72 protein-coding genes and 4 pseudogenes (1 of these 76 only partly in view) are annotated in these 94,285 nt (G+C 73.5%); 35 read left to right on the top strand and 41 right to left on the bottom strand.

Annotated elements, in window-relative coordinates:
* Positions 1 to 58: 58 nt before the first annotated feature.
* Positions 59 to 1,402, bottom strand: coding sequence for a lysine N(6)-hydroxylase/L-ornithine N(5)-oxygenase family protein (locus tag ACFV6X_RS05720; protein ID WP_385378125.1), 1,344 nt, complete (start codon positions 1,400 to 1,402; stop codon positions 59 to 61).
* Between the two features lie 120 nt (positions 1,403 to 1,522).
* Here ACFV6X_RS05720 and ACFV6X_RS05715 point away from each other — a divergent pair, with 120 nt between their 5' ends.
* Complete coding sequence (locus ACFV6X_RS05715; RefSeq protein ID WP_385378122.1) at positions 1,523 to 2,470, top strand: methionyl-tRNA formyltransferase; 948 nt, start codon at positions 1,523 to 1,525, stop codon at positions 2,468 to 2,470.
* A gap of 45 nt (positions 2,471 to 2,515) precedes the next feature.
* Here ACFV6X_RS05715 and ACFV6X_RS05710 read toward each other — a convergent pair whose 3' ends face one another.
* The 3 genes from ACFV6X_RS05710 to ACFV6X_RS05700 all read right to left on the bottom strand — a co-directional run bounded on the left by ACFV6X_RS05710 (position 2,516) and on the right by ACFV6X_RS05700 (position 5,617).
* Positions 2,516 to 3,388 (bottom strand): ABC transporter ATP-binding protein, encoded by an 873-nt coding sequence (locus ACFV6X_RS05710; RefSeq protein ID WP_385378119.1) that lies wholly within the window; start codon positions 3,386 to 3,388, stop codon positions 2,516 to 2,518.
* Positions 3,389 to 3,392: 4 nt separating this feature from the next.
* Positions 3,393 to 4,502: a FecCD family ABC transporter permease gene (locus ACFV6X_RS05705; RefSeq protein ID WP_385378116.1), complete on the bottom strand. Its 1,110-nt coding sequence runs from the start codon at positions 4,500 to 4,502 to the stop codon at positions 3,393 to 3,395.
* A 74-nt stretch (positions 4,503 to 4,576) separates the two neighbouring features.
* On the bottom strand, positions 4,577 to 5,617 hold the full coding sequence (locus ACFV6X_RS05700) for a FecCD family ABC transporter permease (RefSeq protein WP_385378113.1): 1,041 nt from the start codon (positions 5,615 to 5,617) through the stop codon (positions 4,577 to 4,579).
* A 171-nt stretch (positions 5,618 to 5,788) separates the two neighbouring features.
* On the opposite strand from ACFV6X_RS05700, the gene ACFV6X_RS05695 reads away from it, so the two are divergent.
* Together ACFV6X_RS05695 and ACFV6X_RS05690 are read left to right on the top strand one after the other, a co-directional pair.
* Positions 5,789 to 24,667, top strand: a complete 18,879-nt coding sequence (locus ACFV6X_RS05695; protein ID WP_385378110.1) for an amino acid adenylation domain-containing protein — start codon at positions 5,789 to 5,791, stop codon at positions 24,665 to 24,667.
* 20 nt (positions 24,668 to 24,687) lie between these two features.
* The gene (locus ACFV6X_RS05690) at positions 24,688 to 24,897 is read left to right on the top strand and encodes an MbtH family protein (protein ID WP_365458947.1); all 210 of its coding nucleotides are present in this window, start codon (positions 24,688 to 24,690) and stop codon (positions 24,895 to 24,897) included.
* A 47-nt stretch (positions 24,898 to 24,944) separates the two neighbouring features.
* Here the strand turns inward: ACFV6X_RS05690 and ACFV6X_RS05685 are convergent, their stop codons facing one another.
* From ACFV6X_RS05685 to ACFV6X_RS05665, 5 genes are all read right to left on the bottom strand, one after another.
* Positions 24,945 to 26,015, bottom strand: coding sequence for an iron-siderophore ABC transporter substrate-binding protein (locus tag ACFV6X_RS05685; RefSeq protein ID WP_385378107.1), 1,071 nt, complete (start codon positions 26,013 to 26,015; stop codon positions 24,945 to 24,947).
* Positions 26,016 to 26,088: 73 nt separating this feature from the next.
* Positions 26,089 to 27,867, bottom strand: a complete 1,779-nt coding sequence (locus ACFV6X_RS05680; RefSeq protein ID WP_385378104.1) for an ABC transporter ATP-binding protein — start codon at positions 27,865 to 27,867, stop codon at positions 26,089 to 26,091.
* Positions 27,864 to 29,615 (bottom strand): ABC transporter ATP-binding protein, encoded by a 1,752-nt coding sequence (locus tag ACFV6X_RS05675; protein ID WP_385378101.1) that lies wholly within the window; start codon positions 29,613 to 29,615, stop codon positions 27,864 to 27,866. Before ACFV6X_RS05675 ends, ACFV6X_RS05680 begins: the two co-directional genes overlap by 4 nt.
* A gap of 61 nt (positions 29,616 to 29,676) precedes the next feature.
* On the bottom strand, positions 29,677 to 29,871 hold the full coding sequence (locus ACFV6X_RS05670; protein ID WP_385378098.1) for a hypothetical protein: 195 nt from the start codon (positions 29,869 to 29,871) through the stop codon (positions 29,677 to 29,679).
* 173 nt (positions 29,872 to 30,044) lie between these two features.
* Positions 30,045 to 30,284, bottom strand: a complete 240-nt coding sequence (locus ACFV6X_RS05665) for a hypothetical protein (RefSeq protein WP_385378095.1) — start codon at positions 30,282 to 30,284, stop codon at positions 30,045 to 30,047.
* Positions 30,285 to 30,372: 88 nt separating this feature from the next.
* Here ACFV6X_RS05665 and ACFV6X_RS05660 point away from each other — a divergent pair, with 88 nt between their 5' ends.
* From ACFV6X_RS05660 to ACFV6X_RS05640, 5 genes are all read left to right on the top strand, one after another.
* Positions 30,373 to 31,965: an amidohydrolase gene (locus tag ACFV6X_RS05660; protein ID WP_385378092.1), complete on the top strand. Its 1,593-nt coding sequence runs from the start codon at positions 30,373 to 30,375 to the stop codon at positions 31,963 to 31,965.
* Positions 31,966 to 32,031: 66 nt separating this feature from the next.
* Positions 32,032 to 32,862: a hypothetical protein gene (locus tag ACFV6X_RS05655; protein ID WP_385378089.1), complete on the top strand. Its 831-nt coding sequence runs from the start codon at positions 32,032 to 32,034 to the stop codon at positions 32,860 to 32,862.
* A gap of 238 nt (positions 32,863 to 33,100) precedes the next feature.
* A complete protein-coding gene (locus ACFV6X_RS05650; RefSeq protein ID WP_385378086.1) occupies positions 33,101 to 34,537 on the top strand; it encodes a Gfo/Idh/MocA family protein in 1,437 nt (478 codons plus the stop codon).
* A gap of 123 nt (positions 34,538 to 34,660) precedes the next feature.
* Complete coding sequence (locus ACFV6X_RS05645) at positions 34,661 to 34,954, top strand: hypothetical protein (RefSeq protein WP_385378083.1); 294 nt, start codon at positions 34,661 to 34,663, stop codon at positions 34,952 to 34,954.
* 345 nt (positions 34,955 to 35,299) lie between these two features.
* Positions 35,300 to 37,090, top strand: coding sequence for an FAD-binding dehydrogenase (locus ACFV6X_RS05640; protein WP_385378081.1), 1,791 nt, complete (start codon positions 35,300 to 35,302; stop codon positions 37,088 to 37,090).
* A gap of 57 nt (positions 37,091 to 37,147) precedes the next feature.
* On the opposite strand, the pseudogene ACFV6X_RS05635 reads toward ACFV6X_RS05640, so the two are convergent.
* Positions 37,148 to 37,432, bottom strand: a pseudogene (locus ACFV6X_RS05635) (5-methyltetrahydropteroyltriglutamate--homocysteine S-methyltransferase); the annotation flags it as partial.
* Between the two features lie 62 nt (positions 37,433 to 37,494).
* Between ACFV6X_RS05635 and ACFV6X_RS05630 the strand changes: the two are divergent.
* From ACFV6X_RS05630 to ACFV6X_RS05620, 3 genes are read left to right on the top strand one after another with little or no spacing between them, the layout of a single operon-like run.
* Positions 37,495 to 38,130, top strand: coding sequence for a metal ABC transporter ATP-binding protein (locus tag ACFV6X_RS05630; RefSeq protein WP_385378079.1), 636 nt, complete (start codon positions 37,495 to 37,497; stop codon positions 38,128 to 38,130).
* Positions 38,127 to 38,996 (top strand): metal ABC transporter permease, encoded by an 870-nt coding sequence (locus ACFV6X_RS05625; RefSeq protein WP_385378076.1) that lies wholly within the window; start codon positions 38,127 to 38,129, stop codon positions 38,994 to 38,996. Before ACFV6X_RS05630 ends, ACFV6X_RS05625 begins: the two co-directional genes overlap by 4 nt.
* Positions 38,954 to 39,763: an ABC transporter substrate-binding protein gene (locus ACFV6X_RS05620; RefSeq protein WP_385378073.1), complete on the top strand. Its 810-nt coding sequence runs from the start codon at positions 38,954 to 38,956 to the stop codon at positions 39,761 to 39,763. The genes ACFV6X_RS05625 and ACFV6X_RS05620 overlap by 43 nt, the downstream gene beginning before the upstream one ends.
* 64 nt (positions 39,764 to 39,827) lie before the next feature.
* Here ACFV6X_RS05620 and ACFV6X_RS05615 read toward each other — a convergent pair whose 3' ends face one another.
* Both ACFV6X_RS05615 and ACFV6X_RS05610 read right to left on the bottom strand, forming a co-directional pair.
* Entirely contained in the window at positions 39,828 to 41,504 is a 1,677-nt protein-coding gene (locus ACFV6X_RS05615; RefSeq protein ID WP_385378070.1) for a class I adenylate-forming enzyme family protein, read from the bottom strand.
* Positions 41,501 to 43,288: a CoA transferase gene (locus ACFV6X_RS05610; protein WP_385378067.1), complete on the bottom strand. Its 1,788-nt coding sequence runs from the start codon at positions 43,286 to 43,288 to the stop codon at positions 41,501 to 41,503. Before ACFV6X_RS05610 ends, ACFV6X_RS05615 begins: the two co-directional genes overlap by 4 nt.
* Positions 43,289 to 43,442: 154 nt before the next feature.
* Here ACFV6X_RS05610 and ACFV6X_RS05605 point away from each other — a divergent pair, with 154 nt between their 5' ends.
* Positions 43,443 to 44,579: an acyl-CoA dehydrogenase family protein gene (locus ACFV6X_RS05605; protein WP_385378064.1), complete on the top strand. Its 1,137-nt coding sequence runs from the start codon at positions 43,443 to 43,445 to the stop codon at positions 44,577 to 44,579.
* 641 nt (positions 44,580 to 45,220) lie between these two features.
* Here ACFV6X_RS05605 and ACFV6X_RS05600 read toward each other — a convergent pair.
* The 7 genes from ACFV6X_RS05600 to ACFV6X_RS05570 all read right to left on the bottom strand — a co-directional run bounded on the left by ACFV6X_RS05600 (position 45,221) and on the right by ACFV6X_RS05570 (position 52,808).
* Positions 45,221 to 46,216 (bottom strand): sugar ABC transporter permease, encoded by a 996-nt coding sequence (locus ACFV6X_RS05600; RefSeq protein WP_385378061.1) that lies wholly within the window; start codon positions 46,214 to 46,216, stop codon positions 45,221 to 45,223.
* Positions 46,213 to 47,331, bottom strand: a complete 1,119-nt coding sequence (locus tag ACFV6X_RS05595) for an MFS transporter (protein ID WP_385378159.1) — start codon at positions 47,329 to 47,331, stop codon at positions 46,213 to 46,215. Before ACFV6X_RS05595 ends, ACFV6X_RS05600 begins: the two co-directional genes overlap by 4 nt.
* Before the next feature lie 202 nt (positions 47,332 to 47,533).
* Positions 47,534 to 48,250 carry an ABC transporter ATP-binding protein gene (locus ACFV6X_RS05590; RefSeq protein WP_385378058.1) on the bottom strand — a complete coding sequence of 239 codons (717 nt, stop codon included), beginning with the start codon at positions 48,248 to 48,250 and terminating at the stop codon, positions 47,534 to 47,536.
* Positions 48,243 to 49,247 (bottom strand): ABC transporter ATP-binding protein, encoded by a 1,005-nt coding sequence (locus tag ACFV6X_RS05585; protein ID WP_385378055.1) that lies wholly within the window; start codon positions 49,245 to 49,247, stop codon positions 48,243 to 48,245. Before ACFV6X_RS05585 ends, ACFV6X_RS05590 begins: the two co-directional genes overlap by 8 nt.
* 74 nt (positions 49,248 to 49,321) lie before the next feature.
* The gene (locus ACFV6X_RS05580) at positions 49,322 to 50,218 is read right to left on the bottom strand and encodes an ABC transporter permease (RefSeq protein WP_385378052.1); all 897 of its coding nucleotides are present in this window, start codon (positions 50,216 to 50,218) and stop codon (positions 49,322 to 49,324) included.
* A 14-nt stretch (positions 50,219 to 50,232) separates the two neighbouring features.
* A complete protein-coding gene (locus ACFV6X_RS05575) occupies positions 50,233 to 51,201 on the bottom strand; it encodes an ABC transporter permease (RefSeq protein ID WP_385378050.1) in 969 nt (322 codons plus the stop codon).
* Positions 51,202 to 51,221: 20 nt separating this feature from the next.
* Positions 51,222 to 52,808, bottom strand: a complete 1,587-nt coding sequence (locus ACFV6X_RS05570; protein WP_385378047.1) for an ABC transporter substrate-binding protein — start codon at positions 52,806 to 52,808, stop codon at positions 51,222 to 51,224.
* Between the two features lie 254 nt (positions 52,809 to 53,062).
* Between ACFV6X_RS05570 and ACFV6X_RS05565 the strand changes: the two genes are divergently transcribed.
* Complete coding sequence (locus ACFV6X_RS05565) at positions 53,063 to 53,506, top strand: hypothetical protein (protein ID WP_385378044.1); 444 nt, start codon at positions 53,063 to 53,065, stop codon at positions 53,504 to 53,506.
* A gap of 19 nt (positions 53,507 to 53,525) precedes the next feature.
* On the opposite strand, the gene ACFV6X_RS05560 is transcribed toward ACFV6X_RS05565, so the two are convergent.
* Positions 53,526 to 53,978 carry a DUF6174 domain-containing protein gene (locus ACFV6X_RS05560; protein ID WP_385378041.1) on the bottom strand — a complete coding sequence of 151 codons (453 nt, stop codon included), beginning with the start codon at positions 53,976 to 53,978 and terminating at the stop codon, positions 53,526 to 53,528.
* A 326-nt stretch (positions 53,979 to 54,304) separates the two neighbouring features.
* Here ACFV6X_RS05560 and ACFV6X_RS05555 point away from each other — a divergent pair, with 326 nt between their 5' ends.
* The 4 genes from ACFV6X_RS05555 (at position 54,305) to ACFV6X_RS05540 (ending at position 59,540) form a co-directional block, all read left to right on the top strand.
* Positions 54,305 to 54,955 carry a DUF4360 domain-containing protein gene (locus ACFV6X_RS05555; protein ID WP_385378039.1) on the top strand — a complete coding sequence of 217 codons (651 nt, stop codon included), beginning with the start codon at positions 54,305 to 54,307 and terminating at the stop codon, positions 54,953 to 54,955.
* A gap of 224 nt (positions 54,956 to 55,179) precedes the next feature.
* Positions 55,180 to 57,246 (top strand): discoidin domain-containing protein, encoded by a 2,067-nt coding sequence (locus ACFV6X_RS05550; protein ID WP_385378037.1) that lies wholly within the window; start codon positions 55,180 to 55,182, stop codon positions 57,244 to 57,246.
* Positions 57,247 to 58,152: 906 nt separating this feature from the next.
* Complete coding sequence (locus tag ACFV6X_RS05545; protein ID WP_385378034.1) at positions 58,153 to 58,560, top strand: SseB family protein; 408 nt, start codon at positions 58,153 to 58,155, stop codon at positions 58,558 to 58,560.
* 164 nt (positions 58,561 to 58,724) lie between these two features.
* Entirely contained in the window at positions 58,725 to 59,540 is an 816-nt protein-coding gene (locus tag ACFV6X_RS05540; protein ID WP_385378031.1) for an MBL fold metallo-hydrolase, read from the top strand.
* Positions 59,541 to 59,553: 13 nt separating this feature from the next.
* Here ACFV6X_RS05540 and ACFV6X_RS05535 read toward each other — a convergent pair whose 3' ends face one another.
* Positions 59,554 to 59,823 (bottom strand): hypothetical protein, encoded by a 270-nt coding sequence (locus ACFV6X_RS05535; protein WP_385378028.1) that lies wholly within the window; start codon positions 59,821 to 59,823, stop codon positions 59,554 to 59,556.
* 118 nt (positions 59,824 to 59,941) lie between these two features.
* Entirely contained in the window at positions 59,942 to 60,331 is a 390-nt protein-coding gene (locus tag ACFV6X_RS05530; RefSeq protein WP_365454639.1) for a MarR family transcriptional regulator, read from the bottom strand.
* Positions 60,332 to 60,456: 125 nt separating this feature from the next.
* Here ACFV6X_RS05530 and ACFV6X_RS05525 point away from each other — a divergent pair, with 125 nt between their 5' ends.
* Positions 60,457 to 61,512 (top strand): IS630 family transposase, encoded by a 1,056-nt coding sequence (locus ACFV6X_RS05525; RefSeq protein WP_385378156.1) that lies wholly within the window; start codon positions 60,457 to 60,459, stop codon positions 61,510 to 61,512.
* 43 nt (positions 61,513 to 61,555) lie between these two features.
* Here the strand turns inward: ACFV6X_RS05525 and ACFV6X_RS05520 are convergent.
* Positions 61,556 to 61,785: pseudogene (locus ACFV6X_RS05520) on the bottom strand (LacI family transcriptional regulator); the annotation flags it as partial.
* A 94-nt stretch (positions 61,786 to 61,879) separates the two neighbouring features.
* Between ACFV6X_RS05520 and ACFV6X_RS05515 the strand changes: the two are divergent.
* From ACFV6X_RS05515 to crcB, 5 genes are all read left to right on the top strand, one after another.
* Positions 61,880 to 62,167, top strand: coding sequence for an ArsR family transcriptional regulator (locus tag ACFV6X_RS05515; RefSeq protein WP_385378026.1), 288 nt, complete (start codon positions 61,880 to 61,882; stop codon positions 62,165 to 62,167).
* A gap of 62 nt (positions 62,168 to 62,229) precedes the next feature.
* Positions 62,230 to 63,192 (top strand): SMP-30/gluconolactonase/LRE family protein, encoded by a 963-nt coding sequence (locus ACFV6X_RS05510; protein WP_385378023.1) that lies wholly within the window; start codon positions 62,230 to 62,232, stop codon positions 63,190 to 63,192.
* A 162-nt stretch (positions 63,193 to 63,354) separates the two neighbouring features.
* Complete coding sequence (locus ACFV6X_RS05505; protein WP_385378020.1) at positions 63,355 to 63,816, top strand: fluoride efflux transporter FluC; 462 nt, start codon at positions 63,355 to 63,357, stop codon at positions 63,814 to 63,816.
* A complete protein-coding gene (locus tag ACFV6X_RS05500) occupies positions 63,813 to 63,992 on the top strand; it encodes a hypothetical protein (protein ID WP_385378017.1) in 180 nt (59 codons plus the stop codon). The genes ACFV6X_RS05505 and ACFV6X_RS05500 overlap by 4 nt, the downstream gene beginning before the upstream one ends.
* Positions 63,989 to 64,363, top strand: coding sequence for a fluoride efflux transporter CrcB (gene crcB / locus ACFV6X_RS05495; protein WP_385378014.1), 375 nt, complete (start codon positions 63,989 to 63,991; stop codon positions 64,361 to 64,363). The genes ACFV6X_RS05500 and crcB overlap by 4 nt, the downstream gene beginning before the upstream one ends.
* A 48-nt stretch (positions 64,364 to 64,411) precedes the next feature.
* Here the strand turns inward: crcB and ACFV6X_RS05490 are convergent, their stop codons facing one another.
* Positions 64,412 to 65,473: a fatty acid desaturase family protein gene (locus tag ACFV6X_RS05490; protein ID WP_385378011.1), complete on the bottom strand. Its 1,062-nt coding sequence runs from the start codon at positions 65,471 to 65,473 to the stop codon at positions 64,412 to 64,414.
* Positions 65,474 to 65,681: 208 nt separating this feature from the next.
* Here ACFV6X_RS05490 and ACFV6X_RS05485 point away from each other — a divergent pair, with 208 nt between their 5' ends.
* From ACFV6X_RS05485 to ACFV6X_RS05460, 6 genes and pseudogenes are all read left to right on the top strand, one after another.
* Positions 65,682 to 66,359, top strand: coding sequence for a FadR/GntR family transcriptional regulator (locus tag ACFV6X_RS05485; RefSeq protein ID WP_385378154.1), 678 nt, complete (start codon positions 65,682 to 65,684; stop codon positions 66,357 to 66,359).
* A 53-nt stretch (positions 66,360 to 66,412) separates the two neighbouring features.
* Complete coding sequence (locus ACFV6X_RS05480) at positions 66,413 to 67,432, top strand: asparaginase (RefSeq protein ID WP_385378151.1); 1,020 nt, start codon at positions 66,413 to 66,415, stop codon at positions 67,430 to 67,432.
* A 179-nt stretch (positions 67,433 to 67,611) separates the two neighbouring features.
* A pseudogene (locus ACFV6X_RS05475) lies at positions 67,612 to 67,896 on the top strand (hypothetical protein); the annotation flags it as partial.
* 45 nt (positions 67,897 to 67,941) lie between these two features.
* The gene (locus ACFV6X_RS05470) at positions 67,942 to 68,865 is read left to right on the top strand and encodes a glutaminase (RefSeq protein ID WP_385378008.1); all 924 of its coding nucleotides are present in this window, start codon (positions 67,942 to 67,944) and stop codon (positions 68,863 to 68,865) included.
* Between the two features lie 90 nt (positions 68,866 to 68,955).
* Entirely contained in the window at positions 68,956 to 70,350 is a 1,395-nt protein-coding gene (gene mptB, locus ACFV6X_RS05465) for a polyprenol phosphomannose-dependent alpha 1,6 mannosyltransferase MptB (RefSeq protein WP_385378005.1), read from the top strand.
* Positions 70,347 to 71,702, top strand: a complete 1,356-nt coding sequence (locus ACFV6X_RS05460; RefSeq protein ID WP_385378002.1) for a glycosyltransferase 87 family protein — start codon at positions 70,347 to 70,349, stop codon at positions 71,700 to 71,702. The genes mptB and ACFV6X_RS05460 overlap by 4 nt, the downstream gene beginning before the upstream one ends.
* Positions 71,703 to 71,785: 83 nt before the next feature.
* On the opposite strand, the pseudogene ACFV6X_RS05455 reads toward ACFV6X_RS05460, so the two are convergent.
* Positions 71,786 to 72,616, bottom strand: a pseudogene (locus ACFV6X_RS05455) (D-alanyl-D-alanine carboxypeptidase family protein); the annotation flags it as partial.
* A 126-nt stretch (positions 72,617 to 72,742) separates the two neighbouring features.
* Positions 72,743 to 73,888, bottom strand: coding sequence for a transcription termination factor Rho (gene rho / locus ACFV6X_RS05450; RefSeq protein ID WP_385378000.1), 1,146 nt, complete (start codon positions 73,886 to 73,888; stop codon positions 72,743 to 72,745).
* 380 nt (positions 73,889 to 74,268) lie between these two features.
* On the opposite strand from rho, the gene ACFV6X_RS05445 reads away from it, so the two are divergent.
* Positions 74,269 to 75,060, top strand: a complete 792-nt coding sequence (locus ACFV6X_RS05445; RefSeq protein ID WP_385377997.1) for a class I SAM-dependent methyltransferase — start codon at positions 74,269 to 74,271, stop codon at positions 75,058 to 75,060.
* Here the strand turns inward: ACFV6X_RS05445 and ACFV6X_RS05440 are convergent.
* The 8 genes from ACFV6X_RS05440 to ACFV6X_RS05405 form a co-directional block, all read right to left on the bottom strand.
* Positions 75,038 to 75,784, bottom strand: a complete 747-nt coding sequence (locus tag ACFV6X_RS05440) for a GntR family transcriptional regulator (RefSeq protein WP_385377994.1) — start codon at positions 75,782 to 75,784, stop codon at positions 75,038 to 75,040. The genes ACFV6X_RS05445 and ACFV6X_RS05440 overlap by 23 nt on opposite strands.
* Positions 75,785 to 75,936: 152 nt before the next feature.
* Positions 75,937 to 77,103, bottom strand: coding sequence for a serine hydrolase domain-containing protein (locus ACFV6X_RS05435; RefSeq protein ID WP_385377991.1), 1,167 nt, complete (start codon positions 77,101 to 77,103; stop codon positions 75,937 to 75,939).
* A gap of 115 nt (positions 77,104 to 77,218) precedes the next feature.
* Positions 77,219 to 77,623: a nuclear transport factor 2 family protein gene (locus tag ACFV6X_RS05430; RefSeq protein WP_385377989.1), complete on the bottom strand. Its 405-nt coding sequence runs from the start codon at positions 77,621 to 77,623 to the stop codon at positions 77,219 to 77,221.
* A gap of 19 nt (positions 77,624 to 77,642) precedes the next feature.
* On the bottom strand, positions 77,643 to 78,611 hold the full coding sequence (locus tag ACFV6X_RS05425; RefSeq protein WP_385377986.1) for an acetylxylan esterase: 969 nt from the start codon (positions 78,609 to 78,611) through the stop codon (positions 77,643 to 77,645).
* 272 nt (positions 78,612 to 78,883) lie between these two features.
* Entirely contained in the window at positions 78,884 to 79,468 is a 585-nt protein-coding gene (locus ACFV6X_RS05420; protein ID WP_385377983.1) for a hypothetical protein, read from the bottom strand.
* A 141-nt stretch (positions 79,469 to 79,609) separates the two neighbouring features.
* Positions 79,610 to 80,365 (bottom strand): ferredoxin reductase, encoded by a 756-nt coding sequence (locus ACFV6X_RS05415; protein ID WP_385377980.1) that lies wholly within the window; start codon positions 80,363 to 80,365, stop codon positions 79,610 to 79,612.
* Positions 80,358 to 80,963, bottom strand: coding sequence for a sulfite oxidase-like oxidoreductase (locus ACFV6X_RS05410; RefSeq protein ID WP_385377978.1), 606 nt, complete (start codon positions 80,961 to 80,963; stop codon positions 80,358 to 80,360). The genes ACFV6X_RS05415 and ACFV6X_RS05410 overlap by 8 nt, the downstream gene beginning before the upstream one ends.
* Before the next feature lie 98 nt (positions 80,964 to 81,061).
* Complete coding sequence (locus tag ACFV6X_RS05405) at positions 81,062 to 81,496, bottom strand: MarR family winged helix-turn-helix transcriptional regulator (protein WP_385377975.1); 435 nt, start codon at positions 81,494 to 81,496, stop codon at positions 81,062 to 81,064.
* 260 nt (positions 81,497 to 81,756) lie between these two features.
* On the opposite strand from ACFV6X_RS05405, the gene ACFV6X_RS05400 reads away from it, so the two are divergent.
* Entirely contained in the window at positions 81,757 to 82,539 is a 783-nt protein-coding gene (locus tag ACFV6X_RS05400; RefSeq protein WP_385377972.1) for a putative protein N(5)-glutamine methyltransferase, read from the top strand.
* Positions 82,540 to 83,595: 1,056 nt separating this feature from the next.
* Here ACFV6X_RS05400 and ACFV6X_RS05395 read toward each other — a convergent pair.
* Positions 83,596 to 85,674, bottom strand: coding sequence for a SpoIIE family protein phosphatase (locus ACFV6X_RS05395; protein ID WP_385377969.1), 2,079 nt, complete (start codon positions 85,672 to 85,674; stop codon positions 83,596 to 83,598).
* 298 nt (positions 85,675 to 85,972) lie between these two features.
* Between ACFV6X_RS05395 and ACFV6X_RS05390 the strand changes: the two genes are divergently transcribed.
* From ACFV6X_RS05390 to ACFV6X_RS05380, 3 genes are all read left to right on the top strand, one after another.
* Positions 85,973 to 86,347: a hypothetical protein gene (locus ACFV6X_RS05390; protein WP_385377966.1), complete on the top strand. Its 375-nt coding sequence runs from the start codon at positions 85,973 to 85,975 to the stop codon at positions 86,345 to 86,347.
* A gap of 100 nt (positions 86,348 to 86,447) precedes the next feature.
* Positions 86,448 to 88,463, top strand: coding sequence for an FAD-dependent oxidoreductase (locus tag ACFV6X_RS05385; RefSeq protein ID WP_385377963.1), 2,016 nt, complete (start codon positions 86,448 to 86,450; stop codon positions 88,461 to 88,463).
* A gap of 29 nt (positions 88,464 to 88,492) precedes the next feature.
* Positions 88,493 to 89,044 carry a PadR family transcriptional regulator gene (locus tag ACFV6X_RS05380; protein ID WP_365450334.1) on the top strand — a complete coding sequence of 184 codons (552 nt, stop codon included), beginning with the start codon at positions 88,493 to 88,495 and terminating at the stop codon, positions 89,042 to 89,044.
* A 7-nt stretch (positions 89,045 to 89,051) separates the two neighbouring features.
* Here the strand turns inward: ACFV6X_RS05380 and ACFV6X_RS05375 are convergent, their stop codons facing one another.
* Positions 89,052 to 89,597, bottom strand: a complete 546-nt coding sequence (locus ACFV6X_RS05375) for a hypothetical protein (protein ID WP_385377960.1) — start codon at positions 89,595 to 89,597, stop codon at positions 89,052 to 89,054.
* Positions 89,598 to 89,765: 168 nt separating this feature from the next.
* Entirely contained in the window at positions 89,766 to 90,746 is a 981-nt protein-coding gene (locus ACFV6X_RS05370; protein WP_385377957.1) for a fibronectin type III domain-containing protein, read from the bottom strand.
* Between the two features lie 366 nt (positions 90,747 to 91,112).
* Here ACFV6X_RS05370 and ACFV6X_RS05365 point away from each other — a divergent pair, with 366 nt between their 5' ends.
* A complete protein-coding gene (locus ACFV6X_RS05365) occupies positions 91,113 to 91,826 on the top strand; it encodes a glycoside hydrolase family 75 protein (RefSeq protein ID WP_385377954.1) in 714 nt (237 codons plus the stop codon).
* Positions 91,827 to 91,895: 69 nt separating this feature from the next.
* On the opposite strand, the gene ACFV6X_RS05360 is transcribed toward ACFV6X_RS05365, so the two are convergent.
* The 4 genes from ACFV6X_RS05360 to ACFV6X_RS05345 all read right to left on the bottom strand — a co-directional run.
* Positions 91,896 to 92,303: a PTS-dependent dihydroxyacetone kinase phosphotransferase subunit DhaM gene (locus ACFV6X_RS05360; RefSeq protein WP_385377951.1), complete on the bottom strand. Its 408-nt coding sequence runs from the start codon at positions 92,301 to 92,303 to the stop codon at positions 91,896 to 91,898.
* Positions 92,296 to 92,895: a dihydroxyacetone kinase subunit DhaL gene (gene dhaL / locus ACFV6X_RS05355; protein WP_385377949.1), complete on the bottom strand. Its 600-nt coding sequence runs from the start codon at positions 92,893 to 92,895 to the stop codon at positions 92,296 to 92,298. Before dhaL ends, ACFV6X_RS05360 begins: the two co-directional genes overlap by 8 nt.
* 39 nt (positions 92,896 to 92,934) lie before the next feature.
* Complete coding sequence (gene dhaK / locus ACFV6X_RS05350) at positions 92,935 to 93,927, bottom strand: dihydroxyacetone kinase subunit DhaK (protein WP_385377946.1); 993 nt, start codon at positions 93,925 to 93,927, stop codon at positions 92,935 to 92,937.
* A 68-nt stretch (positions 93,928 to 93,995) separates the two neighbouring features.
* Positions 93,996 to 94,285, bottom strand: partial view of a hypothetical protein gene (locus tag ACFV6X_RS05345; RefSeq protein ID WP_385377943.1) — the final stretch only. It continues 361 nt past the right edge of the window; only the last 290 of its 651 coding nucleotides appear in the window; the start codon falls outside the window, past its right edge; the stop codon is at positions 93,996 to 93,998.

Raw genomic sequence — 94,285 nt, 5'->3', positions numbered from 1 at the left:
GGGGTGGACGGCTGGGCCGTCCACCGCACCGAGGCCGGTCGCGTGGAGGACCTTCTTCCTAGCCCCGCACGCGCTCCGCGCTCGCGGTGTCCGCGCCGTGCCGGGCCAGCAGCGAGGTGAGGATCTCCCCGGCCCGGACCGCTGTGGTGGACAGCAGGGTGGAGGTGAGGCCGTGGGTGTGCTCGGTGCCGCCCTGGAGGTAGATGCCGGCGGTGACGTTCGACGTGGTCACCACCCGGTGGTCACGGCCGACCTCAAGGGTGTCCTCCTCGTCGCGTACACAGAGTTTGGCCAGCTCGCCGAGGTTGTCGCCGATGCCCTGCGGCTGGTAGCCCGTCGCGTACACGAGCAGGTCCGAGGCGATGACCTCACGTTCGCCGGTGGGCAGGAACTCCACCGTCACCTTCACGGCGTCCGCGCCGTCCTCGACCTCGCGGATGCGGGAGACGTTCATCATCCGCAGCCGCTGCGTTCCCTGGACCTTCTCCTGGTACATCGTCCGGGACAGGGCCTCGATCAACTCTATGTCGACCACGGAGTAGTTGGTGCCGCGGTGGTACTCGAACAGCGACTGCTTCACCTCGCGGGGCGCGCCGTAGTACAGGTCGACGGCCTCGGGGTCGAAGATCCGGTTGGCGAACGGGCTGTCGTCGGCCGGGGTGTAGCCGTACTTGGCGAACACCGAGCAGACCTCGGCGTGGGGGAACGTGCGGTGGAGGTAGTCCACGGCCTCGGCGGCGCTCTGCCCGGCACCGAGCACGACGGCGCGGCGTACGGGCGTCGCGGAGGCCACGAGCTGGTCCACACGGGGCAGCAACTCGCTGTTGTGCCAGACCCGTCCGGACCGCTCGGCGCCGGGCGGCAGATGCGGCTCCAGGCCGGTGGCCACACAGACGTTGCGGGCCCGACGGACCGTCAGCCGCTCCGGGTGGGCGGGGTCGCGGGCGGTGACGTCGAACCAGCGGACCTCGCCGCCCTCGGTGACGGGCCGTACGGAGACGACCTCCGCGGAGTACTCGACGAGCGGCGCGACGCGGCTCGCCGCCCACTCGAAGTAGTCGTGGAACTCGATGCGCAGCGGGAAGAGCGTCTTCTGGTTGAGGAAGTCGACCAGCCTGCCGCGCTCACGCAGGTAGCACAGGAAACTGAAGTCACTGGTGGGGTCGCGCATCGTGACCAGGTCCTTGAGGAAGGACACCTGCATGGTCGCGTCGTCGATGAGCATGCCGCGATGCCAGCCGAATCGAGGTTGTTTCTCGAGGAACAGCGCCCGGATCCCGCCCCCTTCGCCCGGCGTCGCGCCGTGCTCCTGAAGCGCGATCGCCAGTGCGAGGTTGGACGGTCCGAAGCCGATGCCCAGAAGGTCGTGGACGTCATCCGGCTCGCTCTGCAGTGTCGTCACCGCTTCATCGCCTCCCATGAAGGGGGGACACGGTGTTCCCAAAGTTGGAACACGGCCTCCCCCAAGCAGGCACATGCTAGATAAGGTTAGCCTTACCTAGCAATGCCTGAGGAGGCCTATATGCGGGTCGTCATGTTCGGCTATCAGACGTGGGGGCACCGCACGCTGCGGGCTCTGCTCGCCTCCGACCACGAGGTGGTCCTGGTCGTCACCCACCCCAAGAGCGACCACGCGTACGAGAGGATCTGGAGTGATTCGGTCGCCGACCTCGCCGAACAGCACGGTGTGCCCGTGCTGTTGCGCAACCGGCCGGGCGACGACGAACTCCTGCGCGCGCTCAAGGAAGCCGAGCCGGACATCATCGTGGCCAACAACTGGCGCACCTGGCTGCCCCCGGAGATCTTCGAGCTGCCGCCGCACGGCACGCTCAACGTCCATGACTCACTGCTGCCTTCCTACGCCGGCTTCTCGCCGCTGATCTGGGCGCTCATCAACGGCGAGAAGCAGGTCGGGGTCACCGCGCACCGCATGGACGCCGAGCTCGACATGGGCGACATCCTGCTCCAGCGCGCGGTGCCGGTCGGCGCCACCGACACCGCGACCGACCTGTTCCACCGCACGGTCGACCTGATCGGCCCCATCGTGACCGACGCCCTGGATCTCATCGCCTCCGGCAAGGCGGTGTGGACGCCGCAGGACCGCTCCCGCTCCAGCTTCTTCCACAAGCGGTCCCTGGAGGACAGCCGGATCGACTGGAGCTGGCCCGCCGAGGACCTGGAGCGGTTCGTACGGGCCCAGTCGGACCCGTACCCGAACGCCTTCACCCATCACCGCGGCGAACGGATCCGGATCGTCTCGGCCGCCGTCTCCGAGGGCCGCTACGGGGGCACGCCGGGGCGGATCTTCATCCGTGAGGGCGACGGGGTCGTCGTCGTCGCCGGCGCGGGGGCGCGGTCCGGGCGGCTGCCCGGTCTGGTGGTCAGGCGGGTGCGCACCGCGGACGGCACCGAGCACGCCGCCACCGACTACTTCCGCACCATGGGCGGCTATCTGACGCCCCATCCCTAGCGGCGCCCGTGGGGCGCGCCGGCGACGCCGCCGGTCCGCCCCACGTCAGCCGGCCGCGCCCGGCACGGCGACGGGGGCGGTGTCCTGGGCGCCCTCGTGGTGGCGGCCCATGGGGACGACCATCGGCGTCCGGCTGACGGGGTCCTCGCCGACCAGGCAGCGCAGCCCGAAGACCTCCTCCACCATCGCGGCGGTGACGACGTCGGCGGGCGCGCCCTCGCCCACGACCCGGCCCGCCTTCATCGCGACGACGTGATCGGCGTACCGGGACGCCTGGTTGAGGTCGTGCAGCACCATCACGACGGTGCGGCCCTGATGCCGGTTCAGGTCGGTGATCAGGTCGAGGACGTCGATCTGGTGCGCCAGGTCCAGATACGTCGTCGGCTCGTCCAGCAGCATCACCGGGGTGCCCTGCGCGACCGCCATGGCGATCCAGGCCCGCTGGCGCTGACCGCCCGAGAGCGCGTCGACGGGCCGGTGCGCGAGGTCCGTCATCGCCGTGGCCCGCAGCGCGTCGTGCACGGCCTCCTCGTCGGCGGCCGACCACTGCCGCCACCACGTCTGGTGCGGTGAACGCCCGCGCCCCACCAGGTCGACGACGGTCAGCCCCTCGGGCGCGACCGGCGTCTGCGGCAGGATGCCGAGCCGCTGCGCCAGGGCGCGGGTGGGTATCGAGTGCACCGAGCGCCCGTCGAGGTGCACGGCCCCCGACTTGGGAGTCAGCAGCCGGGCCAGCGCCCGCAGCAGGGTCGACTTGCCGCACGCGTTCGCGCCGACGATCGCCGTGATCCGGCCGGAGGGGATCACCACGTCGAGGTCCTCGACGACCACCCGGTCGTCGTACGCCAGGCGCAGGCCCTCGGCGCGCAGGTCGGGCCCCTCGGCGGGACCTCCGTACACCTCGTGCTTCGATGACACGTCTTCAGCCTCCTGAACCGGCGCGGTTGGCGCGGACGAGCAGCCACAGCAGTACGGGGGCGCCCAGGACGCCCGTGACGATCCCCACTGGGAGTTCCGTGTCCGGGATCAGCTTCCGGGCGATCAGGTCGGACACGAGCACCATCACGGCGCCGGTCAGGCCGGCGGCCACGGGCGGCGGGACGGCGGTACCGGCCAGGCGCTGGGCGACCTGGGGCGCGGCGAGCGCCACGAACGCGACCGGCCCGGCGGTCGCCGTGCCGAAGGCCACGAGTGCCACGGAGACGAGCAGCACGGCCACCCGGACGGTCTGGACGCGGGTCCCCAGGCCCCGCGCGACGTCGTCGCCGAGTTGCAGGGTCCGCATCTGCCGCCCCAGCAGCAGGGCCGCGGGCACCAGCAGGGCCATGGTCACGGCGAGCGGGCCGATCTGCTTCCAGGTGCGGCCGTTGAGGTTGCCCACCAGCCAGCCGAGCGACGCCTGCGCCTGGAACCGGCTGCCGTGGGCCATGAGGTAGTCGGTGGCGCTGGTGCAGATCCAGGCGATGCCGACGCCGACGAGGACGATCCGGTAGCCGGTGGTGCCGTGGCTCCACGCCAGGACGTAGACCAGCAGCGCGGCCGTCAACGCGCCGAGCAGGCCCAGGGCCTGGGTGCTCAGGCCGGTCTCCCAGCCGAGGACGATGCCGGCGACCACCGCCGCGCCGGCGCCCTGGGTGATGCCCATCATGTCGGGGCTGGCGAGCGGGTTGAGCGTCATGGTCTGGAGCAGGGCGCCCGAGACGCCGAACGCGATGCCGACCAGCAGGCCCGCCAGGGCGCGCGGCAGGCGCAGTTCATGGACGATCAGCTGGGTGCCGGGGTCGCCCGCGCCGAACAGGGCCCGCATCACGTCGGTGAGCGGGAGGCCGATGTCCCCGACCGCGGTCTCCACGGAGAAGGCGAGGAAGGCGCAGGCGGCGAGGACCAGGCAGACCGCCACCAGCCGGGGCCGCAGCACCCCGGAGACGGGCGGGACGCCGAGCCGGAAGGAGACGCGGCCGGGGGAGCGGGGGACGGCGATCCGGTCCGCCACGTCCTTCCCCCCGGCTCCGGGCACGAGTTCGGTCGTCATACGCTCACACCTTCGTGCGTGGGTTCGTCATGGGCCGGCGGCCGCTCCCGGCCCCCTCGCGGACGCGTCATCGCTCACAGCTCCGCGAGGCGTCGGCGGCGGACCAGGGCGATGAAGAACGGGCCTCCGATGAAGGCGACCAGGATCCCGGCCTGGATCTCGACCGGGCGGGCGACCAGCCGGCCGACGATGTCCGCCGTGAGCAGCAGGCAGGGGGCGAGCACCGCCGACAGGGGCAGCAGCCAGCGATGGTCCGGGCCGATGCCGGCGAACTGGGTGAGGACGCGCGCGATGTGCGGGACGACCAGGCCGACGAAGACCACCGGGCCGATCACGGCGACCGCTCCGCCGGTGAGCAGCGTGACGGCGACCACCCCGCAGACGCGGACCGTGCCCAGCCTGAGCCCGAGCGACTTGGCGACGTCGTCTCCGAGAGCGAGGCTGTTGAGCGCGGGGGCGCAGGCGAGGGCGAGGACCGCGCCGAGCACCAGGAACGGCAGTACACGCACGAGGACTTCGTCGTTCTGGTCGGCGAGAGAGCCCGCGGACCAGAAGCGGTAACGGTTGAGGGCGTCGGGGTCGGTCAGCGCGACGGCGCTGGTCAGGGAGAACAGCAGGGAGGTCACGGCGACGCCGGCCAGGGCCAGTTTGACCGGCGTGGATCCGGACCGCCCCAGCCCGCCCAGGAGATAGACCAGCACGCTGGCCACCAGGGCACCGGCGAAGGCGAACCAGATGTAGCCGTGGACCGTGCCGATGCCGAGGACGCCGACGGACAGCACGACGGCGAAGGCGGCGCCCGCGCTGACGCCCAGGATGCCGGGATCGGCCAGCGGGTTGCGGGTGAGGGCCTGCATCAGCGCCCCCGACAGGCCCAGCGCCGCGCCGGTGGCGAGGCCGAGGGCGGTGCGGGGGAGCCGTACGGACCAGATCACGTTCTCGACACGGGAGTTGGGCGCGTCGCCGACGAGCGTGTCCCAGACCTGGTCGAGGGGTACGGCGAGCGCGCCGTACGCCATGGAGAGGGCGCACAGCGCCAGGAGCGCCACGCCGGAGAGCGCGAGCAGTGCGACTGCGCGGGGGCCTTTCGCCGCCCGGACCGCTGAGGTCCCCACGTGAACTTCCTTTGATGAGGCTTGCCTTAGCCAAGCGTAGGGCGAGACGGCCCGGCATCCCACCCCTGGGTGAACCATGTGCTTACTCTGTGAATAAGGTAACCCTTACCTTAGTATGTCGCCGACCCCCGGCCCAGGGCCGGGACAGACCCGCTGGGGAGGCACGCTGCTGTGTGCGGTTCCGAAGAAGTGCTGGCGTACTGGCGGCGGATACTCAACCCGCTCCCGCTGGAGACATCCCTGCCCACCGACCGGCCCCATCCGGCGGAGCCGGCAACGGAACGGGAGTCCCGCACGCTGGCCGGCGTACCGGACGCCGCCGACACCGTGCAGCTCGCGGCTTTCGTCGCCCTGCTGCACCGCTACAGCGGCGCGCCGGACCTCACCGTCGGCCACGACGGGCTCCCGGTGCGGGTCTCCCTCGACCACGAGCCCACCTTCGGGGAACTCGTACGCCGCGTGACGGAGGCCTGGGAGGAGGCGGTGACCCACCGGGTGCCCGCCGAACTCCTCGTCGACGAACTGCGGCCCCGGCCGACGCGCGGCGGCGGCCTGTTCGCCAACACGGTGTTCGCGACGGCGGACCGCCCCGCCGGCGACCTGCCCGCTCCCGCCGACGTGGTGCTGGAGGTGCGCGAGGGCCAGGCGCGGGCGACGTACGACCCCCGCCTGTTCGACGGCGCCACCGTGGAGCGGCTGCTCGGCCACTACCGGGTACTCCTCGCCGACGCGCTGGCCCGGCCCGGGACCCCCGTCGCCCGGCTCGACCTGATGGGCCCCGACGAGGTGCGGCAGGTCGTCGTCGACTGGAACGCCACCGAGCACACGGTGCCGCCGCTCACCTGGCCCGCGATGTTCGCCGAGCAGGTCCGGGCGCGCCCCGACGCCGTCGCCCTGGTCTTCGAGGACGAGGAACTCACCTACGCCGAGCTGGACGCCCGGGCGAACCGTCTCGCCCACGCCCTGATCGCGCGCGGCGCCGGCCCCGAACGCATCGTCGCGCTGGCCCTGCCGCGCTCCACCGACCTGATCGTCGCCGAGGTCGCCGTCCTCAAGTCCGGCGCCGCCTATCTGCCGATCGACCACGACTACCCGGTGGACCGTATCGGATACATGCTCGGCGACGCGGCACCGGTCTGCGTGGTGACCACCGAGGAGACCGCGCGGGAACTCCCCGAACGCGACGGCATGACGCTGCTCGCACTCGACGCGCCCGCCACCGCGGCCGAACTGGCCCGGTGCGAAGCCGACGACCCCGCCGCACCCGTCTCCCCGCTCAACGCCGCCTACGTCATCTACACCTCTGGCTCGACCGGCCGCCCCAAGGGCGTCGTCCTCTCCCACAGCGGCGTCGCGAAGCTCGTCGCCACCCAGAGCGAGCGGTTCGGCATCGGACCGCACAGCCGGGTGCTCCAGTTCGCCTCGCCCAGCTTCGACGTCGCCTTCTGGGACCTGTGCCTCGGCCTGCTCTCCGGCGGCCGGCTGGTCGTCGTCCCGGCCGAACGGCGGGTGCCCGGCGCGCCGCTCGCCGACTACGCGAACGCCCACGGCATCACCTTCATGATCCTGCCGCCCGCGCTGCTCGCCGCCATGCCCGAGGACGTGCGGCTGCCGCCCGCGGCCACGCTGCTGGCGGGCACCGAGCGGGTCTCCCCCGAGCTGGTGGGCCGCTACGCGCGCGGACGGATGATGTTCAACGCGTACGGGCCGACGGAGGCCACCACCAACTCCACCCTCGGTCTGTGCGATCCGGACATCCCGGCCGGTTCCATCGTGCCGATCGGCGTCCCCGACCCCGGCACACGCGCTTACGTCCTCGACGCCTTCCTGCGGCCGGTGCCCGCCGGTGTCACGGGTGAGCTCTATCTCGGCGGAGCCGGTCTCGCGCGCGGCTATCTGGGCCGCCCCGACCTGACCGCCGAGCGGTTCGTCGCCGACCCCTTCGGCGCGCCCGGCGAACGCCTCTACCGCACCGGCGACCTGGTCCGCTGGAAGGCGGACGGGCGGCTGGAGTTCCTCGGCCGCGCCGACGCCCAGGTCAAGATCCGCGGCTTCCGTATCGAGCCCGGCGAGATCGAGTCCGTGCTGCGCGGCCACCCGGCCGTGGACCAGGTCACCGTGGTGGCCCGCGAGGACCGCCCCGGCGACCGGCGGCTGGCCGCCTACGTCGTACCCGCACTGGACGGGCCGCGCGACGCCGACCCGGACACGCGGGTCGAGGAATGGAAGCAGCTGCACGAACTCCTGTACGGCGCCGCCGGATCCGAGGGGTCACGCGAGAACGCCGCCGGCTTCCGCGAGAACTTCGCGGGCTGGAACAGCATGTACGACGGCCGGCCGATCCCCGTCGAGGAGATGCGCGAGTGGCGGGACGCGACCGTCGAGCGCGTCCGCGCACTCGGCACCGCCCGCCGGGTGCTGGAGATCGGCGTCGGCAGCGGCCTGATCCTGTCCCGGATCGCGCCGGACTGCGAGGCGTACTGGGGCACCGACCTCTCGCAGCAGGCGATCGACGCCCTGCGCGCCCAGGTGGCGGCCGACCCGGAACTGGCGGCCAAGGTCGAACTGAGCGCCCGCCCCGCGCACGACACCGACGGGCTGCCGGCCGGCTACTTCGACACCGTCGTCCTGAACTCCGTCGCCCAGTACTTCCCGAGCGCCGACTACCTCCACGACGTACTGACCCGGATCTCGGCGCTGCTCGCGCCGGGTGGACGCGTCTTCGTCGGTGACGTACGCAATCTGCGGCTGCTGAGCACTCTGCGCGCCGCCGTCGAGACCCGGCGCTCGGCGGGCGAGGAGGAGGCGGACAAGAGCGCCCTGCGCGCGGCCGTCGAGCGGTCGGTCCGCTGGGAGGGCGAACTCCTGCTCGACCCCGACTTCTTCGCCGCGCTGGACGGCTTCGACACCGACATCCGCATCAAGCGGGCCACGCACCACAACGAGCTGAGCCGCTACCGGTACGACGTCGTCCTGCGCCCCGCGACGGCCACGGCCGGCGTTCCGGACGAGCGCGAGGTGCACTGGGCCGCCGTCGGCGGTCTCACCGGCCTGGCCGGGCTGCTGGCGCGGCGGCCACGGCGGCTGCGGGTCACCGGTGTGCCCAACGCCCGTCTCGCCGAGGACCTGGCCGACCTGAGGCGGCTGGAGGGAAGCGGCCAGGAGGCGGCACCCGGCGTCGACCCCGAGGACGTCGACCGCCTGGCCGCCGAGCACGGCTACCACGTGGCCCTCACCTGGAACGGCGCCGCCGACGACGGCGCGTTCGACGTGCTCCTCGCCCTCGACGGCCCGCTGTCCGGGCCGTACCGCACCACCGGGGCGTACCCGCACGCCAACCGCCCCGCCCCCTTCCGCGACGTGACCGCCCTGATGCGGAGCCTGCGCGCGCACGCCGCCGAGTGGCTGCCCGACCACATGGTCCCGTCGGCCTTCGTCCCGCTGCACACCCTGCCGGTCACCCCCAGCGGCAAGATCGACGCCAAGGCGCTGCCGGTCCCGGACCGTTCGGCGATGAGTTCCGGCCGCCCTCCGCGCACCGCCCGCGAGAAACTGCTCTGCGGGCTGTACGCCGGGGTGCTCGGGCTCGACTCCGTGACGGCCGAGGACGACTTCCTGGGCCTCGGCGGCGACAGCATCACCGCCATCCAGCTGCTGGTCCGGGCACGGGAGGCGGGGCTCCGGCTCACCACCCGCGACGTGTTCCGGCACCGCACGGTCGAGGCGCTCGCGAAGGCCGCCGTCGAACGCACCGACGAGCACACCGCCGACCACCCGCTGGTCGACGCCGACGCGGCCGAACTCGCCGAGATCCAGGGCACGCGACCGCTCCCCGTCGCGGAGCTGCTCCCGCTCACCCCGCTCCAGCAGGGCTTCTTCTTCCACGCGCTGAGCGGCGGCCCGGACGGCGACGCCTACGTGGTGCAGCAGGTGCTCGACCTGGCCGGGCCGGTCGACGGCCCCACCCTGCGCCGCGCCGCGCAGCGCCTGCTGGACCGGCACGCGCCGCTGCGGGCCGCCTTCCGCCAGCGCCCGGACGGCACGCCCGTCCAGATCATCACCCGGGACGCCGAGCTGCCGTGGCGGGAGATCGACCTGTCGGCACAGGACGGCGAGGTCCGCGAGGCGCTGGGCGACGCGGTGGCCGAGGACGAGCGTTCCCGGGGCTTCGACCTGGCCGCGCCGCCGCTGCTGCGCTGCGCCCTGATCCGGCTCGGTGAACTGCGCAGCCGGCTCGTCCTGACGTTCCACCACATCGTCGCCGACGGCTGGTCCCTGCCGGTCCTGCACCGCGAGCTGATGGCCTGCTACGGGGACGACGCGCCGCCCCTCGCCGACGTCACCCCGTACCGCTCCTTCCTGCGCCGCCTCGCGGAGCAGGACCGTGACGCGGCCGGCGACGCCTGGCGCACCGCCCTCGCCGGGCTCGACGAGCCCACCCGGCTCGTGGCCGCCCCGGGGACGGGAGCGCCGGTGCGGCCCGCGCACATCCGCGTGGAGCTGCCCGAGTCGACCACCGCGCGCCTCACCGAGCGGGCCCGCGCCCACGGCGTCACCCTCGGCACGGTGGTCCAGGCCGCCTGGGGGCTGCTGCTGGGCAGGCTGACGGGCCGGGACGACGTGGTGTTCGGCACCACGGTCTCCGGCCGGGACAGCGAGGTCGACGGCATCGCCGCCATGGTCGGCCTCTTCATCAACACCCTGCCGACCCGCTTCCGCTGGGCGCCGGGCGAGCCGCTCGGGGAGCTGCTGGTCCGCCTCCAGGACGAGCAGGCCCGCCTCCTCGACCACCAGCACCTGGGTCTCGCCGAGATCCAGCGGCTGGCCGGGCACGCGGGCGGGGGCGAACTCTTCGACACCCTCGTGGTGTTCGAGAACTATCCCGCCGAGACCGACCTGCGGGACGCCTCGGGCAGCATCCGGATCACCGGCGACGCGTTCCACGACGCCGTCCACTATCCGCTCGCCCTGGTCGTCAAGCCCGGCCGCCGGCTCGACCTGCGGCTCAAGCACCACACGGAACGGCTGGACGCGGACGCCGTGCGCGCGCTCGGTGACCGGCTCGCCCGCATCCTGGAGGCGATCGCCGAGGACCCGGCACGCCCCGCCGCCTCTGTCGAACTGCTGTCGCCCGACGAGGCACTGCGCGCCCACCCGGCCGGCGAGGAGCGTCCCGTCCCGGACACCACCCTGGCCGAGGCGTTCGCGGCGCAGGCCGCCCGCACCCCCGACGCGACCGCCGTCGTGTTCGAGGACGAGGTGCTGACGTACGCCGAACTCGACGCCCGCGCCGAGGCGCTGGCGGCCCGGCTGCGTGGTCGTGGAGCGGGCCCCGGCGCGTTCGTCGCGGTCGCGGTTCCCAGGTCGGCGGAGCTGATGGTCGCCCTGATCGGCGTGCTGAAGTCCGGCGCCGCCTATCTGCCGGTCGACCTGGACTACCCGGCCGACCGGGTGGCCCACATGCTGGCCGACTCCGGCGCCACGACGGTGGTCACGCTGTCCGCGTCCGCCGGCCGGCTGCCCCGGCAGGCGCCCTCGGCCGTGCTGCTCGACGCCCCCGAGACGGACGCCGCACCCGTCGCCGGGCGCACGGCCCGTCCCGGCGACCCCGCCTATCTCATCTACACCTCCGGCTCGACCGGCCTGCCCAAGGGCGTGGTCGTCACCCACCGCGCCATCGTCAACCGGCTCGCCTGGATGCAGGCCGCCTACGGGCTGCGCGCCGACGACCGGGTGCTCCAGAAGACCCCGTCCAGCTTCGACGTGTCCGTCTGGGAGTTCTTCTGGCCGCTCCTCGAAGGCGCGGCCGTGGTCCTCGCCCGGCCCGACGGACACCGCGACCCGGCCTATCTGGCGGCGCTCGTACGCGAGCGGGCCGTCACCACGATGCACTTCGTGCCGTCCATGCTGGAGGCGTTCCTCCAGTCGGAGGACGTCACCGCCGACCCCGCCTGGGCGGCGTCCCTGCGCCGCGTGCTGAGCAGCGGCGAGGCGCTGCCGACGGCCGCCGCGAGCCGCTGGCGGGAGCTGACCGGCGTACCGCTGCACAACCTGTACGGCCCGACCGAGGCCGCCGTCGACGTCACCCACCACCCCTACGACGGGGACGCGGGCACGACCGTGCCCATCGGGCGGCCGGTGTGGAACACCGGCCTGCGAGTGCTCGACCGGTGCCTGCGGCCCGTGCCCGACGGGGTCCCGGGCGAGCTGTACCTGACGGGCGTGCAGCTGGCGCTCGGCTACCACGCCCGCCCGGCGCCGACCGCCGAACGCTTCACCGCCGACCCCTACGGCCCGCCCGGCAGCCGTATGTACCGCACCGGAGACCTGGTCCGGCGCCGCGCGGACGGCGTGCTGGAGTACCTGGGCCGCACCGACCGGCAGGTCAAGCTGCGCGGCAACCGCGTCGAACCCGGCGAGATCGAGGCCGCGCTGGCGCGCCTGGCCGAGGTGGCGCAGGCCGCCGTGACGGTACGGGACGACGCACTCGTCGCCTACGTCGTGCCGAAGCCCGGCACCGACGTCGACGCCACGGCGCTGCGCGACGCCCTGTCCGGCTCCCTCCCCGCCCCGATGGTCCCCGGCGCCTACGTCCTCCTCGACGCGCTGCCGCTGACCCCCAGCGGCAAACTGGACCGGGCCGCCCTGCCCGCCCCGCAGGCCGTACGGGCCGTGGCCCGCGCGTCCCGTGATCCGCGCGAGCAGCTCCTCACGGAGATCTTCGCGGCCGTGCTGAAACTCCCCGACGCCGGCGTGGACGACGACTTCTTCCTGCTCGGCGGCGACAGCATCACCTCCATCGCCGTCTCCAGCCGCGCCCGCCGCGCGGGTCTCGCGATCGGCCCGCGCGACGTCTTCGAGCACCGCACCCCGGCCGCCCTCGCCGCGGCGGCCACGGTGGACCAGCGCGCCGAACCCGCCGAGGCGGCCCCCGCGTTCGTCCTCACCGAGGAGGAACGCGCCCGCGTCGAGCGGCTCGCCCCCGGCCGCGTCGAGGACGTGTGGCCGCTCGCGCCGCTCCAGGAAGGCCTGTTCTTCCACTCCACCTACGACGACGGCGTCCTCGACGTCTACACCGTCCACGAGTCCTTCGACTTCGCCGAACGGGTCGACACCGCCCGGCTGGTGGCCGCCACCCGCACCCTGCTCGCCCGCAACCCCAGCCTGCGCGCCGGCTTCACCAGCGAAGGCCTGCCCCAGCCGGTGCAGTTCATCGTGCGGGACGCGGAGATACCGCTCACCGAGGTCGACCTCTCCGGACTGGCGACGGCCGAACAGGACGCCCGGATGCGGGCGTTGATGGACGAGGAGCGCTCCCGGCGCTTCGACCTGACCAGCCCGCTGCTGTTCCGCATGCTGCTCGTGCGGCTCGGGGACGGCCGCGGCGACCGCCTGGTGATCGGACGCCACCTGACCCTGTGGGACGGCTGGTCGGCCTGGCTGTTCCTGGACCAGCTGTTCGCCCTCTACGAGAACGCGGGAGACTCCGAGGGACTCGACAGGCCCGGCTCCTACCGCGACTACCTGACCTGGCTCGAGCGCCAGGACGACACGGAGGCCACCCGCGCCTGGCGGACCGCCCTGGCCGGGTTCGAGGAGCCCACGCTGCTGGCCCCCACGGTCTCCGACCGGGGCCTGGAGCCGGTGATCCCCGAGCAGCTCGACGCCGTCCTCGCCCCCGAGGTGGCGGACCGGCTGCGCGACACCGCCCGCCGCCACGGCCTCACCCTGAACACGGTCCTCAACGCGGCCTGGGGCCTCGCCCTGGCGGCCGTCACGGGCCGGACGGACGTCGCGTTCGGCACGACCGTCGCCGGACGTCCCAGCGAGGTCCCGGACGTCGAGAACGTCATCGGCATGTTCCTCAACACCGTGCCGGCCCGCCTCGCCTTCGACCCGCGCGAGCCGGTCCTCGACCTGCTGCGCCGCGTCCAGGGCGAGCGCCTCGCGCTGATGCCGTTCGAGTACCTGGGCCTCGGCGTCCTCCAGGCCGAGACGGGCCACCGGCGTCTGTTCGACACGCTGTTCGTGCTGCGCAACGCCGACACCGACGAGCGGCTCGCCGAGCTGCGCGACCGGCACGGGGCGACGGCCGTCGCCAACGTGGACGCCACCCACTACCCGGCCAACCTGGTCGTCACCCCGGGCGAGCGGGTCCGGGTCACCCTCGCCTACCGTCCGGACCTGCTGGACGACGTCTACGCGCGCGCCCTGCTGGACCGGTTCGTGCTCCTGGTCGGCCGGCTGGTCGCCGACCCGTCCGCCGCCGTCGGCTCGCTGGACCCGCTGCTGCCCGCCGAGACCGCCACCCTGGCCCGTGAGGAGAGCGCGAACCGGCAGCCGGTGCCGCACGAGACGGTCGCGGACATGCTGGCCGCCCAGGCCGCCCGCACCCCGGACGCGACGGCCCTCTTCTTCGGCGCCCAGACCGTCACGTACGCCGAACTCGACGCCCGCTGCAACCGGATGGCACGGCTGCTCCTGGCGCGCGGCGCGGGTCCCGAGAAGGTCGTCGCGCTGGGCCTGCCGCGGTCGATCGACATGGTGGTGGCGCTGTTCGCGGTGCTGCGCACCGGGGCCGCGTACCTGCCGCTGGAGCTGGACCACCCGGCGGAGCGGCTGTCGCTGATGCTGGCCGACGCCCGCCCGCTGCTCCTGCTGTCGACCGAGGCCGTGTCACGGACCCTGACGGGCGACACCCCGCGCGTCCTGCTCGACGACCCGGACGTGGCGACCGAGCTCGCGGGTCTGTCCGCCGACGCCGTGGACGTCACCTTCAGCCTCGACCACCCCGCGTACGTCATCTACACGTCCGGTTCCACCGGCCGCCCCAAGGGCGTGGTCACGCCGTACGTCGGCCTGACGAACATGCAGCTCAACCACCAGAAGGAGATCTTCGCCCCGGCGATCGCCTCGGCGGGCGGGCGGCGGCTGCGCATCGCGCACACCGTGTCGTTCGCGTTCGACATGTCCTGGGAGGAACTGCTGTGGCTGGTCGAGGGCCACGAGGTGCACGTCTGCGACGAGGAACTGCGCCGTGACGCCACCGCGCTGGTGGCCTACTGCGAGGAGCACCGCGTCGACGTGGTGAACGTGACGCCCACCTACGCCCATCTCCTCATCGAGGAGGGCCTGCTGGAGGGGCACCGGCCGCCGCTCGTGCTGCTCGGCGGCGAGGCGGTCACCGAGACGGTGTGGAACACCCTGCGGGACACGGAGGGCACGTACGGCTACAACCTGTACGGGCCCACCGAGTACACGATCAACACCCTCGGCGGCGGCACCCACGACAGCGCCACCCCCACCGTGGGCCGCCCGATCCGCGCCACCCGCGCCCGTGTCCTCGACGCCTGGCTGCGGCCGGTGCCGGACGGGGTCGCGGGCGAGCTGTACATCGCCGGCGTGGGCCTGGCCCGCGGTTACCTCGACCGGCCGGGCCTGACGGCCGAGCGGTTCGTGGCCGACCCGTACGGGCGGCCGGGCGAGCGGATGTACCGCACCGGTGACCTGGTGCGGCGCGGCCCGGACGGCAACCTCGACTTCCTCGGCCGTACCGACGACCAGGTCAAGATCCGCGGGCACCGGGTGGAGCTCGGCGAGATCGAGACGGTGCTCGCCCAGCACCCCGAGGTGTCCCAGGCGGCCGTCGTCGCCCGCGACGACACCAACGCCCCCGGTACCAAGCGGTTGGTGGGCTACGTCGTCCCGGCGGAACCCGACGCCGAGGCGCTGCGCACGGCCGAGCGGGACCAGATCGGCGAGTGGCGGGAGATCTACTCCGCCGAGTACAGCGAGATCGGCACGGCCGTCTTCACCGAGGACTTCGCGGGGTGGGACAGCTCCTACGACGGCGCCCCCATCCCCGTGGAGCACATGCGCGAGTGGCGCGAGGCCACCGTGGAGCGCATCCGCGAGCTGCGGCCGCGGCGGATCCTGGAGATCGGCGTCGGCTCCGGTCTGCTGCTGTCGCGGCTCGCCCCGGACGCCGAGGCCTACTGGGCGACGGACTTCGCGGAGCCCGTGATCCGCAAGATCGGCGAGGACCTGAAGGCCGACCCCGAGCTGGCGCGGAAGGTCGAACTGCGCTGCCGGCCGGCCGAGGTGACCGAAGGCCTGCCGACCGGGTTCTTCGACACGGTCGTCATCAACTCCGTCGTGCAGTACTTCCCGAGCCTGGACCACCTGCACAAGGTGATCCGGGGCGCCCTGAAGCTGCTCGCACCGGGCGGCGCCCTGTTCCTCGGTGACGTGCGCGACCTGCGGCAGGCGCGGGTGTTCCAGACGGGCGTCCAGCTCGCCCGAGCGGGCGCGGACACCGACCCGGACTCGCTGCGCCGGGCCGTGGACCGCGGCCTCGCGCTGGAGAAGGAACTCCTCGTCGACCCCGACTGGTTCAGCACCCTCGGCGTCGGCGTCGAACTGCGCACCAAGGCCGGACGGCACCACAACGAACTGACCCGGTACCGCTACGACGTGGTGCTGTACGAGGGCGAGGGCGCCCTGCGGGTCGACGACGCCCCCGTCCTGGACTGGGCCGGTACCGGCGACCTCGCCGCCCGCCTGGACGGCGTGGACCTGCTCCGGGTCCGCCGCATACCCGACGCCCGTACGGCGGACGACCTCGCGGCGACGCGGGCGATGGACGCCGGACGGCCCGTCCCCGCCCCGGCGGGCGAGGAGCCCGAGCGACTGCGGTGGCTGGGGGAGTCGCGCGGCTTCCGGGTCCTGACCACCTGGTCGGACGAACCGGGCCACTTCGACGCCGTGTTCGTGCGCGGCCCGGAGCCCCGGCGCACCTCTGGCCTGCACCGCCCCCGCCACGACCGGGGCACCGCCCCCTACGCCAACACCCCCACCGCCACCCGCGGCAACGGCGCGCTCGTCCGCCGGCTGCGCGAGGACCTGGGGCAGCGGCTGCCCGGCTACATGGTCCCGGCCGCCTTCGTGGTCCTGCCGCGGCTGCCGATGAACGACAACGGCAAGCTCGACGTGCGGGCACTGCCGGACGCCGAGCCGGCGGTGGCCCTGTCGGAGGGCCGTGGGCCGCGCACACCCGTCGAGGAGGCACTGTGCCGTCTGTTCGCCGAGGTGCTGGGGCTGGCGCGCACCGGCGCGGAGGACAACTTCTTCGACCTGGGCGGCCATTCGCTGCTGGCCACCCGGCTGATCAGCCGGGCCCGCACCGAGCTGGGCGCGGAGCTGGCGATCCGGGACCTGTTCGAGGCCCCGACCCCCGAGGCGCTGGCGCTGCGCGCGGAGGCGGGACGGCCCGCCCGGCCGGTGCTGGAACCCGTACCCCCGGCCGAACGTCCCGCACGGGTGGCGCTGTCGGCGGCCCAGCGGCGGCTGTGGCTGGTGGAGCGGATCACCGGCGGCGGTGTGGCCTACAACTTCCCGCTGGTCGTCCGGGTGCGCGGAGCACTCGACATCGACGCCCTGCGGGCCGCGTTGCGTGATGTGACGGACCGTCACGAGGCGCTGCGCACGAGGTTCGTGGCGGAGGACGGCGAGCCGTACCAGTGGATGGTGGCGCCCGGCGCGGCCGAGCCCGACGTCCGGGTGACCGACTGCGCCGAGGAGGAACTCGCCGGGCGGATCGAGGCGGCCCAGCGCCGCCCCTTCGACCTGGCCGGCGAACTCCCCGTCCGGGCCGAGGTCATGCGGCTCGGAGCGGAGGACCACGTGGTGGCGGTGGTGCTGCACCACATCACCACCGACGAGTGGTCGGACCGGCCGTTCCTGGCCGACCTGAACCGCGCCTACGCGGCCCGCGCCGCCGGCGAGCGGCCCGACCTGGCGCCCCTGCCGGTGCAGTACGCCGACTACACGCTCTGGCAGGAGCGCCTGCTCGCCGAGGTCGGTGACGACCAACTCGCCTACTGGACGTGGACCCTGCGCGACCTGCCCGGGGAGATCCCGCTGCCGCTGGACCGCCCCGGCGCGGCCCGGACCACCGGCCGGGGCGCCGTCGTGCGCCTGGACCTGCCGGACGCCACGGCGGCCGCACTGCGGGAGCTGGCCGCCGGCCATCAGGTCAGCATGTTCATGCTGTTCCAGGCGGCGACGGCGGCCCTGCTGCACCGGCTCGGCGCCGGGGACGACATCCCGCTCGGCGCGCCGATCGCGGGGCGCACCGACAGCGCGCTGGACGACCTGGTCGGATTCTTCGTCAACACGCTCGTCCTGCGCACCGACCTGACCGGCGACCCGACCTTCACCGAACTCCTCGGCCGGGTACGGGAAGCCGCGCTCGCCGCCTTCGAGCACCAGGACGTGCCGTTCGACCGGGTGGTCGAGGCCGTCAACCCGGCGCGCGTCGCCGACCGCAACCCGCTGTTCCAGGCGATGCTCGGCTACCACCACCGGCCCGACGGCGACCCCGACCTGTTCGGGCTGCCCACCGAGTGGTTCGACATGGACACCGGCATGGCCAAGTTCGACCTGGACTTCACGTTCGTCGACCACGGCGCCGGACGCGACATGGCGCTGCTGCTGGAGTACGCCACCGACCTCACCGACGCGGACACGGCCGCCCGGCTCGTCGAGCGGCTGGTGAGTCTGCTGGAGCAGGTCGCACGGGATCCCGCCCGGCCGGTGGGCTCGCTGACCGTCCTGACGGCCGAGGAGGAGTCGGCCGCCACCAGCGTGTGGAACGACACCGCCAGGCCGCTGGAGACCCGCTCGGTCCCGGAGATCCTGGACGAGCTCGTCCGGGCCCGCCCCGACGCCCTGGCGCTGGTCGCCGGGGACGAACGGCTCAGCTTCCGTGAGCTGGCGGAGCGGGTGGACGCGGTGGCCCGGCTGCTGCTGCGCCGGGGCGCGAGCCCCGAGACGGTCGTCGGGCTGGCCCTGCCCCGGCATCTGATGGTCCCGGCCCTGCTCGGCGTACTGAAGTCGGGGGCCGCCTATCTCCCGCTGGACCCCGAGTACCCCGCCGACCGGCTGGAGTTCATGCTGCGGGACACCGCGTCCCTGTGCGTCCTCACGACGGCCGCACTCGCGCCGAGACTGCCGCACGACTGCGTGCCGGTGCTGCTCGACGAGGCCGGTCTCGGCACGGACGGCGAGGCCCCGGCCCCCGTGGCACCCGCGCCGTCGAACGCCGCCTACGTCATCTTCACCTCCGGCTCCACCGGCCGGCCCAAGGGCGTCGTCGCCACCCACCGCGGCCTGAGCAACCTCTTCGCCGTGCAGCGCGACGACGTCGTCGCCCCCGCCGAGCGGGCGGCGGGCCGCACGGGCCTGCGGGCCGCGCACGCCGCGTCGTTCAGCTTCGACGGCAGCTGGGAGCCGCTGATCTGGCTGCTCGCCGGCCATGAGCTGCACGTGACCGACGAGGCCACCATGGCCGACCCGGCCGCACTGCTGGCGTACCTGGGACGGGAGCGGATCGACTACCTCGACGTCACCCCTACCTACATGCGCGAGCTGGTCCACCACGGCTTCCTCGCCCCCGGCGGCCACGTCCCCGGCGTGATCACGGTCGGTGGTGAGGCGATCCCCACGGCGCTGTGGGAGCGGCTGTGCGCGCTGTCGGACGTGGCGGTCCACGACCTGTACGGACCCACCGAGTGCGCGGTCGACGCCTACGGCCGGCACTGCGACGCGTCGGGCTCCTGGGCGGCCCCGGTCGGCAACATCCGCGCCCACGTCCTCGACCACGCGCTGCGGCCCGTCCCCGTGGGCGTCACGGGCGAGCTGTACCTCGCCGGCGAAGGGCTGGCCCGCGGCTATCTGAACCGGCCCGGCATGACCGCGGAGCGGTTCACCGCCGACCCCTTCGGGACGCCGGGCAGCCGCATGTACCGCACCGGCGACCTCGCCCGGCGCCGCCGGGACGGCGCGCTGGAGTTCCTGGGCCGCGCCGACGGCCAGGTCAAGCTGCGCGGCTTCCGCATCGAACTCGGCGAGATCGAGGCGCTGCTCGCCGGGCACCCCGACGTGGCGACCGCCGCCGTCGTCGTGCGCGAGGACACCCCGGGCGTGCGCAGGCTGGTGGCCTACGTCCTCGCGGCCGGGGACCGCGAGCCCGACCACACGGAACTGCGCGGCCACGCCGCCGTCACGCTGCCCGCGCACATGGTCCCGGCGGCCTTCGTCACCGTCGCCGCGCTGCCGCGCACGGTCTCCGGCAAGCTCGACGAAAAGGCGCTGCCCGCGCCGGACCTCGCCGCGCTCAGCTCGGGACGCGGGCCCCGCACACCCCGCGAGGACCTGCTGTGCGAGGTGTTCGCCGCGGTGCTCGACGTCCCCGAGGTCGGCATCGACGACGACTTCTTCGCCCTGGGCGGCCACTCGCTGCTCGCCATGCGGCTGACCGCCCGGATCAGGGCCGCGCTCGGCACCGAGGTGTCCCTGCGGACGGTCTTCGACGCGCCCACCGTGGCCCGGCTCGCGGAACGCATCACGGACGAGCAGGCCGTCGCCCGCCCCGCCCTGACGGTCCGGCCGCGTCCCGAACGCCTGCCGCTCTCCTCCGCCCAGCAACGGCTGTGGGTGCTGTACCAGGTGGAGGGCCCCTCCGCGACGTACAACATCCCCGCCGCCTGGCGGCTGACCGGTGAACTGGACGTCGAGGCGCTGCGCGCCGCGGTGCACGACCTGGTGGTACGGCACGAGACGCTGCGCACGGTCTTCCCCGACGAGGAGGGCAGGGCCTATCAGCTGGTGCTGGACGCCGCCGACGTCCACATCCCCTTCGAGGTGGAGGACACGGACGCCGACCGGCTGCCCGGGCGGCTGGAGCGGGCCGGGGCGTACGGCTTCCGGCTGGAGAGCGAACCACCGCTGCGCGTCCATGTGTTCCGCACCGGCGAGGAGGAGTGGACGCTGCTGCTCCTGCTGCACCACATCGCCGCTGACGAGTGGTCCGAGGCCCCGCTCAAGCGGGACCTGGCGCTCGCCTACGCGGCCCGGACGGCCGGGCGGGCCCCCGACTGGGAGCCGCTGCCCGTCCAGTACGCCGACTACACGCTGTGGCAGCGTGAGGTCCTCGGCGACGAGAAGGACCCGCTCAGCCTGGCCGCGCGCCAGATCGCCCACTGGCGCCAGGCGCTGACCGGGCTGCCCGAGGAGCTGGCGCTGCCCGTCGACCGGCCCCGCCCGCTGGAGGCCGGCTACCGGGGCGGCTCCGCCGACTTGTCGCTGGACGCGGAACTGGCGGCGCGACTGCACCGGTTGGCGCGCGACAACGGCGTCAGCGTGTTCATGGTGCTCCAGGCGGCCGTGGCCACCCTGCTCACCAGGCTGGGAGCGGGCCACGACATCCCGATCGGCAGCCCCATCTCCGGCCGCACCGACGCGGCCCTGGAGGACCTGGTCGGGTTCTTCCTCAACACCCTGGTGCTGCGCACCGACACCTCCGGGGACCCCTCCTTCCGGGACCTGCTCGCCCGGGTACGGGAGGCCGACCTCGCCGCGTTCGACCACCAGGACGTGCCCTTCGAGCGGCTGGTGGAGGTGCTCAACCCCACCCGGTCCCTGGCCCGGAACCCGCTGTTCCAGGTGATGGTGGTGTACCTCGCGTCCGGCGGGGACGACGCCGGGCTGCCCGGACTGCGGGCCCACCGGGACGACGTGGCGCAGACCACGGCGAAGTTCGACCTCTCCTTCGACTTCGTGGAGCGCTCCGACGGCCGTGGCGTCGACGGCGTACTGGAGTACAGCGCCGAACTGTTCGACCATCCGACCGCGCAGTCCTTCGCTGACCGCCTCCGGCGCGTCCTGCGGGCCGTCACCGCGGACCCGGGCGTCTCGCTCGGCCGCATCGGCATCCTCGACGCCGAGGAGGAGACGCGGCTGCGCGGCGGCTGGCACGGCCGCCCCCACGTCGCCGCGCCGGCCACCGTGCCCGCGCTGTTCGAGGAAACGGTCCGCCGGTGCCCGGACCAGCCCGCCGCCGCCTCGGACGGCGTCGAGTACAGCTTCACCGAGCTCAACACGGAGGCCAACCGGCTGGCCCGCGTCCTGGTCCGGCACGGCGTGGGTCCCGAGCGGTACGTCGCCCTCGCGCTGCCGCGCACCGCGCACTTCCTGGCGGCCGTGCTCGCCGTGCACAAGGCGGGGGCGGCGTATCTGCCGCTCGACCCGGACGCGCCCAGGGACCGCACGGCCGACGTCCTCGCCGACGCCCGCCCGGTACTGACGCTCACCACCCGCGCCCTGGCCGCCACCCTGCCGCCCGGCACCGAGCCCCTCGTCCTGGACGAGCCCGGCACGGCCGAGCGGATCGCGGCACAGGACGCGGCCGACCTCACGGACGCCGACCGGACCGCCCCGCTGACGCCCCGGCACCCGGCGTACGTCATCTACACCTCCGGCTCCACCGGCCGCCCGAAGGGAGTCGTGGTCACCCACGAGAGTCTCGGTCACCTCTTCCACAGCCACCGCGAGACGCTGTACCGGCCGGCCGTCGAGGCCACCGGGCGGCGGCACCTGCGGGCGGGCCACGCCTGGTCCTTCTTCTTCGACGCCTCCTGGCAGCCCCAGCTGTGGCTGCTCGACGGGCACTGTGTGCACGTGGTGTCCGAAGAGGTGCGGCGCGACCCCGAACTGCTGGCGGCGGCCGTCGCCGCGCACCGCTTCGACTTCCTGGAGGTCACCCCGTCGTTCTTCGCGCAGATGGCCGACAGCGGTCTGCTGAACGGCGACGACTGCCCCCTCGCGGTCGTCGGCGTGGGCGGCGAGGCCGTACCGGGGGCGCTGTGGCAGCGGCTCGCCGCACTGCGCGGCACCGAGGCGTTCAACCTGTACGGGCCGACGGAGTCCACCGTGGACGCCCTGGTGGCGCGGGTCCGTGACAGCGAACGACCCCTCGTGGGACGGCCGGTGGCCGGCACCCGCGCCTACGTCCTGGACGGGCTGCTCCAGCCGGTGCCGCCCGGCGTCACGGGCGAGCTGTACCTGGCGGGCGGCGGCCTCGCCCGGGGCTACCTGGGCGCGCCGGGGCTCACGGCCGAGCGGTTCGTGGCCGATCCCTTCGGCGAGCCGGGCGGGCGGCTGTACCGCACCGGCGACCTGGCCCGCTGGACCCCCGACGGGCGCCTCGACTACCTCGGCCGCGCCGACGACCAGGTCAAGATCCGCGGCTTCCGCATCGAACCGGCCGAGATCGAGTCCACGCTCACCGCACACCCCGCTGTCGGCCAGGCACTGGTGACGGTACGGCAGGAAGGTCCGCGCAAGCTCCTGGTGGCCTATGTGATCCTGGCTCCCGGCACCGACCCGGACCCCGGGGCACTGCGCGGCCATGTCGCCGCCCGGCTCCCGGACCACATGGTCCCGGCGGCCGTGGTCACGCTGGAGCGGTTCCCGCAGCTTGCCAACGGCAAGCTCGACCGTGCCGCGCTGCCCGCGCCGGACTTCTCCGCCCTGTCCTCCGGCCGCGCGCCGGCCACCCCCATGGAGGAACTGCTCTGCACGGTCGTCGGCGAGGTGCTGGGGCTGGAGCAGGTCGGTGTGGACGACGACTTCTTCGCCCTCGGCGGTGACAGCATCGTCGCGATGCAGCTCGTCGGCCGCGCCCGCGCGTCAGGCATCCGCATCACCCCCCGGCAGGTCTTCCGGCACCGCACGGTCGCCGTGCTGAGCACGGTCGCCGAGGCCGCCGGCGACGGCTCCCGCCCGGTGGACGACGGCACCGGAACCGTGCCGCTCACCCCGGTGATGCACTGGCTGCGCGAACTGGGCGGCCCGTTCGCCACCTATCACCAGGCGGCGCTCGTGCGCACCCCCGCGCAGCTGGACCTGCCCGGCCTGACCGCCGTGCTCCAGGCGCTGGCCGACCGGCACGACCTGCTGCGGGCGACCCTGGTGCGGCCCTCGCCGGACGCCACGGAGGACTGGTCGCTGCACGTGCCGCCCGCCGGCGCGGTCGACGCCGCCGCGTGGATCGATCGCGTGGACGTGGCGGACCTCGACGCCGAGGCACTCGCCGCGACCGTACGGGACCAGGCGCACGCGGCGCGGGCGCTGCTCGACCCGGACGCGGGCGCCATGGTCAGGGCCGTGTGGTTCGACGCGGGCGACGCGCCGGGACGGCTGCTGCTGATGGCCCACCACCTGGTGGTGGACGGCGTGTCCTGGCGGGTGCTGCTGCCCGACCTGGCGACGGCCTGGCAGCAGGTCGCCGCCGGGCGGCCGGCGCGGCTGGCCCCCGTCGAGACATCCTTCGCGCGCTGGTCGCGGCTGCTGACCGAACTGGCCCAGGACCCGGCCAGGGAGGCGGAACTGCCGGTGTGGACGGCCGTACTGGACGGCGGTACGGAACCCTTCCCGCTCGCCCGCGAGCTGGACCCTGACCGCGACACGACCGCCACCCAGCGGGAGGTCGTCCTGCGGATGCCCGCCGAGCACACAGGTCCGCTGCTGTCGACGGTGCCCGCCACCTTCGGGGCCGGCGTCAACGACGTGCTGCTGGCCGCACTCGCGCTGGCCTTCGCCGACTGGCGGCGACGCCACGGCGGCTCGGACACCTCCGTCCTGGTCGACCTCGAAGGCCACGGCCGCACCGAGGAACTGGGCGGCGACGAGGTCGACCTCTCCCGTACGGTCGGCTGGTTCACCAGCGTCTTCCCGGTCCGGCTCGACCCCGGCCCGGTCGACCCGGCCGACGCCTTCGCGGGCGGCCCGGCAGCCGGGGAAGCCGTACGACGGGTGCGCGAGCATCTGGCAGCGCTGCCCACGGGCGGCATCGGGCACGGCATGCTGCGGCATCTCAACCCCCGGACCCGCGAGGTGCTCGCGAGCCGCGAGGCGGCCCGGATCGAGTTCAACTACCTCGGGCGGTTCGGCATCCCCGAGGAGACGGACTGGTCGTACGCGCCCGAGGAGGACGCGGCCGACATCGGCCCCGAGGGCGCCATGCGCGAAGGCCACGCGCTGAGCATCAACGTGGTCACCGAGGACCGGGCGGACGGGCCGGTGCTGGCCGCCCACTGGTCCTACCTGGAAGGACTGCTGCCACGCGAGACGGTCCAGGACCTGGCCGAGACCTGGTTCAGGGCGCTGGAAGGGCTCGTCGCGTGGGCGGAGCGGAACACACGGTCGTGAACCATGAGGAGAGGAAGAGCATGAGCAATCCGTTCGAGGACCCCGAGGGTGTCTTCCTGGTGCTGGTCAACGACGAGAACCAGCACAGCCTCTGGCCGGACTTCGTCGACGTGCCGGCCGGCTGGCGGGTGGTGCACGGGCCCGCCGACCGGCAGTCCTGTCTGGACCACGTCGAGACCCACTGGAGCGACATGAGGCCCCGCAGCCTGGCCGAGGCCATGGACGGCTGAAACGACTGTGGGGCGGTCCCCAGGGACCGCCCCACAGCCTTGCCGGTTCACGACGCGGGCTGTTCCACCTTCGTCCCGGTCTTGCCGTCGACCGCCGCCGCCAACTGCGGTACCAGCCGTTCGACCACGTACCGCAGGCCGAGAACAGTGCCCATGGACAGCGCGTTGCCGTAGTCGCTGCTCTCGCTGACGTAGACCTCGCGGCCCTCCCTGACCACGTCAAGGTCCTTGTAGGAGGCGTCCTTGTGCAGCTTGTCGGCGTCCTTGGTCACGTCCGCGACCTGCCACACGAGGGCGTCCCGGTCGAGCAGGTCGGTGCGCTCCTTGCTGATGTTCGCGCCGAACTGGTCCCCGATCACCTTGTCCAGGTCCGCGGGCAGGGAGAACCCGAGGTCGGTGAGGAGATGCGACCGCGGGTCCTGGCTGCCGAAGACGAAGATGCCCTCGTACGGTGTGGCCATCACGGCCGTCCGGCCCTTGAACTCGGGGTGCTCCTCGACGGCCGCCTCGATCTGCGCCTCGGTCTCCTTGACGGCCGCGGTGGCCTCCTCCGGCTTACCGAGCGCCTTGCCGATCGTCTCGGTCTGCTCCTGCCACGGCACGCCGTAGTCGTTGTACTTCTTCGGCTGGGCGACCACGGGCGCGAACTTGGACAGCGACTCGTACTGCTCCTTGGTGAGTCCGCCGTACACCGCGAGGATCAGGTCGGGCTTGAGGGCGGCGATCTTCTCCACCTGGGGACCGGTGCCGGTGTCCTTGAGGACGGTCGGCACCTCGGCGCCGCCGAGCTTGTCGTCGGCCCAGGGGCCGATGGCGCCCTTGTAGCCGCCGAGCCACTCGGTGGTGCCGACCGGCACCTTGCCGAGCGCCAGGACGGCGTCCTGGTCGGTGAGGCCGACGGTCACGATCCGCTTCGGCTCGGACTTGATCGTCGTACTGCCGTACTTGTGCGCGACGGAGACCGGGAAGGCGGACTCTCCGGAGGAGCTCGCCTGCCCCCCGGCCCCCGATGTGCCGGAGTCCGAGTCGTCACCTCCGCAGGCCGTGGCGGCGGTCATGAGCAGGAGGGCGGATGCGAGGGCGGCGGCGAGCCGTGGTGCTCTGCGGGAGCGGGACATCGGTGGTCCTTCGTTCTTCGGGTTCCTGTGGAGCCGGGCGGTGCGGGGGGTTTCGGAGGTGTGTCCGTGGGGGTCAGGTGCCGGTGTCGCGGGTGTCCGACCAGGCCTGCCAGATGGCGGCGTAGCGTCCACGGGCGGCGCGGAGTTCGTCGTGCGTGCCGGTCTCGACGACGCGTCCCGCGTCCATGACGACGATGCGGTCGGCGGTCGCAGCCTGGCTGAGCCGGTGGGCCACGATCAGCGCGGTGCGGCCGTCGACCGCCTGCGCGACCGCCTTCTCCAGGGCGCGCGCCCCGGCGCTGCCCGCCTCGGCGGTGGCCTCGTCGAGGATCACGAGGGGCGGATCGGCCAGGATCAGCCGGGCGAGCGCGAGAGCCTGCGTCTGCGCGCCGCTGAGCCGGTGGCCGCCGTCGCCGACGACGGTGGCGAGGCCGTCGGGCAGCGCCTCGGCCCACGTGAGGGCGTCCACCCGGTCGAGCGCGGCGCGCAGTTCGCCGTCGGTGGCGTCGGGCTTGGCGAGGCGCAGGTCGTCGGTGAGGGGGCCGGCGAAGACATGGGTCTCCTGGGTGATCAGGGCGACCGTGCGGGTGGCCGCCGCGCCGAGTTCGGCCGGTGGCACACCGCCGATGAGGACGGTCCCGCCGGTGGGCGGCTGGATGCCCGCGACGAGCCGGGCCAGCGTGGTCTTGCCGGCCCCGCTGGCACCGACGAGGGCCACCCGCTCGCCGTGCCGGATCGTCAGGTCGACGTCGTGCAGGACGGGATGCCCGGGCCGGTACGCGTGACCAAGGCCCCGCACGGTGACGTCGACGCCGCCCGCCCGGACGGAACCGGTGCCCTCCGGGGGCGGCGGCTGGTCGGTCACGCCGACGAGCCGTGACAGGCCGGCCGTGGCCGACTGGGCGTCGTCGAGGAGGACGAGGGCGGCGTTGACCGGGGTGAACAGGCTGTGGAAGTACAGGGCGGCGGCCGTCGCCGTGCCGATGGACGCCGCGCCGTCGCGGACGAGCCAGTAGCCGGTGAACAGCACGGCGGCGAGCCCGGCGTACTCGGCGATGTGCAGACGGCTGTAGAAGCCCAGCACGAGCTGGACCCCGCGCATCGTCAGCGCCACCACCGACCAGGACCGCTCGGTGACCCGCTCGGTGTGCTCCCGCTCCAGCCGGAACGCGCGCACGGTGGAGCTGCCCGCGATGGTGTCGAGCAGTTGCTGCTGCTGCGCGCCGGCGGCCCTGCGCTGCTCGGCGTAGAGCGGGACGGCGCGGGACACGTACCAGCGGGCGGTGGCCGCCTGCACGGGCACCGCGATCAGGGCGGCCGGCAGGAAACGCCAGTCGAGCAGTGCCAGAGCCCCCAGGGTGAGGACGATGGTCAGCAGCGAACGGGCCAGCTCGGGCAGGGCGTTGCGGATGGCCTCGGCGATGAGCGAGACGTCGGCGGTGACCCGCGCGGTCAGGTCACCGGCGCCGGCCCGCTCGACTCGCTCCAGCGGCAGCCCGAGAGCCCGCTCGACGAACCGCTCGCGCAGCCGGGCCAGAGTCGTCTCGCCCAGCCGGGAGATCAGCGACAGCCCGAACCCGGCGGTGACGCCCTGCGCCACGGCGACGGCGAGGAGAAGTGCCGCGGTGGTGGTGACGGCGTCCACGGAGCCGCGGTCGGCGGCCAGGTCGACGATCCGGCCGAGCAGCGGCTGCACGAGCAGCCCGACGGCGGTGGAGGCGACCATCACGGCGAACGCGGTGAGGGCCAGCGGCCGTTGCGGACGCAGCAGTTCGGCGACGGCGGCCCGGGTGCGGGCGGGCGTGGCGACGGGCAGGAGGGGCGACTGCGCGCCCTTGCCGGGCTCGGTCATGCGAGGACCGCCGTCCGGTAGGCGGCGCGGTCGTGCACGAGCCGGTCGTGGGCGCCGGCCGCGGTGACCCTGCCGTCCTCGATCAGGACGACCCGGTCGGTCACGGCGAGCAGCGCGGGGCTGTTGGTCACCAGGACGGTGGTGCGGCCGCGGCGGACGTCGCTGATCCCGGCGGCGATGCCCGCCTCCGTGACGGCGTCGACGGCCGTCGTGGGCTCGTGCAGCACGAGGACCGGCGCGTCGGCGGCCAGCGCCCGGGCGAGGGCCACCCGCTGCCGCTGGCCTCCGGAGAGGGAGCGGCCGCGCGCGGTGACGGCCGTTCCGGTGCCGTCGGGCAGGGCGCGTACGACCTCGTCGGTGCCCGACGCGGCCATCACGGCGGTGACGGATGCGGCGGTCGGGGTGCCGTGCGTGGCGGTCGGGGTGTCTGGCGGGGCGGTGGGGGTGCCGAGCGCGGCGGTGACATTGTCGAGGAGCGTGCCCTCGAAGAGGTCGGCGTCGTGCTCGGCGACGAGTATCGCGGACCGCACCTCCGCGAGGCTCAGCGCGGGCAGTGCGGTGCCGTCCAGTTCCACAACCCCGCCGGCCGGGTCGGCGTGGCGGCCCAGGCACCGCAGCAGGGCCGACGCGTCGGCGGGGTCGGTGGTGACCACCCCCACCGTCTCGCCCGGCGCGATGTCCATGTCCACCTCGCGCAGGGAACCGTAGGAGAGGCCGCTCAGGCGCAGCCGGCCCGCGGTCCGCCCCGGTACGGCGCCGCGCTGCGGCGGACCCGGCGACACCGCCCGGCCGGCGTCGAGCACTTCGGCGATCCGGGTGGCGGACGCCCGGCCCTGCGCCAGCTCCGCGTTGACCCAGGAGAACTCGGAGAGCGGGCCGATGAGGAAGAGCGCGAGCGCGACGGACGAGACGAGTTCACCGAGGCTGATGTCGCCGCGCGCGGTGAGCCGCCCGCCGACGAGCGCGACCAGCGCGAGGAACGCGCCGGTGAGGATGGTGACGACGCCGTTCTGCCAGGCCTCGGCACGGGCCGCGCGCAGGGTGGCGGTCAGCGACTCCTGGCTGGTACGGCGGTAGCGGGCGACGGCCGCCGGTTCGGCACCGATGCCCTTGAGCACCCGCAGCCCGGCCACCAGGTCGGCGGCGACGCCCGAGGCCCGCGCCGCGCGCTCCTGCTCGGTCTCGCTGCGCCGTTCCAGGGGCTTGCTCAGCAGGTGCACCAGCCACAGCAGCAGCGGTGTGCCCAGCAGGACGAGCAGGCCGAGGGGGAGGGAGATGCGCAGCAGGACGACCGCGCCGACCACGAGGCCGGTGGTGGCCCCGATGCCGACGATGAGGGCCATCGTGACGGCGCCGACCCGCTTGGCGTCCTCGGTGGCGGTGTTCGCCAGCTCGCCGGGCAACCGGCCTTCCTCAGCGCCGCCCTCGGGGGCGAGGACGCGGCCGACCAACTGGGTCCTGAGGCGGTGCGCCGCGGTGACGGAGGCGCGCTCGCCGGCCCGTGCACCGAAGCGGAAGCTGGAGGAGAGTCCGACGTAGACGACGGCCAGGACACCGAGCCACAGCAGCAGCCCGCCGGCGTCCCCGGCCACGACGCCTCGCTCGACGGCCAGTCCGATGAGCACCGGCACCAGGGCCTCGCCCGTCTGGTGGCCCATGCCCAGCACCGCCCCGAGCACGACGTCCCGGCGCTGCCCGCCCACCGCACCCCACAGGACACGCCGTCCCGGCAGGTCCGCTCTTCTCACGCATCCCTCCGGAAGGGGGTTCGCAGCGCTTGCACCGCGTGCAAAACTTAGGTAAGGCTAATCAGATCTGGCGCTGGCGGCTACCCCCTTGGTGATTCGCGGGGGCGTCGTCGACACGGACGAGCCGGTACCGGTGTTCGTAGGTCGAACCGCCGCGCCGTTCGGTCCGTTTGGACCGGGCGCGGCGGGCCGCGAGGATCAGCGCGTTCACCTTCGGGCGCTCCTTGCGCAGCCGGTGGAGGGCCGCACGGGGCATGCCGGCGAGCGCGGCGGCGGACGGTGCTGGGCGTCCGCGCGGATCGCCTGGAGCAGCACGAGCAGCGCGACGGGGGTCGGCGGACGTGCCGCGCCGTTGCCCTCGGGTGCGTGGGAGTGGGCCAGGGCCCGCGCGCCCGACATCGCCGCGGCGAACGACGGGTTGCGGTCCTGTCAGTTGTGCAGCAGCCGTTCCGGCACTCCGGCGGCCGCGGCGCAGCCGGCCGGGCCCAAGCCCAGGGCCGCCGCCCGCACGGCCTCGGCCATCCGGGCCAGCGTCTCCTCGCGCAGGCTCGGACCGCGCCCGAGGGCGGCGAGCAACTCGTCGTCGATTCCTTGTTGCGCGTCGATACGCGCGAGCACACCATCGGCCCAGGCCGCCAACTCGCGGTCGGGGCCCACCGTTTCCTTCACCGGAAGCACCCTTAGGTTGCCTTACCTAAACACATGTACGGGCTGTGTGCCGGCAGTTTCGCCTGGGAGAACCGAAAAGGAGTCGTCCTTGCTCTCGTCGAGGATCACCAACGCCCGCATCATCACGATGGATCCGGACCGCCCGATCGCCCGGGAACTGGGCATCTGGCGCGGCCGCGTCGTCGGCCTGGACGAGGACGTGGCGGGGCTGCCGGCGCGGCGCACCCACGACCTGGACGGCGCCGTGGTGCTGCCCGGCTTCATCGACAGCCATGTCCACCTGGCCTGGACCGGTTTGAAGGCGGCGATCCCAGGAGTGGCGCCGAGCAGCCGGGCCGACGACGTGCTCCGGGTCGTCGCCGACGCGGTCGCCCAGGCACCGGCCGGTGCCTGGCTGGACTTCGGCGGCTACGACCAGCGCAGCCTGGACCGCCCGTTGACGGCCGCGGACCTCGACGCCGTCAGCGCCGGCCGCAAGGTGTACCTGGGCCATCTCTCCGGCCACGCCTGCCTCGTCAACACGGCGATCCTGAGGGAACTCCCCGCCGAGGCGGTCAGCCCTGACGGCTTCCTCGTAGAAGGCGCCATGGGAGCCGCCCTGCGCTCCCGGCCGCCGCACTCCCTCGACGAACTGGCCGGTGCGGTCGAGCGGGCGGCCCGCGTCTGCCGCTCCGAAGGCGTGACCGCCTGCGCCGAGGCGGGAGTCGGCGCCCGCCTGTTCCGCCACAGCCCCGTCGAGGCGGCGGCCTACCAGCTCGCCCACGACACCGGCCGCCTGCCGATACGCGTCCAGCTCATGGTGGCCGCCGACGCCCTCGACGCCGTGAGCGCCGCCCCCGAGGACACCACGACCCGCGCCCTCACGCTGGGCCTGCGCACCGGCTTCGGTGACGGCGCCCTCTCCCTAGGAGCCCTCAAGATCTTCACCGACGGCGGGATGATGGCCCGTACGGCGGCCCTGACCAGCCCCTACCGGGGAACCAGTGGCTCCGGTCAACTCCAGGCCGACCCCGAGGAGTTGGAGGAGACCATCGTGGAGGGGCACCGCGCGGGCTGGCAGCTGGCCATCCACGCCATCGGGGACCGGGCGGTCGACGTCGCCCTGGACGCCCTGGAGCGGGCGCAGCGTCTGCTTCCGCGCCCCCGGGCACGCCACCGCATCGAGCACGCGGGCCTGGTCCGTCCCGACCAGCTGCCCCGGCTGGCCGCGCTCGGCGTCACCGTCGTCATCCAGCCCAACTTCCTGCGCTACTACGGGGACGACTACGCCACGGTCATGGGGGACGACAGGGCCGGTTGGCTCTACCGCGGTCGCGGCTTCCTCGACCATGGCGTCCGGGTGGCGGGAAGCTCGGACCGCCCGGTCGCCGACGGCGCGCCGCTGCGGGCCGTCCAGTTCATGGTCGAACGGGCCTCGGAGTCGGGCCGGGTCATCGGTCCCGACGAGTCGGTCACCGTGCACGAGGCCCTGCGGGCCTACACCGTGGACGCCGCCCACGCCTGCCACTGGGAGTCCGACGCGGGCAGCCTCACCCCGGGCAAGCGGGCCGACCTCGTCGTGCTCGGCGCCGACCCCTACCGGGTGGATCCCTCCCGCATCGCGGACATCGAGGTGCTGGGGACGTTCCTGGAGGGCGCGAGCGGCAGCGAGGGGGAGGGCGAGGGCGACGGCGGGCGCTGACCGGCGGGACCCGCCACGTGGGCCGCCCTCCACGCGGGCGCACCCCCGGCGCATTAGCCTGCGGTCATGGGACTCGGCCTGCTGTTCGCGCTGTGCGCCGCCCTCTTCATGGGAACGGCGACCGTGTTCCAGGCGCTCGGCGCGCGCAGGGTGGGTCCCGGGGGCGCCGGCGCGGCGGTGCGGGCCACCTGGCAGTGGCCGTTCATCGTCGGGGTCGCCCTCGACACGCTGGGCTTCGCCGCCGAACTGATCTCCCTGCGCTCGGTCCCGCTCTTCCTGGTCGAGGCGGCGGTGGCCGGGGCGCTGGCCGTCACCGCGATCGTCTCGGCGTTCGTGCTGCGCATCCGCTTGCGCCGGGTGGAGTGGGGCGCGGTCGTCGCGGTGTGCGGAGGGCTCGCGGTGATGGCGATCGCGGCCGGCCGGGAGACCGGCGGCGACGGCGACATGAGAATGCGGCTCGCGGTCCTGATGGGCTCGGTGGGGCTCGCCCTGGTGAGCTGGGCACTGGCTCCACGCCTGGGGAACGTGCGCCACCGCGCGGCCGTGCTGGGCGGCCTCGCCGGGATCAGCTTCGGCGTGACGGCCGTCGCGGCCCGGCTGATGCCGGGACTGTCCCTGCCCGGCCTGCTCGCCGACCCTTCGGTGTACGCCGTGGTCCTCTCCGGGATCACCGGCTATCTCCTCCTGATCGAGGCCCTTCGGTCCGGCTCCGTCACCTCCGCCACGGCGGCGATGGTCATCGGGGAGACCGTCTGGCCCGCTCTGTTCGGCATCGTCTGGCTGGGCGACACCACCCGCCACGGGCTCGCGCCGCTGGCCGTCGCCGGTTTCGCCGCCTCCATCGCGGGCGCCCTCGCGCTGGCCCGCTTCGGTGAGGCGGAGGAGCACGCCTCGTAGCGGCACCGGGCCGCCCCGCCCGGTGCGGCCGTGTCTCGATCCGCGCCGCCGTCCTGTTCCTCACCCTGCCGCGCGCCCGTCAGGCCTGATCAGCTCCACCGCACCCTCATGGCCACCAGATGCTCGTTTCTGCTCGCAACCGCCTCTCTTCGAGCACCTATTGACACTCCGTCGTCCGCTCGACAAAGTCGTTCGGCAACAAGAGCTGTCGGCCACCCACAAGGGAGCGTTCAGCGCCATGCATGAAATCCCTGCTGTCTCACGCCGTACTCTCATGGGCGGAGCCCTGGCCTCCGGTGCCGTCGTCGCGGGGCTCGGCACCACGGCCGCCGCCGCACCGGGCGCCGCCCCCGCCGCCGACGCCCCTCCGGCCCGGCGTCACGGCCAGAAATCGATGATCAACGTCCCCTTCGACCCGTACCGGACGGTCCGCGTCGCCCTGATCGGCCTCGGCAACCGGGGCCACGGCATGGCCTCGGGGTGGGCCGCCGTCCCCGGCTGCACGGTGACGGCCGTGTGCGACATCCGCGCCGACCGCGCCCGACGGACCGCCGACAAACTGGTCGCCGAGGGCCGTCCCCGCCCCGCCGAGTACGGCGGCTCCGCCGATGCCTACGCACGCATGCTGCGCCGCGAGGACATCGACCTCGTCTACGTCGCCACCCCCTGGGAGTTCCACTACGAGCACGGCCGCGCCGCCCTGCTGTCCGGCAGACACGCCATCGTCGAACTGCCCGTCGCCACCGAGCTGCGCGAGCTGTGGGACCTCGTCGACACCAGCGAGCGGACCCGTCGGCACCTGTTCCTGTCCGAGAACTGCAGCTACGGCCGCAACGAGCTGGCGATGCTCAAGATGGCCCACGACGGCCTCTTCGGCGACGTCACCAACGGCCACGGTGGCTATCTGCACGACCTGCGCGAACTGCTCTTCTCCGACACCTACTACACCGACTCCTGGCGGCGGCTGTGGCACACCCGCAGCACCGCGTCCTTCTACGCCATGCACGGCCTCGCTCCGATCGCCGCGGCCATGGACATCAACCGCGGCGACCGCTTCACGACGCTGCGCGCCACCGCCACCGAGCCCAGGGGCCTCGCCGACTACCGCGCCCGCTTCGTCCCGCGCTCCCACCCGAGCTGGAAGGAGACCTACATCAACGGTGACCTGGTCACCTGCCTGATCGACACCGCCCAGGGCCGGGTGGTGCGCGCCGAGCACGAGGTCAGCTCGCCGCGCCCCTACAGCCGTATCAACTCGCTCGCCGGCAGCCGCGGCATCTTCGAGGACTACGCCGGAGTCACCTCCGCGAGCGGCGGCCGCATCTACCTGGAGCCCGATCACAGCGGCCACACCTGGCGGTCGTTCGACGCGTACCTCAAGGAGTTCGACCACTGGCTGTGGCAGAAGATCGGTGACGACGCGGAGAACAACGGCGGTCACGGCGGGATGGACTACGTCCTGCAGTGGCGCACCGTCCAGCAGATGCGCGCGGGGCTCGTCCCCGACATGGACGTGTACGACGCCGCCGCCTGGTGCTCCCCGGTCCCGCTGAGCGTCAAGTCCCTCGCGACGGGCGGCCTTCCGGTGGCCGTCCCCGACTTCACGCGCGGCTCCTGGGTCAACCGCCGCGCGGGCCTCGACTCACGCCCCAGCGAGATGCCGCCGGTCAGCTGAACCGGCTCCCTGACGCCACGACAGCGCCCGAACGCGCCGCCCGACCGTACGACGGGGCGGCGCGTTTCGCGTGCCGTCCGCCGGACGTGTGCTGCACCCGCGTTCTGCGACCGCATCTGCGTCATGGACGGCGGCCGCGTGGTGACCGCCGGGCCGCCCCGAGAGGTTCTCGCGCCCGAACTCCTCGCCGGCGTCTGCCGCGTCGACGCCGAGGTGACCGAGCACCCCGGCACCGGCGTCCCGCACATCAAAGCCCCCGAGGCCCGCGACGTCCCGCAGGGCCGCGGCGACGGAGGTGACGGGCGCCTGCCGCAGGGCGTTCACGGCGACTCGGGCCTCCCCCGCGTGTCACCGAACACGGACATCACTCACGTCCGGACGCACCGGTGCCGGGCAGCAGCGTGGTGCCCGACCTGATCGCGGCGACGGCCGGCCGCCACGGCACCCGGGAACCGCGCGTCGGCGCCTCCATCATGTAGCTCGGGCATGCCGCGCGCCTGTGGTCACCCGGGCCGGCCTGCACCGTCGTCCATGGCATCGTCCCCGACCTGCGCGGGCAGCACCGCGCCGACGAGGCCCCGCACTGCGTCTGCCCCCCGCGTAGGCGTGGCGCATCACAACGCCCTTGTCGCATAGGGCAGTTGAGCGGCGCACGGCTCTGGTGGTCCCCGTACTCCCTGGTCTACCGTCGGTAACCCCTGCTCTCGCAGCAGCATCCCGCACCTCTCCGGCCCCCTCCTCACCCCCATTGGAAGGCAGCCCATGGAGCACTCGTCATCCCCGGCCGCGATCACCCGCCGCCATGCCCTGACCGTGGCGGGCGGAGCGCTCGCCGGCGCCGCCCTCGCCCAGGCCACGATCCCGGCGTACGCCTCGGCCGCGTCGTCGGACGCGGACGCCATCGTCGTCGGACACGGCCTCGCCGGGCTGGTCGCCACGGCCGAACTGGCCGCGGCCGGACGCAAGGTGCTGCTGCTCGACCAGGAACCCGAATCCGGCCTGGGCGGCCAGGCGTTCTGGTCCTTCGGCGGTCTGTTCCTCGTCGACTCCCACGAGCAGCGGCTGATGGGCATCAAGGACTCCCGCGAACTCGCCTGGCAGGACTGGCTGGGCACGGCAGGGTTCGACCGCGGGGCCGACGACCCGGCGGGCCAGGACCACTGGGCGTACAAGTGGGCCGAGGCGTACGTCGACTTCGCCGCCGGGGAGAAGCGGTCCTGGCTGTCGGGGCTCGGCGTGCAGTGGTTCCCGATCGTCGGCTGGGCCGAGCGGGGCGGCGGCCTCGCGGACGGCCACGGCAACTCGGTGCCGCGCTTCCACGTCACCTGGGGCACCGGCCCCGCCGTGGTCGAGCCGTTAGAGAAGAAGGTGCGGGCCGCCGTGAAGGACGGGCGGGTGGCCTTCGTGTTCCGCCACAGGGTGGATGAGCTGGTCGTCACCGGCGGCGCCGTCACCGGGGTGCGGGGCGCGGTCCTGGAGCCCAGCGACACAGCCCGCGGCAAGCCCAGTTCCCGGACGGTGATCGGCGACTTCGAGCTGCGCGCGCCGGTCGTGCTCGTCACCTCCGGCGGCATCGGCGCCAACCACGACCTCGTCCGCCAGAACTGGCCCGCCCGCCTCGGCACCCCGCCGAAGTCCATGATCACTGGAGTGCCCGCGCACGTGGACGGCCGGATGCTCGCCATCACCGAGCGGGCCGGCGGACGGATCGTCAACCCCGACCGCATGTGGCACTACACCGAGGGCCTCAGGAACTACGACCCCATCTGGCCCGGCCACGGCATCCGTATCCTGCCCGGCCCGTCCTCCCTGTGGTTCGACGCCACCGGCAAGCGCTTCTCCAGCCCCGACATCCCGGGCTACGACACGCTCCACACCCTCAAGTCGATCACCGGCACCGGATACGACTACTCCTGGTTCGTCACCACACAGAAGATCATCGCGAAGGAGTTCGCCCTGTCCGGCTCCGAGCAGAACCCGGACCTCACCGAGAAGAACGTCTGGAAACTGCTGTCGCGCATCTGGCAGACCCCGGAGCCGATCGAGCGGTTCAAGGAGAAGGGGGAGGACTTCGTGGTCGCCGAGACCCTGCCGCAACTGGTGGCGGGGATGAACAGGCTGACGGGACAGAACCTGATCCAGTTGGCCGACCTCCAGCGGCAGATCGAGGCCCGCGACCGCGAGATCGCCAACCCGTACACCAAGGACGTCCAGGTCATGGGCATCCGCAACGCGCTCGCCTATCCCGGGGACACCCTCAGCCGCACCGCCTCCGCGCACCGGATCCTGGACCCCGCCGCCGGGCCGCTGATCGCCGTGCGGCTCAACATCCTCACCCGCAAGACCCTCGGCGGCCTCCAGACCGACCTGTCCGGCCGCGTCCTGAACGCCTCGGGCACCCCGGTTCCCGGCCTGTACGCGGCCGGTGAGGTCGCGGGCTTCGGCGGAGGCGGCGTCCACGGGTACCGCTCGCTGGAGGGCACCTTCCTCGGCGGCTGCCTGTTCTCCGGCCGCACGGCGGGACGCGCGGCCGCGGAGGCGACCGCGACCTGAACCGGCACCCGGAGGCCGGGGCGTCCATGACGCCCCGGCCCCTCGGGACCACCCGGATCAGGAGGCGGGCAGCTCCGCCCGGACCTGCGGGCCGCGGCCAACAGGTTCTCCAGGGACGCGCGGGTCTCGGGCAGCCGCGGGTCTTCGGACCGCAGTCCGGGTCGACCCACGGCCGCTCGGCCGGGATCGCCTTGAGCCCGGTACGCAGCAGTTCGGCGGCTTCCTCGGCGCCCGGGACGCGCGGGGAGTGGATGTCGTGGACACCGGGCCCCGCCTCGCGCGGGTAGCCGTGCGCGGTAGTTCCCGCGCGACCCGCATGTGGGAGGGGGCGGCCACGCAGGAGCCGACGCCCGGGAACCAGCCGCCGCCTCGTTCCGACTGCTGTGGAGGAGCGAGGAGGTGGCATGGAAGGACTGGACGTCGTGATGCGCGAGGTCGCCTGCCGGCACGGCCGTGTGGAGGTCGTACGGGGCGTGGACCTCGACGTCGCGGCCGGCCGGCGGGTGGCGTTGACCGGTACCAACGGCTCGGGCAAGACCACGTTGCTGCGGGCCGTGCTCGGCCTGCACCGCCGCGCGGGCGGCCGCATCCTGGTGGGCGGCCGGGACACCTGCAGCGCGGCCGAGTGGGCGTGGCGGCGCCGGGCGTGCGCCTGGATACCCCAGAAGCCGGCGGTCGGCCGGTTCCCGCTGCCGGCGGGGGAGTTGCTGGCCAGCGGCGGCGCGAAGACCGAGGCGGTCGAGGCGGCGGCGAAGTTGGGCGTCGGGCAGCTCGTCGGCCGGCCGTTGCACACCCTGTCCGGCGGCCAGTTGCAGCGGATGTACCTGGCGCGGGCGGTCGGTAGTGTGGCGGCGGGCGCCGGGGTGCTGCTGGCCGACGAACCCACCGCCGCGCTCGACTTCGCCGGGCAGGAGGAGGCCGCCGACGTCCTGCTGTCCCTGCCCGTGACCGTCGTCGTCGTCACCCACGACCGGGCACTGGCCGACCGCTGTGACCAGGTGCTGGAAATGGCCGCCGGCCGTCTGCGGGAGGTGCGGTGAACGCCCAGGCCGCCGCCGACGTCGGCCAGTTGCTGCAACTTGTCCCGGTCCGACGCGCGGGAGTCGCCCTGCTGCTGGCCGCCGTGGGCCTGCCCGTGATCGGCGTCGTGATCGTCGGTCTCGACATCATGCCGGTGCGGTTCGCGATGATGCACGTGGCGCTGCTCGGCATCGCGGTCGGCCTGCTGACCGGCCTCGACCCGATGCTGTGCGCGCTGCTCGCCTGTGCCCTCGCGGGCGCCGGGGTCGCGCCGCTGGCCCGTACCCCGGACGGGCTGTCCGGGGCGATGAGCCTGCTCATGAGCCTGGCCATCGCGGCCGCGCTGCTCGTGCTCGCGGTGTCCGGGGTCAACGCGGCCGGCGCGTTCGCCCTGCTGTGGGGGTCGATCCTGTCCGTGGGCACCGCCGACCTGTGGGTGATCGGCGCCCTGGCGTTCGCCGTCCCGGCCCTGTTCTGGTGGCGGCGCCGCGACCTCGCCCTGCTGCTGCACGACCGAGAACTCGCCCTGTCCTCGGGCGTACGGGTCGAGCGGCTCACTCTGGTGCTGCTCGTCCTGGTCGCGGTCGCCGTCGCCGGCGCCATCAAGCTCACCGGTGCGCTGCTCGTCGACGCGCTCACGCTGCTGCCGGCGCTCGCCGCCCGCCGCCTGGGCACGTCCCTGAAGTCCATCACCGCCTGGGCGGTCGGCATCGGAGTCGCCGTGAACCTCACCGGGTTCCTCGTCGCGCTCTGCTTCGACTGGCCGCCCGGGCCGGTCCTCGTCCTCACCGCCGGCGTGGTCGTCCTCGCCGTCCACCTCGTACCCGAACGGAGAATCAGCTCATGGCGCGCACCCGCGTCCCCAGCACTTCCCTCCTCGCACTGACTCTCACCGCGGGGCTCGCGCTGACCACAACGGGCTGCGGGGGCGAGAGCGAGTCCACGTCCTCGTCGACCGGCGGCACGGGCTCCGCACCGGTCGTCGTCGCCACCACCACCTGGGAGGGCGCCCTCGCCAAGGCCGCCGGCGCCAAGGACGTCGAGGTCATCGTCCCGCAGTCGGTGCAGCACGCCCCCGACTACGACCCCAGGCCGTCCGACCTCGCGGCGGTGGCCGGCGCCGACTACGTGCTCTACGCGCCCTTCGAGCCGTACGCCGCGAAGATCAAGGAAGCGGCAGGCTCCGACGCCGAGCTGGTCGAGGTGAACCTCGACAACGACGCCGACGAGACGAAGGCGGAAGTCGCCCGTCTCGGCGAGCTGTTCGGCACCGAGGACGCCGCGGAGCGCTGGACCGCTGCCTTCGACTCCGAGTACGCCACGCTGCAGAAGGGCCTGAAGGCCAAGTGGCCGGACGGGAAGCAGCCCACCGTCGTCGCCCAGGTGTTCGCGACCTGGGCGGCGAAGATGGCGGGCGCGGACGTCGCCGGCACCTTCGGGCCCGAGGCCGTGACGGCGCGGCAGCTGTCCGACCTGTCGAGGAAGAAGCCCCGGCTGGTCGTGGACAACGCGCACATGACGACCGGCACGGTCCTGCCCGACTCGGGCGCCGAACAGGTCGAGATCGTCAACTATCCGGGGACCGACCTGGATCTGCTGGCCGTCTACCGGGACGCGGCGAAGACCGTGGAGACGGCGATGGCCGCGTCGTAGCGGCGGTCGCACCAGACGCCGAGGGGCCGCCCGGCGCGGGCGGCCTTCTCGGCGCGTGGCGGACTCAGCCGGCCGGAGCCAGCGGCTGCTCCGGACCCGGCTGCGCGACGAATCGTTCCCGCAGTCCGGCACGGTCGGGCTTGCCCGCCGGGGTGAGCGGCAACTCGGTCATCACCAGCAGCCGTTCGGGGTGCTTGCGCTGCTCCAGCCCCCGCCTGCCGAGATGGGCGCACAGCTCGCCGAGCGTGGGCGTACGACCCTCACGCGGCACCACGCAGGCCGCGAGCCGCTCGCCCATCAGGGGATCGGGCACGCCGACACAGACCACGTCCCGCACCAGCGGATGGCTCGCCAGCTCGACCTCCACCTCCGCGGGGCTGATGTTGGCCCCGCCGCGGATCACCACGTCCTTGAGCCGGCCGACGACCCGCAGGGTGCCGTCCTCCTGGAGCAGGCCGAGGTCGCCGGTGCGTACCCAGCCGTCGTCGGTGCGGTAGCGGGCGTCGAGGTCGGGGGCGGCGACGTAGCACAGCGGGGTCATCGGGCCGCGGGCCACGATCTCGCCGACCGTGCCGCTCGGCAGCTCCCGCAGTTCGCGGGTGCCGGGCGAGGCGATGCGGATGTCGGCGACGCGCGGGTCGGGGTGGCCCGCGAGGATGCCCGGCCCCGCACTTCCCGTGTCCTCGGCCGCCAGTCCCGTATGGCAGTTGACGCCGTCGGCCGAGCCGTACAGGTTGACGACGGGGCAGCCGAAGACGCGCCGCGCCTCCTCGGCCGTGGCCTCGTCCAGCGGGGAGCCGCCGACCACCAGGGCGGTGGGCGCGGTGAACTCCGGCCGGCCGTGCTCGGCGACACGGTCCAGCATCATCCGGATCATGGTCGGCACGCCGAGGACATGGGTCGGCCGGTGCGCGGCGAGCGCCTCCAGCGCGGACTCCGGCGTGAAGTGGTCGAGCAGGACGAGGGTGCCGCCGTGCCGGGCGAGCGCGACGGCGGTGCCGTTGCTGCCGAACGCGGAGGCCAGCGGCACCAGGAACAGACAGCGCGGCGGCTGCCCGCCGGTCATCAGGGAGGCGAGGAAGTTGCCGCGCCCGCCGGCCAGCGCGTTGTGCGAGTACGCCACCATCTTCGGCTCGGCCTCGGAGCCGGAGGAGACGAGGATGCGCGCGGCGGAGTCGGGGTGCGGGCGGGCCGGGGCGAAGGTCCTCGGGTCCGTGCGCAGCAGCTCGGACAGCGCGACGGCACCCTCGGGCGGGGTGCCGGGCCCGGCCGCGACCACGGCGCGCAGGGCGGGCAGTTCACTGGCCAAGGCCAGCAGGTCGGCCGCGTGGTGGTTGCCCCGGTGCTCGGCGGCGGCGATGACCGCGACCGCCTCAGATCTGGCGAGCAGCGACGCTGCCTCCCGCCCGCCGCGGCCCACCGGGAAGGGCAGCGCGACGGCGCCCAGGGCGGCCAGCGCCAGGTCGGCGACGACGGCGTTCCGGCCGTTCGGCAGTTGTATGCCGACCACGTCACCGGCGCGTATGCCCAGCCCTGACAGGCCGGCGGCGAGACATCGGGCCTTGCGGTCCAGCGCGGTGTAACAGAGTTTGCCCTTGGCGTCGAGGATCGCCGTGCGGTGCAGGTCGGCGATCTGGTGGGCGCGGTAGAGGCTGTACAGGTCGAGGTCGGGGCAGGTGCCCTCGACGGCCCAGGAACGGCGCAGCTGGGCGGGAAGCAGGTCGTGCAGGGTGACGGTCATGCGAAGCTCCAGGGGTCGGGGACGGCGGGGGCGCCGTGCGCGTCGCGGCTGATCGAGCCGGTGGTGAGCAGGTCGGAGAGGTCGGTGACGACCGGGACGGCCGCGAGCCCGCGGCCCCGCAGGTCTTCCAGCGCCTGTGCGATGGACAGCGCGCGCAGGTCGCGGGGGATCGCCGCCTGGTCCGGAAGGGCGATCCAGCCGTCCGCCGTCGGCAGCGGACGGCGGAAGCCCGCCGGCTGCCGGGGGTCCAGCCCCCGCCCCGCACGGGCGCGGGCGGGCGCGGTGAGCACGTCGGCGGCACCGAGCAGGGACGAGTCCACCCGCACCCCGCACCCCGTGCGCTCCCGCAGCAGCAGGCCCGCCAGCACCGCCTCGGCGCCCAGCAGGCCGCCCAGTACGTCGAGCAGGGTCATCAGCGACGGTGCCGGCGGCTCGTCGGCGGGCCGGGCGGCCTCACCGACCCCGGTACGGGCCTGCACCATGAAGTCGGTGCCCAGGGGCGCTCCGGGCAGCCGGCCGGCCCAGCCGCTCGTGTACGCGTAGACCAGCGCCGGGTTGGCGACGGCCAGGTGCTCGTGGTCCAGGCCGAGCTGGGCCGCCCTGCCCGGCGCCCAGTTGTGCAGGAACACGTCGGCGCCCGCCGCCAGCTCGCGCAGCCGCTCGCGGTCCGCCGCCGACTTGATGTCCACCTCGACTGCCTTCTTGCCCCGGTTGAGCGCCAGCCAGCGTGCCGAGACCCCCGAGCAGGCGGGCGGCATGCCCCGCAGCGGATCCCCGCCCGGCGGCTCGATCCGGACGACCTCCGCGCCCAGCAGGCCCAGCAGATGGGCGGTGAGCGGCGCCTGGATGCGGCGCCCCGCCTCCAGGACGGTCAGCCCGGCGAGCGGGGCGTCGACGGGTGCCGTCGTCCCGGCGGGCGGGACGTCCACCGGCGTGTCCACCGGTGCCGTCGTCCCGGCGTACGACGCCTGGTGCGGGACGAGTTCCCACGGCGGCGCTCCGTCGTACTCGGCGGCACGCCGGGCGAGCGACGACAGCGCGCAGACGTCCACGCCGGCGCCCCCGGCGGCCTCCCGGACCCGCTCCCATGAGAACGCCCGCACGGTCTCGTGCAACACGTGCGGGAAGGGCGCGCAGGCGGTCGCGTACCGGAACTGGAAGGGCCGCCAGCCCCGCCGTATCGCATCCTCGGGCGCGCCGAGCGCCCGCCAGAACGCGGCCCAGCCGCCCGGGTCGAGCGTCTCCAGCTCGAAAAGCGTGCCGTCCGCCGCCGTGAACGGCGGTCCGCCCGGCGCTGTTTCGGCGGCCTCGCCCTCCTCGGCCCCGGCGGCGGCCACGTACTGCGAGACCGCCAGCAGGCCGGCCCGCTCCGCGCTCACGTGCGCGCCGGGGAGGCGTCCGCCGCGGGCCCGCGCCAGCAGGCCGGCCAGCAGCGCCTGCACGGTGAGGACGCCGGTGGCGGTGGCCGCGTAGTCGACGGCGAGGCCGCGGGGAGCGGCGTCACGACGGCCGTGCACGGCCATGATGCCGGTCGCCGCCTGCACGGTCGCCTCGTCGACGACGCCGTCACCCCACGTCGTCCGGGCGGTGACCGCCTCAGCCCCGGACGGCCGGCCGGAGAGGGCGATCCGGCCACCGCGACGGCCGTCGCCGTCGGCGCCGAGCAGCCGCAGATGCTCCGCGACGAGCCCGTCCGCCGGGCCCGGCGGACCCGAGGACTCCCTGCGCAGTCCCTCCAGCGGCCGGGCCGTGCGCAGGGTGATGGATGTGGCTGGAGTCGCCATGCCTTTCCTTCCTGACGCTCGGGAACCCGGGGGCGGTCGCCCCCGACCTGTTCCACGACAAGAGCAGTCGGACCGGCGAGGGCCGGAGTTCCCACGGGAGCGGAGGAAAGTGGTGCGAGTGACGCGGGGTGAGCCTCAATGTCCTCCCGACATCGTGGAGTTGCGGGACCGGGTGGCGGAGTTCGTCCGCGCGCGGGTCATGCCCCACGAGCGGGTGCTGGACGGGGGCGGGCCGGAGGCGGGCGCAGTGCTGGCCCGGCTCCAGAAGGAGGCGAAGGACGCCGGGCTGTGGGCGCTGCCACACCCGGCCGAACTGGGCGGTCAGGGGCTGCCGTTGGGGGCGTACGCGCATGTCGCCGAGGCCGAGGGCGCGAGCGACCACGGCCCGGCGGTACTCGGTTCGGCGTCGCTGCTGGACGCCCTGATGCTGTGGCGGCACGGGAGCCACCGCGTCCGCGAGACATACGTCTCCGCCCTGGTCGCCGGGGATCTGCGGGCCTGTTACGCCATGACCGAGCCCGACGTCCCCGGCACCGACCCCTTCCGCACCGCCACCAGCGCCGAACAGGGCAGGGACGGGGCCTGGCGGCTCAGGGGGCGCAAGTGGTTCACCAGCGGGGCCGCGGACGCCGACCTCGTCACGGTGCTGGCGCGGACCGACGGCTCGGCCCCGGACCGGGACGGGCTGTCGCTGCTGCTGGTGCCCACCGGTTCGGCCGGCTTCCACGTGACGCGCGACCTGCCGGTGCTGGGCGCGGCGGGCCAGTACGAGATCGGACTGGACGAGGTGACGGTCGACGCCGACCACCTGATCGGTGAGCGCGGCAATGCCCTGGCCGTCGCGGGCGAGCGGCTCCAGCTCGGCCGCACACTGCGCTGTCTGCGCTGGCTCGGACAGGCGCAACGCGCTTTCGCCCTGATGCGGGAACGCGCCTTCTCCCGGACCGGCTCCCGCGGTCCGCTCGGCGAACTCCAGCTGGTCCAGCGCCACGTCTTCGAGTCCCTGCTGGCCCTGCGCACCACTCGGCCGCTCGTCCACGAGGCCGCGGGCCTGCTGGACGCGGGGCTCGACGCCCACGTGGAGGTGGGCCTCGCCAAGGTGGCGGCGGCCCGCACGCTCCAGCAGGTGGCCGACGCGGCGATCCAGGTGTACGGCGCGGAGGGGCTGGGCCCGGACACCCCGCTGCCCGCGCTCCTGCGCACCGGCCGCGCCGCACGCATCCTGGACGGCCCGGACGAACTGCACATCACGTCGGTCGCCCGACGAGTGCTGCGAACGGGCGCTCCCTAGCCGGACAGCGCACCGCGCGGCCTCCCCGCGATACGGGCTCTCCGCGGTGCGGGTTTTCCGCGGTGCGGGTTTTCCGCGGTGCGGGTTTTCCGCGGTGCGGGTTTTCCGCGGTGCGGGCTCTCCGCGGTGCGGGTTTTCCGCGGTGCGGGCTCCTCGCGGTGCGGGCTCTTCGCGGTGCGGGCTCTCCGCGATACGGGCTCTCCGCGGTGCGGGCTCCTCGCGGTGCGGGCTGGCGCGACCCGGCGCGGCGCGGTGCGTACTCGCCGCGCACCGGCTCGGCGTAATACGGGCTTGGCGTCATACGAGCTCGGCCCGATGCGGGCTTGGCGCGTACCGGCTCGCTGCGGTGCGGGCTCCGCCGCGATACGGGCTCGGCGCCCTGCGGGCTCGCGGCGTACCGGCTCGGCGTCATACGGGCTCGCCGCGATAGGGGCTCCGCCGGATACGCGCTCGCCGCTGTGCGGGCCCGGCACCCCGCGGGCTCCACGCCCTGCGGGCTCGCCGCGATAGGCGCTCGGCGGCATCGCCGGGACGCCGGGACGCCGGCTCGCGGCTCCGCCGCGATGCGGGCTCGCCGCGTCACGCGCTCGGCGCCATACCGGCTCGCCGCGACGCCTGCTCCGCGCCCTCCGGGCTCGGCGCTACGTGGGCTCGGTCAGGCCGGTGAGTAGTGCGAGGGCGTAGGCGAGGAAGAAGTCGCCCCAGACGAGTTCGTGCGCGACGGCCGTGCCGGAGGCGAGGTCGTAGCAGCCGTCCACCAGGCGGCCGTCGCCGGTCAGATGGGAGCGGACCAGCTCGTCGAGGACGGCGACGGCCCTGCTCCGGTGCCCGAGCAGCAGCAACGCCGTGGCGGTGACGGCGGCCGCCGAGGTGTCGTACGGACCCTCGGGCCGTGCCGCGTCGGCGAGCGGCACGAGGGCGTCCGGGATCAACCCGGCCGCCGCCTCGCCGAGTTCGCCCACACCCGCATGACGTACGGCCTCGGCCACGGCCAGCAGCAGCCAGGCCGGCCCCCGGCTCCAGCCCGGCGGCGGATCCTCCCGGGCGGTCCAGCCCCGCGTCGCGTCGTGCTGCCACGCCCAGTGCCGGGGCCGCTGCCCGAGGCAGAGGTCGAGGTGGCGCCGCAGATGGGTCACCGCCGCCTCCGCGTCCACCGTGGCGAGCAGCGGCACCAGCCCCGGCACGCCGTCCGCGCGGGCGAGCATGCGCGGTCCGCCGAACGCCGAACCCCAGGGCACCAGGCCCAGTTCCGCGTCGAAGGAGTTCCGGCAGGCCAGGGCCGCCCGTTCCCGCAGGCCCAGTTCGCCGTCGGCCGCCAGAAGGGTGCCGTACCAGAAGATGAGCCCCCGGGTGGCGGTGTCCGACTCGGTCCAGCCCGCGAGCCGGGCGGTGCACAGCCGCGCGGCGTCCCGGTCCGCCGGAGCACCGGTGTACCGGGCGCGCAGCCACAGCAGCCCCGCCCAGAAGCCGCCGGTCCACGAGCCGCGCCCGGTCGTCGTCCACGTCCCGTCGTCCGGCCCGGCGAACAGCGGGAAGCGGTCGCCGACCGCCGCGCGGGTGACGGCGACCCGGCCGAGTACGCAGGCGAGGGCCGGAGCGGCCCACGCGGGGGTCGCGGCCGGGGCGTGCGCGCTCATGCCCCGTCGCCCCCGCGACGTCCCCGCAGTGCCCACAGCCCGGCGACCACGCCCGCGCCCGCGAACTCGCCTGCGACGAGCACCCATCCGGCGCCGTAGCGGCCGGCCTCCGCCAGCAGACCGAACACCGGCGGCCCGATCGCGAACCCGGCGAAGAACCCGGCGGAGACGAGTGCGGAGTCCTGGCCCGCCCGGCCGGGCGCGGCACGCTGCATCACCAGGACCATCGAGACCGCGTTGGCGGACACCGCGAACACCCCCACGGCCACCGCGGCGGCCCAGGCGAGCCCCGGGGCGTACGACGAGAGGGCGAGCAGCAGCGCCGCCGGTACCGCCCCCGCGGCCAGCAGACCCGGCAACCACACGGACCGGCCGGGGCGGCCGGCGAGCTTCGACCAGCCGACCCGCCCGGCGATCCCCGCCACGCCCAGCACGGCCACCAGCGCGCCCGCCGCCGTGGCGCCGAGGCCGAGCCGCTGCGCGCCGTACAGCGCCAGATAGGTGTTCACGGAGGCGATGCCGCAGCCCAGCAGCACGGAGAAGACCATCAGCCAGGCGATCGTGCCCCGCGGCACCCAGGCCGCCGGAGTGGACTTCGCGGGCGGATCACCAGGCAGTGCACGCGCCGCCCACACGGCCGCCACGACCGCGGCACCCGCCGCCGTCCACACCGCTCCCCGCCAACCCGCGACGGCGGCGAGCGCCGCGAGCGGCAGCCCCGCCGCGAACGCCCCGAGCTGGACCCCCGACTGCTTCATCCCCGTCACCGAGCCACGCCGGGCGGGCGGTACGACGGCCAGGATCGCCTTGTTCGTCGCAGGGTTGGCCAGCGCCTGCGGCACCCCGCCGAGCGCCACCGCCGCCAGCAGGAAACCGGCGCCGGGCGCCGCGCCGATGAGCGCCAGCGCGAGCGCCGACACCGCCAGCAGCGCGACGAGACACCGACGCGGGCCGACCCGGTCCACCACCCGCCCACCGACGGGGGAGAGCACGGTCGCCGTCGCGAACCCGACGGTCGTCGTCAGTCCCAGCACGGTGGGGGAGACGCCGAGTTCCGTCACCAGCCGTGGACCCAGCGCCCCCAACAGGAACAACTGCATCATCGAGAAGGCCATGGCGCAGGTCAGCAGCGCGGTCAGGGCACGGCCCGTGTCGCCCGCCCCCGCCTTGCCCACCTCGGCCGCCGTCCCCGTCCCGCTCCGACCCGTTGTCACAGACACACCTCCCAGCAAGAGCAGTCGGGCCGGACCGTCTCCGGGTTCCGGCCCCTCTCGATCCCGGAATGTGGCGTGTGCCACACGCGACGGACGCGAGGGTTCAGGAGTCGCCGGGGCGCGGCTCGCCCACGGTCACCGGCTCTCCCACGGCCACCGGCTCTCCCGCGCACACCTCCTCCCAGGGGACCGTGCGATCGCACCAGCGGTGCAGGAGCGTGCGATCGTGCCCCACGGCGAGCAGGCCCGCGCCGGTGGTGGCGCGGTACTCCTCGACGACCGCGACGAGCGCGGCGGTGGTGGAGGCGTCGAGCATCGCGGTCATCTCGTCGCACACCAGCCAGCGGGGGCGCAGCACCAGGGCACGTGCGAGGCAGGCGCGCTGGAGCTGCCCGTCGCTGACCTCATGGGGCTGCCTGCCCAGCAGGTCGGGGGTCAGGCCCACCGCCGTGGCCAGCTCGCCGACCCGTGCCGGGATCTCCTCGCGCCGGCCGGTGGCGCGCAGGGGTTCGGCGATCAGGTCGGCGAGCCGCAGGCGGGGGTCCGCGGAGAGCCGGGGCTGCTGGAAGACGACCCCGAAAGCGGTGCGCAGCTGGCGGGGTGCGCGGTGACGCCACTGCCGTACTGGTTCGCCGTCCAGGAGGAGCGTGCCGGAGTCGGGGCGGTGCAGCAGGGCGGTGACCCGGGCGAGGGTGGACTTGCCGCAGCCGCTGGGGCCGAGCAGGCCGACGGCCTCGCCCGGCGCGACGGCCAGGGAGGCGTTCCGTACGACGGGTGCGTGGCGGTCGTATCCGGCGGTGACGGCGCGTAGTTCAAGCACGGATGTCCTCGGGAGCCGGAGCGGCGGGGCGCGGCTTCTCGGGGCCGTGACCCGTGAGCGGGTGATGGCAGGCGACCGCCTGGGCCAAGGGCGGCAGCACGGCACAGCTGTCGGTGACCCGGTCGCAGCGCGGGGCGAAGGCACAGCCGCCGGGGAGGTCGCCGAGCTCCGGGGGCAGGCCGGGAACGGGCGTGAAGGCGCGGTCGGGGAGGGCCTGGAGGAGGCCGCGGCTGTAGGGGTGACGGGGGCCGGGAGAGCCGAAGAACGCCGTGGCGTCGGCGATCTCGACGATACGCCCCGCGTACATGACGGCGATCCGGTCGGCGATGCGCTCGGCCGCCGCCAGATCGTGAGTGATCATCAGCAACGCGCGTCCGGAGTCTCCTGTCTCGTCCGGGCTGTCGACGTGGCGCCGCAGTTCGTCGACCGTACGGTCCACCAGGTCGCGGTCCAGCCCGGTCGTCGGCTCGTCGGCGAGCAGCAGCGGGGCGTCGCCGACGAGGGCGAGCGCGGTGGCGGCGCGCTGGGCGAGGCCGCCGGAGAGCTGATGCGGGTGGCGGTCGAGGTGGTCCAGGGGGAACGCCGCCCGGCCGGCGGCCGACTCGGCGGCCGCGCGCAGCGCCGCCCGGCCCCGGACACCGGTCAGCTCCCCGATCGTCTCCTCCAGTTGCGAACGGATCGTACGGACGGGGGTGAGGTGCGCGGCCGGGCTCTGCGGAATGAGCCCGATCCGGCGGCCGCGCACGCGGCGTGCCAGGGTCCGTTCGTCGGCGGAGAGCAGGTCGAGGTCGCCGAGCCGGGCCTCGCCGGCCGTCCGGGCGTTGGCCGGGAGCAGGCCCAGCAGCGCGGACGCGAGAACGGACTTGCCGCAGCCGCTCTCGCCGATCAGGGCCAGGCACTCACCCGCCGCCACGTCGAAGTGCGCGTCGGTGACGGCGGCGACATGGCGCCCGCCGGGCATACGGAAGTGCACCGAGAGGCCGCGCACCGAGAGCATGGGTGGCTGCCCGGCGGGTCGCTGCGTCAGGTGAGGAGCCGGTCGTTCGGCCGGTCGTCGTTGCGGTGGCTCGGTCACAGCATCAGCTCCGATCGGCGGCGGGGGTTGATCCGCTCCCGCCAGGCGCCGGCCAGCCCGGCGATGGCGAGGGTGGGCACGATGATGAACAGGCCGGGGAAGAGGGTCGGCCACCACTGCCCGGCGAGCAGCGAGCCGCGCGCGCTCTGGATGAGGGTGCCCAGGCTCGCCGTGTGTGCGGGCAGGCCCAGTCCGAGGAAGGACAGGGCCGACTCGTGCCACATGGCGTGCGGCACCATCAGCACGGCGGCCAGCGCGGCCTGCGGCAGCACCCCGGGCAGCAGGTGCCGTACCGTCACCCGCCACCGCGAGGCGCCCCCGGACACGGCGGCGTCGATGTACGGGCGGGAGCGCAGCGAGAGCACCTCGGCGCGGACGATGCGCGCGGTCGACAGCCAGTGGGTGAGCGCGACCGAGACGACCACCGGCCAGACACCGGGCCGGAACATGGCGACGATGAAGATGCCGAGCAGCAGATGAGGTACGGACGAGAAGGTGTCGACCAGGCGCATGATGCCTCGGTCGAACCAGCCGCCCAGGGCGCCGGAGGTGGCCCCGACGGCGGTGCCGACCACGGTCGCCGTCAGTGCCGCCGCGACGCCGACGAGCAGCGAGACCCGCAGCCCGTACACGCAGCGCAGCAGCAGGTCCCGGCCGACGTCGTCGGTGCCGAAGGGGTGTGCCCAGGACGGCGGTTGCAGCTTTGCGGCCAGGTCGACGGCCTGCTGGTCGAGTTGCACCAGCGGCGGGACGAGCAGGACGGCGAGGACGGTCAGGGCCACCAGCGTGACGGAGACCCGCACCCGCAGCGTGCGGGTCGAGCGGCGGGCGGCGCCGGCGGCGCGCCACGCGGTCCCGGCCCGTGGCTCGGTCTCGATTGCGGTTTCAGCCATGGGAATCACCAAGGTCACATGTCACTGAGTTTCACCCTCGGGTCGAACAGGCCGTAGAGCAGGTCCGCGACGAGGTTGCCGACCAGGACGGCGGCGGTCGCGAGGGTGGTCAGGGCGGCGAGCAGCGGGAAGTCGACGGCGGTGGCCGCCTCGACGGTGGCCGCGGCGATGCCCGGCCAGCTGAAGACACTCTCCACCAGCAGCGCCCCGGTGATGAGTTCGGGAACGCGGGAGCCGATCAGGGTCAGCACCGGCAGCAGCCCCGAGCGCAGGGCGTGCCCGAGCAGGACGGTGCGTTCGCCCAGTCCCCGGGCGCGGGCCCCCCGGACCGGGTCCTCCGCCAGCGCGTCGCCGACCCCTTGCCGTACGTACAGGGCGAACCAGGGGAGTTGGGAGACGGCGAGCACTCCGGCGGGCAGGACGAGGTGGCTCGCGACCTGACCGGGGGTGACCCGTTCGCTGGCCGTGTCGGTCAGTCCGCCCGCCGGGAGCACGTCGAGTTGCAGGGCGAACAGCCACACGGCGAGCAGGGCGATCCAGAAGACCGGCGCCGCCTCCAAGGTGTACGCCAGCGAGGTGACGGCCCGGTCGAGCATCGATCCGGGACGGCGGGCGGCGAGCACCCCGAGCACCGTCCCCGCGAGCACGGCCACGACGAACGCGACGGCGCACAACAGCGAGGACCACACCAGTCGTTCACCGATCACCTGGGCCACCGGCTGCCGCAGCACGCTGGAGTGGCCGAGGTCGCCGGTGAGGGCGGAGGTCAACCACTCCCACCAGCGGGCCGGGAACGACCGGTCCACGCCGAGGTTGTCCCGCAGCCGGTCCAGGGTCACCTGGTCGGCGCCCAGCGCGGCCGTGCCGGCGTACGCCTTGACGGGGTCGAAGGGGGAGGCGGCGGCGATGGCGAACACGCCGAACGTCACGACGAGCAGCACGGGGACGGCGAACAGGGTCCGCCGTCCCGCCAGACGTGCCATCGCCCCCCAGGGCGGTGGCGTCACGACGCGGGCTGCCAGTCCTCGATGTTCCACCAGGGGCCGCTGGCGAAGCCGTGCTCGTGCGGTTCGAGCTGCGTGGTCAGCCCGTTCCAGCGGTCCGCGAGCACGTAGAGGTGGTCGATGTGGGTGAGGAAGGTGTAGCCGGGGTCCTTCACCAGCTCGCGCTGGACCGTCCGGTACGCGGCCTTTCGCTCGTCCGGTTCCCGGGTGCGGCGGCCGGTGTCCAGCGCCTCGTCCACGGTCTGGTTGTCATAGCGGGCCATGTTGTTGAAGCCGTCGCCGGCGAGCGAGGAGTGCAGCAGGGTGTAGAGGCCGAAGTCGGGGTCGCCGGTGCTGCCGAAGCCCGCGAGGACCGCGGTGTCCTTCATCCGCGGCTCGATGACCTCCCAGGTGGCGCTCTCCACCGTCACGGCGATGCCCGCCTTCTTGGCGTCGGAGGCGTAGGCGAGGGCGTGGTCCTGGCGGACCTTGTCGCCGGAGGGGTGGAGCAGGGTGAACGCGGCCTGCCGGCCGCCCTTGGCGCGGATGCCGTCCCGGCCGGCCTTCCACCCCGCCGCGTCGAGGATCCGCCGGGCCTTGTCCAGGTCCTGCGGGCGCTCGATGTCCTTGGCGAAGGCGGGATCGTCGACGGGCAGCGGCCCGTACGCCGGTGTGCCCGCGCCGTCGAGGATCTTGTCGACCATGGCCTCGCGGTCCACGGCGGCGTCCAGCGCCTGTCGGATCGCGCGGTCGCCGGTGACCTTCCCGGCGCTCGGGAGGGTGACGGCGCGGAAGTCGTAGGACCTCGCCTCGTACGACTTCGCGCCGTCGTCCTTCTCGAAGGTGGCGGCGAGGTTCGGCGGCAGGACCGCGCCGTCCAGGTCGCCGGAGCGCAGCCGGGTGGCGCGTACGTTGTCGTCCCCGATGACCGCCATGGTGAACGTCTTCACCTTCGGCGCGCCGCCCCAGTAGTCCGGGTTCGCCTTGAAGGTGAGCTTCTCGCCCTTGCTCCAGGCGGAGAGCACGTACGGTCCGGTGCCGACCGGCTTCGTGTTGAAGGAGCCGGTGTTGGGGTCCTGCCCGCCCGCTATGTGCTCGGGCACGATGGGCAGCACCGTGCGCCCGGCGAAGGGCGCGTAGGGGTACTTCAGCGTGAAGACGACCTTGTCGTCGCCGCTCGCCCGGACGTCCTTGACGGCGTCCAGTTCGCTTCTGGCCGTGTTGTTGGTCTTCTCGTCCAGGACGGTCCGGTAGGTGAAGACCACGTCGGCGGGCGTCAGCGGCTCCCCGTCGCTGAACTTCACGCCGTCGCGCAGGGTGTACGTGTAGGTCAGGCCGTCGTCGCCGACCTCGGGGAGCGACGTGGCGAGGGCGGGCTTCAGCTTCAGGTCGGCGTCCCGGGCGAGCAGCCCGTCGAAGATCTTGGAGTTGCCGTCCTTGCCGTACCCGAGGAGCGGGCTGAGCGTGTCCGGCTCGGAGCCCACGCCGATCACGACGGAGGCGGCGGAACTGCGGTCGGCGCCACCCTCGCCGGGTGCGGAACAGGCGGCGACCCCGGCCGCCATAGCCGCCACGACGGCGGCACCTCTTGTTCGACGGGTCGTCATGAGCCTCACACTCTTATTGCTGGCTGTTCGTACTTGCATATTATGTGCGACTGGAGAGCTACCCATGCGCACGGGCTGTCAGTCGCCGCAGATCGGAGCGGGTTCGGCGAGGCGGGGGGTTTCTCGGCCCGCGCGTTGAACAGCCCCCGCCGTCCCTCCGTATCCCAGTGCGAGCAGCAGCCGCACCGGCATGCGGAGGGAGAGGCGAAGTGCCCCAGCACTGGCGAGGAACCAGCGGCCGAAGGCTGCCCCACGTGTCCGTCAGGCGCGCGGCCGCCGCCGGAGGTCTGCTGGTGCTTCCCCTGGTCACGGCGTGCGGCGGCGGTGCCGACCGGGCGGCCGGGGACGGCAGGCCGTCCCAGGTGTCCGCCGCCCCGGCGGCCGGAGTCGTCGCGCCGGCCAAGGTGGAGGTGATCGCCGGCCTGACCGGCTGCAAGGCGAAGATCCGTGTCGACGCGGACGAGCTGCGCCAGGGCCTGTGTCACACCGAGAAGGCCGACTACCTCATCACCACGTTCCCCGAGGAGCGGTTCAAGCAGACGTGGCTGGACGAGGCCAGTGTGTACGGGGGGAAGTATCTCGTCGGTTCGCGCTGGGTGGTCAGTGCGAAGCCGGAGATGCTGGAGTCGTTCCGCGCGCGGCTCGGCGGGACAGTCCAGCAGCTGCGGGGGATGGGTCCGACCCCGGGTACGCCGTAGCGGCCCTCAGCACCTCATCTCACCGGGCGTCCGGCTGGTACGCGCTGATGACGTACACCGCCTCGTCGTCGATGGCCCGCTCGTCCCGGTCGAGGATGATGCGCCGCGGATGCCCGTCCGTCGCGTACTCGATCTCGGCCGTGTCCGCGCCGTCCTGCCGGGCTTGATCGAGTTCGTCCAGCAACTCGCCGATGGTGGGCACCGCGTCGAGGTTCTGCTCGACCACCCGCCGTCCGCTGTCGTCCAGGCCGGCCGCCGTCGCGACCTCGCCGTCCTCGACGCTCACACGGAACGTCCCGATCAACGCCCGCTCGCCTTCGGTCGACCGGAGCGTGTAGCTGTACGAGGAGGGTTCCTCCCAGGTCGCCGCGCTCTGTGAGGTGCCGCTGCCGCAGGCGGCGGTCGCGCACATCAGCCCGGCGATCAGTGCGGGAGCGAACACGGCACGGTTGCAGAGGCGTGCACTCGTCATGGCGGCAGTCCCTTCGACCTCTTGGGCGGCTACCGCTATGACGCCGGCCGGTCCCGGAACGTTCGCGTGCGAAGCGGGGGCGGTTCGGGACCGGCCGGCGGGGATGTCCGGATCCAGCCCTGGCCGCCCGGACGGCAGGGCCCCTACGATGCGAGCGCTCCCGACCTTCACGGCGTCTTCACAGGTGCCTCCCGGGGGTCGGGGGCGCGATCGGTTCGCCATGAACAGGTGCAACTTTGTCATGTTCATGACTAAACCATCGTGGTTGCCACCCCCCCCGCTCAGGGGCCGCACCCAGGCCTCGAAGAAGCACAGATGGGAGAACCATGGCTGCTGGCCTGCTCATGAGCAGCGCGATCGGTGCGCTGCTCGCCACGGCGGTACCCGCGCAGGGCCCGTCGACCGGCATCGTCGACCCGCCCCCGGACCGCATCGTCATCAAGGTCGCCACCGTCAACGGCTCCGGCTGCCCGCAGGGCACCGCCGCCGTCGCCGTCTCGCCGGACAACACGGCCTTCACGGTGACCTACAGCGAGTACCTCGCCCAGGTCGGTGGCGGCTCCGACCCCACCGCGTTCCGCAAGAACTGCCAGCTCAACCTGATCGTCCATGTGCCGCAGGGCTTCACGTACGCCGTCGCCAGCGCCGACTACCGCGGCTTCGCGGCCCTCCAGCGGGGCGCGAGCAGCGTCCAGCGGGCCTCGTACTACTTCCAGGGCTCCTCGAACACGGAGTTCAGAAGCCACCCCTTCCGCGGCCCCTACAACGACAACTGGCAGGCCACCGACACCACCGACTGGGCCCAGCTGGTCTGGGCGCCCTGCGGCGTCCAGCGCAACTTCAACATCAACACCGAGCTGCGGGTCAGCGCGGGCAGCTCCAACCCGGCCGAGACCAGCTTCATGACGATGGACTCGACCGACGGGGACATCAGCACCATCTACCACCTCGCCTGGAAGGAGTGTCCCGACAGCTGACCTGACGGACATCGGTCCGTGCCCCGGTGCGCCGAGACGTCCGGCGGACCGGGGCACGGGAGTACCGGTACTGCCCAACAGCTGCACCATGCGCGGCCCTTGACGTCCTATGCACCGCTGGCCATCCTCGACGCATATCTCGCGCCGTTCATGACAACCCGTCAGTAGCGGCCCCAGAAGGGCCCTGGCGACCGTGCCATCCCGCCGACCGAGGGACGTGGGTAATGACCCTGGCTCCACGAAGCCCGAACCGCCGCCGCAGGCACGTCACCGTCGTGTCGCTGCTGCTCCTCGTGCTCGCCACCGTCCTCGGCCCCGCGCCGAGTTCGGCCGCCGGGACCGACTGGTGGAACCCCGACGCACGGCCCGCCCCGGACTCCCAGATCAACGTCACCGGCGAGCCGTTCACCGGCACCGACGCCCAGGGCAAGGTGCGCGGCTTCGTCGACGCGCACAACCACATGTTCTCCAACGAGGCGTTCGGCGGACGGCTCATCTGCGGCAAGACCTTCTCCGAGGCCGGCGTCGCCGACGCCCTCAAGGACTGCCCCGAGCACTATCCCGACGGCTCGCTCGCCATCTTCGACTTCATCACCAACGGCGGTGACGGCAAGCACGACCCGGTGGGCTGGCCCACGTTCAAGGACTGGCCCGCGCACGACTCGCTGACCCACCAGCAGAACTACTACGCCTGGGTGGAGCGCGCCTGGCGGGGCGGCCAGCGCGTCATGGTCAACGACCTCGTCACCAACGGCGTGATCTGCTCGGTGTACTTCTTCAAGGACCGCAGCTGCGACGAGATGACGTCGATCCGGCTGCAGGCCAAGCTGACGTACGACCTCCAGGCCTACGTCGACAAGATGTACGGCGGGCCCGGCAAGGGCTGGTTCCGGATCGTCACCGACAGCGCGCAGGCCCGGCAGGTCATCGAGCAGGGCAAACTGGCGGTCATCCTGGGCGTCGAGACCTCCGAACCCTTCGGCTGCAAGCAGGTCCTGGACATCGCGCAGTGCAGCAAGGAGGACATCGACAAGGGCCTCGACGAGCTGTACGCCCTCGGCGTGCGCAGCATGTTCCTGTGCCACAAGTTCGACAACGCGCTCTGCGGCGTCCGTTTCGACTCGGGCACCCTCGGGACGGCGATCAACGTCGGCCAGTTCTTGTCGACCGGCACCTTCTGGAAGACGGAGAAGTGCACGGGCCCGCAGCACGACAACCCCGTCGGCGGGGCGGCGGCCCCCGCGGCCGAGAAGGAACTCCCGGCCGGGGTGGACGTGCCCTCCTACGACGCGGACGCCCAGTGCAACGTCCGCGGCCTCACCGCACTCGGTGAGTACGCCGTGCGCGGCATGATGCAACGCAAGATGATGCTCGAGATCGACCACATGAGCGTCAAGGCCACCGGCCGGGTCCTCGACATCTTCGAGTCCGAGTCGTATCCGGGCGTGCTGTCCTCGCACAGCTGGATGGACCTCGACTGGACGGAGCGGGTCTACTCCCTCGGCGGCTTCATCGCCCAGTACATGCACGGCTCCGAGGGCTTCATCGCGGAGGCGGGCCGCACCGAGGCGCTGCGCGAGAAGTACGGCGTGGGTTACGGGTACGGCACCGACATGAACGGCGTCGGCGGCTGGCCGGGCCCGCGCGGCGCGGACGCCCCGAACCCGGTGCAGTACCCGTTCCGCAGCGTCGACGGCGGCTCGGTCCTCGACCGGCAGACCACCGGCCGACGCACCTGGGACCTCAACACCGACGGCGCCGCGCACTACGGCCTCGTACCGGATTGGATCGAGGACATCCGGAGGGTCGGCGGCCAGGGTGTGGTGGACGACCTCTTCCGGGGCGCCGAGTCCTACCTCGGCACCTGGGGAGCGTCCGAGCGGCACCAGGCCGGCGTGAACCTGGCTGCGAGCGCCTCGGCCACGGCCAGTTCGGCGGAGTGGAACCCCTTCACCAGCTACGCGCCGGGCCGCGCCGTCGACGGCGCCCGCGACACCCGCTGGGCCAGCGACTGGAACGACGACCAGTGGCTGCGGATCGACCTCGGCTCCACCCACCTGGTCGGCCGTGTCACGCTCGACTGGGAGCGGGCGTACGGCAACTCGTACCGCGTCGAGCTCTCCACCGACGGCACGAACTGGAAGACCGCCTGGTCCACCACCGCCGGCGACGGCGGGCTCGACACCGCGCGGTTCACCCCGACACCCGCCCGGTACGTCCGCGTCCAGGGACTGGACCGGGCCACCGACTGGGGCTACTCGCTGTACGAGGTCGGCGTCCACAGCAACTGACGACAGGAGCGCCTCCGCGCACGCATGCGCGAGAAACACGCATCTTGTGCGAATTTCCGGCTGTCTGATTGGATTCGCCATGCCCGTACCGGTGGATATTTCTACGCGGTGGAAAGGGTGGCGGGGCGTGGCGAATTACCCTGGCGCACAGCGCCGCCGGGCGCTGGTGTCCCCGAACTGCTGGAAAGGGGAGGACGGTTGACAGGGATCACGGCCGCACGATGGCTGGTCCGTCTCCGTGTGCGGAAAACCCTGGGTGTCCGGGTTGTGCCGCGCACTCCTTCGAGTGACCCTCTCGCCGCGCTGGTGAGGACCGCGCAGCGGCTGGACTACGGCGCCGGCCGGGCCGGCGGGGTGACAGGGGGCGACCCGAAGCGGTAGGAGCCGCGCCCTCGCCGGGTGGATGAGCCCGGGCGGCCCGGCGACGGGCGAGGCGATCGGCCTGGGCGGCACGGTGTGTGCGGCCGATCACCACCGGCTCGCGACGACACCCCACCGTCCGCGCCGCGGCGCTCGGCCCACCCGGTGTATGTGGCCTCGACGCCGCCGGGCGCCCTCACGTCGGCTACGCCCCGCTCGGGCGTGGTGCTCCGCGTCCAGGGGGACGGCACCACGGTGACCGTCGCGGACGGGCTCGGCGCCCGCGAGGTGGCCGTACCTCCTCGCCGGGCCGGCCCTCGCCCGACCACGCGCTGCTGCTCTCCGCCGACGGGAGTGCACGGTGCCGCGGCCCACTTTGGCGTGCGTACCGCCCGCGCGCAGCGGCAGGGCGGCACGGCCGCACCCAGGATTCCTCGACCCGGCGGGGCATGGTCCGCGCCCCGCCGGGGTACGCGTCGAGGGCCGCACCGGAGACCGATCTTGGCCCGGGCGGGCCCCCCGAACCCCACGATCAGGGAATCCGCCATGGAGACACCCGCGAACGACCCGACCCCCACACCGGCCCAGCGGGCGCTGGACGCGCTCGTCGTGAACACCGAGGACGAGGCGGCGCTGAACACGCTCGCCAGCAGCGACGTGCTGATCCCCGTGCCGGACGACGCCGTGGAGGAGGAGGCCGCCGACCCGGGCGCGGTGGCGCTGCCCGTGCTGGAGGAACCGGACGGGCGGCCGGTGGTGCCCGTGTTCACCTCCGAGCTGGAGATGGCGGAGCTGCTTCCGTTCGTCTCCCGGTACCGCCTCGTGCCGCTCGGCGCCCTGGCCTCGCAGTGGCCCTCCGACGACCTGTCCCTCACCATCGACGGCAGTTCGTCGCACGGTCTGACGCTCACCTCGGACGGGGTACGGGCCCTGCTGGCCCGGCCGCAGCACTGAGCCCGGGCGTTCACCTCGGGTGAACGCCCACGTCACGCGGGATCCGCCCCACCGACGTATGCCGAGGTCGGCCGGAATTCAGCCCCGCGCGGGGGTGGTCGCGCCCCGCGCGGCGGGAAGATCTCAGCGAAAGGATCCGCAGCCAAGGAACGTCGGGGGTCGTCTTGAGGGTCGTCCTGCTCGGCACCGCGGCCGGAGGCGGCTTCCCGCGGTGGAACTGCGGCTGCGCACCGTGCGCCGCCGCCCGTGACGGCAAGCTGCCCTCCCGGACCCAGGAAGCGGCGGCCGTCACCGGCAACTCCCGGGACTGGTGGTTGCTCAACGCCTCGCCGGACATCCGCGCCCAGCTCACCGCCACCTCCGCGCTCTGGCCGGCGCCCGGGCCCCGGTCCACACCGGTGCGGGGCGTGCTGCTGACGGACGCCGAACCCGAGCACGTGTCGGGGCTGACGGAGCTGCGCGGAGGTCCGGGCCTGAAGGTGTACGCCGCGCCACCGGTCCTCGCCGCGCTCACCCCCGCCCGCGCCATGGTCGACCGGTACGAGCCCTGGGAGTGGTGCGACAGCCTCACCGACGGCGGCTTCGTGCTCTCCGGGGGCCTGGTCGTCACCGCGCACCCCGTCGGGACGTCGGCGCCGTCGTATCTGCCACGGCGCACGGCGCACGAGAGCTGGGTGACGGCGTACCGCATCGAGGATCTGGCCACCGGCGGTGTCCTCGTCTACGCGCCCCGCCTGGCCGCCCCGGGCGCGGAGCCGGACGAGCTGCTCGCGGGCGCGGACTGCGCGCTGCTGGACGGAAGCGGCTTCACGACGGCCGGCAAGGCCCCGACCGCTCCCGGGACGCCGCCGGGGCTCCGCCGTGTCCCCACCCGCCTCGACGACGCGAGCCCTCTGCTCGATCCAGCCTCGGCGGCCCGTGCGCAGGCGGGCGAGGCGGGTGTCGAGGTCCTCGCGGACGGGGCCGAGTTCGTGCTGTGATCCGCCGCGGCCGTCACTCGGTGGTGAGCTCCAGCAACTGGTCGGCGGCGGTGGCGTTGCCCGCGTCGGCCAGTCGGCGCAGCTCGTCCAGGTTGCCCTGCACGGTGGCGACCTCGATCAGCTGGTCGGTCGCGGCGCTGCTGCCCCGGTCGGCGAGGCGGCGCAGCTCGTCCAGGTCCCCCCGTTCGCCGGCGAGCTCGACCAGCTCGTCGATCGCGTCGGGGTCGCCGCTGTCGGCCCGCTCCCTCAGCAGCGTGAGTGCGGTCGGGTCGGAGTCGGTCATGTTCGGCACCTCTCGTGTTCGGTGGCCCGGTGTGGGCAGCTTTCCCGAGGCTCGGAGCCCGTCACGACCAGGTACCCCAGCGGTGGCCCCCCATCAGGGGGAAGAGTGCCCGTCCGGCTCAGCCGGTCAGCGTCCGCCGCAGGGCCGCCCGCTGCAGCGGCAGCACCTCGGCGTGCAGGGCGCGGCCCTTGTCGGTCAGGGAGACCCACACACCCCGCCGGTCCTCCGGGCAGACGTTGCGCTCGACCAGTCCGTCCTTCTCCAGCCGGCCGATGAGGCGGGAGAGGGCGCTCTGACTGAGGTGCACCCGGCCGACCAGGTTCTGCACCCGGCAGTGGTCGCCCGCCTCGGGTGTCTCGGCCACGAGGATGTCCAGCACCTCGAAGTCGCTCGCGCCGAGCCCGTGCGGATGGAGCGCGCGGTCGATCTCCCCCATCGTGCGGGCGTGCACCGACAGGATGTCCCGCCACCGCTGCTCCAGACCGGTGCCGACCGTGTTCGCTGCCATGTCCGCACGGTAACACCGATCCGGCCATTTATTGAAGATACAACTAGTCTTCTGAGTCGGGAATTCCGTTCAGATGTGTAGGGTTGCCTGGTGGCACGTACTGGGCGGCCGAAGGCCGAGTTAACCTGTCGGATGAGGAACGGTCTGCGCTGGAGGGATGGGTGCGGCGCCGCTCCACACCACAGGCGTGGGCTTTGCGGTGCCGGATCATCCTGGCCTGCGCCACCGGCGCATCGAACAAGGACGTGGCCGCGCAGGTGCACTCCACTCCGCATGCGGTCGGCCGGTGGCGGAAGCGGTTTGTCGAGCACCGGATCGCCGGCCTGGGCGACATGCCGCGATCGGGCGGCCCCCGGACGGTCACCGATGAGCAGGTCGCCGCGGTGGTCACCAAGACGCTGGAGTCGACGCCGAAGAATGCCACGCACTGGTCGACACGGGCGATGGCCAAGGAGATGGGGCTGTCGCAGTCGTCCGTGTCGCGGATCTGGCGGGCTTTCGGGCTGCAGCCGCATCGCTCGGAGACATTCAAGCTGTCGACGGACCCGTACTTCGTCGACAAGGTCCACGACGTCGTCGGCCTTTACCTCGACCCGCCCGAGCGGGCGCTGGTGTTCTGCGTCGACGAGAAGAGCCAGATCCAGGCACTCGACCGTTCGCAGCCGGTGCTGCCGATGATGCCCGGGGTCCCGCAGCGGGTCACCCACGACTACGTGCGGGCGGGTACCACCACGCTGTTCGCCGCACTCGAGGTGGCCACGGGCAAGGTGATCGGCTCCCTGCACCGCCGGCACCGGGCCGAGGAGTTCAAGAAGTTCCTGATCAAACTCGATCAGGAGATCCCGGCGGGCCTGGACGTCCACCTGGTCCTGGACAACTACGCCACCCACAAGACCCCCGCCATCAAGACCTGGCTGCTGGCCCACCCCCGCTTCCACCTGCATTTCACACCCACTGGATCGTCCTGGCTCAACCTGGTCGAGCGGTGGTTCGCGGAGCTGACAAACAAACAGATACGACGCGGGGTCCACAAAAGCGTCCAGGCCCTGGAGAAGGACATCCGCGCCTGGATCGCCGCCTGGAACACCGACCCCAAGCCCTACGTCTGGACGAAGACCGCGGACGAGATCCTAAAACGCCTCGCCAGTTATCTGAACAGAATTCCCGACTCGGAAGACTAGTGCGTGTGCAAGAGCTGGGGAGGCGGCGGGCGGGGGCCCGGACCTAGGTCGACTCGCGCCTCACCAGCTCCGTGGGCAGGATCACCGCCGCCGGACCCTTCCCGCCGTTCCGGGCGAGCAGTACCCACCGACCGCGGCGGGCGAGTCGTCGAAGCCGCCGGCCACCACGTCCTGCGGTACCTGGCGCCCCGCCCGTCGCAGCACCGTGTGGACGCCCTGCGCCATCAGGACGACGGCCGATGCCCGCGATATCGAGTCGAAGGCCCGTTCGATCCCGGTCAACTCCGGCGGTGTGCCGGATGCGGCGGCTTGCCCGGCGCCCCAGGGGGGAAACGCCACGTAGAGGGTCCGGAACGAGGGGGACGCGATGCTGAGGACTCCCGCCGGCGACGCCCGCCTGCGCATCCTGGAATGGCTCAAGGATCCGGTCGCCCACTTCCCGCGCCAGCGGCACGCCGACCTCGTCACCGACGGAGTCTGCGCCGACGCCGTGGCCGCGAAGCTCGGTGTGCCGCGCGCGGTGGCCCGCACCCACCTCACCCTCCTCACGAACCTCGGCATGTTGCGCGCCAAGCGCGTCCGGCGCCGTGTCCACTACCGCCGTGACGAGGTCCGGATCGCCGAGGTGGCCCGGATCTTCGAGAAGGGCTGGTAGCGCGGGGGTCGCAGCGGGTAGCCAGCGGGGGTCACACCTCCGACCGCGAAGGGAAGCCGCTCATGCACACCCCCACGCCTTTGGTGCCGCTCCGCTATGTCGACATCGGCGCGCGCGGCCCGGAGGACGTCGTCGTCGACGTCCAGGGCCGCGTGCTGACCGGCGTCGATGACGGCCGCATCCTGCGTCTGGACGGCCTGGCCGATCCCGCGGCGACCCGGGTCGTGACCGTGGCGGAGACCGGCGGCCGTCCGCTCGGCCTCGAACTCCTCCCCGACGGCGCCCTGTTGGTCTGCGACGCCGAACGCGGGCTGCTGCGCGCCGATCTCACCCAAGGCACCGTTCGCGTCCTCGCCGACTCGGTGGCGGGGGAGCCGCTGCGGTTCTGCAGCAACGCGGTCACCCTGCCGGACGGCAGCGTCTGCTTCACCGTCTCCAGCCGCCGCCATCCGCTGGAGCACTGGATCGGCGAGGTGGTCGAACAGACCGGCACGGGCCGGTTGTTGCGGCTGGAACCCGGCAGCGAGCGGCCCGAAGTACTGCTGGAGGACCTGCAGTTCGCGAACGGCCTCACCGTGAGCCGGGACGGCTCGTTCCTGGTCGTCGCCGAGACCAGCGCGTGCCGTCTCACCCGCTACTGGCTCACCGGCCCACGCGCCGGGCAGCACGAACCCTTCGCGGAGGACCTGCCGGGCATGCCCGACAACATCTGGCGCGGCGGCCTCGACGGCCCGTTCTGGGTGGCGCTGGCCGGCCCGCGCCTCGCCGCCCTCGACCTGCTGCACCGCGCGCCCGCCGCCGTACGCCGCGCCGCGGCCCGGACGGCCGTGCACGCCCCCCTCCGCCCACCGGCCCAGGGCGCCGTCCTGGCGTTCGACGACGACGGCGACATCGTCCATCACCTCACCCACCGCCGCCCCGGCTTCCGCATGGTCACCAGCGTCTGCGAGGCGGGCGGACTGCTGGTCATGGGCAGTGTCCGCGAACGCGGCGTCGCCGTGTCCGAGGCGCCGGCGCCGAAGTGACGGGGGCGCGGCCACGGAGTTAGCCTGACTGCGGTCGCGTGCCCGCGGCGCGGCGGTGGGGCCCGCCGTACCCGAACCGTGGCATCGGTGCCGCCAACGGTCCCTGTTCGCGAAGGCAGGTGCCCGTGTGTCCGGGCCCCGGCGAGCAGGAGACGTACGGCCATGACATCCCCGGAGACCGAGAGCCTCCCTCCGGGCACGCGTCCGCCACGACGGACCGGCTGGCGGGCCGAGGTGCCCGTCGTCGCGGTGGTCGCCGTCGGTGGCGCGCTCGGCGCGACGGCCCGGTACGCGGCCGCCCTGTGGTGGCCCGCGCCGACGGGCGGATTCCCCTGGTCGACCTTCTGGGTCAATGCCGTCGGCTGCGCGGCGATCGGCGTGTTCATGGTGCTCGTCACCGAGCTCCGGGCCGCGCCCCGCCTGGCCCGCCCCTTCTTCGGCACCGGGGTGCTCGGAGGCTTCACCACCTTCTCGACGTACGCGGTCGACTTCCAGCGGCTGGCCGGCTCCGGCCACCTGGGTACCGCGGCGGTCTACCTGGCCACCACCGTCGTGGTGGCGCTCGCCGCCGTCTGGGCCGGGGTGACCGTGACCCGCCGTTTCCTGACCTGGAGGCGGCGATGACCCGACTCACCGGCGACGCCACCCGCGTGACCGTCCGCGTCCAAGAGACCTCCCGGCTGTCGTCCGGGAGCGAGGACCCGCCGGTGGCCGAGGGGCTCGTGATCCGTCGAGACCGCGAGGTCATCAGGTACGCCGGCCGGGGCGCACCCGGCCCGAAGGGCGGGCAGGCCTCGTGAACTGGCTGCTGGTCGTCGTGGGCGCCATGGTCGGCGCCCCGCTGCGCTATCTCACCGACCGGGCGGTGCGGTCCCGGCACGACTCCGTCTTCCCCTGGGGCACCTTCACGGTCAACGTCGTCGGCTGTGCGGTCCTCGGCCTGCTGGCCGGCGCGGCAGCCGCCGGCGCCGCGAGTTCCCACCTGCAGCTGCTGCTCGGCACGGGCCTGTGCGGGGCGCTGACCACGTACTCGACCTTCTCGTACGAGACCTTGCGGCTGGCCGAGACGGGAGAGAGGCTCTTCGCCGTGGTCAACGTCGTGGGCAGCGTGGTCGCGGGTCTCGGCGCGGCGTTCGCGGGGGCGGCGATCGGCACGGCGGTGTGGTCGTAGGGGACGGTGGGCGGAGACGAAGGCCCTCCGCCCACCCCCGGCGAGGTGTCAGCCACCGGCCCCGCGCAGCGGCTCCCCGACGCTTCTGAGATGAAGCAGCGCCTCCCGGTGCGAGGCCAGCAGACCCGTCTGGTGGTACGGGATGCCCAGCTCGGCGCAGTACCGCTCAGTGATGATCTGGGCCCTGCCGAGCGCCGGCGTCGGCATGCTGGGGAAGAGGTGGTGCTCGATCTGGTAGTTGAGCCCGCCCATGAAGGCGTCGACGAGCGCGCCGCCCCGGACGTTGCGCGAGGTGAGGACCTGGCGGCGCAGGAAGTCCAGCCGCGTCCCCTCCTCGATCATCGGCATCCCCTTGTGGTTGGGGGCGAAGACCGAGCCGAGACAGATCCCGAACAGGCCCTGGTGGACGGCGACGAACGCGAGCGCCTTGGCGGGGGAGAGGACGGTGAACAGGGCGCCGAAGTACAGCACGAAATGGACGACCAGCAGCGCCCCCTCGAGAACGGGTCGTTTCATCGACGGATCGCGCAGTGCCTTGAAGCTGCTGAAGCTCAGATTCAGCCCTTCCAGGGTGAGCAGCGGAAAGAAGAGCGCGGCCTGGTGCTTTCCGACGAAACGGGGCAGCCCTTTCGCCTTCCGTGCCTGCCGCCGTGACCACACCAGGATGTCGGGGGAGACGTCCGGGTCCTTTCCCTCGTGATTGGGATTCGCGTGGTGCCGGGTGTGCTTGTTCATCCACCAGCCGTAGCTCATGCCCAGCAGCAGATCGGCGACCAGCAGACCGCCGGCCTCACTGGGGCGGCGACGGGAGAAGACCTGCCGGTGTGCGAGGTCGTGGGCCGCGAGCCCGAGCTGGCCGAAGACCACGGCCAGGAACGCGGCCACGATCAGCTGACTCCAGCTGTTCCCGACCATGAGAAACGCCCCCGTACCTCCCGCCAGAGCGAGGGCCACCGCTCCGAAACGCACGGTGTAATACAGCGGACGGCGCCGCAGAAGCCCCGCCTCGGTTATCCGGCGGGACAGTTCGGAAAAGTCGCTTCCCTCGCGTCGGTCGCCCTTTCCTTCACGCGTGGACGAGTTCCTCGGAAGCACCACTGGTTGCGTCATGTCCTTGAGTATCTGAATGCATTGCCGGCAGCAGAATGGCGTGGGCCCCCGAGGTGGGGTGTAGGTGGCCCCCCTGCCGCTACGGGGGTTCCCGCACGTCAGGCCACCTGGCCGCGCTTGACATGATCGGCGGGCGGATCGGAGTATCAACCCTGTGAACCTGTCAGACAGCCAGACAGCTGGAGTCGGCCCGCGGCGCGTCAGCGCGATGGAAGCGGTGCTCACCCACCTCCGTGGCGCCATCGAGCGTGGTGAGTACGCGATCGGCGACAAGCTCCCCTCCGAGGCGGAGCTCTGCCGCACGCTCGAAGTCTCCCGGCCCGTGCTGCGGGAAGCTCTGCGTGCCCTGCAGACGATGGGGCTGACCGTCGCCAAGACCGGCAAGGGCACCTTCGTCGTCGCCGGCAGCGTCGAGGACCCCACCTTCGGCGACTACTCGGCCAGCGACCTGCTGGAGGTGCGCCGCCACGTCGAGATCCCCGTCGCCGGGTACGCGGCGCTGCGCCGCACCCCGGAGAACCTCGACCGTCTGACCCACCTCCTGGACCGGATGGAGCGGGAGACGGACACCACCGCGTGGGTCGCGATGGACACCGTCTTCCACCTGGCCGTGGCCGAGGCCGCGCAGAACCCGGTGTTCCGCCGGGTCATCGAGGAGATCCGGGACGCGCTGGCCCGCCAGTCGGCCTTCCTGAACGAGCTCGGCGGCCGGCGAGAGCAGTCCGACCGCGAGCACCGGGCCATCGTCGAGGCGCTGACCGAAGGTATCCAGCAGGACGCGATCGAGGCCATGTCCCACCACCTGGACCGGGTCGAGACCACCCTGACCGACATCGTGCGCCCCGCGCGCGCGGACACCCCCACGGAAGGCGGAACCGACGCGTGACCCGTGAACCGGTCCACCTCGGCCCCGCAGTGAAAGTGAAGGAGAACGAGTCGATGGTGCACTACGGCTCCGTCGTCGACGCGCCCCTCGTCCGGGAGCCCCGCCACGCCCCCGTCGCCCAGCTCATACGCGCCGGGATCGTGGAGGGCGTCCACTACGGCTCCGTCGTCGTCCTCGGCGCGGACGGCGAGGTCGAGTTCCAGCTCGGCGACATCGAGGCGGCGTTCTACCCGCGCTCCGCGCTCAAGCCCCTCCAGGCCGCGGCCATGGTGCGTGCCGGGCTGCCGCTCGACGGCGAGCTGCTCTCCCTCGCCGCCGCCAGCCACTCCGGCGAGGAACGCCACCTCGCCGGCACGCGGCGCATCCTGGAGCTCGCCCGGCTCGCCGAGAGCGACCTGCGCAACGTGCCCGACATGCCGCTCGATCCGGTGGTGCGGGACGCCTGGGTGCGCGAGGGCCGTACGCCCTCCCGGCTCGCGCAGAACTGCTCCGGCAAGCACGCCGCCATGCTCTGGACGGCCAAGCTCAACGGCTGGTCCCTCGACGACTACCTCGACCCCGCCCACCCCCTCCAGCAGGCCATCGCCGAGATCGTCGAGGACCTCACCGGCCGGCGCGTCGCGCAGGTGACCGTCGACGGCTGCGGCGCGCCGCTGTTCTCCGTCTCCCTGCACGGTCTGGCGCGCGCCGCCTCGCGGCTCCTGACCGCCGGGCCCGGCACCCCCGAGGCGCGGGTCGCCGACGCGATGCGCGAGCACGCCGAGATGGCCTCCGGCTCCGGTCGGGACGTGGCCGCGCTGATGCGGGCGGTGCCCGGGCTGCTCGCCAAGGACGGCTTCGAGGGCGTGCAGGTCGCGGCGCTGCCCGACGGGCGGGCCGTCGCCGTGAAGATCGCCGACGGTGCGAGCCGGGCGCGTGTCCCGGTGGCCGCCGCCGCGCTGGCGCGCGCCGGGGTGGACCCGGGCCTGCTCACCGAGTTCGCGGGCGAGCCGTTGCTGGGCGGCGGGAAGCCGGTGGGGGCGGTGCGTGCGGTGCCTGCGCTGGATCCGCTGGTGCTCTCGGCTTCCGCCTGACACTCGGCGGCCCGGGTCCGCCCCTGGCCGCGGGTCGTGTGTCGCTGGTGGCACAGTCCCCCGCGCCCCTGGGGGCCCTGCGGGCGTGTGCCCTGTTCGTCTTTGAAAGAGGGTGCCCTACAGCCATGTTGGGGCATCCACACCCTGCGTGCCACGGAGAACTTTCCCATCACCGGTACGCCGATCAGGACTGCGGCGCGTTCGTGCAGATGTCCGGCGTGCTCAAGCGGATCGCCGTCAAGCTCTCGAAGAGCTGCAACGACCCGCGCCTGCTGTCCTTCTGGCCGCGCGCGGGCTTCGGCGAGTTCAAACTGCCGCCGGTGCAGACCTGGTTGACGACCTCGGCGGTCACCGGGTCGACCTTGCCCGGCATGATGCTGGAGAAGGGCCTGCTGCCGCCCGAGCGGCTCGCGGCGCTGCTGAGGCCGGAGGTCCTCGCGGGCACCGGCTCACCCACGGTCTGACCTGCGGGTGCGCACCGGGACCGGAGCGGAGGCACACTGGTGATCATGACGTCGTCGCTGAGCTTCTCACCGGTCCTGGAGCGCATCGCCGAGGAGATCGAGCACACCCCCGGCAGCGGCCGCCCCGCCGACTACATCCCGGCGCTGGCCGCCTGCGACCCGCGCCGCTTCGGCATGGCCGTCGCGGAACTGGACGGCACGGTGTACGGCGTGGGGGAGTGGCGCGAGCCGTTCTCCACGCAGTCCGTCACCAAGGTCTACACCCTCGCCCTCGACCTGGCCCGCGAGGGCGACGTGCTCTGGGAGCACGTCGGCCGCGAGCCCTCCGGCAACCCCTTCAACTCCCTGGTCCAGCTGGAGTACGAGAACGGCATTCCGCGCAATCCGTTCATCAACGCCGGCGCGCTGGTCGTCACCGACCGCCTCCAGACCCGCACCGGCGACGCGGCGGGCACGCTGCTCCAGTTCCTGCGCGACGAGAGCGGCAATCCCGGCCTGGACTTCGACACCGAGGTCGCCGCGTCCGAGACCGCGCACGGCGACCGCAACGCCGCGCTGGCCCATTTCATGGCCTCGTACGGCAACATCGACAACCAGGTGCCGCTGCTGCTCGACCAGTACTTCCGGCAGTGCTCGATCCGGGCGTCCTGCGCGGACCTCGCCCTGGCCACCGCCTTCCTGGCCCGGCACGGTGTGCGCGCCGACGGCTCGCGGCTGCTGAGCCGCAGCCAGGCCAAGCAGGTCAACGCGGTGATGCTGACCTGCGGGACGTACGACGCGGCCGGCGACTTCGCCTACCGCGTCGGCCTGCCCGGCAAGAGCGGGGTCGGTGGAGGAATCGTCGCCGTGGTGCCGGGCCGCTGCACGTTGTGCGTGTGGAGCCCGGGGCTCGACGAGCGCGGCAACTCGGTGGCGGGCGTCGCTGCCCTGGACCGTTTCACGACGCTCACCGGACTGTCGGTCTTCTGATCACACGGAGGTCATGCGCAGGTTAACCCCCCGAGGGCGGCGCGTCGTTTTCCGGCCACCCGGCGTTGACACGCTGACCGAGTGTTGGCCATGGCTTCCTCCGTCGATCTCCGCCGCTGTCAGATGCTCGGTCTGGCCGGTACCGCCTTTCTCGCGCTGGGTGGTGAGACGGCCGGAGCCCTCCCGGTCCGCGAACTGCTGTCGCCCTCCTCGGCCGGCGCCGCGCTCGGCCTGGTCGGCGTCTACTTCGGCGTCGTCCTGCTGATAGCGGCCTGGGCCCTGCTCGGCAGGCTGCTGCGCGGCCCCGAACCACCCACGCCCCGCTCCCTGCTGCTCGTCCTCGCCCTCTGGGCGGCCCCGCTGCTGCTGGCGCCGCCGCTGTTCAGCCGGGACGTCTACAGCTACCTCGCCCAGGGCGCCATGGTCGACGCGCAGATCGACGTGTACACGCACGGACCCTCCCAGCTCGGCGGCCCGCTCGCCGACGAGGTGTCCCCGGTGTGGCAGCACACCGCCGCCCCCTACGGCCCGGTGTTCCTCGCCGCCGCCTCCGCGCTGTCCGGCCTGACCCGTGGTGAGGTCCCCGCCGGTCTCATGGGCATGCGGCTGCTGGCGCTGCTCGGCGTGGCCCTGATGGCGGCCGCGCTGCCCCGCCTCGCCCGGCACAGCGGCGCCGACCCGGCCGCCGCGCTGTGGCTCGGCGCCCTCAACCCGCTGGTGCTGCTGCACCTGGTGGCCGGCGCGCACAACGACGCCATGATGCTCGGCCTGCTCGGTGTGGGCCTGGTCGCCGCGCTGGGCCGCCGGCCGGTCCTGGGCGCCGTCCTCATCACCCTCGCCGCGCTCGTCAAGGCGCCCGCCGCGCTCGGGCTCGCCGCGCTCGTCGTCCTCCAGATGCGCGCGGGCCGCAGCGCCGGGCGGGCGGTACTGACGACCGCCGCCGCGTCGGCCGCGACGACGGTCGCCGTGACCGCCGTCGCCGGTACGGGATACGGGTGGATCGCCGCTCTGAACACCCCCGTCTCTCCGCACAACTGGGCCCTGACCAGCCTGCTCGGCCGCGCCACCGGCGCCCTGCTGGAGCGGCTCGGCAGCGACCTCGCACCGCTCGCCGTGCCCGCCTGGCACACGATCGGCCTGCTGGTCACGGCGGCCGTGCTGCTCGTCATATGGGTGCGGCTGCGCCCGCGCCCGGTGTACGCCCTCGGCCTCAGCCTGGCGGCGGTGGCCGCCTTCGGCCCGGCGATCCGGCCCTGGTACGCGCTGTGGGGCTTGTTCCTCATCGCCGCCGCGGCGCCCAACGCCTCGGTACGGCACCGGGTCGCGGCGGTCACCTGTGTGCTCGCGCTGTTCGTCCTCCCCAGCGGCGGCCCGGCCGACCTGGGGCAGCTGATGCTCGCCGTCTCCGGCGGCGTACTCGCCGTGGTCGTGCTGTGGCAGGCCCACCAGGCCGTGCAGGCCCCGGTCCTGGGGCGTACCGCATGAGAACTCCTCGCACCGACCGCGGGCGGCTGCTGCTCGTACTGGTCCTCGCCGCCGCCCTGACCGTCTTCACCGCGACCGTGCCGCTCCTGCGCGACTGGTTCGACCTGCGCGTCTACCACGGCGCCATCCATCACTGGATCCACGACGGCGGCCGGCTCTACGACTACCGGGTGCCGGACACGATGTACGGCTTCACCTACCCGCCGTTCGCCGCCGTGGCGATGCTGCCCATGGCCCTGGTCGGATTGCGGACCGCGATCGTCATCGCGCTGCTGCTCAACCTGGCGGCCCTGGCCGTGTCCATGCGGGTGCTGACCGGCCGCGCCTGGCACCGACACGGCTGGTACGGCTGCGCCCTGGCCGCCTGCGCCCTCGCGCTGTACGAACCGCTGCGCGACACGTTCAGCTTCGGGCAGGTCAACGTCCTGCTGCTGGCCCTGGTCCTGATCGACGCCTGGCTGCTCTCCACCGGTCGGGGCCGCTGGGCCGGTATCGGCATCGGCCTCGCGGCCGCCATCAAGCTCACGCCCGCCCTCTTCATCGGCCTGCTGCTGCTCGCCGGACGCCGGCGCGCCGCCGCCGTCGCCACGGGCGTGGCCGCCGGCGCGACGGGGCTCGCGGCCCTGGTGACACCCGAGGGGTCGCGCTTCTACTGGGCGCACGCCATGTGGGACACCACCCGGGTGGGCCGGCTGGACTACGTCTCCAACCAGTCCCTGCAGGGCGTCCTGGCCCGGCTGGACATCGAGAGCCGCGCGGTCTGGGCGGTCACGGTGCTGCTGGTGCTCGGCGTGTGGGTGTGGCGCTCCGGTAAGGCGGTGGCGGCGGGCGACTGGTACGCCGCCTTCGCTCTCACCGGCCTGACGGCGTGTCTGGTCAGCCCGATCACCTGGGTGCACCACCTCGTGTGGCTGCTGCCGGCGTTCGTGCTGCTGGTCCGCGCCGGGCAGCCACGGGTGGCGGCCGTGCTGTACGCGGTGATGTGCACCAGCGTGGTGTGGCTGTGGTTCGACGACGCGTCCGGGATCGACGGGTTCCTCGGCAGCAACACCTACGCCTGGATCACCTTGGGGCTGCTGCTGGGGATGCCGGTCGGTCAGTCCTCGATCTGGAAGACCTTGAGCCGCAGGACCAGTGCGGCCGCCGCCGCGCCGAGACAGGCGGCCGCCGCGATCGCCGCCGTCTCGGGCCAGCCGGGGGCGGGCTCCGGCGTGACCCCGGCGGCCACCGGGGCGGGCGCGGCCTCGGGACCGGGTCGCGGCTTGCCGCGCAGGGCGTCCAGCGAGCCGACCGGGTCCACCCGGCCGGCGGCGCCGAAGCCCCAGTCGAGCAGCGACCGGGCCTCCTCGTAGACGTCGAAGGGGACGCCCGACTGAGGGTTCATCACCGTCACGACGAGGGTGCGTCCGCCGCGCCGGGCCGCGGCCACGAGGGTGTTCCCGGCCCCGCTGGTGTAGCCGTTCTTGACGCCGATCAGGCCCGGGTAGCGGCGCACGCCGTCGTCGCCGGTCAGCAGCCGGTTGGTGTTGCGGATGTCGTACGGCCGGCCGTCCTCCCCGGGGAACTTGGCCTCGAGGGTGCCGCAGTAGCGGGCGAACTCCGCGTTGCGCAGTCCCTCCCGGCCGAAGACGGCCAGGTCGTACGCCGAGGACACCTGACCGTCCGCGTCGTATCCGTCGGGCGACAGGACCCGGGTGTCGCGGGCGCCGAGGACCCTGGCCTTGGCCTCCATCTGCCGGGAGGTGACGTCCCAGCCGCCGTTGAGCCCGGCCAGCACGTGCACGGCGTCGTTGCCCGAGCTGAGGAACACCCCGCGCCACAGGTCCGAGATGCGGTACGAGTGCCCCTCGCTGACGCCGACGAGGCTGCTGCCCTCGCCGACCTCCGCCAGCTCGCCGTAGGTGACCCGGTGCTGGATGCCGCCGGGCAGCACGGGCAGCACGGTGAGGGCGAACAGGGTCTTGAGGGTGCTGGCGGGCGGCAGCTTGCGGTGCGCGTTCCGCGCGGCGAGCACCTCGCCGGTGCGGGCGTCGGCCACCAGCCACGACAGGGCGGAGACGTCCGGGACCTCCGGCGCGCCGGAGCGTGGCCGCACCTGTGTGCCGGGGCGGTACAGCACGGCCGGAACCGGTGCCGTTCCGCGCGGCACGCCCGGCGCTCCGGGGTCGGCCCCGGCCGGGGCGGCGGCGGCGACAGGCGCGAAGGTCAGGGCGCCGGCCAGGCAGAGACCGCAGGTCGACACGGCTACCCGAGAAGAGAGTCCCATCGTCATATGATCAACCTAGGAACGGACCGGCCTCGATCGGTGCTGGCCGGGCCGAGCGGTGCCGGCGTGCACCCGGATGCCGCACGTGGGCCCGGCGTGGCGCGTCGCCCGGGAGGCGGCGGCCGCCTAGCCGGCCGGCAGCGTCGGCTGGATCCGGCGCAGGAAGGTCGCGTTGTCCGGGGTCTGTCGCATCCGCTCCAGCAGCGTCTCCGGACCGGCCTCGCCGTCACGGCTGCGCAGCGCCCTCCGCAGGCCGTGCGCGGCGGCCGACTCGGCCGGGGACAGCAGCAGTTCCTCGCGGCGGGTGCCGGAGCCAGTGATGTCGACGGCGGGGAAGACGCGGCGCGAGGCGAGTTCGCGGCTCAGCCGGAGTTCCATGTTGCCGGTGCCCTTGAGCTCCTCGAAGAAGAAGTCGTCGGCCCGTGAGCCGGTCTCGACCAGGGCGGTGGCCAGGACGGTCAGGGAACCGCCCTCCTCGGCCAGCCGCGCGGCACCGAAGAACCGCTTGGGCCCCTGCAGCGCGGCGGCGTCCACACCGCCGGAGAGGGTACGGCCGCCGGAGGCCGCCGCGTTGTTGTGGGCCCGGCACAGCCGGGTCAGCGAGTCGAGCAGGATCACGACGTCCTCACCGGCCTCGACGAGCCGCTTGGCCCGTTCGATCACCAGCTCGGCGAGCGCGATGTGCTGCTTGGGTGTCCGGTCGAAGGTCGAGGCGTACACCTCGCCGCGCACCGAACGCCGCATGTCGGTGACCTCCTCGGGGCGCTCGTCGAGGAGCACGACCATCAGCCGGCACTCGGGGTGGTTGCCGGCGACGGCGGCCGCGACCTGCTGGAGCAGTACGGTCTTGCCTGTCTTGGGCGGGGCCACGATCAGCCCGCGCTGCCCCTTGCCGACGGGGGAGAGCAGGTCGGCGACGCGTCCGGTGAGGCCGGCCGCCGGGTGTTCGAGGCGGAGCCGCTCGCGGGGGTGCAGAGGTGTGAGGTCGTGGAAGTGGCGGCGGTCCCGGAGCTGTCCGGGTGCCTCGCCGCCCACGCGCTCGACCTCGGTCACGGCGCGCTGGGAGCCGCAAACGGCTTCGACGAAGTCGCCCTTGCGCAGCCCGTACCTGCGGATCAGGGCGGCGGGGAGCTGCGGATCGGCCGGCGTGGGCAGGCAGTCGTGCCCGCGCAGGTGCCCCTTGCCGCCCGCGTCGATGTCGAGGACGCCGGTGACGGCCTGGGCCGCCGGGACCTGCCGCTGGAGGGGAGGGTGTTCGAGTGTGGTGGTCATGGAGGTCGGTCCTTTCACGGACTCGGAGGCCTGCGTCGCAGGCGGGCATGAGCGAAGGGAAGGGGGAGGGGCCGCGGACGAGGCGAATGGAGAGGCCTCCGGGCGGCGGGAACAGCACCTCGGCCGCGGACGCGGAGGTCCGCGAGGATGGAGTGCCGGAAAGCCGCTGCACCGGCCGGGAACGGCGGTGTCGCGCGGGCTGAGGAAGGAATGGCACCGGCGCCACAATGGGGCGTACACAAGTGCTCCTCGCACAGTACCACCCGACAGGGCGCCGGTGCTGTGACGCACGCCACGGCGGCTCGGGGTGGCTCCGGCCCCCGAGCGGTCTGTCCCGCCGATGCCGCCGTTGCCGGCCGGGCGGGGCTAAGCTGAGGCCGATGTTCAGCCCCCAAGGCCCCAGCCTGCGTGAACTCGCCGTCCAGGCGTTGTCGTCGGTCGAGCGCGGCTACGACCTGCTCGCGCCCAAATTCGACCAGACGCCCTTCCGGACGCCGGACTCGGTGCTGGACGCCGTCGCCGCGGCGCTGCGGCGGATCGGGCCGTTCGAGGACGGGCTCGACGTGTGCTGCGGGACCGGGGCGGGCGCCGACGCGCTGCGGGACGTGTGCGAGCGGAGTGTCACGGGGGTCGACTTCAGTGCGGGCATGCTCGCGGTCGCGCGGGAGCGGGTCCCGTCCGGCGTGCCCCGGGTGTCCTGGGTGCGGGCGGACGCCCGGGCGCTGCCGTTCCGCCCTCTCTTCGACCTGGCGGTGAGCTTCGGGGCGCTCGGGCACTTCCTGCCGCGGGAACTGCCGGGGCTGTTCGCGCAGGTCCATTCCGTGCTGCGGCCGGGCGGGTGCTTCGCCTTCCCGGTCGTGAGCCCGCCCCGGACGGTCTCCCTCGTGAACGGCATGCTCCTGGGTTTCGACCTCGTGATGCGGGTCCGCAACGCCGTCTGGCGGCCGCCGTTCGTCATGTACTACCGGGCCGTGCGGTTCGGGCATCTGCTGCGGGAGCTGGAAGGCGCCGGGTTCCGGGTGGACCTGCACCCGCTGCCCGATTTCGGGCGGCGGCGGGACGGAAGTCCGCGGGTGCGGATGGTCGTGGCCCGGCGCCTTGGACAGCCGATCGGCCCTGGCGGAGACTCTCCTGGACGGCTGCCGGGGGTCAGACCGCTGCCGGCAGGGTGAACTCGTAGACCAGCGCGTCCCGTTGGGCGTCCACGACGAGCTCGGTGAACTCCAGAGGCCGCTCGTGCTGGTCGTGCACCAGGCGGGTCACCCGGACCGAGGAGCTGTCGGGGAGACGGGTGATGGCGTCGCGGTGGTGCAGGGTCAGCCCCGCCGTCCGCATCCAGTCGTAGGCGCGGCGCAGCTGGGCCGCCGAGGTGCCGTCGGCGCGGTCGCGGTAGCGGCCCAGCTCCGCCACCTCGGCCAGGGCCACGTCCGAGAAGGAGGTGACGGCGCTGCGCAGGCCGCGGCCGTCGGGGGAGGCGGACTCGTAACGGTGCATCAGGGTCGGCCGGAGCGGGGCGAGCCGGAGCGCCGCCGCGTGCGCGGGTGGGGGTGTCTCCCAGGTGACGGTCGCCCGGTCGACGGCGCGTTCGTCGGGGCCGCGCCGGACGCCGATCGGGAAGGCCAGTGATGTCGGGTGCTCGACCGGAGGGCCGGGCAGGGTGGCGTGGCTGCCGCGCCGGTCGGTGGCGACCAGGCCGTCCCGGCGCAGCACCTCCAGCGCCTGCCGTACGGTCTCTCTGCTGACCCCGAAGTGCTCGGCCAACTGCCGTTCGCCCGGCAGTCGTTCGCCGGGCGGGATCGTGCCGTCGCGTAGTTCGCCGAGCAGCTCCGTCGCGACCCGCCAGTACAGGGGCTGTTCGTCGGTGTGCGGGCGGTCGTGCGGGGTGGTGCGGGCCATGCCGCGCCCTCCTGTTGGTGACGTGCCGTAGCCGTGCGGGCTCATTGCGCCACCAGAATTAGCATTGGTCTAAACCACCAGGGAAGACCGACCCGCTGGTTCGGCCGAAACAGGCTGGGCGGGAAGTGGCCGCGGGAGGGTGCGCGGCCCGGTCAGAGGGCGCCGTACAGGGCGTTCACCAGTGCCATCTTGCGGGGGTCGTCGGCGATGTGCGGTCCCATGCGGTTCATCACATAGCCGAGCGACACGCCCGCCTCGGGGTCGGCGAGCCCGGCGGAACCGCCGAATCCGTCGTGCCCGACGGCGCGCGGGTTGGGCCCGTACGAGCCGTTCGGTCCGCTGAGCCACAGGCCGAGGCCGATCTCGGTCTCCCTGGCGAACCCGGCGCCCAGCACCAGGTCGCGGCAACTGCCCTGCCCCTCGCGCACTCGCTCGGCCGCCTCGGGGGACAGGACGCGACGGCCGTCGTACGTGCCCCGGCCCGCGAATATCCCGTACAGGGCGGCCACCGCCCGCGCGGTGCCGTGGCCGCCCGCGGCCGGGATCTCGGCGGCCCGCCACGCGGACGTGTTGGCCTCGGCCGCGCCCACCACGGGGTTGGTCAGCGCGGCGAGCGCGGCGGGCGACAACTGGCTGAAGATCGCCGCTTGTTCCGTGCTCCGGGCGGCCCGGCGATGCGTCAGCTCCGCCGCCCTCCCGGCCTCCCGCTCCGGCAGTCCGATGCCGAAGTCGATGCCGAGCGGCCCGGTCACCTCCCGCGCCAGGAACGCGCCGGGCCGAAGCCCCGAGACCCGCCGGACGACCTCCCCGACCAGATGGCCGAACGTCAGCGCGTGGTACCCCGAGCGCGTCCCCGGCTCCCACCAGGGCTCCGTCGCCGCGAGCCGGCGGGTGGTCAGGTCCCAGTCGCAGAGCTCGGCGAACGAGTGCGGTTCGCGTGGGCCGGACAGGCCGGCGCGGTGGGAGAGCAGATGGCGTACGAGCACCTTCTCCTTGCCCGCCGCGGCGAACTCCGGCCAGTACGTGGCCACCGGGGCGTCCAGGTCCAGCAGCCCCCGGTCGGCGAGGATGTGCGCGCACAGCGCCACCGGGCCCTTGGACGTCGACCACACGTTGACCAGCGTGTCGCGCTCCCAGGGCCGCGCGCGGGCCGGGTCAGCCCAGCCGCCCCACAGATCGACCACGGTCACGCCGTCGGCGACGACGGTGACGGCCGCGCCCAGTTCCTCCCGCTCCCGGAAGTTCTCCTCGAACGCCGAACGCACCGCCGTGAAGCGGGCGTCGCAGTGGCCGTGGATCTCTGGCTCGCGCTCGGACATGCAGCCTCCGTCGTCCGTAGGAAGCCCGGTCCACGACCCTGCGGACCGGGGCTCCCCGAACGTACCGACTGGTCGGACGGCGCGGAAGGGAGGGCCGCCCGGCACGGGGGCGAGGTCAGGTGAAGAACAACGGGCCCGTCGGCTCCTGGTGGCCGTCGGCGGTGTGCCAGTAGTCCCGGGTCTCGACCGCCAGCCCGTCGGCGCCGAACCGGACGAAGACACAGCCGGCGAGAGTGGCGTGACGCCCGCCCTCCTCGCCGAGCACCCGGAACTCCGCCACCACCACCCCGGCCTGGCCCACGACCGGCGGCGCGAACCGCACGTCGGTCACCCGCTCCTGAGCGAACGACCAGCGCAGATACTCACCCAGCTCGGCGCGCCCGCGGTGCGGCTCACGGAACGGCATGGAGCGGTGGACGCACTCCTCGGCGTACAGCGCGAGCAGCGCGTCCACGTCGTGCTCGGCCCAGCCCCGCTCCCACACGCGGACGAACCGCTCCGCGGCCTCCTGTGTCCCCATCGTCCTCACCCCGGGCCTCTCAGGCGTACGACCGCAGCCAGCGCATCCTGGCGGCGGCCTGGAACGGGCCGCCGCCCTCGTGGTCGTTGAAGTCGTACACCTCGATCGCCTTGTCCTCGTGCGCCCAGGCGTTGAACGCCGCGAACACCGTGGACGGCGGGCACGTCTGGTCCTCCAGCGCCGCGGAGAACAGCGCGGGGGCCCGGCCGCGCGCGGCGAAGTGCACCCCGTCGAAGTAGGACAGCGTGCGCAGGGCGTCCTCGGCGCGGCCGCGGTGGGTCTTGAGATAGAGGCCGATCTCGCGGTAGGGGTGACGGTCCGTCAAGGTAGTGGCGCGCGGGTAGTCGCACAGGAACGGCACGTCCGGCGCGACCGCCACCAGGTCCGGGACCAGACCGCCGACGGCGATGCTGATGCCGCCGCCCTGGCTGGCGCCGAGCACGACGGTCCTGGCCGGGTCGGTGAGCGGATGCGAGCGGGCCGCCTCGACGGCGCGCACCGCGTCCGTGAACACCCGGCGGTAGTAGTAGTTCTCGGGCGCGTCGATGCCCCGGGTCATGAAACCGGGGTAGGCCGGAGCGCCGCCGACCGGGTCCGGGGTGCCGCCACCGCCGCCCCAGGCGCTGCCCTGGCCGCGGGTGTCCATCACGAAGTGCGCGCGGCCCGTGGACGCCCACAGCAGATGCTCGTGCGGCAGGCCGCGCCCGCCCCCGTACCCGACGAACTCGACCACCAGCGGCAGCGGACGCGTCGCGGCGGCGGGCAGCAGCAGCCAGCCCTTCACCGGGTGGCCGCCGAACCCGGCGAAGGTCACGTCGAACACCTGCACAGTCGCCAGGTCCGACTCGACGGGCTCGAACCGGGCGTCCAGGTCGTGCTCGCGCGCCTCCTGGAGGGTCTTGGACCAGAAGGCGTCGAAGTCCTCGGGTTCGGCGGCGGAACCGCGGTACTCACGGAGCTCGTCGAGGGGGAGGTCGAACAGTGCCATGCAGGACCACCTTGGGTGCGGACGGCGTGATGATCACACCGTACGCGCGGGGTCCGGCCACTCGCCAGGGCCCGCGCCGAGCCCGGCCCCGCCCCGGCGACCTCCCCCGGTCTCGGCTTCGCTCGACCGGCCGGTGCCCCCCACCCGCTGTTCCTGGGGAGATGACCTTCGGGCGTCCGCGCGCGCGGACCGTTCACACGCTGGAACCGCCGCCGGCGACCCCACAGGGCATGACCGACACGTTCCGACGGGTTGCCGCCAGGGGCCGCGCGTCAGGCCCGCCGGCGGGTCCACTCCGGTTCCGTACGCGCCCAGGCGCGCTCCCATTCCGCCATCCGGTGCCGGTTCGCCGCCCGTCGTACGGCCGCGTTGCCGAGCAGCACCACCCCGGCCGAGCCGGCCGTGGCGCAGACGCCCAGGGTCAGGGCGTGCTGCCAGACCGTCGTGCCGCTCGTGGGCGGCGGCACGCTGCGGCCCGCCCCGTCGAACCACACGTCGACCGTCTCCCCGGGCCGCGTCCCCGCCGGGACCCGGGCCGTGCCGGTCCGGGGACCCTCACCAGGCTCGGTCCAGCGCACGGTCGCGCGGTACGTGTACTCCCGGCCGGCCTGCACCGCGGGCAGCGTGTCGGGGGTTCTGCCGACGACCTCCGCCCGGACGTGCCGCCGGTCCTCCGACTGGGTCACCGCGATGCGCCGTGCCTCGCCGTGCGCCCACCAGCCCGTCAGCGCCCCGGCCAGCGGCGCGCCCAGGAGCAGCAGGACGGCGAAGACCACCACCGTCCACGCCTCGACCACGTCCGACCTGCGCCGCAGCGAATTGCGCCGCCAGCGCCAGCCGCGCACCCGGGTTCGCATCTCCGCCTCCTCGCCCTCACCGGAGCCGGGGAGCGCGGCCGCCGCCCTCGGGCCCGTGTATGCGTGCGAGTCCCACATGAATGTCGTACCCCGTCACACGGACTTCCTGCACGGGAACGGGGCGGCGAGAAGGCGGAATCCTCAGCCGAAGCGTTCGATCCGGATCCGGTCCACCGGCTGGCCGGCCGCGACGAGCAGGCGTGACGCGTGCTCGGCGAAGGCGTTGGACCCGCACACATAGGCCTCCCACCCACCGGGAGGCGCGGCGTCCAGGAGCGGCGCCACGTGTGCCGCGGCGATGCGGCCCACCGGTACGCCCGGTGGGGCCGAACGGGTGAAGACGGGCGTCGTCTCGGCCCCGTACTCCCGCGCGTATATCAGGTCCCCGGGCCCGCGCGCGGAGACCAGCAGCCGCAGCGGCACGGACAGGCCGCGCGCCCGGTGGTGCCGCACCATAGACATCAGCGGTACGACCCCGGATCCGGCGCCGATCAGCAGCGCGGCGCGGTCGCCCGGCCAGGCGAAGAAGCCGCTCAGCGGGCCGCGCACCTCGATGCGGTCACCGGGCCGGGCCTCGTTGTGGAACCAGCCGGAGACCTCTCCGCCCTCGACGTGGTCCAGGGTCAGCTCGATGTGCCCGGAGTCGTCCGGCGCCGACGCGATCGAGTAGTGGCGCTGTGCGACGTAGCCGTCCGCGGCGGTCAGCCGGAGCATCAGGTGCTGGCCGGGCAGATGCCCCGCCCAGGCGGGCACCGCGAACCGGAAGGTGGCGGCGCGCGGTGTCTCACGGCGGATCCCGGTCAGTGTGGCGGTCTGCCACCGGCCGGCCGTGCCCTCGCCCACGGCGATCCGGCCGGGCACGGCGAACCGCGTCGGGGGAGTGAAGGTGTCAGTCACCGGAGTACCGCTGCTCCTCCCACGGGTTGCCCCGCGCGTGGTAGCCGTTCTGTTCCCAGAAGCCGGGCTCGTCGTGGCCGAGCAGACGGATGCCGGCGATCCACTTGGCGCTCTTCCAGAAGTACAGATGCGGCACGAGCAGCCGCGCCGGGCCACCGTGCTCGGGCGCGAGCGGCCGGCCGTCGTACTCCCACGCGATCCAGGCCCGGCCGCCGGTGAGGTCGGCGAGCGGGAGGTTCGCGGTGTACCCGGTGTGCGCGTAGGCGACGGCGTGGGTGGCGGCCGGCAGCGGGCGCACCCGCTCCAGGAAGGCGTCCAGCGAGACGCCCGCGAAACCGACCCCGAACTTCGACCAGCCCGTCACGCAGTGGATGTCGCCCTCGTACGCCGAGGCGGGCAGCGCGTGCGCCTGTGCCCAGTCCCAGGTGCGGGGCTGCGCCACCAGGCCGTCGATGCGGAAGGTCCAGTCGGCGGGCGCGAGGTCGGGGGTGACCTCGGCGGACAGGACGGGCCAGTCGTCGCCCGCGTCGTACTGCCCGGGCGGCAGCCCCGGATTGTCGACGCGTGGGCGCCCGGTGAAGCCTCGGGTGACGTTCATGCGGGTGGTGCCTCCAGACCGCCGGCGCGGCGGCCCCGCGGATAGAGCCTGGTCAGTGGGTACGCGTACCACCGTACGGGGTACGCGGCCCCGCCCCCTCAGCAGCCGGCGGCCCGGGCGTTGTACCGCTCCAGATACCCGGCGAACCGCCGCAGGTCCTCCTCCGGCCAGTCCGCAAGCCGCTCCTGGACGGCCGCCCGGCGGCTCCCCGTCACCTGGGCGAGGATGCGCCGGCCCGCGTCGGTCAGGTCCAGCACCTGCACGCGGTGGTCCTCCGGGTCCTGGCGGCGCTCGATCAGCCCGGCCCGCTCCAGCGCGGCCACCTGCCGGCTGACGGTCGACTTGTCCAGGGCGTAGTGCGCCGCGAGATCGGTGGCCCGGCAGCCGCCACGCTCTTCCAGGTGTCCCAGCAGCGTGTACGACACCAGCGACAGCTCGGGGTGCATCCGCCCGGCGGACGCCCGCGCGCGACGGGCGAAGGCCGTCATCTCCCGCTGGATGGTCTCCACGGCGGTCTCCATGGGGTTCTCCATGGCGCAGCGCTCCTTCCCGCTCCTGGTTGCGCAGTGCAACTATAGGTGGGGGAGGGAGAGTCCGGAGACGGGACGGTGTCCGTCCGGCTGTGGGGTAGGGTGGCCCTCCGGCTGAGGGCGGTCCCAGCCGTGCGTGACCGAGGAGGTGAGCCCCATCACCGCTGTGTCAGATCGGGCGCTCTCCTCTCATGTCGGCCCGGAACACCGGCAGTAGACGACCGCGAGAGCGCCCTTCGGCTCCCGAAAGGCCCTCGCCCCACATGACTCTGCCGCTTTCCCTTTCCTCTGCCTCCGTGGTGGCCGCCCTGCGCGCCGCCGGCTGCGTCTTCGCCGAGGACGAGGCGGAGTTGATCCTCGGCGCCGCCCGCACCCCGGACGAACTCGCCGCCATGGTGGCCCGCCGTACGGATGGACTGCCGCTCGAACTCGTCGTCGGCTGGGCCGAGTTCAGCGGTCTGCGGATCGGCGTCGAACCTGGCGTCTTCGTGCCCCGCCGCCGCACCGAGTTCCTCGTCGAACAGGCCCTCGCCGCCGCCCCGGACGCCTCGGTCGTCGTCGACCTGTGCTGCGGCTCGGGCGCGGTGGGCGCCGCCCTGGCCACGGCCCTGGGCCGGGTCGAACTGCACGCCGCCGACATAGACCCGGCCGCGGTGGACTGCGCCCGGCGCAACGTCGCCGGGCACGGCGGCCGGGTCCACCAGGGCGACCTGTACGAGGCGCTTCCCGGCCCGCTGCGGGGTCGCGTGGACATCCTCGCCGCGAACGTTCCCTACGTCCCCACCGCCGAGGTCGGTCTCCTGCCCGCCGAGGCACGCGACCACGAACCCGCGGTCGCCCTCGACGGCGGCGCCGACGGACTGGACGTGCTGCGCCGGGTCGCCGCCGGGGCGCGCGACTGGCTCGCGCCGGGCGGCTGCCTCCTCACGGAGACGAGCGAACGCCAGGCCCCCGAGGCAGTGGCCGTCTTCACCCGCGCGGGCCTGACGACCCGGCTGACGGCGTCGGAGGAACTGCACGCCCACGTGGTGATCGGCACCAACTGATGCGGGGTCACAGAGGTTCGGCTGCCGCCGGGTCGAGCCAGGCGTCGCGTCGCCGGGGTCCACGAACCACACGGCCCGCTCCACGGCCGTGGGTGGTCGTGGGCGGCCGTGGGCGGCCGTGGTGAGGGGCGTGCGGCGAGGCAGTGCGGTGCAGTGGTGCAGCAGCGCGGCGCGAGCCTCGGACTTCGCGGACGAGGGACGCACCAGCCGCCCGGCCGACCGCCCCGGCTCTGCTTCGGGCAGCCGCCCTGGCTTTGCTTCCGGCGGGCGCGCGGCCGGCCGCCCGGGCTTTGCCTCCGGCGGGCGCCTCGGCTCCGCCTCCGGTAGTCGCCCGGCCGCCCTGGCTTTGCTTCCGGCGGGCGCGTGGCCGGCCGCCTGGGCTTTGCCTCCGGCGGGCGCCTCGGCTCCGCCTCGGGTAGTCGCCCGGCGGCCCCGGTTTTGCTTCCGGCGGGTGCGTGGCCGGCGGCCTGGGCTTTGTCTCCGGCGGGCGCCTCGGCTCCGCCTCGGGTAGTCGCCCGGCGGCCCCGGTTTTGCTTCCGGCGGGTGCGTGGCCGGCGGCCTGGGCTTTGCCTCCGGCGGGCGCCTCGGCTCCGCCTCGGGTAGTCGCCCGGCGGCCCCGGTTTTGCTTCCGGCGGGCGCGCGGCCGGCCGCCTGGGCTTTGCCTCCGGCGGGCGCCTCGGCTCCGCCTCCGGTAGTCGCCCGGCCGCCCCGGTTTTGCTTCCGGCGGGTGCGTGGCCGGCCGCCCGGGCTTTGCCTCCGGCGGCCGTACCGGCTTTGCACATGGCGGGCGCCCCGATTCTCCCTCCGGCAGGCGTCCGGCCGCCCCGGCTCTGCCACTCGCGCCGGTTCTGTCTCCGGCAGGCGTCCGACCGCCCCGGCTGTGCCTCCGGCGCGCGCCCGGCCGGTGGCGGCCCCGGCTCTGCCTTCGGCGGGCGTTGTGGTGGCGTGTGGGCACTTCTCGGGTGCCGGAGCGCACCAACTTCGGCTTTGCCCGAGAGGGGGCCGCCGGGTCGCCGCCGGTCCCGGTCCGGCCCCGGGGCCGTGTCCCTGTCCGCGTCAATCTCTCGGCTGGGCGCGTGCGATGAGGACCGCCACGTCGTCGTGGTTGTCGGGGTGGTGCAAGGTGCGGACGAGGAGGTCGCAGACCTCCTCCAGGGGGCGGGCCGGGTCGTCGAGGAGGCCCAGCAGGGTGTCCAGTCGTTCGTCGAGGGAGTGGGTGCGGGTCTCGACCAGACCGTCGGTGTACAGGATGAGTTCGTCGCCGGGGTCGAGCGTGAAGACCGTGGTGGTGAACTCGACGCCGCCCACGCCCAGGGGCGCGCCGGTCGGCAGGTCGAGCAGTTCCCGCGCCCCGTCGCGGCGGACGTGGACGGGCGGCAGATGGCCCGCGTTGGCGATCAGGCAGCGCCCGTCACGCGGCTCGTGGACGGCGTACACGCAGGTCGCGATGGAGTGGTCGAGATCCGAGGTGATCCGGTCGAGGTGTTCGAGGAGCACCGCGGGGTCGAGGTCGAGCGCCGCCAGGGTGTTGGTGGCGGTGCGCAGCCGGCCCATGGTCGCCGCGGCGGTGATGCCGCTGCCCATCACGTCACCCACGACGAGCGCGGTCTTGCCGCCGTCCAGGGGAATGACGTCGAACCAGTCGCCGCCGACCTCGGTGGCGGCGCCGGCCGGCTGGTAACGGGAGGCGACTTCGAGGCCGCCGGTCACGGACGGATGCGTGGGCAGCAGGCTGCGCTGGAGGGTGATGGCGGTGTCACGGGCGTTCTGGTACCAGCGGGCGTTGTCGATCTGCACCGCCGCCCGGGCGGCCAGTTCACGGGCGAGCAGCAGATCGTCCTCGCTGAACGGCAGCGGATTGTTGATGCGCTTGAGGTCGAGGGCGCCGAGCACCTCCCCGCGCGCGATGAGAGGGACGGCCAGATAGGAGTGGACGCCGGCGCGCGCCAGCAGGGCGGCGGCCTCCGGGGAACGGGCGATGCGCGGCAGATCCACGTCCTTGACCTGCGGGATCATGACCGGCCGCGCCGAGCGCACACACTCGGTGACCAGGCGGTCGGGACCGTAGCGGGCCACCTGTCCGGGGGTGTCGGCCGCTTGCATGGCCTCCGGCGCGTTGTCGGCCCGCACGGCCAGCGCCCGGATCACGGCCGGCTCGCACGGGTCGGTGCTGCTGCGACGGCCGCCGATCACCGAGTCCAGCAGATCCACGGCGGCCACGTCCGCCAGCTCCGGCACCGCGACGTCGGCCAGCTCGCTGGCGGTGCGGTCCAGCTCCAGCGTGGTGCCGATCCTGGCCGAGGCGTCCGCGATGAGCGCCAGCCGACGCCGCGCGGACTCGGCCTCGATGCCCGCCCGGCGCTCCGCCGTGACGTCCCTGACCGACTTGGCCACGCCCAGCACCGTGCCCACGGCGTCCTCCAGCCGGTAGAGCGAGACCGACCAGGCACGGTCCTCGTACGGGTCGGCCGGGGTACGGCCGGAGACGGGATGGTCGACCAGCGGCCGCCCGGTCTCCAGGACGTGCCGCAACGCGGCGTCCAGGGAACCCACGTCCAGCATCGGCAGCACCTCGCCGACCTGCCGGCCGATGTGCTCCTCGACCGGGACGCCGTTGATCCGCTCCAGCGCAGCGTTGACGGACACGTAGCGCAGCCCGGTGTCCAGGACGGCCAGCCCGATCGGTGACTGCGCGATCATCCGCGTGGACAGGGCGACGTCCTGCTCCAGCCGGCGCACGGTCGCCTGGTCGGCGGCGAGACCGAGGGCGTAGACGTCGCCCTGGTCGTCCAGCAGCCGCATGTTGCGGAACTCCACCAGGCGCGTGCTGCCGTCCTTGCGCCGCACCGGGAAGGCGCCGGCCCAGCCCCTGCCGGTGGCGATGACGTCGGCGAACAGCTTCTTGACCAGCTCGAGGTGCTCCTCGTGCACCATCACCCGGGCGGCGTACGCGCCGAGCGCCTCCTGTGCCGGGTAGCCGAACAGTTCCTCGGCCTGCGGACTCCACAGGACGATGCGGCCCTGGGCGTCCAGCACCACCGAGGCCACGCCCAGCACGTCGAGCAGCCCGCTGGGCCGCCCCGGCGCACTGCCCGGCTCGGCCCCGTCGGACACCGGTGGCCCGGTCGGTCCCATCGCACGCACCGCCTTCGCCTTCCGCCACGGCACGCCGTCCCGTGCCGACTCCCCTTGCCGCCCGCCCTCAACCATTTCTCTTACGCCACCACCGCCCTACTCCACCATCCCTCAACATGACTGGGGGTGTCTGGCGATGGGGTGGGATCGGCGTGGCCCGTCCGAGGCGGCCCGGTCGACCTCCGTTCTCCGCGGGGCTGTACATCCCGGAATGTGGTGGTTTTCTGGGAGTGCGGCACGGCGCCGCGTGGGAACTCGCCTGCCGTACCGCAGCGCGGCCACGAGAGGAGCCACCACGATGGACAGTGAGCGACTGCACCCGGAATCGGTCTCTCTGGAGATCAGTGGATGCAGCAAGGAGGACGCCCGGATCGTCTTCGACAGCCTGTGCGCGTACTTCGACTCGGATCGGTGCTCCGACGACGTACCGCAGGACTGGCACGAGGTCCGGCCGACGGTGTGGCTCGGCACCTTCGAGGTCGCCACGCCGCACGAGGGCGCGCACCCCACCGCCCCCCGGCTCTCCGCCTCCGTCGAGGCCGACGCGCACGGCGGGTACTGGGCGATCGACCGCTTCCGCACCACCCTGCACGACCTGTTCAGGGTCCACGACCTCAGCACGGCCTCGGGCGACCAGGAGCGGGAGCTGCACGTACGGCTGGAGAGCCGCTGACCGATGTGGCGCGACGGACAGCCCCTCCGTTGTGCAACTAGTTGCATAAACCGTGCGCGGTCCTCTACAACAGAGGGACGTCACCGCGCACGGAGGGGCCATGAGCCGTTACCCGCATCTGCTGAGCCCGCTCGACCTGGGCTTCACCACCCTGCCCAACCGCGTCCTGATGGGCTCCATGCACGTAGGCCTGGAGGAGGCCGAGCGCGGCTTCGAGCGCATGGCGGAGTTCTACGCCGCCCGGGCCCGCGGGGGAGTGGGCCTGATCGTCACCGGCGGCATCGCGCCCAACGACGAGGGCCGGCCGTACGAGGGCGGCGCCAAGCTCACCACCGAGCAGGAGGCCGCCCAGCACCGGCGGATCACCGTCGCGGTGCACCGCGAGGGCGGCCGGATCGCGATGCAGCTGCTGCACTTCGGCCGCTACGCGTACCACGAGGACCTGGTCGCCCCGAGCCCTCTCCAGGCCCCGATCAGCCCCTTCCCGCCCCGTGAGCTGTCCGACGCGGAGGTCGAGCGGACCATCGACGACTACGCCCGCGCCGCCCGCCTCGCCCGGCAGGCCGGCTACGACGGCGTGGAGATCATGGGGTCCGAGGGCTACCTGATCAACGAGTTCATCGCCGCGCAGACCAACCACCGCACCGACCGCTGGGGCGGCGCGTACGAGAACCGCATGCGCTTCCCGGTCGAGATCGTCCGGCGGGTGCGCGAGGCGGTCGGTGAGGACTTCATCGTCATCTACCGGCTGTCGATGCTGGACCTCGTCCCCGGCGGCTCCACCCTCGACGAGGTCGTCACCCTCGCCAGGGCCGTCGAGGCCGCCGGGGCCACCATCATCAACACCGGCATCGGCTGGCACGAGGCCCGCATCCCGACCATCGCCACCTCCGTGCCGCGCGGCGCCTACACCTGGGTCACCCGGCGGCTCATGGGCGAGGTGTCGGTTCCGCTGGTCACCACCAACCGCATCAACACCCCGGAGCTGGCCGAGGAGTTGCTGGCCGACGGCTGCGCCGACATGGTGTCCATGGCCCGCCCGATGCTGGCCGACCCGGATTTCGTCGCCAAGGCCGCGGCCGGCCGACCCGAGGCCATCAACACCTGCATCGGCTGCAACCAGGCCTGCCTCGACCACACCTTCAGCGGGCAGATCACCTCCTGCCTGGTCAACCCGCGCGCCTGCCACGAGACCGAGCTGGTCCTGTCCCCGACCCGGCTGCGCAAGCGCGTCGCCGTCGTCGGCGCGGGCCCGGCGGGCCTCGCGTGTGCCGTGAGCGCCGCCGAACGCGGCCACGAGGTCACGCTGTTCGACGCCGCGAGCGAGATCGGCGGGCAGCTCAACGTCGCCCGCAAGGTCCCCGGCAAGCAGGAGTTCGACGAGACGCTGCGCTACTACCGCCACCAGCTCGACGCGCACGGGGTCGAGGTACGCCTGAACACCCGCGTGGCGACCGCCGACGTGGCCGGCTACCACGAGGTCGTGGTCGCCACCGGTGTCACCCCGCGCACCCCGGACATCCCCGGCGTCGACCACCCGAAGGTCGTCGGTTACCTCGACGTCCTGCGCGACGAGGTGTCCGTCGGCGACAGCGTCGCCGTCCTGGGCGCCGGCGGCATCGGCTTCGACGTCGCCGAGTACCTCACCGACGGCGGCGACAAGGCGCACGAGGACCCGGCGACGTACTTCCGTCAGTGGGGCGTCGACATGGGCTACGAGGGCCCCGGCGGCCTCGCCGCCCCCGAGCGGCCCGACCCGCCCCGCACCGTCCATCTGCTCCAGCGCAAGGCCACCAAGGTCGGCGCGGGCCTCGGCAAGACCACCGGCTGGATCCACCGCACCGAGCTGAAGCACCGCGGCGTCACCATGGTCCCCGGCGTGCGCTACGACCGGATCGACGACGCGGGACTGCACGTCACCGTCGGCGACACCAGTACGGTCCTCGAGGTCGACACCATCGTCCTGTGCACCGGGCAGGAGCCACGCCGGGACCTGTACGAGGAGCTGATCGCCGCCGGGTGCAGCGCGCACCTCATCGGCGGCGCCGACGTGGCAGCCGAGCTGGACGCCAAGCGCGCCATCAAGCAGGGCACCGAACTGGCGGCCGTGCTGTAGGCGCCGGGGACGTCCCTAGGATGGCCCCCATGTCACTCCCGCACGCGATCCTCACCGCCCTGCTGGAAAGGCCGTCCTCGGGGCTGGAGCTGACCCGCCGCTTCGACAAGTCGATCGGCTACTTCTGGTCGGCGACGCATCAGCAGATCTATCGCGAGCTGGGAAAACTGGAGGCCGACGGGCTGATCCGGGCCCTGCCCGCAGAGCAGCCGGCGCGCGGGCAGAAGAAGAGCTACGAGGTGCTGCCCGCGGGCCGCGCCGAACTGGCCCGCTGGACCGCCGCCACCCAGGATCCGAGGCCGCTGCGCGACACGCTGCTGCTGCGGCTGCGCGCGGCGGCCGTGGTCGGCACGGCCGGCCTGGAGGCCGATCTGCGCCGCCATCTCGACCTGCACCGGGTCCAGCTGGCGGAGTACGAGGAGATCGAGCGGCGCGACTTCCCGCCCGGCAAGGACAGCCCCCAGGACCGGCTCCAGCACCTGGTGCTGCGGGCCGGTATCGATCTGGAGACCTTCTGGGCGCGCTGGCTGGAGCACGCCCTGGCGGAGTTCGCCGAGCTGCCCCCGGAGCAGGACGGCTAGGCGGCGGTCAGAGGCGGTACGGCTTCGAGCGGCGGCGCAGGAACCAGACCGTGGCGATCACCGCGGTACCCACCAGCGCCCCGCCGCCCACCAGCGTCAGCGCGCCGTAGTCCCGCGTGGCGCCGCCGACACCGCCGACCACACCGCGGGTGGGCGAGGCCGTGACCGTGGCCCTGGCCGTCGCCGACAGGGTCGGCGTGGACCCGCCGGAGACGACGACGGACTGGGTTCCGGCGGTGTTGCCGTTGGAGCACATGACGATGACCGTGTACGTGCCCGGGGTGACGTTCGTCCAGGCCGAGCCCTGCTGGGCGGTCGAACCGGAGAGCACCACCTGGCGGCCCTGGGCGAAGTTCGCCTGGTTGCTGTTGAGGATGGACGCGGTGCCCCATCTGCCGTTCAGCTGGGTGCACGCGCTGGTCGTCACCGAGACCGTGGAGCCGTTGGTGCTCACGGAGATCCCGGTGTTCGCGGCGGCCGGCCCGGCGACCAGGGCCAGGGGCAGCGCGGCGGCTGCCACGGCCGCCCCGAGGAGAGGCTGAGAAGTACGCATGGGACTGCCCTCCGGCGGCACGGTTGGCGGTACATCCCTTGCGCCGCCTAGGTCGGGGAACGCCCGTGCTGCCTCACAGACGCAGCCAACGTGTCCCCGGCCCGGCCCGCATGGGGACCGCACCCGCTCAGGTGACAGATACCGGCGTCCGGGGGACGTGAGGGGCCCTCAGCGTCCCTCGCCGGTCGTCACCGTCCGTTCCGCCGAGAAGCCGCCCCAGGTGCCGTCCGGCAGCCGGGGACGGATCCTCACCCGATGGCTCTCCCCGGCCTCCTGCCCGATGTAGAAGCTGTACGTGGCGCGGCCCCGGGGCGGGGTCCCGCCGAAGACCAGGGAGGTGGCCGGACGGCCGTCGAGCTGGACCTGGTACTCGGTGACGACCCCGTCCACCTCGGGCGGCACCCACGACAGGTCGATGTGGTAGGCCCCGTCGGCGCGCCGGATCGTGGCGCGGAAGTCGGCCGGCGCGGTGTCCCGCCCGTCGTCCGTGCCCGGCGCGGTGGTGAGCCGGACGGCGGCGCTCGCGGGGGAGACGTTGTCCGCGGCGTCCCGCGCCCGGACGGTGAAGGTGTAGCGGGTGCCCGGCCGCAGCCCGGTCAGCACGGTCGCGGTCTGCCCCCCGCCGACGCTGTGGATCTTCGCGGCGCCCTGGTAGACGTCGTACGAGGCCACGCCCCGGTCGTCCTTCGACGCGGTCCAGGACAGCTGCGCGGCCCGGCTTCCGGCGGCTCGCCCGCGCGGGCCGCCCGGCCGGGAGGGGGCCGAGGCGTCGGCCGCGACGGCGGCCGGGGTCCGCGCCCGCACCTCACGGCTGCGCGCCCCGAGCCGCCCCTCGGCGTCCCGGGCCCGCACGGTGAAGACGTACGTCGTCGACGGATCCAGCCGGGTGACGTCGACCATGTGCGCGGAGCCCGGGACCTCCTGGACCTTGGTGGCGCCCCGGTACACCTCGTAGCCGCTGACGTCCCGCGACGACACCGCGTTCCACATCACGTGGACGCTGGTCGCGCTGCCCGCCGCCGCGGTGACCCCCGTCGGCGCGGCGGGCAGCCGCCCCTCGTCGCCGTCGCCCGTGCCGCCCCAGCCGCAGGACGGGACGAACAGCAGCGCGCCGAGGGCCAGGGCAACGGGCACGGGAACGCGTCGCACGACTCGGCCTCCAGGGACGGCGCGGCGGCAATGGTCCGGACCAATATGACGCCACTGACGCGGCCACATCAAGAGGGCGGTTCGTGCCGAGCACTCCGCGCCGTTCCGTATGCTGAAGCAAGCACGGCCGAACTCAACCTGGGAGAAGGGGAGTTCGTGCCCCCGGTGCGGATTCGCTGTCGTCGCCGATGCCGCACCGGGCGGGGCGGCCGGGAGGCCGGAGTCGACACGGGCTCGGGCCCCCGGCTCCCGGGTGGGAAGGGCGTGGCGTGCACCGTCCGGACCCCTCGGGTGGCCCCATGATCGGAAACAGCATCCGATGGTGCTGAGCGATCGTCAGTGTCCCCCAGCAGAGAGTCCCTTATCGTGCGTGTCCAGTCCCTCGCGCTGGCCGCGGCAAGTGCCGCCCTGCTCGCCCCGGCGACTTCCTCGACCGCCCACCCGCCCAAGGAACCCCGCACACGGCACGAGAGATCCGCGGAGAGTCCCGTCCGCGCGGACGAGCTGCTGGCCGCGGTGCGCGACTGCACTCCCCTGTCCGGGGGCCGCTACCGCACCGACGCCGGCAGCCCGGCGACCGTCCCCGTCTGCGGCACCCGCGACGCCGTCTTCTGGACGGCGGACATGGACATCGACTGCGACGGGCGCCCCGGCCGCCACTGCAACCGCCGCACCGACCCGTACTTCTCCGCCGGTACGGCCTTCCAGGCCTCCGACGGCCGCCATCTGAACGCCGAACGCCTGCCCTTCGTCGTCGTGCCCGTCCCGAGCCGCATCTGGGACTACCGCGAGCACGGCGTGCGCGACGGATCCGTGGTGGCCCTCGTCCATGGCGACCGGGTCCAGTACGCGGTCGTCGGTGACACCGGGCCGCACGAGGTCATCGGCGAGGCGTCGTACGCCGCCGCCGAGGCCCTCGGCATCTCGCCCGACCCGCGCGGCGGGGGAACGGACTCCGGCGTCACCTACGTCGTCTTCAAGGGCTCGCGGATCTCGCCCATCGAGAACCAGGCCGCGGCGGCGGCGGAAGGGCAGCGGCTGGCCCGGCGGTTCGTCGACGGCGGCCAGCCGAGGGGGTAGGGCGGCCGGGGCACGGCCGGGGCGACCCGCCCGTGTCCCCGTCGCCGCTCGACAGGGCGTCCCGAGGACTCAGACCTTCCGGTAGTTGTACGCCTCGGAGGCCGCCGCCGCCACCGCGTCCAGGTCCGCTCCCGTGCTCGCCGTGACGACCGCCGCGACGGCGCCCTCGACGAACGGGCAGTCCACCAGACGCGTCCCGGCGGGGAGTTCGTCGCCCTCGGCCAGCAGCGCCTTCACGGTCAGGACGGCGCTGCCGAGGTCGGTGAGGAGGGCCACCCCGGCCCCACGGTCCACGGACGCGGCCGCGGCCGCGATCAGCTCCGCGCTCGTGCCGAGCCCGCCGCCCTCGGTGCCGCCCGCCGGGGCGACGGGCACCGCCGTCCCGCCCGCGAGCCCCTTCGCCAGCTCGGCCACGGACGCGGCCACCTGAGCGCTGTGCGACACCAGCACGATCCCGACCAGCTTCTCGTCACTCACCGGCGGCCTCCGCGAGTCCAGCGATCAGCAGCGCCGACGAGGTGGCGCCCGGGTCCTGGTGCCCGATGCTCCGCTCGCCCAGATAGCTGGCCCGGCCCTTGCGGGCCTGCAACGGGGTCGTCGCCAGCGCGCCCTGCTCGGCGGCGCTCCGCGCGGCGCCGAAGGAGTCGGCGAGCGCGTCCACGCCCGGCACGAGCGCGTCGATCATCGTCTTGTCGCCGGGCGCCGCCCCGCCGAGCGTCATCACGGCGTCCACGCCCTCGCGGAGGGCCTTGGCGAGCTGCGCCGGGTCGACCTCGGCGGCGTCGCCGAGCGCCTTGCCCGTGCGGCGCAGCAGCGTGCCGTACAGCGGCCCGGAGGCCCCGCCGACCGTCGAGATCAGCTGCCGTCCCGCCAGGATCAGGACGGCGCCCGGCGTGCCCGGGGCCTCCTTCTCCAGTACCGCCACCACGGCGGTGAACCCGCGCTGCAGATTGCTGCCGTGGTCGGCGTCCCCGATGGGGGAGTCGAGGGCCGTGAGCCGTTCCGCCTCGCGGTCCACGGACGCGGCGGTCGCCGTCATCCAACGGCGGAAGAAGTCGGCGTCGAGCACTGGGTCTCCTTGCGTGGTAGGTACCTTGATCGTCCCGTCTCACATGCCCCAGCGCAGCCCCGGCGTGCTCACCGGCGCGTCCCACAGGCGCAGCAGCTCCTCGTCGACCTGGCACAGGGTGACCGAGGCGCCCGCCATGTCGAGGGAGGTCACGTAGTTGCCGACGAGGGTGCGGGCGACGGCGACACCGCGGTCGGCGAGCACCCGCTGCACCTCGGCGTTGAAGCCGTACAGCTCCAGCAGGGGCGTCGCCCCCATGCCGTTGACCAGAACCAGCACCGGATTGCGGGGGTCGAGGTCCTCCAGAACGGCGTGCACCGCGAAGTCGGCGATCTCGCGCGAGGTCATCATCGCCCGCCGCTCCCGGCCGGGCTCGCCGTGGATGCCGATGCCCAACTCCAGCTCGCCCGGCGGCAGATCGAAGGTGGGGGAGCCCTTGGCGGGCGTGGTGACGGCACTCAGCGCCACGCCGAAGCTGCGCGAGCTCTCGTTGACCTGCCGCGCGATCGACTCGACCCGCTCCAGCGGCTGACCCTCGTCGGCGGCGGCGCCGGCGATCTTCTCGACGAACAGTGTGGCGCCGGTGCCCCGCCGCCCGGCTGTGTAGAGGCTGTCGGTGACGGCCACGTCGTCGTTGACCAGCACCTTGGCGATCTGGATGCCCTCGTCGTCGGCGAGCTCGGCGGCCATGTCGAAGTTGAGCACGTCACCGGTGTAGTTCTTCACGACGAACAGCACCCCGGCCCCGCTGTCCACGGCCGCGGCCGCCCGCAGCATCTGGTCGGGCACGGGTGACGTGAAGACCTCCCCGGGGCAGGCGGCCGACAGCATGCCCGGGCCCACGAATCCGCCGTGCAGCGGCTCGTGCCCCGAGCCGCCGCCGGAGACGAGCCCGACCTTCCCCTGGACGGGCGCGTCCCGCCGCACGATCACCCGGTTCTCGACATCGACGGTCAATTCCGGATGGGCCGCCGCCATACCCCGCAGCGCGTCCGCGACGACGGTCTCGGGGACGTTGATGAGCATCTTCATGGCCGTGCCTCCTGCTGAAACGGTCGGGAGCACCCCTGTCGGCAGTATCGGCCCTGTGACAGCGAAGGTCACGTGCGCATGGCCACTGTCGTGGTGACGCGCACGACGCACGGCCTTCCGGGGGTCGAGCCGAACCCGAAACGTACGGGGGGTGCCACCCGGGCGAGCGAGCCGAGGTCCTCGCCCTCGTAGGTGGCGGTGGCGGTGGTGATCCCGCGCAGGTCCTGGGCGCCGTACCACTCACGTCGGCCGTCGCGGGCGCTGCCACATGTGCGCAGGCCCAGCAGCCGGGCGGGCGGTGCCATGGCCGCGGCCCAGGCCGGACGGGCGGCGAGGGAGGGGGGCACGGCGCCGAGCA

This window comes from Streptomyces sp. NPDC059861 (assembly GCF_042731435.1).
Classification (GTDB): Bacteria; Actinomycetota; Actinomycetes; order Streptomycetales; family Streptomycetaceae; genus Streptomyces.
The sequence above is the reverse complement of the archived record's forward strand: the minus strand, read 5'-3'. Positions and strand labels throughout refer to the sequence as shown.

Coding starts and splice junctions, on each gene's coding strand:
- ACFV6X_RS05620 (WP_385378073.1), top strand. CDS start 38,954: ATGGCGCGCACCCGCGTCCCCAGCACTTCCCTCCTCGCACTGACTCTC.
- ACFV6X_RS05645 (WP_385378083.1), top strand. CDS start 34,661: ATGGACGGCGGCCGCGTGGTGACCGCCGGGCCGCCCCGAGAGGTTCTC.
- ACFV6X_RS05570 (WP_385378047.1), bottom strand. CDS start 52,808: ATGACGACCCGTCGAACAAGAGGTGCCGCCGTCGTGGCGGCTATGGCG.
- ACFV6X_RS05420 (WP_385377983.1), bottom strand. CDS start 79,468: ATGCGAACCCGGGTGCGCGGCTGGCGCTGGCGGCGCAATTCGCTGCGG.
- ACFV6X_RS05715 (WP_385378122.1), top strand. CDS start 1,523: ATGCGGGTCGTCATGTTCGGCTATCAGACGTGGGGGCACCGCACGCTG.
- ACFV6X_RS05435 (WP_385377991.1), bottom strand. CDS start 77,103: ATGTCCGAGCGCGAGCCAGAGATCCACGGCCACTGCGACGCCCGCTTC.
- ACFV6X_RS05690 (WP_365458947.1), top strand. CDS start 24,688: ATGAGCAATCCGTTCGAGGACCCCGAGGGTGTCTTCCTGGTGCTGGTC.
- ACFV6X_RS05615 (WP_385378070.1), bottom strand. CDS start 41,504: ATGACCGTCACCCTGCACGACCTGCTTCCCGCCCAGCTGCGCCGTTCC.
- rho (WP_385378000.1), bottom strand. CDS start 73,888: ATGACCACCACACTCGAACACCCTCCCCTCCAGCGGCAGGTCCCGGCG.
- ACFV6X_RS05480 (WP_385378151.1), top strand. CDS start 66,413: ATGGTGCACTACGGCTCCGTCGTCGACGCGCCCCTCGTCCGGGAGCCC.
- ACFV6X_RS05600 (WP_385378061.1), bottom strand. CDS start 46,216: ATGAGCGCGCACGCCCCGGCCGCGACCCCCGCGTGGGCCGCTCCGGCC.
- ACFV6X_RS05705 (WP_385378116.1), bottom strand. CDS start 4,502: ATGACGACCGAACTCGTGCCCGGAGCCGGGGGGAAGGACGTGGCGGAC.
- ACFV6X_RS05535 (WP_385378028.1), bottom strand. CDS start 59,823: ATGACCGACTCCGACCCGACCGCACTCACGCTGCTGAGGGAGCGGGCC.
- ACFV6X_RS05685 (WP_385378107.1), bottom strand. CDS start 26,015: ATGTCCCGCTCCCGCAGAGCACCACGGCTCGCCGCCGCCCTCGCATCC.
- ACFV6X_RS05630 (WP_385378079.1), top strand. CDS start 37,495: ATGGAAGGACTGGACGTCGTGATGCGCGAGGTCGCCTGCCGGCACGGC.
- ACFV6X_RS05505 (WP_385378020.1), top strand. CDS start 63,355: ATGACATCCCCGGAGACCGAGAGCCTCCCTCCGGGCACGCGTCCGCCA.
- ACFV6X_RS05440 (WP_385377994.1), bottom strand. CDS start 75,784: ATGGCCCGCACCACCCCGCACGACCGCCCGCACACCGACGAACAGCCC.
- ACFV6X_RS05560 (WP_385378041.1), bottom strand. CDS start 53,978: ATGACGAGTGCACGCCTCTGCAACCGTGCCGTGTTCGCTCCCGCACTG.
- mptB (WP_385378005.1), top strand. CDS start 68,956: ATGGCTTCCTCCGTCGATCTCCGCCGCTGTCAGATGCTCGGTCTGGCC.
- ACFV6X_RS05410 (WP_385377978.1), bottom strand. CDS start 80,963: ATGAACGTCACCCGAGGCTTCACCGGGCGCCCACGCGTCGACAATCCG.
- ACFV6X_RS05425 (WP_385377986.1), bottom strand. CDS start 78,611: ATGGCACTGTTCGACCTCCCCCTCGACGAGCTCCGTGAGTACCGCGGT.
- ACFV6X_RS05610 (WP_385378067.1), bottom strand. CDS start 43,288: ATGGCGACTCCAGCCACATCCATCACCCTGCGCACGGCCCGGCCGCTG.
- ACFV6X_RS05460 (WP_385378002.1), top strand. CDS start 70,347: ATGAGAACTCCTCGCACCGACCGCGGGCGGCTGCTGCTCGTACTGGTC.
- ACFV6X_RS05680 (WP_385378104.1), bottom strand. CDS start 27,867: ATGACCGAGCCCGGCAAGGGCGCGCAGTCGCCCCTCCTGCCCGTCGCC.
- dhaK (WP_385377946.1), bottom strand. CDS start 93,927: ATGAAGATGCTCATCAACGTCCCCGAGACCGTCGTCGCGGACGCGCTG.
- ACFV6X_RS05400 (WP_385377972.1), top strand. CDS start 81,757: ATGACTCTGCCGCTTTCCCTTTCCTCTGCCTCCGTGGTGGCCGCCCTG.
- ACFV6X_RS05585 (WP_385378055.1), bottom strand. CDS start 49,247: ATGCTCTCGGTGCGCGGCCTCTCGGTGCACTTCCGTATGCCCGGCGGG.
- ACFV6X_RS05545 (WP_385378034.1), top strand. CDS start 58,153: ATGGAGACACCCGCGAACGACCCGACCCCCACACCGGCCCAGCGGGCG.
- ACFV6X_RS05670 (WP_385378098.1), bottom strand. CDS start 29,871: ATGCCCCGTGCGGCCCTCCACCGGCTGCGCAAGGAGCGCCCGAAGGTG.
- ACFV6X_RS05445 (WP_385377997.1), top strand. CDS start 74,269: ATGTTCAGCCCCCAAGGCCCCAGCCTGCGTGAACTCGCCGTCCAGGCG.
- ACFV6X_RS05595 (WP_385378159.1), bottom strand. CDS start 47,331: ATGGCCTTCTCGATGATGCAGTTGTTCCTGTTGGGGGCGCTGGGTCCA.
- ACFV6X_RS05470 (WP_385378008.1), top strand. CDS start 67,942: ATGACGTCGTCGCTGAGCTTCTCACCGGTCCTGGAGCGCATCGCCGAG.
- ACFV6X_RS05640 (WP_385378081.1), top strand. CDS start 35,300: ATGGAGCACTCGTCATCCCCGGCCGCGATCACCCGCCGCCATGCCCTG.
- ACFV6X_RS05555 (WP_385378039.1), top strand. CDS start 54,305: ATGGCTGCTGGCCTGCTCATGAGCAGCGCGATCGGTGCGCTGCTCGCC.
- ACFV6X_RS05405 (WP_385377975.1), bottom strand. CDS start 81,496: ATGGAGAACCCCATGGAGACCGCCGTGGAGACCATCCAGCGGGAGATG.
- ACFV6X_RS05490 (WP_385378011.1), bottom strand. CDS start 65,473: ATGACGCAACCAGTGGTGCTTCCGAGGAACTCGTCCACGCGTGAAGGA.
- ACFV6X_RS05380 (WP_365450334.1), top strand. CDS start 88,493: ATGTCACTCCCGCACGCGATCCTCACCGCCCTGCTGGAAAGGCCGTCC.
- ACFV6X_RS05575 (WP_385378050.1), bottom strand. CDS start 51,201: ATGGCACGTCTGGCGGGACGGCGGACCCTGTTCGCCGTCCCCGTGCTG.
- ACFV6X_RS05500 (WP_385378017.1), top strand. CDS start 63,813: ATGACCCGACTCACCGGCGACGCCACCCGCGTGACCGTCCGCGTCCAA.
- ACFV6X_RS05580 (WP_385378052.1), bottom strand. CDS start 50,218: ATGGCTGAAACCGCAATCGAGACCGAGCCACGGGCCGGGACCGCGTGG.
- ACFV6X_RS05650 (WP_385378086.1), top strand. CDS start 33,101: ATGCATGAAATCCCTGCTGTCTCACGCCGTACTCTCATGGGCGGAGCC.
- ACFV6X_RS05515 (WP_385378026.1), top strand. CDS start 61,880: ATGCTGAGGACTCCCGCCGGCGACGCCCGCCTGCGCATCCTGGAATGG.
- ACFV6X_RS05395 (WP_385377969.1), bottom strand. CDS start 85,674: ATGGGACCGACCGGGCCACCGGTGTCCGACGGGGCCGAGCCGGGCAGT.
- ACFV6X_RS05390 (WP_385377966.1), top strand. CDS start 85,973: ATGGACAGTGAGCGACTGCACCCGGAATCGGTCTCTCTGGAGATCAGT.
- ACFV6X_RS05430 (WP_385377989.1), bottom strand. CDS start 77,623: ATGGGGACACAGGAGGCCGCGGAGCGGTTCGTCCGCGTGTGGGAGCGG.
- ACFV6X_RS05485 (WP_385378154.1), top strand. CDS start 65,682: ATGGAAGCGGTGCTCACCCACCTCCGTGGCGCCATCGAGCGTGGTGAG.
- ACFV6X_RS05655 (WP_385378089.1), top strand. CDS start 32,032: ATGGGACTCGGCCTGCTGTTCGCGCTGTGCGCCGCCCTCTTCATGGGA.
- ACFV6X_RS05510 (WP_385378023.1), top strand. CDS start 62,230: ATGCACACCCCCACGCCTTTGGTGCCGCTCCGCTATGTCGACATCGGC.
- ACFV6X_RS05375 (WP_385377960.1), bottom strand. CDS start 89,597: ATGCGTACTTCTCAGCCTCTCCTCGGGGCGGCCGTGGCAGCCGCCGCG.
- ACFV6X_RS05530 (WP_365454639.1), bottom strand. CDS start 60,331: ATGGCAGCGAACACGGTCGGCACCGGTCTGGAGCAGCGGTGGCGGGAC.
- ACFV6X_RS05550 (WP_385378037.1), top strand. CDS start 55,180: ATGACCCTGGCTCCACGAAGCCCGAACCGCCGCCGCAGGCACGTCACC.
- ACFV6X_RS05385 (WP_385377963.1), top strand. CDS start 86,448: ATGAGCCGTTACCCGCATCTGCTGAGCCCGCTCGACCTGGGCTTCACC.